Here is a 115,343-nt window from a genome sequence, read left to right as displayed (position 1 = left end):
CATGGTGTTTACCGAAAAGAGCGCACCTGTGCGGCGCTGAGACTGACGTATGGATGACTTATCGGTCATACGACTAAAGTCTTGAGGGGCTGCGCGTATTTGTCGCAGCCAGACCGTTTCCTGTAGGAGCGATGCTTGCTCGCGAAGGACGTTAACGGTAACGCGTGCAGTCTGGATGAACGCGTTGTCTGGACGTCCTTCGCGAGCAAGCATCGCTCCTACAGGAACTATGGCGACGAAGTGCAGGAACCAGATCCGCCAATCACAGTCTTTAAAGTTCGCGAGGAAGGTCGCCCGCCAGGAAAATCAAGGCCTTGCGCCCCATTAACCCTGGCATCCGTGGTGACTTTTCTTTATCGTACGCGCCCCTTGAAAATGCTTGGAAAATCAAAATGTTGGAAGCATCCCTAAGCCAATTGGAACAACTGGTCAGCGACCTTGTTCAACAGAACCAGACCCTGAGTGCAGAACTGGCCCAGGCCAAGGATGAAAACGAAAGCCTGCAACTGAGCCTGATGGAACAGGAAGAAAAACAAGGCGCTACCGCCGCTCGCATCCAGGCCCTGGTTGAACGCGTCAGCGCCGGCCCGGTCAGCGCATGAGTGTCGGCGCCGCAGGGGTAAAAGTCGTCTCGATCCTGGGGGAGGACTATTCGATCAAGGCGCCGGCCGGGGAAGAGCAAACCCTGCTGGACGCCGCATTGATGTTGAAGGCTGCTTTGGCTGATACCAAAAGAAAGTACCCGACCCTGATCGGTGACCGACTGCTGGTGCTGGCCGCGATGAATCTGTGTTCTCAGCAGATCGAAATGAAAAAGCAGCACAAGCTCGAACTCGACCGTTACCAAGAGCAAGTCAGCGCCACGGTTGAAGTGATCTCCAAGACGATCAATCAGGCCTGATCGGCTTTGCGCACAACCAAAGAATAAATTGTCGTTTGCGTTGTATACAATCGGCACGGCTGTTGCAGTGTTTCAGCCTCTTATTCTTTGGGGGTGCTCCATGCAGTTCTGGCGTCGCAGTATTCAATGGCAGTTGATCCTCAGTATGGGCACCGCCCTGCTGGTCAGTATTCTGATCGTGGTTGGCGTTTATACCCTCGTGGTCAACCGTCTCGCCCAGAGCTACCTGGTCGAACAAGCGCTGCCGTCGAGCATCGAAGCGATGCGCAACGACATCGAGCGCATCCTCGTTCAACCCCTCACCGCCGCCAAGGACATCGCCAGCAACAGCATGGTGCGCGACTGGCTGGCCGGGGGTGAAAACAGTGACCAGACCGCCGCGTTCGTGCAGTATCTGGAAGGCATCCGCGCCGAACACAAAGCCTTTACCGCGTTAATTGTCGGTACGGCTTCAAACCACTATTTCACTGAAAAAGGCCTGGACCGTAGCCTCAGCCGTTCCAATCCCAAAGACGCCTGGTTCTATTCGTTCCTCGACAGCAACCAGCCGCGCACCCTCAATATCGACAACGACACAGCCACCGGAGAATTGGCGCTGTTCATCGACCTCAAGGTCGAGCAGGCCGGCAAAGTCGTGGGCGTTGCCGGGCTTGGCCTGAGCATGAAAGAGCTGTCGGAGCTGATTCACAACTTCACCTTCGGTGAGCGCGGCAAGGTCTATCTCGTGCGTTCCGACGGTTTGATCCAGGTTCACCCCGAAGCGCAATTCAGTGGCAAACGCACCTTGGTCGAGCAAATCGGTGCGTCGGCCGCGCAGGCAGTCATGGGTCAAAAAGCTGCCAGCAGCAGCTTCGTGCGTGATGGCGAAGACTACCTCGCGTTGAGCCTGCCGCTGAGGGACTTGGGCTGGACCCTCGTGGCCGAAGTGCCACAGTCGCAGATCTACGCCGAAGCCCGCCGAGCCATGTGGATGAGCAGCGGCATTGGCCTGGCGGTGGCGCTGGTGTGCCTGTTGCTGGTGGTGTTGCTGGCCCGTGGGTTGGTGCGGCCGATTCGTCAGGTAACAGCGGCGCTGGTAGCCATCGGTAGCGGTGGTGGAGATTTGACCCACCGGTTAGATTCCAGCCGCGCCGATGAGTTGGGTGACCTGGCGCGCGGCTTCAATCGATTCCTCGACAGTCAGCGCGAGATGATCGGCGAAGTGCTGACCACCAGTGAGCGTTTGCGCACCGCCGTTAGCCAGGTGGCGAAGGTTGTGGACAACACCGCCGAACGCTCCGGGCGCCAGCAGGAAATGACCGACATGGTCGCCACCGCCGTCCACGAAATGGGCCTGACCGTGCAGGAAATCGCGCAGAACGCCGGTAACGCGGCGGTTGCCTCGCAGGATGCTCGCGATGAGGCGATGCAGGCGCGGGAAGTGGTGGGTGGGTCGATCCGACATATTGAAAGCATGTCCGATGAAATCGGTGTCGCCGCCAGTGCGGTGGGCGAACTGGCTGATCAGGTGGCGTCGATTGATCAGGTGTTGGCGGTGATTCGCGGGATTTCCGAGCAGACCAACCTGTTGGCGTTGAATGCGGCTATTGAAGCAGCGCGGGCTGGAGACATGGGCCGTGGATTTGCCGTTGTGGCAGATGAAGTGCGGACGCTGGCGCGGCGGACTCAATCGTCCACCGATGAAATTCAGCAAATAATCGGCAGCCTCAAGCAAGGTGCGGAGAACGCGGTGTCGTCGATGCACACCGGTCAAGCGGCGACCGGCACCGGTGTCGAATCGAGCCAGCGCACCGGAACGTCGCTGACCGCGATTACCGGGCAGATCGAGCGCATCAGCGACATGAACCATCAAGTAGCGACCGCGACGGAAGAGCAGTCGGCGGTGACCGAAGAGATCAACCGCAACGTGCAGGGGATTTCCGACCTGGCTCGGGCGACAGCGGGGGAGGTCAGGGCTTGCCGGGAGGATTGCCAGACGTTGCAGCGGTTGGCCGATGATTTGGCGCGGCAGATGGGTGGGTTTCGGTTGAGCTGAGTTTCGAATGCCAAGCGAATACAGGCTGGGTGAGAGCGCGACAATAGTTTGTGCGCTCTCTGGGCGCTGATGATCAGTCAGAAACGAATGACGAGACCAAAAGCTCTTTCCCGTATACCTCTGCACCATTGACGGTATCGATATAAAAAACTCGTTTCTCTCTCACGACCCAGGAACGTTGTTGTTCATCGATATAGGTGTCGCCACTGGTCATTGATCTGAACATGTCATCGCGGTTGAACAACCGATTGCCAATTTGGGTATCACCTTCGGTTTTGACGGTTACGCGATAGCCGTTATCGATTTGCCAGCGATACTCTTTGCCTGTGACGGTGCTGTTGCGATTACCTCTTACCTTGTCACCCACTCTGGTCGCCAGAATGAATTGGTCGTGGGTGAGCCGTATATAAGGGTCTATTTTTGGTGTGCGTTCTGCGGCAGGGAAGCCATAGACAACGCTTAGCCACTCGTTGGCAGACATGGCCTCGTAGTCCTTGTACCCGACGAGGTAGTCCCACTCATATCGCTCGTCGGGCGAAACGATTTCCATCATACCGACAGCCGTTGTTTCAGCACTCTCAGAAGCTTGCTTCTCACCGGTTGCGCCAACGGAAACCATCTCAATAGTGATAAGGGACTTTTCGTTCGAAGGCCTGTGATGATTTTTGTCGAGAACGACGTGTTCAATCCCTTTGGAATCGGTCCAAATCGTTCCCGCTCTTCCAGGTCCAGCTGAAATGGATGCCAGGACGCAATAGTCATGATCGACAAGTCCTGGAATTTTGATTGTTTTGTCTGCAAGTGTGTTTGGCGTATTCATCATGCTCTCTCATATAGGAGGACCGACGGACAGGGTGATGTCCGTCGTTGCCGACAAATAGTGTGACGTCGGTAATCCAGCCTATCGGAGCTGCCTTGATTACACAGCTGTCAGAAATAACAGGTGTGTCGAGTGCAGAGTTGGCGTGTTTCAAAATGAACGCTCAATGTATTACCAATACTCTGCACTGAATCAGTTGCTTAGAACCACTCATCCTGCATGTTCAAACACACATCATCCCGCGCCTCAAGAATCGCCAATTCATGGTGGCAACCCGGCACTTCCCAGGTCAGGAAATACCGCGCCGCCTGCAGCTTGCCCTTATAGAAGCTCACATCCGCCGCATTCCCCTTGGCCAACCCTTCCTCGGCGCGAATCGCCTGTTCCAGCCAGCGCCAGCCAATCACTGTGTGCCCAAACACTTTCAAGTACAGCGCCGAGTTCGCCAGGCTGCTGTTGACCTTGCCTTGAGCCAGGTCGGTCAACAAACCGAGGGTTACGGTTTGCAGGCGGGCCACCAGTTTCTCCAGCGGTTCACGCAGCGCATTCAGCGATTCGTAGGCTTGCGCGCGCTCGGCCGTGTCGGCGATCAGGCGGATCAATTGTTTCAGTCCCGCACCACCGTTCTGCGCCAGTTTGCGGCCCAGCAAGTCCAGTGACTGGATGCCGTGGGTGCCTTCGTGAATCGGGTTCAGACGGTTGTCGCGGTAATACTGCTCAACCGGGTATTCGCGGGTATAACCGTGGCCACCGAGAATCTGGATCGCCAGTTCGTTGGCTTTCAGGCAAAACTCCGACGGCCAGGATTTGACGATTGGCGTCAGCAAGTCCAGCAGCTCATGGGCCTGTTTGCGCTCGGCTTCGGTCGCAAGCGTCGTGGTGTCATCGAACAGTCGCGCCGCATACAACCCAAGATCGAACGAGCCTTCGACGTAGGCTTTTTGCGTGAGCAACATGCGTTTGACGTCGGCGTGCTGAATGATCGCCACCGGCGCGGTGTTCGGGTCTTTGCTGTCCGGCACGCGGCCTTGCGGGCGCTCGCGGGCGTACTCCAGTGAATACAGGTAGCCGGCGTAACCGAGCATCACCGCGCCCATGCCGACGCCGATTCGCGCTTCGTTCATCATCTGGAACATGTAGCTCAAACCGTGGTGCGGCTTGCCCACCAGATAACCGACGCACTCACCGTTATCACCGAAGTTCAGCGCGGTGGACGTGGTGCCGCGCCAGCCCATCTTGTGGAACAGCCCGGCCAGCAACACGTCGTTGCGCTTGCCCAGGCTGCCGTCATCGTTGACCAGGAACTTGGGCACGATAAACAGCGAAATCCCCTTCACCCCGGCCGGTGCATCCGGCAACTTGGCCAGCACCATGTGCACGATGTTTTCCGACAACGGGTGATCGCCGCCGGAGATGAAAATCTTGTTGCCCTTGAGTCGATAGGTGCCGTCAGAAGCGGGCTCGGCGCGGGTACGAATATCCGACAACGACGAACCTGCGTGCGGCTCGGTCAAGGCCATGGTGCCGAAGAAGCGGCCGTCGATCATCGGTTGCAGGAAGCGCTGCTTCTGTTCCTCGGTGCCGAAGCTTTCGATCAGGTTCGCCGCACCCATGGTCAGGAACGGGTACGAAGTCGAGGCCGCGTTGGCCGACTGGAAGTGCGCGAAACACGCCTGGGACAACAGCGTAGGAAGTTGCATGCCACCGGCGTCGAAACTGCGCGCGGCGTTGAGGAAACCGGCTTCAAGGAAGGCATCCACCGCCGGTTTCACTTCCGGAATCAGAATCGCCTGACCGTCCTCGTAGCGAGGCTCGTTCTCGTCGCCCTTGCGGTTGTGCGGGGCGAAAAACTTCTCGGCAATGCTGCGAGCGGTGCCGATGGCGGCGTCGAAGGTCTCGCGATTGTGCTCGGCGAAACGCTCTCGCTGGGTCAGGCCTTCGGCGTCGAGGACTTCATACAGCTCGAAAGCCAGATTGCGGGAACTGAGCAACGTCTCGGACATGGCGGCCTACCTTTTTTTGGAGTGGACCGAGTCTAGGCGTGGGGAGAGCGTGCGGAAAGGATGATTGACGAGCGTGATGGTGTGTTGCGGCTAGCACTAATCAAATGTGGGAGCGGGCTTGCTCGCGAAGGCGGTGTAGCAGTCAATGTTGATGTCGACTGACACTCCGCATTCGCGAGCAAGCCCGCTCCCACAGGGGATTTTGCAAACCGGGCGCCTATTGCGGGCGCCCGGTCTTATTGCTGTTTAACCGATGGTCATCAAGCTCGCATTACCACCCGCCGCAGCGGTGTTAACGCTCAACGCTCGCTCGATCACCAGACGCTCCAACGCAATGTTGGTCTCGCCCAGCGACAACCCATGAACCCCGACAATCGCCCCGGCACGCTTGGCCACTTGCTGGCACACCGCACGCAACTGATCGGAATGGCCGTGATGCAGAACCGCATCAAACACCACTTCGTCCTTGTTCCAGTCGGCAACCAGCTTGATACGCGCCTGAACTTCCTTCGGCAGGCGTGCGAACAAGGCTTTGGTCAGGTCAGCTTCCGGCCATACCGCTGAGCCGCCGACGGCCAATACCGCCGCCAGTTGCGTCAGTAGGTCGCCTTCAGCTTCGGCCAGGGACAGCACGTGCTCACGCGGCAGGATCGCGTAGCTGTTGCGCTCGCCGGTCGGGCCCGCCAGTACACGGGTGATGCCGCTTTGCGATTGCGCCGCGAACTGCACGCACAAGGCGCTCAGGTCGGCAAACTTGTTGCTGTCGGCCCAGGTTTGCAGGGCGGTCAGCGGTTTGCTCATGGCATCGCGCAGACGAACATCCGGTGCAGTGGCGGCGTCGCCACGAGCGAAGGATTGTTCGATTGCATCGGCAGGCCGCGTCGACAGCAGGCGGTACAGGTACAACGGACCACCGGCTTTCGGGCCGGTGCCCGACAGGCCTTCGCCACCGAACGGTTGCACGCCAACCACAGCACCGACGATGTTGCGGTTCACGTAGACGTTACCGGCATTGACGTTGTCGATCACCTTGGCGATGGTCTCGTCGATGCGCGTATGCACGCCCAGCGTCAGGCCGTAGCCGGAAGCGTTGATCTGACCGATCAACTGGTCGATGTCTTTGCGCTTGTAGCGCACCACGTGCAGCACCGGGCCGAAGATTTCGCGTTGCAGCTCATCGAAGCTTTCCAGCTCGATCAGCGTCGGCATCACGAAGGTGCCGCGTTTGACTTCTTCGCTGTTGGCGATGGCCACCTGGTACACGTTGCGACCTTTGTCGCGCATGGCCTGGATGTGCTTCTCGATGCCCGCCTTGGCTTCGGCGTCGATCACCGGGCCGATGTCCACGGACAGGCGCTCAGGGTTGCCGAGACGGCATTCAGCCATGGCGCCCTTGAGCATTTCGATGACACGGTCAGCAGAATCTTCCTGCAAGCAAAGTACACGCAGAGCTGAGCAACGTTGACCGGCGCTGTCGAAGGCCGACGACACCACGTCGATCACGACTTGTTCGGTCAGTGCCGAGGAGTCGACGATCATCGCGTTCTGGCCGCCAGTCTCGGCGATCAGCGGAATCGGGCGGCCCTGTGCATCCAGGCGGCCAGCGACGTTGCGTTGCAGCAAACGAGCGACTTCGGTGGAACCAGTGAACATCACGCCTTTGACCCGATCGTCACCGACCAGACGGGCACCCACGGTTTCGCCACGGCCCGGCAGCAGTTGCAGCACGCCTTCCGGAATCCCGGCTTCGAGCATCAGGCGCACGGCCTGGGCGGCGACCAGCGGGGTTTGTTCCGCAGGCTTGGCCAATACCGGGTTACCGGCGGCCAATGCAGCGGCAACCTGACCGCTGAAGATTGCCAGCGGGAAGTTCCACGGGCTGATGCACACCACCGGACCCAGCGGGCGGTGGGCGTCGTTGGTGAAATCGTTGCGAGCCTGCACCGCGTAATAACGCAGGAAGTCCACGGCCTCTCGCACTTCGGCGATGGCGTTGGCGAAGGTCTTGCCGGCTTCGCGAGCCAACAGGCCCATCAGCGGCTGGATCTCGCCTTCCATCAAATCGGCGGCACGTTCCAGAATCGCAGCACGTTCGGCCGGCGGGGTGGCCTGCCAGATCGGTGCAGCGTTCAGGGCGCACTGGATCGCGTTGTCGACGTCTTCGACATTCGCTTCCTGTACGTGACCGACCACGTCACGCAAATCGGACGGGTTCAGAACAGGCGCAGGGGTTTCGGTGCTGGAGACGCAGCCGAGCATCGGCGCGGCTTTCCAGTGGTTGTGAGCAGTGGCCAGCAGAGCGCACGACAGCGAAGCCAGGCGATGTTCGTTGGCCATGTCGATGCCGCTGGAGTTGGCGCGCTCGGCACCATAAAGATCGCGCGGCAGCGGGATACGCGGGTGCGGCAGGCCGAAGCCGCCTTCCAGCGTCGCCATCTGCTCGATGCTGGCCACTGGATCGGCCACCAGCTCCTGAATCGAAATGGACTGGTCGGCGATACGGTTCACGAACGAGGTGTTCGCGCCGTTTTCCAGCAGACGACGTACCAGGTACGCCAGCAGCGTTTCGTGAGTCCCGACCGGTGCGTACACGCGGCATGGGCGGTTCAGCTTGCCTTCGGAGACTTTACCTACAACCTGTTCGTACAGCGGTTCGCCCATGCCGTGCAGGCACTGGAACTCGTACTGGCCCGGGTAATAGTTCTGACCGGCGATGTGGTAAATGGCCGACAGAGTGTGGGCGTTGTGTGTGGCGAATTGCGGGTAGATGACTTCCGGCACCGACAACAATTTGCGGGCGCAAGCGATGTAGGAAACGTCGGTGTACACCTTGCGGGTGTAGACCGGATAGCCTTCCAGGCCTTCGACCTGGGCGCGCTTGATTTCGCTGTCCCAGTACGCGCCTTTCACCAGGCGGATCATCAGGCGATGACGGCTGCGGCGAGCCAGGTCGATCACGTAATCGATCACGTACGGGCAACGCTTCTGGTAAGCCTGGATCACGAAGCCGATGCCGTTCCAGCCGGTCAGTTGCGGCTCGAAGCACAGGCGCTCCAGCAGATCCAGCGACAGCTCAAGGCGGTCGGCTTCTTCGGCGTCGATGTTCAGGCCGATGTCGTATTGCTTGGCCAGCAGGGTCAGCGACAACAGGCGCGGGTACAACTCGTCCATCACACGCTCGTACTGCGCACGGCTGTAACGCGGGTGCAGTGCCGACAGCTTGATGGAAATGCCCGGGCCTTCATAAATCCCACGACCGTGGGACGCTTTGCCGATCGAGTGGATGGCTTGTTCGTACGACGCGAGGTACTTCTGCGCGTCGTGTTCGGTGAGGGCGGCTTCACCGAGCATGTCGTAGGAATAGCGGAAACCCTTGGCTTCGAACTTGCTCGCGTTGGCCAGGGCTTCGGCGATGGTTTCGCCGGTGACGAACTGCTCGCCCATCAGGCGCATGGCCATGTCGACGCCCTTGCGGATCATCGGCTCGCCGCTCTTGCCGATGATGCGGCTCAGGGACGAAGTCAAACCCGCTTCATTATGGGTGGCGACCAGTTTGCCGGTCAGCAGCAAGCCCCAGGTTGCGGCGTTGACGAACAGCGACGGGCTGTTGCCCAAGTGTGGCTGCCAGTTACCGGTGCTGATTTTGTCGCGGATCAGTGCGTCACGAGTGCCCTTGTCCGGGATGCGCAACAGCGCTTCGGCCAGGCACATCAGTGCCACGCCTTCCTGGGACGACAGGGAAAATTCCTGCAACAGCCCCTGAACAATTCCGGCACGGCCACCGGCGCTCTTCTGATTGCGCAGTTTCTCGGCAATCGAGGCAGCGAGCTTGTTGGTGGCGTCAGCCATGGCGACCGGCAGGCGCGCCTGTTCGATCAGCATCGGCACCACTTCCGGCTCAGGACGACGGTAAGCAGCGGTAATGGCGGCGCGCAGCACCGATTGCGGCAAGATGCTTTCGGCGAACTCAAGGAAGCACTGGTGCGCGTGGTCGACGTGGACGTCGCCACTGTCGTCGGCTTCTTTGGCCGTCAGGCCGTTGAGCTCGGTCAGGGTTGCACCACCCTCGAGTTTTTCCAGGTAATTGAAAATTGCCTGCTTGATCAGCCAGTGCGGCGTGCGATCAATCGAAGTCGCGGCGGCCTTGAGGCGCTCGCGGGTCGGGTCGTCAAGTTTGACCCCAAGGGTGGTGGTAGCCATATTTTTATCCTCATGTTTGCCACGACCGCGTGGCATCAGCTGGCGGCAAGATTAGCTGCGCGCTCTCTGAGGTGCAACCGGGTGCAACCCTTTTTTTGTCGGAATAATAGGCAGCTCGTCAGGAATTAAATTCCGGTACGAACGTACCGCTCCTGCTTGGTGCTTTTGCTTCTAGTAAACGCTCATGACTGCTCTAAAAGGGAGCAAAAACAGAGCTTTTCAAGCTAAATCCGACTAGGTGCAACTTATTCTAAAAAAATGGGTTGCACCTTATTTGTGTTGTTGAATAGGATTCGCGCCCAAGGTGCAACCGGTCAAAAAGACAGGTGCACCGGCTGATGGCTTTCCTGGGGAAACATCAGTCCTAAATGCGCGGACCCGCAAATCGTTTGATCAAACATTGTCGTTTGTCGGCGTTTTCACACTCTGCCGCTACATAAAAACAAAGCCAGGGCATCACTTAATGAGCGTTAGCAATCCAACCCTGATCACGTTCGTGATCTACATCGCAGCAATGGTGCTGATCGGCTTCATGGCCTATCGCTCCACCAACAACCTTTCTGACTACATTCTGGGCGGTCGCAGCCTGGGCAGCGTCGTGACTGCATTGTCCGCCGGTGCCTCCGACATGAGCGGCTGGTTGTTGATGGGGCTGCCGGGCGCCATCTACATGTCCGGTCTGTCCGAAAGCTGGATCGCCATCGGTCTGATCGTCGGTGCTTACCTGAACTGGCTGTTCGTCGCCGGCCGTCTGCGCGTGCAGACCGAGCACAACGGCGATGCGCTGACGCTGCCGGACTACTTCTCCAGCCGTTTCGAAGACAAAAGCGGCCTGCTGCGGATCATCTCGGCGGTTGTGATCCTGGTGTTCTTCACCATCTACTGCGCGTCCGGCATCGTCGCCGGCGCCCGTCTGTTCGAAAGCACCTTCGGCATGTCCTACGAGACCGCGCTGTGGGCCGGTGCTGCGGCGACGATTGCCTACACCTTCGTCGGTGGTTTCCTGGCAGTCAGCTGGACTGACACCGTACAAGCCACGCTGATGATCTTCGCCCTGATCCTCACGCCGATCATCGTGTTGCTGGCGACCGGCGGCGTCGATACCGCGTTCCTGGCCATCGAAGCGCAAGATCCAGCCAACTTCGACATGCTGAAAAACACCACCTTCATCGGCATCATCTCGCTGATGGGCTGGGGTCTGGGCTACTTCGGCCAACCGCACATCCTGGCGCGTTTCATGGCGGCGGATTCGGTCAAGTCGATCGCCAATGCCCGTCGCATTTCCATGACCTGGATGATCCTGTGCCTGGGCGGCACCGTGGCTGTAGGCTTTTTCGGTATTGCCTACTTCTCGGCCAACCCTGCCGTGGCGATGCCCGTCAGCGAAAACCACGAACGCGTGTTCATCGAACTGGCCAAAATCCTGTTCAACCCATGGATCGCCGGTATTTTGCTGTCGGCCATTCTGGCTGCGGTGATGAGTACCCTGAGCTGCCAGTTGCTGGTGTGCTCGAGCGCCCTGACCGAAGACTTCTACAAAACCTTCCTGCGTAAATCGGCTTCCCAGGTGGAACTGGTCTGGGTCGGCCGCGCCATGGTGCTGCTGGTTGCCCTGATCGCCATCGCGATGGCCGCCAACCCGGAAAACCGTGTGCTGGGTCTGGTCAGCTACGCCTGGGCCGGTTTCGGTGCTGCGTTCGGTCCAGTGGTCCTGATCTCCGTGATCTGGAAAGACATGACCCGCAACGGCGCACTGGCCGGCATCCTGGTCGGCGCGATCACCGTGATCGTGTGGAAACACTTCGAACTGCTGGGCCTGTACGAAATCATCCCTGGTTTCATCTTCGCCAGCCTGGCGATCTACATCGTCAGCAAACTGGGCGCGCCGACGCACGGCATGCTGCAGCGTTTCGCCGCTGCCGAGGCTGATTTCCGCCTGAACAAGTGATCGGGATGAGCTGAGGCTCAACCCTTTCGCCGAACATGAAAACGGCCCGCTTCCTTTGGAGGCGGGCCGTTTTTATTGGGCGGGGAAAAATTTGGTGTTGCCGATGCCGCCTTCGCGGGCAAGTCGGATCGCCGCACCGCTCGCTCCTACAGGATTGCGTTGATTCAAAACTAATGGGCGCAACCAAAAAACCGTAGGAGCGAGGCTTGCCCGCGAAGGCGTAATTTGATTCAACCCCGACCTTCCTGAGGGAATGTCTGTAGTTCGCTGTCCTGATTTATGAAGGAAGAATCTTTAAAAAAGCACGATAAATCTGAGTTTCCTGTCCCTTCGTCAACACCCCTTGCCGCTCATGCAGAATCGCCCGCCTTCACTCTGCAGAGACACATCGGATGTTCGCTCTTGCTAATCAACCGCGTTTCACGCTGACCGTCGACAGTGACCAGCATGACCTCAAGGTACTTGAGTTCACCGGCAAGGAAGCCATCAGCCAGACTTATCGCTTTGACCTGGAGCTGGTCAGTGAACGGCCGGACATCGAGCTCGAAAGCCTTCTGCATCGTCAGGCATTTCTGAGTTTCGATACACAAGGCAGCGGTATTCACGGTCAGATTTTTCGGGTTGGCCAGGGCGATTCCGGTAAGCGTCTGACGCGCTATCAAGTCAGCCTGGTCCCGCGTTTGACCTACCTCGACCAGCGCATCAATCAGCGGATTTTCCAGCACAAAAGCGTGCCGGTGATCATTGCGCAAATCCTTGAAGATCATGGCATCCAGCGCGATGCGTTCGCCTTTCAGCTCGGCAGCGATTACCCCGATCGCGAGTACTGCGTGCAATACGCGGAAAGCGATCTGGCGTTCATCCAGCGCTTGTGCGCCGAGATCGGCATTCACTACCACTTTCAGCACAGCCCTGACGGGCATTTGCTGGTGTTTGGTGACGACCAGACGGTTTTCCCGCTGATCGACAAACCGACACTTTTCTCGCCTGACACCGGAATGGCGGCCGACGCGCCCGCGATCAATCGCTTCAACGTGCGGCTGGAAACCCGCACCACTTCGGTAGCCCGTCGCGACTACGACTTCCACAAACCCGGGCTGCAACTTGAAAGCCGAAGCGACAACGGGCAACTGCCGACGCTTGAGGATTATCACTTTCCCGGCCAGTTCACGGATCGCGAATCCGGCAGGGCGCAGGCTCAACGAACACTGGAGCGCCACAACGCAGACTACCGTCAGGCTGAAGGTCGCAGCGATGAGCCCGCTTTGGTGACAGGTCACTTCCTGGCGTTGTCGGAACATCCGCGCCAGGCCTGGAATGACCTGTGGCTGATCACCCAAATCGAACACCATGGCCGTCAGCCGCAGGTGCTCGAAGAGTCAATCAGCAGCGACGGGGCGGATGATTTCCAGGGCTATCGCAATACCTTTCTGGCGACACCGTGGGATGTTTCGTTTCGCCCACCCCTGATCGGGAAACCCTCTTTCACCGGTTATCAGACCGCCGTAGTCACTGGTCCCACCGACAGTGAAATCCACTGTGACGAGTACGGCCGCGTCAAGGTTCAGCTCGCCTGGGATCGTGACGCAAAGCGCAATGAACATTCCAGTTGCTGGTTGCGTGTCGCCACCGGTTGGGCGCATGACGGCTACGGCATCGCACTGATTCCTCGGGTCGGCATGGAAGTGTTGGTGGGGTTCCTCGATGCCGACGTCGATAAGCCGATGGTCATGGGCTGCGTGCCCAATGGCGCCAACTCGATACCACTGAATCTGCCCGCCGACAAAACCCGCAGCATTTTCCGCAGCCAAAGCAGTCCCGGTGGCGGCGGTTACAGCGAATTACGCATCGAGGATCGCAAAGGCGCCGAGGAAATCTACCTGCGAGCCCAGCGAAACTGGACTCAACACGTGTTGAACGACCTGCATGTCCAGACCGGAAATCAGCGCAGTACGGTGATTGGTGCCAACGATAACCTGCACGTTCACGGTGACCGCTCCATCACCGTCAGCAACCAGACCCTCAAGGCGAGCGGGCAATTTCACGCCAGCGCCGGCCAGCAAATTGTCATCGACGGCGGCGCAAACGCAACCATCCAGGCGGGTGGCCACTGGATCAACATCGGCCCCGCCGGGATCTTCAGCAGCGTTCCGATTGAACTGGGCGGTGCACCGATGCCGGCCGTGGGCGCGGCGACCACTCAACGAACACTTCTGGCACTCAGCACAGCACAGATTCTGACCCTGAAAAGCGACGCCCCATTCTGCGAAGAATGTGAACGCTGCAAGGGTGGTGTCTGTGCAGCCTGAGTGCTTGTCACCCCTCACTTGGCTGGAGCGCCAACCACTCGAGCCTTCCGAGCAGTTGTTCGCAGTGTTCGGCAATGCCAGTTCCGCTGAGCCGTTCAAAGCCTGGCAGAGATCAAGTCCGTTGCATGCTCCGAGCCCGATCTGGGCCGACACCGCTTATGCCGAGTGGGAACCGGTCATGCCCTATGTCGGAATCGTCGCTGCTGACAGTGAGTTTCTGGACTGGGCCGCCACTACCGAGTCTCGCGATTGGGGTTGGCTGGCAATTTCTTCTTCGCCTCAAGACGTGTTGATCGAACATCTGCGCAGCCTCACGCAAGTGTTTTTGCCCAATGGCAACGCGGTGTTTTTTCGCTTTTGGGATGGGCGTTACTTGCTGCCGATTCTTCAGTCTGCGGATGTCGAAGTTGCTCAACTGCTACCGGTCGTGGGGCGGTGCCTGATCAATGGTCAGCCGCTCGACATCGGTGGAACTGCACTGAAAACCGCCAGGGTTTTTCCATGGTGGGAAATCTCCACAACGCTGTTGAAGCAACTCTGTGAACACTCAAACACCACTCGGCTGAACAACTTGCTCACGTGGTTGAGCGAGGACCGTCCTGATCTTTTCGAGGCATTTTCCGAAAGCGTTTTGCGGCACAAAGTCGCGATCTTTCTGGAAGAGCCGGGCCTGCCGCCAGCCCCGAAATCAGCCTTGGTGGATTACCTGTCGATGGAGCTGGACTGATGGATCAGATCGTACGGGTCGAGCAGGAGCTCGACGGTTTCAAGGACACGCTGAGTGTGTATCGCCAGCAACTCAAGGGCTTTTTAAGTCGCAATGCCGACAAGGTCAGCCGGGCAATGGACCTGCCCTCGCTGATGGACATGGACCGGCAGATCAAACTGGGCAATACCACCCAGTCGGTGAGCCGCAGTGATGACGACTTTTTCTCCAGTGTTGCGCAGTGTCCGTTAAACGGAGTTCTGCAGATCGAGAGCAAGTTCGAATCGGTTTATGACGTTGCGCTGGGGAACATTGATGTTGATGTGATTGCCGTTGATGGCGGCGAAAAAACCACTGTCACGCTCGATGAAAACGGCAAGGGACAATTCAGGGGCATTGCCGGCAAGTTCTACCGCGTGCATGTCCACAGCGTGGTGACTTCGGATCAGGTTGATGAGCTTTTCAAGTCTTATGACGGCCTGACCGGTCAGCTGGAAGACTGGCTGCGCACTGAGTGGCAAGGCTTCAAACCGCAGTGGTCGCAGCAATCCGCATCCGCTTCGCTGGCCGCAGCGGGTAACGGAATACTGGCGGGCGGTTGGGCGGCGATTCAGGCGGTTTGGGATGGCATCGGTGAACTCACCGACATTCTGAAAGACCCCAATGCCTTCGTAGGAAAGCTGGGTGAAAGTGCTGGCGAACTGGCCGAGCTCGCGAAAAGTGCGCCAGACATGATGGAAAAAGCCATGTTGCTGGCCAGTGACGAGGCCGCACTGTGTTTGTTGATGCGCACCGCGACGCTGTGGCTGGAAATGTTGCCACCGACGCAACTGGCCGAGTCGTCTGCAGAGGCGATATCCAAAGTGGTCGTCGGGCTGGTCATCGACCTACTGATCGGTCTGGTGCTGAGTGTGGGCGGGGTTGGCGTTGCCTGGTTGGCAGTACGCCTGACCAAGTACAGCGCGCAGATTTTTCAGGCGGCGATGGCATTCGTGAAGTCGATGGTCACGATCATCAACAACTTCATGGGCTATGTAAGCCGCTACAAAAAAGTCGCTGCGCGGGGCGTCGCGGCCGGACCGAAAAATGGCGCCATGCACTTGCGCTGGAATGCTCGCAAGAACACCACGCTTAAACAAAACGAACACCACGACGACGCTTCGAGGCAGGCCACAAATCCCAACGGCGACAGCGCTGATGCCGCCGATAAAACCGCCACCAACAAATGCCCGGTGTCGATGGTCACCGGTGAAGAACTGCTGACCCTCACCGACGGTTCCTTGAATGGAATCCTGCCGTTCGACTTCACGCGCCTCTACCGCACCAGCGCCGTCGAGATTGATTGCGGCCTGGGTTTTGGCTGGAGTCACAGCCTTGCGCACCGACTGGAAATCGATGGCGATGGCGTCGTCTGGATTGACCACGAAAACCGTCGCACCGCCTTTCCGCTGCCTGACAATGAGCGCCCGGCGATCCACAACAGCCTCTCGCGTGCAGCGATTTACCTGGGCGATGCCCCGGAAGAACTGATCCTCGCCCAGGCTGGCGACGACACGCGTTTCTATCATTTCATCAACGGTCGATTGACGGCGATCAGCGACGGTTACGACAACCGGCTGCGCATCACTCACGACCGCCGCGACCGTGTCCAGCGCCTCGACAACGGTGCCGGCCGCGCCTTGCTGTTGCGCTATGACCCGCACCATTTGATTGCCGTCGACTATCAGCGTTTTGTCCCGGCAGACACGTCGGACGAAGCCTGGATAACCGAACAGACACTGGTCAGTTACCGCTACGACGAGCGCGCCCGGCTGATCGAAGCAACCAACGCCGCCGGGGAAAGCGAGCGCTACGACTACGACGACCAGCACGTCATCCAGCAGCGGCAACTGGCCGGTGGGGCGAGTTTCTTCTGGGAGTGGGAAAGGTCCGGCAAGGCTGCGCGATGCGTTCGGCATTGGGCGTCGTTTGCGCAGATGGAAGCGCGTTATGTCTGGGATGACGAGGGCAGTGTCACCGTCCACAACATCGACGGCAGCGATGAGGTTTACCAGCATGACGACCGGGCGCGACTGGTGCGCAAGGTCGAGCTGGATGGCGGCGAACACCTCAAGGCCTACGACGACAAAGGGCGATTGATTGCCGAACAGGATCCGCTCGGCGCCGTCACCGAGTACCACTACGACGAAGTCGGACGTTTGGTGGCGCTGATTCCGCCGGAAGATGAGCCCTCGTCCTACGAGTATCGCAACGGTTTCCTGCATGCCCGGTATCGCGGCAAAGCGGTCTGGAAATATCAGCGCAATGCTCAGGGCGACATCACCGACGAGACTGATCCCGACGGCCAGGTCACCCACTATCACTACGATGAAAAAGGACAGTTGCTGTCGATCCGTTACCCGGATAGCAGTCGCCATCTCTTCGTCCGCAATGCTTTGGGGCAACTGGTTGAAGAAACTTTGCCGGACGGTGGGCTGCGGCGGTTTTCCTACGACGCGCTGGGTCGACGGATTACCGATCAGGATGAACACGGATCGCTCACTCACTACGGGTGGGACGCCGTTGGGCGATTGGTTCAGTCGACACTTCCTACGGGGACCACGCGCGCCTTCAGCTACAACGCCTACGGAAAAATCACCGCCGAACGCGACGAGCTTGGCCTCGTTACCCGCTACGAATACGTCGATGGTTTGCATTTGGTCAGCCGCCGGATCAATCCCGACGGCACGCAGCTCAACTATCGCTACGACAACGCGCAGCTGCTGCTCACAGAAATCGAAAAAGAATCCGGCGAACACTATCGCCTGGACTACACGCCTGGCGGATTGATCCGACAGGAAACCGGATTCGACGGCCAGCGCACGGCGTACACCTATGACCTCAATGGAAACCTGCTGGAAAAAACCGAGTTCGGCGAAGACGGCTCGCAGCGGGTTACCGCTTATGAGCGAGATTCGGCAGGGCGGTTGCTGGTCAAAACGCTGCCCGACGACATCAAGGTCGAATACCGCTACGACAACCTCGGACGGCTGATCAGCGTCGACGACGGTCACGATCATCCGCTGGAATTCGAGTACGACCGACAAGATCGTTTGATCACCGAGCGCCAAGGCTGGGGCACCTTGCGCTACGGCTACGACACCTGCGGCCAACTCAACCGCATGCGCCTGCCGGACGGCAGCAAGCTCGATTACCACCACGCCAAGGGCGGCGCGCTGACCGCCATCGACCTCAACGGAGCGCCGCTCACCGCCCACCAATTCACGTTTGGCCGCGAACAACAGCGCCAACAAGGCCAGCTCACCAGCCGCTACCACTACGACGAACAGGGCCGCCTGCAAGCACACGCGATCAATCAACAAACCCGGCCGCTGTACCTGCGCCACTACACCTACGCGGTCAACGGCAACCTGGCGACCGTCGCCGACAGCCGTCATGGTCAACGCAGTTATTACTACGACGCCCTCAACCGCCTGACCCGCGTGCGCCACACCCGCGACGACCCACCGGAAAGCTTCGCCCACGATCCGGCCGGCAACCTGTTGATGCAAAACCGCCCCGGTGTGGCTGCCGTAAAAGGCAATCGCCTGCTCATGCAAGGCGACCACCATTACGACTACGACGCCTTCGGCAACCTCATCCGCGAACGTCGCGGCACCGGGCAAAAACTCGTCACCGAATATGCCTACGACTGCCAACATCGCTTGGTCAGCGTCACGACCCCGGACGGACGTTGCGCGAGTTACCGCTACGACGCCTTCGGCCGCCGCATCGCTAAAACCGTCGACGGCAAAACCACCGAGTTCTTCTGGCAGGGCGACAACCTCGTCGCTGAAAGCAGTCGCGAACACTACCGCAGCTATGTTTACGAACCGGGCACCTTCCGCCCGCTGGCCATGCTCGACGGCAAAGGCCCGCGCAAGGCTTGCCCGTTTTACTACCAGCTCGATCACCTAGGTACGCCGCAGGAACTGACCGATTTTGGTGGCGAGATTGTCTGGTCGGCGAAGTACAACGCCTACGGAAAAGTTACGCGGTTAGCGTTCGGTGGAGGCGAGCAACTTGAGCAGCCGTTGCGGTTTCAGGGGCAGTACTTCGACGGCGAGAGCGGCCTGCATTACAACCGGCATCGGTACTATGATCCGGAGGTGGGGCGGTACCTGACGCCGGATCCGGTCAAGTTGGCGGGTGGGCTGAACGGGTATCGGTACGCGCTGAATCCGACGGGGTGGGTTGATCCGTTGGGGTTGGCTTGTACCGCTTGTCCTGGCGATTTGGATGTTGATGGGCCGTACAGCGAAATTGTTCCAGGTGGAGGTTTGGCTGCGCATGAAGCTCAAGGAGGGCACCTCATCAAGAAACATGTGGGGAGAACGGACAAGCAGTTAGCTAAAAGGTTAAAAGCTGAGCCAAATATTCCTGCTGCATCAACGTTTCCCGATCGAGCTACTGCTGAGTCGGCTTCTTCGAAAGCATTAGATGCAAATAAAGCAAAAATCGAAAAATTCCTTCAGGGGAAGAAGGCGAAGACGACAGTTACTCATACGTTCCCTTACCCAGTAGGGGTAAGTATGCCCAATGGACGTAACAACCATTTACCAGCTTCGAAGGTATTGTTGGTGCTGGTAAAGGATGCCCGACGGCCTGAGGGATATTTTTTGCTAACAGGATTTCCAGAGATATGAACAAAGAGCTTCCCGAGTTACACGATTTTTTTGGCGCGTACTTTCATCAGGATTGGACTGTCGAACACGGGACAGCTGAGCAAGTTATAGATGCTTTTTTAGCTGACGCTGACCCCGGGGATTTAATGTTGGTCCGGGAAGAGCTCAATTTTCTGCTTGATCAGCGGAAGGACGAAGTGGAGTTAAGGGAGTATCTATTGAAAGAGCTGAGCTGTTACTACTGCTACTGGAACGTGTGGGAATCCGGCGAATTATGGTTGCGTCATATTGCTAGCAAACTGGATAGCAAAACTGATGAAAATTAAAATTTGTCCCTTTTAGGTATCAGCCTTGAAGATCAATCAACCTGGTAAGGCTTGTTATCTCTGAGACAGATAGATTTTTTGACCGCTTCGCAGTCAATTCGCGGGCAAGCCTCGCTCCTACAGGATTGGGGTCGTTCCCATTTTTGGCGGTGTGCCTCAATTCTGTAGGAGCGAGGCTTGCCCGCGAAGGCGGTCTTACAGGCTGCGAAATTTCTGGGCAAGGTCGTCGGAAGTTTCCTTCAAGTTGTAGCGGTTTCCATGAACTGGTGCGCTTCGGGCCACATCGATAGTCTTCAGGCCGTCACTGCAAATTCAGTGACAGGGCGTGGAAGCCCTTCTATCGTTAGGCGCGTCAAGCGCCACCAGTTCGGCGTTTTTTATCGTCTGTGTTTTATGGTGGCTGTGCGCGGGGCGCTTTCGAGTGCGCCGAGTGCCTAACGTCTCGGTCTTCCACACCTGCGTACAGCCGCCACCCATTGCGTGGAAGTGATTGCTGGCGGTTCCAATCCATACGTTAGGAATCAGACTGATGACAACAATCAAACCCGACCCACCCTACGAAAAACCAACCCCTCCCCCCGAAAACCGCTTCATGGCGCTCACCAGCAACTGCGACGACATGCCCACGCTGTTCGTCGATACCCGCGCACCACTCGATGTCTTGTACGACGCCGCCAGCTATCGAATCCGCGCCGTCACCCAAGTAATGGAAAACCTGTCGATGCGCGGTTCTATCGAGTGCCAGTCCTTCATCCTCAGTGACTTTGCCTTGCTCTGCGCCATTCCGTTGCGGGACGGGTGTGATGTGCTGGATGTGTTGGGGCGGCGGTTGAAGGCTCGGCCTTCCGCGTAACGCCGCTGAATGATCGTTTCCATGCGTTGCGTGGGAACGATCACTGCCCGCTCAGCCGCGAAGCCCTGACGTTCGCCTCGGTACAAGGTAAACTTCCCGGCCTTCGCAGGAGCAATCATGAATTATCGTCACGCCTTCCATGCCGGCAATCACGCCGATGTGTTCAAACACCTGACCTTGACCCGCCTCATCGCCCTGATGTCGCGCAAGGAGCAGCCGTTTGCCTATCTCGACACTCACGCCGGCATTGGTCTGTATGACCTGCAAGGCGATCAGGCGAGCCGTACCGGTGAGTACCTGGAAGGCATCGCGCGGTTGTGGGATCAGCCGGATCTGCCGGAACTGACTGCCGATTACATGAAGGTGCTGCACGACATGAACCCGGATGGCCAGTTGCGCTATTACCCGGGGTCGCCAGAGCTGGCGCGCCGTCTGACGCGGCCGCAGGATCGGGTGATGCTCAACGAGAAGCACCCCGAAGACGGTGTGTTGCTCAAGGACAACATGGCCGGCGACCGTCGGGTGAAGGTTCACCTAGGCGAAGGCTGGCATGTGCCGCGTGCGATGTTACCGGTGCAGGAGAAGCGCGCGGTGATGTTGATTGATCCGCCGTTTGAACAGCTCGATGAGATGCAGCGTTGTGCGGCGTCGCTGAAAGAAGCGATTGGCCGGATGCGTCAAACCGTGGCGGCGATCTGGTACCCGGTGAAGGACCAGCGCATGTTGCGGCGTTTTTATCAGGATCTGGCCGGCACGGGCGCGCCGAAGTTGTTGCGGGTGGAGTTGCTGGTGCATCCGCTGGACACGCCGAACAGTCTGAACGGTTCCGGGTTGGCGATCGCGAACCCGCCGTGGGGTCTGGAAGAGGAATTGCGTGAGCTGCTGCCGTGGTTGTCCAAGAAGTTGGGACAAACCCAGGGTGGGTGGCAGATGGATTGGTTGATCGCCGAATAACCACGGCAAACGAAAAACCCTGTAGGAGCCGGCTTGCCGGCGATGATGGCCGAGAGATTCGCGCTGGATTTCCCGCCGTCATCGCCAGCAAGCCGGCTCCTACAATTGGATCTGCGTCAGATCGGATTGGGTGGGTAACGCCAATCAGTTGTGTGCCGAGCTCAATATTGTGTCTGACACGAAACCTGTAGGAGCCGGCTTGCTGGCGATGGCGTCCGGGAGATCAACGCTGGACTTCCCGTCGCCATCGCCAGCAAGCTGGCTCCTACATTTTGATCTGCGTTGGGTCAGATCGGGCAGGTGACGCCGGTGCCGCCAATCCCGCAGTAGCCTTCAGGGTTCTTGGCCAGGTACTGCTGGTGATAGGCCTCGGCGAAGTAGAACGTCGGAGCTTCTTCGATTTCGGTGGTGATGGTGCCTTTACCCGCCTTGGTCAGTTCGGCCTGGAACACTTTCTCGCTGTTCTTGGCCGATTCCAGTTGCGTCGGGTTGGTGGCGTAGACCACCGAGCGGTACTGAGTGCCGATGTCATTGCCCTGGCGCATGCCCTGGGTCGGGTTGTGCAGTTCCCAGAACATTTTCAGCAGTTCTTCATAGCTGACTTTCGCCGGCTCGTAGACCACCAGTACCACTTCGCTGTGGCCGGTCAGGCCCGAGCAGACTTCTTCATACGTCGGGTTCGGCGTGAAGCCGCCGGCGTAACCCACCGCCGTACTCACCACACCTTCGCGCTGCCAGAACTTGCGCTCCGCACCCCAGAAGCAACCCAGGCCGAAGATCGCAAAATCCACGTCCATGGCGAACGGGCCCAGCAGCGGCGCGTCGTGCACGAAGTGTTTTTCCGGCACGGTCATCGGGGATTCGCGGCCAGGCAGAGCTTGTTCTTTAGTCGGTAGCACGTTTTTGTTCACCAGAATTTCCGAGCGCAGAACCATGATCAGTCCTCTCAGTCAGGTTGAAATGTAGGTAGTCAGACCGCCAGTTTGCCCAATGCCGCCCGGTAACGCACTACCTCTGTGGGAGCGGGCTTGCTCGCGAAGAGGCCAGCACATCCAACATCTACGTTGGATGATGCACCGCTATCGCCGGCAAGCCGGTCTCGCTCCCACAGGGATTGCGGTGTGCTCAGGCGATTGGGCCGCGCGGGTAGCGCTTGAGCTTTTCGATCAGCTCGGAGCCCGGAATCGGTCGGTCGAACAGGTAGCCCTGGCCGACGTCGCAGCGGTGGCGGCGTAGGAAAGCCAGCTGTTCGGCCGTCTCGATGCCTTCAGCCACGACCTTGAGTTTCAGGTTGTGGGCCATGGCAATCACTGCGGAGGTGATTTCCATGTCGTCCTGGTTGTCCGGGATTTCGTGAATGAAGCTTCGATCAATCTTAATGATGTCGATGGGGAATTTTTTCAAGTAACTAAGCGACGAGTAACCGGTGCCGAAGTCGTCCATGGCCAGGGTCAGGCCCAGGCGCTTGAGCTGGTCGAGCTGCAAATGGGTGTCTTCGGTGGCTTCCAGCAGCAGGCCTTCGGTCAGTTCCAGCTCCAGCAGGCTCGGCGGCAGCGCTTCTTCCTTGAGGATGTTGGCAATCGAGGACACCAGGTCCGGGTCGGAGAACTGCTTGGGCGACAGGTTGATCGCCACTTGCAGATTGCCCAGGCCGGCGGCCGTCAGATCTTTGCTCATGCGGCAGGCCTGGCGGGCGATCCATTTGCCGATCGGGATGATCAACCCGGTTTCTTCGGCGACGCTGATGAACTGGTCCGGGCGGATCATGCCTTTTTCCGGATGGTTCCAGCGCAGCAACGCTTCCATGCCCAGCAGGCGACCGCTGCGCAGGCACAGCTTGGGTTGGTAGAACACGTCCAGCTCGTTCTGCGTCAGGGCACGGCGCAGGTTGTTCTCGACGAACAGTTTGTAACTGGCCTCGGCGTTCAGCGCTTCGGTGAACACCTGAACCTGATGCTTGCCGTTGGCCTTGGCCTTGTGCAGCGCGAGCCCGGCGTTACGCATCAGGGTTTGCGGGTCACGGCCATGCAGCGGCGCGCAGGCCAGGCCCACGGAGCCGGTGACGCTGATCAGTTGGTTGTCGACGAACATCGGTTTGTCGAGGGTCGCCAGCAGTTGGTTGGCGACTTGCTGGCCCATCGCGAGGTCGGTGTTGTCCAGCAGCACGGCGAATTCGTTACTGGCGAAGCGCGCCAGGCTGCCGCTCGGGATCAGGCTGTTGCGCAGGCGTCGGGCCAGGCTGATCAGCAGTTTGTCTCCGGTCTGGTGGCCGAGGCTGTCGTTGATTCGCTTGAAGTTGTCGATGTCCACCAGCAGCAGACTGATCGGGGTATCGCTGTCTCGGGCGAAGCGCTCATCGAGATTACGGATGAACGCCGGGCGGTTTCCGAGGTTGGTCAGGTTGTCGGTGTAGGCCAGGCGCTCGATGCGCTGTTGGGCGAGCTTGGTCTGGGTGATGTCTTCGTAGATGCCGATGTAATGCGTCAGCTCGCGGTTGTCGCCGTACACCTTGGAAATCGACAACTGGCCCCAGTAGGGTTCGAGGTTTTTGCGGCGGCTCTTGAATTCACCCTGCCAACTGTTGCTCTTGGCCAGCGCAGAGGGCGCGTCGAACAGCAGTTCGCTGAGGTTTTCCAGGGCCGGCAGTTCCGACAGCCGCTGGCCGTGGACTTCTTCGGTGGAGTACTGGGTGATCGCGGTGAAACTCGGGTTGACGTATTCCACCACGCCGTCGCAATTGACCAGCAAAAACGCGTTGGCACTTTGCTCGACCGCACGCTGGAACAGGTGCAGGGCGCTGGTGGCGGTGCGACGGTTGTGGTTGTTGATGACTTGGGCGAACTGGTCGGCCAGCTCGCCGGCGAAGGCGATTTCGTCGGACTGCCAGGCGCGGGTCGCACCGGTCTGCTCCAGACAGAGCACGCCGACCACTTGGCCATCGACACGAATGCTGGCGTCGAGCATCGCGTTCACATCACGCGGGCGCAGGCTTTCGGCCATTTCCCGGGTGCGCGGATCGCGAATCGCATTGTGGGCATCGATTGCACGGCTGCCGTGCAGCGCGTCCATGTAATCGGGGAAGCCACTGATGTCGATCGGTTCCGGCAGGGCGTATTCCTGGGTGACGCGGTGATACGCCGAGATCGGCACCAACATCGAACCGTCGAGGTTCCACAGGCTGGCGCAGTCGATTTCGTAGATGTCACAGGCGCTGCGGGTGATCAGTTCGGCGGCTTCTTGCAGGGAATTGCCGGTGCTGTAGCGCTGGCGGGTCAGCAGCAGGATCAAGTCTTGCTGGGCGCGCACGCGGTCCAGGTGCAGGAGCTGCTCCTGTTGGGCGCGCTGATTGAGTTCCAGGGCTATCTGCAAGCGCGAGTTCTGGGTTTCGAGGTCCAGCGCCGGCAGCAACGGATCGCCTTGGAACATGCCATCGACCACCAGCAGGTAGCCGCGCAGCAGGTGTCGATTGTGTTGTTTGTAGGCTTCGCCCAGTTCCAGCAGGCTCAGGGTGCCTGCGGCGGTGTGCAAGGTGTAGCGGATCAGGTAATGCGGGCTGTCGGTGAGTTGTTGCTGGACCGCGTCATGCAGCTGATAGCGCGCTTCGGGCTCCATCAGGCTCGCATAGGGCGAACCGACCAGCGCACAGAGCTCCACCGCGGGCAGGCCGAACTGTCGCTCGCAATTGGGATCGAGAAACAGCAGCGCCCAGCTGGGTTCATTCAGCCGTTCGAAACGCAGCATGCCAAGCCGCGAGGGCACCGGCAACTGCGTCACTACCTCGGCCACCATACGGCTGGCGGCATCGGGTTGGCTTTTCATGGAGGGTAACTCGCTTCGAATGTGCTGATCGCGCCGGGCTCTCGCCCTCTTTACTGTTGCCTGCGGCAAGGTTGCATCATTGCGACACCGACTGACAAGAGACATGAAGGCCAAGTGCTATAAGAATATGTCGGCCGGCGTGAACATTTCTTCAGTAATGGCTGAAAACTAACGTATTTCGCTGGAAAAAGCGTTGCGGCTGATCGCCAGCAAGCTGGCTCCTACAGGGGAGGTGGGGGAATTCTCGATCTGCGGGGCGACACCGGACCTGTAGGAGCCTGGCTTGCCAGCGAAGGCGGTCTGAAGGGCGACGCAAAATTTGAGACCGCTATCGCCAGCAAGCTGGCTCCTACAGGGGAGGTGGGGGAATTCTCGATCTGCGGGGGCGACACCGGACCTGTAGGGGCCTGGCTTGCCAGCGATGGCGGCCTGAAGGGCGGCGCAGAGTTTGAGGTCGCTATCGCCAGCAAGCTGGCTCCTACAGGGGGGCGCGTAAATTCTGTAGGAGCCGGCTTGCTGGCGATGTTTTTGGCATCACCGCAACGTAATGCTGGTTGAATGTAAAAGTTTGCCGTCGCGGTCGTGATAGCTGACGCGGATCTGTTCTGGCTCAACGATCAGGTGCGCGAAATTGTCCTGGCTGATGACCTGGCTGGTCAGTTCATGCCGATAATCTCCGGCGGCTGTTCGGGCTAGTGGCTGATCAAGGATGAAGGTGGAGGCTTTGGCGTAGGGCAGCAGTTTGCTGTTGCACAGCGGCGAGGAGACGATGGTGTGCACCTCGAAGTCCGGGTCTTCGCTGTGGGTCAATCGACTGGTCAGGGAGCCGTGCACATCACCGGACACGAAGAACACGTTCTTGATGCGGCGTGTACGAATGGTCTCCAGCAGCCGTAGTCGTTGCTCCGGAAAGGCTTTCCAGGCGTCATCGCCCAGGCGTTTTCGGTCGGGGTAGAACATTACGCTGGTGACCACGAATTTGACCCGGGCCGGGCTGTGAATCAGCCATTCGCACAGGGCCTGCTCCTGCTCTTCGTCGAGAATGCGCCGGTTGCCGGCCGACAGGTTGCGTCGGGTCCGGCTGTCGGTGACAAACCATTCGATATCCCCGTTGGTGAATTGATACCAATAGCGCTCCAAGTGCTGATGGATGTTCCCATCTTCAAGCAACTCATGGGCCGGGCTATGGCTGGCTTGATATAACTCATAAGCGGCGATGGCGTTGTTATAGAGAAGGTCATCGTTTTTGTTTTTATTGGCGGGCCAGTTGTCTTCGATTTCATGGTCGTCAAGGATCATGTAAGTCGGCGTGCCGGACATTAACTTTGAAATGTGCGGCTGGGAAAAAGCCATGCGGTACTTGCTGAGTATTTCCTTGTATTCCCGATCAGGGGCGATGATGTTCAAATCATCGATATAGACTTGGTCGCCGGTCATCAACAGGGCGCTGATGGGCGTTTCGGCGCGCTGCGCCAGGTTCGTGATGGAGGCAAAGATCCGGTCGCCCAGGTGCGGGAACGAAGGTGCGCCGACCGTCATCCGCAGGTAACGGCATGACCCGACGATGTAAGCCCGTGGCGCTGCAGGATTGCCGGACTGGGTGCTGAAACGGTAGACATGCCGGGGCCATTGCAGCGGCAGTTCCTGAACCGTCTCCACGGTGTGCACGGGGCTCATGGGGCTGAACCAGCCTGCCTGGTATTCGTACTCGGTATCGGTGGCGAGATCGTTGAGGGCAAAGACGTCACACATGTCTCGCGTACTTGTCAGTTGTTTGAATATTGCTTTGGACCACGGCGTATCACCGCTGCGTCGATAACGAATTCCACCAAACGCCAAAGTGTCTTTTTGTAACTCGCCACGTAAAAAGATACGGGCATGTTGAGTTGTAGTGTGGCCAATAATCGGGCCGACTGTAGGTTTAAACATATTCGAATCCATTCGAAGGGGTATTAACTAAATAAGTAAGCCGACTAAACCTTTAGTTAGTCATTTGTATAACCAAGCCTAGTGGGAGGCCGGCAAAAAATATCGTGCCGAAGTGGATTCGAGTTGTGGGCTAACTCAACCACGAACGTAGGAAAGTGACTTTCTTCAAGTCAAAAAAAGCCCCGCCAAATTGGCGGGGTTGAGGTACGAGCGTGGCGCTCGGAAAACGTGAAACGCGAACGGCCCTCCGGTGAAGGAGGGCCGGCCGGTGTTACAGCAAGATGGTGCGGATGTCCGCCAGCAGGCTGCTCAGACGCTGGGTGAAGCGTGCAGCAGCGGCGCCGTTGATCACACGGTGATCGTAGGACAGCGACAGCGGCAGCATCAGTTTCGGCTGGAAGGCTTTGCCGTCCCAGACTGGCTGGATGGTTGCCTTGGAAACACCGAGGATCGCCACTTCCGGCGCGTTGACGATCGGCGTGAAGCCGGTGCCGCCAATGTGGCCGAGGCTGGAAATGGTGAAGCAGGCGCCTTGCATGTCGTCAGCGGTGAGCTTCTTGTCGCGGGCTTTGGCAGCCAGCGCAGCGGCTTCGGCTGCCAGTTGCAACAGGCTCTTCTGGTCGACGTTCTTGATGACCGGAACCAGCAGGCCTTCAGGGGTGTCGACGGCGAAGCCGATGTTCACGTACTTCTTGCGGATGATCGCTTTGCCGCTTGGTGCCAGCGAACTGTTGAAGTCCGGCAGTTCCTTGAGCATGTGCGCGCAGGATTTGAGCAGCAGCGGCAGGATGGTCAGCTTGACGCCAGCCTTCTCTGCAACGGCTTTCTGAGCGATACGGAACGCTTCCAGCTCGGTGATATCAGCCGAATCGAACTGAGTCACGTGCGGGATGTTCAACCAGCTGCGGTGCAGGCTCGACGCGCCGATTTGCATCAGGCGAGTCATCGGCACTTCTTCGGTTTCACCGAAGCGGCTGAAGTCCACGACCGGAATCGGCGGGATGCCTGCGCCACCGGTTGCGCCAGCAGCAGCGGCCGGTGCTTCCTTGGCCTTCTGCATCATGGCTTTGACGTAAACCTGAACGTCTTCTTTCAGCACACGACCGTGCGGGCCGCTTGGGCTGACCGCGCTCAGCTCGACGCCGAATTCGCGGGCCAGTTGGCGTACTGCAGGGCCTGCGTGAACCTTGGCGCCCGACTTGGCCGGAGCCGCCGCAGGTGCTGGAGCAGCAGGAGCAGCGGCGGCTGGCGCAGGAGCGCTCGGTGCCGCAGCGGCTGGAGCCGACGCCGCAGCCGGGGCAGCAGCAGGCGCAGCGCCTTTGACTTTCAGCTTCAGGATCAGGTCGCCGGTACCGACTTCGTCATCCAGCTTGATGGAAATGCTTTCCACCACGCCAGCGGCAGGCGATGGGATTTCCATGCTCGCCTTGTCGGATTCCAGGGTGATCAGCGACTGGTCGGCGGCGACGGTGTCACCGGCCTTGACCAATACTTCGATGATCTTGGCCTTGCCCGCCGAACCGATGTCCGGGACGTGAATGTCCTGAACGCTGTCGGCAACCGGTGCGGCCGGGGCGGCAGCGGCTGGCGCAGGTGCAGCGGCAGGAGCCGCCGCCTGAGCTGGTGCGGCCGCAGCCGGTGCCGCAGCACCTGCCACTTCCAGGTCCAGAATCAGGTCGCCGGTGCCAACTTCGTCGTTGAGCTTGACGCTGATGGCTTTGATCACGCCAGCGGCAGGCGATGGAATTTCCATGCTCGCCTTGTCGGATTCCAGGGTGATCAGCGACTGATCAGCCTCGACGGTGTCGCCGACCTTGACCTGGATCTCGATGATCTGGGCCTTGCCTGCCGAACCGATGTCCGGCACGTGCACTTGCTGAACCGAAGCGGCAGCTGGCGCAGCAGCAGGAGCGGCCGGCGCTGGAGCAGCGGCCGGTTTCTCTGCGGCTTTGGCTGCAGGCGCGGCAGCCGCAGGAGCCGCAGCAGCGGCACCTTCGACTTCCAGCTCCAGCAGTTCGTCGCCTTCTTTCAGGCGGTCGCCCAGCTTCACTTTCAGGCTCTTGATGATACCGGCCTTCGGCGCAGGCACTTCCATGCTCGCCTTGTCCGACTCAAGTGTCAGGATGCTCTGGTCGGCTTCGATACGGTCGCCGACCTTCACAAACAGTTCAATTACTTCACCTTCACCGCTGCCGATGTCAGGTACGCGAATGAGTTCGCTCACAGAATCTCTCCTCAGCAGTCCAGTGGGTTGCGTTTTTCCGGGTTGATACCGAACTTGGCGATGGCTTCAGCCACCACTTTAGGTTCGATGTCACCACGGTCAGCCAGTGCTTCCAGGGCTGCCAACACCACGAAATGACGATCGACTTCGAAGAAGTGACGCAGCTTCTTGCGGCTGTCACTGCGGCCGAAACCGTCGGTGCCCAGGACTTTGAATTCCTTGGACGGGACCCACTGACGAATTTGCTCAGCGAACAGCTTCATGTAGTCGGTAGACGCGATGACCGGACCTTGACGGCCGTTCAGGCACTCTTCGACGTAGCTCAGTTTAGGCTTCTGGCCAGGGTGCAGACGGTTGGTGCGCTCGACGGCCAGGCCATCGCGACGCAGTTCGTTGAAGCTGGTAACGCTCCACACGTCGGCGCCAACGTTGAACTGCTCACGCAGGATCTTCGCCGCTTCACGGACTTCACGCAGGATGGTGCCGGAGCCCATCAGCTGAACGTGGTGCGCCGCTTCGCGGGTGTCTTCTTCGAGCAGGTACATGCCCTTGATGATGCCTTCCTCGACACCGGCCGGCATGGCTGGCTGCTGGTAGGACTCGTTCATCACGGTGATGTAGTAGAAAACGTCCTGCTGCTCTTCGGTCATCTTCTTCATGCCGTCCTGAATGATCACCGCCAGCTCGTAGCCGTAGGTTGGATCATAGGTGCGGCAGTTCGGGATGGTGGCAGCCAGGATGTGGCTGTGACCGTCTTCGTGTTGCAGGCCTTCGCCGTTCAGCGTGGTCCGGCCGGCGGTGCCGCCGATCAGGAAGCCACGGGTGCGGCTGTCGCCGGCAGCCCAGGCCAGGTCGCCGATACGCTGGAAGCCGAACATCGAGTAGAAGATGTAGAACGGCAGCATTGGCTGGTTGTGGCTGGAGTACGAAGTACCGGCAGCGATGAAGGAGCTCATGGCGCCCGCTTCGTTGATGCCTTCTTCGAGGATCTGGCCCTTTTTGTCTTCTTTGTAGAACATCACCTGGTCTTTATCGACTGGCTCGTAGAGCTGGCCGACGGACGAGTAGATGCCCAACTGACGGAACATGCCTTCCATACCGAAGGTACGGGCTTCGTCCGGGATGATCGGAACGATGCGCGGGCCGATTTCCTTGTCCTTGACCAGCTGCGCGAGGATCCGCACGAAGGCCATGGTGGTGGAAATTTCACGGTCGCCCGAGCCGTCGAGGATCGCCTTGAGCGTATCCAGCGAAGGAGTCGGTACGCTGAAGCTCTGCGCGCGGCGCTGTGGCACGAAGCCGCCCAGTGCAGTGCGGCGCTCGCTCAGGTAGCGGGCTTCGGCGCTGTTTGGCTCTGGCTTGAAGAACGGCAGGTTTTCCAGCTCGTCGTCTTTGACCGGGATGTCGAAACGATCACGGAACAACTTCAGGCTGTCGACGTCGACTTTCTTGGTGTTGTGCGCAGTGTTTTTCGCTTCGCCGGCACCGGTGCCATAACCTTTGATGGTCTTGGCCAGGATGACGGTCGGTTGTTCTTTGTGGTTGACCGCTTCGTGGTACGCCGCGTAGACCTTGTACGGGTCGTGGCCGCCACGGTTGAGTTTCCAGATCTCGTCGTCGGACAGGTCTGCAACCATCGCCTTGAGTTCTGGCGTGTTGAAGAAGTGTTCACGCACGAACGCGCCGTCTTTGGCTTTGTAGTTCTGGTACTCGCCGTCGATGACTTCGTCCATGCGACGTTGCAGGATGCCGTCGACGTCTTTGGCCAGCAGTGGGTCCCAGAAACGGCCCCAGATGACTTTGGTCACGTTCCACTGAGCACCGCGGAACACGCCTTCGAGTTCCTGGATGATCTTGCCGTTGCCGCGAACCGGGCCGTCGAGGCGCTGCAGGTTGCAGTTGATGACGAAGATCAGGTTGTCGAGCTTCTCGCGGCCAGCCAGCGAGATCGCGCCCAGGGATTCCGGCTCGTCGCACTCGCCGTCGCCCAGGAAGCACCAGACTTTCTGCTTGCCTTCCGGAATGAAACCACGGGCTTCCAGGTACTTCATGAAGCGCGCCTGGTAGATCGCCTGGATCGGGCCCAGACCCATGGATACAGTCGGGAACTGCCAGAAATCAGGCATCAGCCAAGGGTGCGGGTAGGACGACAGGCCCTGACCGTCCACTTCCTGGCGGAAGTTGTTCATCTGGTCTTCGGTGATGCGGCCTTCCATGAACGCACGGGCGTAAACGCCTGGCGAGGTGTGGCCCTGGAAGTAGATCAGGTCGCCGCCGTGTTCGTCGGTCGGGGCCTGGAAGAAATAGTTGAAGCCGATGTCGTACAGGGTTGCGCTGGAGGCGAAGCTGGAGATGTGACCGCCCAGGTCAGAATCTTTCAGGTTCGTGCGCATCACCATGGCCATCGCGTTCCAGCGTACCAGCGAGCGAATGCGGCGTTCCATGAACAGGTCGCCAGGCATGCGTGCTTCGTGGGTAACGGGAATGGTGTTGCGGTATGGCGTGGTGATGGCGTAAGGCAATTGCGAACCGCTGCGGGTTGCGAGTTCGCCCATACGGGTCATCAGATAGTGAGCACGGTCTTCGCCTTCTTTGTCGAGAACCGATTCCAGGGCGTCCAGCCATTCCTGGGTTTCGACGGGATCGAGGTCTTGCATGGCTTGCTCCAGGGCGGAAAGGCTTCCAGAATCGGTTGCCTGAGTTTGCGACTGGCCTTGTGGGCAGACGATATAAATTCTTGGATTGCCGAGAGGTAGGATTCGGCGGCGTGTAGTTTTACTACAAATCATCGGGCATTTCAGCTATTCGAATGTATATACGAGTAGTAAAACTACAGATGAGCGGCTTGTGGCCTCCGGCTACGTTGTGAGAATAATCGTTAAGGTTGGTCTTTTGCCAACCGAAAAAGGTGAAAGCTTGATGCTGCCTGCCAAAAATAAAGAAATTTCAGCTATTTCTAACCTTTGTTCGACAGTCGATCAGGTAGTGCAATTTGAAAATTCACTACATGCAGCCTCCTACACGCCGATCAAGGATAGACCATGAGCCTCCCTACGCTTGCTGAACTGCCCGGCATTCTCCTGCCGTTTGTCACCCGCGCCGAGCAGTCGTTCCGTACGGCCGTCGAGGCTCTTGATGATGATCATGGCCTGTCTGCCTGGACGCCTGAGCGCTGGGCGCAATTCGCCCGCGTCACCGCCGCCAGCGACTTCGTGATTGAACAGAGCGTACGTGACCCTTTGATGTTGCTGGCGCTGGTGCAGTCCGGTGAGCTGGACCGTGGCTATGCTCCTGGCGAACTGTGCGCGCAGATTGCGGCAGCGGTGAACGCGGCTGAAACCGAAGACGAGCTCGGTCGCGCCCTGCGCCGCCAGCGCACCCGACATCAAGTGCGGATCATCTGGCGCGACCTGACCCGTCAGGCCGATCTGGTCCAGACCTGCCGCGACCTCTCGGACATGGCCGATGCGAGCATCGATCAGGCCTATCAGTGGTTGTACTCGAGGCATTGCCAGCAGTTCGGCGTGCCTACCGGCCGACGTAGCGGCGAGCCGCAGCAGATGGTCATTCTCGGCATGGGCAAGCTTGGCGCGGTCGAGTTGAACCTGTCGTCGGACATCGACCTGATCTTCGCCTACCCCGAAGGCGGCGAAACCGTCGGCGTGAAACGCTCGCTGGATAATCAGGAATTCTTCATCCGCCTCGGTCAGCGCGTGATCAAGGCGCTGGACCCGATGACCGTCGACGGCTTTGTGTTCCGCGTCGACATGCGCCTGCGCCCTTACGGTTCGTCGGGTGCGCTGGTGTTGAGCTTCAACGCGCTGGAGCAGTATTACCAGGATCAGGGCCGTGACTGGGAACGCTACGCGATGATCAAGTCGCGGGTGGTGGCCGGCGACCAGGTGGCTGGTGCGCAGCTGCAAGACATGCTGCGCCCGTTCGTTTACCGGCGTTACCTGGACTTCTCCGCCATCGAAGCGCTGCGCACGATGAAGCAGCTGATTCAGCAGGAAGTCCGGCGCAAGGGCATGGCCGACAACATCAAGCTCGGCTCCGGCGGCATCCGCGAAGTCGAGTTTATCGCCCAGGCGTTCCAACTGATCCACGGTGGCCGCGACCTGAGCCTGCAGCAACGTCCTCTATTAAAAGTGCTGAGCACGCTGGAAGGTCAGGGTTACCTGCCGCCGGCGGTGGTCAGCGAGCTGCGCGAAGGCTACGAATTCCTGCGTTACACCGAGCACGCGATCCAGGCGATTGCCGACCGCCAGACGCAGATGTTGCCGGACGGGGCGCAGGATCAGGCGCGCATTGCCTTTATGTTGGGCTTCGCCGATTGGGACGCCTTCCATGAGCAGCTGATGTATTGGCGCGGTCGCGTGGCCTGGCACTTTGGCCAGGTGATCGCCGACCCTGATGAAGAGGAAGGCACCGAAAGCGAAGTGGTGGTCGGCGGTGAATGGCTGCCATTGTGGGAGGAGGCGCAGGACGAAGAGGCCGCTTGTCGCCAATTGGAGGAGGGCGGTTTCGCCGATGCCACCAAAGCGCTGAAAGCCTTGGCCAGCCTGCGCAGCAGTCCGCAATTGCGCGCGATGCAGCGTTTGGGCCGCGAACGCCTTGATGCGTTCATTCCACGGTTGCTGGCCCAGGCGGTCGAACACGCCAACCCGGACCTGGTGCTGGAGCGCGTGCTGCCACTGGTCGAAGCGGTGGCCCGACGCTCCGCGTACCTGGTGCTGCTGACTGAAAACCCCGGCGCGCTGCGACGTTTGCTGACCTTGTGCGCCGCGAGCCCGTGGATCGCTGAACAGATCACGCGCTTCCCGCTGCTGCTCGACGAATTGCTCAACGAAGGCCGGTTGTTCAAGCCGCCCTTGGCGCCGGAACTGGCCGCCGAGTTGCGCGAGCGCCTGACACGAATCCCCGAGGACGACCTCGAACAACAAATGGAAGCCCTGCGCCATTTCAAACTGGCGCACCGTTTGCGCGTCGCCGCGTCGGAAATCGCCGGCAGCCTGCCGCTGATGAAAGTCAGCGATTACCTGACCTGGCTTGCCGAGGCGATCCTCGAACAAGTGCTGGCCCTGGCCTGGCGCCAGACCGTGGCCAAGTACGGCACGCCGCAGCGCACCGATGGCACCTTGTGCGATCCAGGCTTCATCATTGTCGGTTACGGGAAAGTCGGCGGTCTGGAACTCGGGCATGGTTCGGACCTGGACCTGGTGTTCATTCACGATGGCGATCCGCAGGCAGAAACCGACGGGCCGAAACCGATCGACGGCGCGCAATTTTTCACCCGGCTGGGGCAGCGGATCATTCACTTGCTCACCGCCCAGACCAACTCCGGTCAGCTGTATGAGGTGGACATGCGTCTGCGACCATCCGGTGCTTCGGGCCTGCTGGTGAGTTCGCTCGGGGCGTTTGCCCGTTATCAGGAAAACGAAGCCTGGACCTGGGAGCATCAGGCGCTGGTACGGGCGCGGGTGCTGGTGGGCAGTCAGGATGTTGGCCAGGCGTTCGAGAAGGTTCGTGCGGCGATATTGGGCAAAGTTCGGGATTTGCCGACCTTGCGTCAGGAGGTCAGCGAGATGCGCGCGAAGATGCGCGATAACCTTGGCAGCAAGAGCACCGCGGCCGGCACCGGGGCGAATGCCTTCGAAGCCACGGCGCCGTTCGATCTCAAGCAGGACGCGGGAGGTATCGTCGATATTGAATTTATGGTGCAATACGCGGCTCTGGCGTGGTCCGAAACACACCCGCCATTGCTGCGCTGGACCGACAATATCCGCATTCTGGAAGAGCTGGAACACGAAGGGCTGATGCCCGCCGAAGACGCCAGCCTGTTGCGAGAGGCCTATAAAGCCTACCGCTCCGCCGCACACCGGCAGGCCTTGCAGAAGGACGCCGGGGTGATACCGGGCGACCAGTTCGTGGACGAGCGGCGGCAGGTATTGCGGATCTGGAAAGAGTTGGGGTTAAGCTGAAACCGGCTATTTGAAACACCAATAACCCCTGTGGGAGCGAGCCTGCTCGCGATGGCGGAGTGTCAGTCACCATCAATTCAGGATGTGATGGCCTCATCGCGAGCAGGCTCACTCCCACAGTAGATCTGCAGTGTTTTGTAGATTTAGGTAGCTAAGCTGCACCGCACTGGATGTGCACCAATACCCATGTAGGAGCGGGCTTGCCCGCGATAGCGGAGTGACAGTCGACAGTCATGTTGGATGTGATGATCCCATCGCGAGCAAACAGGCTCCCACAGTGATTCTCGAGGCGGGGAGGCGTATGCCTCCCCGGTTCGTTTTTGGAAACCACATGAAAATTCTGATCGTTGGGCCCAGTTGGGTCGGTGACATGGTGATGGCGCAGACACTGTTTCAGTGTCTCAAGCAACGCCACCCGCAATGCGAAATCGACGTGCTGGCCCCCGAGTGGAGCCGGCCGATTCTTGAGCGCATGCCCGAAGTTCGCCAGGCCTTGAGCTTTCCGCTCGGCCACGGCGCGCTGGAGCTGGCGACGCGTCGGCGCATCGGCAAATCCCTGGCCGGTCAGTACGACCAGGCGATCCTGCTGCCCAACTCCCTGAAGTCGGCGCTGGTGCCGTTCTTCGCCGGTATCCCGAAACGCACCGGCTGGCGTGGCGAGTTCCGCTACGGCCTGCTCAATGACGTGCGCACGCTGGACAAAGAACGTTACCCGCTGATGATCGAGCGCTTCATGGCGCTGGCGTACGAGCCCGGCCTTGAACTGCCGAAACCGTATCCGCGCCCGAGCCTGCAGATCGATCCGGTCACCCGTGAAGCGGCGCTGGCCAAATTCGGCCTGAGCCTCGACCGTCCGGTGTTGGCGCTGTGCCCTGGTGCCGAGTTTGGCGAGTCCAAGCGCTGGCCGTCCGAGCATTACGCCCAGGTCGCCGAAGCGAAGATTCGCGAAGGCTGGCAAGTCTGGCTGTTCGGTTCGAAAAACGATCACGCCGTGGGCGAAGACATTCGCGCGCGGTTGATTCCCGGCCTGCGTGAAGAGTCGGTGAACCTCAGCGGCGGCACGTCCCTGGCCGAGGCCATCGACCTGATGTCCTGCGCGGACTCGGTGGTGTCCAACGATTCCGGCCTGATGCACGTCGCGGCGGCACTGAACCGCCCATTGGTGGCGGTGTACGGCTCGACGTCGCCGGGCTTCACGCCACCGCTGGCCGAACATGTCGAGATCGTGCGCCTGGGTATCGAATGCAGCCCGTGCTTTGATCGCACGTGCCGCTTTGGTCATTACAACTGCCTGCGCCAGCTGATGCCGCAAGCGGTGAACGAAGCCTTGCAGCGGTTGCAGGGCACTGTGGTCGAGGTCAAATAGTTTGCGGGTTCTGCTGATCAAGACTTCTTCGCTGGGCGACGTGATTCATGCGTTGCCGGCGTTGACCGACGCATCCCGGGCGATTCCCGGCATCACGTTCGACTGGGTGGTGGAAGAAGGTTTCGCCGAAATCCCGACCTGGCACCCGGCCGTGGGCAAGGTGATTCCGGTGGCGATCCGTCGCTGGCGCAAGAACATCTGGCAAACCATCAAGAGTGGCGAGTGGAAGCGCTTCAAGCAAAGCGTTCGCGCCACCAAATATGATCTGGTCATTGATGCGCAAGGCCTGTTGAAAAGCGCTTTGCTGACCCGCTACGTCAAGGCGCCGGTGGCGGGCCTGGATAAAGGATCTGCGCGAGAGCCGATCGCTGCGCGTTTTTATGACCGACGCCTGGCGGTCGCCCGTGGTCAACACGCGGTGGAGCGAGTGCGTCAGCTATTCGCCATCGCCTTGGGCTACGACTTGCCAAAAGGTCTGGGCGATTACGGCCTGAACGTTGAGCGCCTGGTGGAATTGCCGCGCAAGAATCCGTATGTGCTGTTCCTGCACGGCACCACCTGGGACACCAAGCACTGGCCTGAAGCCTATTGGCGCGAGCTGGCCGAGCGCGTTGGCTATCTGGGCGTCGGCGTGAAGCTGGCGTGGGGCAATCCGGCCGAGAAGGCCCGGGCTGAACGCATCGCCAAAGACATGCGCCACGTCGAAGTGCTGCCCAAGTTGAACCTGGCGGGCATCGGCAAAGTGCTGGCCGGTGCGCAAGCGTGCGTGGCGGTGGACACCGGTCTCGGTCACCTCGCGGCCGCACTCGATGTGCCAACGCTGTCGCTGTTCGGTCCGACCAACCCCGGCCTGACCGGCGCGTATGGCAAGGCACAGATTCACATGGCCAGCGATTTCCCCTGCGCACCCTGCCTGCAAAAGAAATGCACCTATCAACCGACGGCCGAAGATGCCCGCCGGTTTGACCTGAAACGCGAGTCGCCGCTGTGCTTCACGCGTTTGAATCCCGAGCGTGTCGCGACCCGACTGAGCACGTTGTTACTGGCTGAGGAGCTGCGCTGATGCAATTGGCATTCGTCTTGTACAAGTACTTTCCGTTCGGGGGCTTGCAGCGCGATTTCATGCGCATTGCCCTGGAATGTCAGCAGCGCGGTCATCAGATTCGTGTCTACACGCTGATCTGGGAAGGCGATATCCCGCCGGGTTTCGAAGTGCTGGTGGCGCCGGTCAAGGCGTTCTTCAATCATCGTCGCAACGAGAAACTCAGCGAGTGGATGGAGGCCGATCTGGCCAAGCGCCCGGTGGACCGTCTGATCGGTTTCAACAAAATGCCAGGCCTGGACGTCTACTACGCCGCCGACGGTTGCTTCGAAGACAAGGCGCAGAACCTGCGCAACTCGCTGTACCGTCGTTGGGGCCGCTACCGGCACTTCGCCGAGTACGAGCGCGCGGTGTTCGCCAAGGACGCCAAGACTGAAGTGCTGATGATCTCCGAAGTCCAGCAACCGCTGTTCATCAAGCATTACGACACGCCGCTGGAACGTTTCCATTTGTTGCCGCCGGGCATTTCTCAGGACCGTCGTGCGCCACCGAATGCGGCTGAGATCCGTGCCGGGTTCCGTCGTGAATTCAACCTGCAGGACGACGAGTTGTTGCTGGTGCAGATCGGCTCCGGGTTCAAGACCAAGGGCGTGGATCGCAGCCTCAAGGCGCTGGCCGCATTGCCCGCTGACCTGAAGAAACGCACCCGGCTGTTTGTAATTGGCCAGGATGACCCCAAGTTATTCCAGGTGCAGAGCGCCACCTTGGGGCTCGGTGATAACGTGACGTTCCTCAAGGGCCGCAGCGATATCCCGCGTTTTCTGCTGGGTGCCGACCTGTTGATCCACCCGGCGTACAACGAAAACACCGGGACCGTGTTGCTCGAAGCCCTGGTGGCCGGGTTGCCGGTACTGGTCAGCGCCGTGTGCGGTTACGCCCATTACATCGCTGAGGCCGACGCCGGCCTGGTGCTGGACGAACCCTTCGATCAGGCGCAACTGACGCAATACCTGACCAGCATGTTGAACGACGCTCAAGCACGGGCGGCCTGGAGCCGCAACGGTCTGGCCTTCGCCGAGACGGCCGACCTCTACAGCATGCCGCAACACGCGGCCGATGTGATTCTGGCGGAGCACGCTAAATGAAGTTGATGCTGGCTGAACCGTTCAAGAGCCTTTGGGCCGGGCGCGACCCGTTCGCCGAAGTCGAAGGCTTGCAGGGCGAGGTTTATCGCGAGCTGGAAGCGCGCCGCACCTTGCGCACCGAAGTGAACGGCAATGGTTTTTTCGTGAAGATCCACCGTGGCATTGGCTGGGGCGAGATCTTCAAGAACCTGCTGACCGCCAAACTGCCGGTGCTCGGTGCGGGCCAGGAGTGGAAAGCCATTCAGCGCCTGCAGGAAGTCGGTGTGCCGACCATGACCGCCGTCGCCTACGGTGAAAAGGGCAGCAACCCGGCGGACCAGCATTCGTTCATCGTTACCGAAGAGCTGGCGCCGACCGTCAGCCTCGAAGATTTCAGTATCGACTGGGTCAAGCAACCGCCGGAGCCCAAACTCAAGCGCGCGTTGATCGCCGAAGTCGCGCGCATGACCGGCATGATGCACCGCGCCGGGGTCAACCATCGCGACTGCTACATCTGCCACTTCCTGTTGCACACCGATAAACCGGTGACCGCCGACGATTTCAAGCTCTCGGTGATCGACCTGCACCGTGCCCAGACCCGCCCGACGATTACCCAGCGCTGGCGTAACAAGGATCTGGCGGCGCTGTACTTCTCGGCCCTGGACATCGGCTTGACCCAGCGCGACAAAATGCGTTTCCTCAAGGGCTACTTCCAGCAACCGCTGCGCCAGGTTCTGTCGGAAGAAGCGGGGCTGCTCGCCTGGCTGGAAGGCAAGGCCAACAAACTCTACGACCGTAAACAGCGATACGGGGATGCGCTCTGATGTCGGGCTGGAAACTGGAACCTGCTTATAGCGAGCTGGCAGAAGATTTCGGCAGCCTTGAAGCGGTGTTTGCGCTTAAGGGCGAGCGACTGACTCACGACCCGTTGTCCGAAGTCATCCGCGTCAATCGCAATGGCGTCAACTATTACGTCAAGCGTTACGTCGGCGCGGGCAAGGGCTTGCGCCGTTATCTGGGCAAGCCGCGGGTGAAAATGGAGTGGCAGAACCTCAAGCGCTTCGCCAAATGGGGCATTCCCACTGCTGAAGTGGTGGCCTGGGGGCTGGAGCGGCGTGGTGCGGCGTATGCTCGTGGGGCGATGATTACCCTTGAACTGCCGCATACCGTAGACCTGTCCATCCTGGCGGAACGGCATGATCCAAAACTGGCGGACCGCGCCTGGGTCGATCATGTCAGTCGGCAATTGGCCGGTTATACCCGGACCATGCACGACCACCGCTTCACCCATAACGATCTGAAGTGGCGCAACCTGTTGATCGACGACCAGGCCCGGCTGTTCCTGATCGATTGCCCCAACGGTAATTTCTGGCGCGGCTTCTGGCTCAAGTACCGTATCACCAAGGATCTGGCGTGCCTGGACAAGGTCGCCAAGTATCAGCTGTCGGCGACTCAACGCCTGCGCTTTTACCTGCAATACAGCCAACGGACACGACTCAATGCCGCCGACAAAAAACGGATCCGGCACGTGGTTAGATTTTTCGAGGGACGCGAATGACTGATTTTCTGGCTGCTGAAGACCGTGCGCTACTGGAGCGCCACGGCCTCGGCAACTTCGATGCGCTTTGGGCCAGGCAGCTTGATGCTGTGGATGAGCCCAACACCGTGCGCGGTGGCTGGAGCAGCGTGTTTCGGCTGGATCTTGAAGGTCACGGCTTCTACCTCAAGCGGCAAAGCAACTACCAGATGCGCACGTTGCATGCGCCGTTTGGCGAGCCCAGTTTTGCCCGGGAATTTCGCAACATCAGTCGTTATGAAAAGCTTGGCATTCCGGCGCTGAAAGCGGCGTTCTTCGGTGAGCGCAAAGTCGAGGGCGAAGTCAGGGCGATTCTGCTGACCCGTGCGCTGGACGGTTGGGATGACCTGGATTCGCTGTTGCAGCGCTGGTCGGAGTTAAGTGGCGCGCAGCACTCGGCGATTTTGCAGGCGTGTGGCGAGCTGGCTCGGCGCCTGCACGCGGCGCGTCAGGTTCATGGCTGCTTCTATCCCAAACACATTTTTCTGCGGGCCACGGGCGACGGTTACCAGGCTCAATTGATCGACCTGGAGAAAACCCGGCCGCTGCTGTGGGGCCGGCGTGACCGGGTCAAGGATCTGGAGCCGTTGACGCGGCGGGCGCCCGAGTGGAGCGATGCGCAGGTGCGTGAATTGCTGGCCGCTTACCTGGATCAATCGCAGGACAGTTCGCTGATCGATAGCTGGCTGGCGCGACTGACCGCGCGGCGCAGCCACAAGGAGGCGCGCTGATGCGTTTGTCCGAACTGAAAAACACCGGCCGTAGCCCGGCTCTGCCGCTGAGCGTTTCACTGGCCGATGCCGCCGGCCCTGCCGAGTTGCAATTGTTGAGTCTGTTGCGGGTGTTACCGGGCCAGCGTTATGTCGGCGCCGGTGTCTGGCGTGGCCGTCCGGTGCTGGCCAAGTTGTTGGTCGGCACCAAGGCGGCCCGGCATTTTCAGCGAGAACTGGACGGTGTGCGCTTGCTCGCCGCTCAAGGTCTGACCACGCCGCAGCTGCTGGCCGACGGCTTGAAGGACGGCGAGGGCGGCTGGCTGCTGTTCGATTTCCTTGAAGGCGCCGAGAGCCTGGGGGATACCTGGAAACAGGTCGAGCACTTGCCGGTGCTCGCGGATGGGCAAGGGGCCGTGTTGGCCGAGGCGTTGGGCGCGATCGGCCAGATGCACCGCAAAGGGCTGTGGCAGGAAGACCTGCACTTGGACAATCTGCTGCGCCAGGGCGGTCGACTGTATCTGATCGATGGCGCCGGGATCTGCAGCGAAACCCCCGGCCAGCCGTTGTCGCGGCAGAAAGTCCTGGAAAACCTCGGGGTGTTTTTCGCCCAGTTGCCCAAGGCGCTGGAGCCTTTCACCGAAGAATTGTTGGTGTATTACCTGTTGAGCAATGGCGAGCATGCCTTGCCCATGGAAGCGTTGCAGAAGCAGATCGACAAGGTCCGCAGCTGGCGCCTCAAGGACTTCCTGATCAAGGTCGGACGCGAATGCACGCTGTTCAGCGTGCAGCGTGGGGCCTTCGGGTTGCGGGCGATTCGTCGCGAGGAAGAAGCGGCGATGTTGCCGGTGCTGGAGCAGGCCGATGCATTGCTCGATCAGGGCCATCTGTACAAGACCGGCGGCGCGGCGAGTGTCGGAAAAGTCGCGGTGGACGGTCGGACGCTGGTAATCAAGCGCTACAACATCAAAGGCTTTGCGCACTGGCTCAAGCGCTTCTGGCGCCCGAGCCGTGCCTGGCACTCATGGCGCGAAGGCAATCGGCTGGCATTCCTCGGCATCGCCACGCCGAAACCGCTGGCCGTGCTGGAAAAACGTTTTCTCTGGTTGCGCAGCCGGGCGTATCTGGTGACCGAGCATTTGCCGGGGCCGGACATCATCGAGCGGTTTGCTCCATACGTTGAAAGCGGTGAAGCGCCCGAGGCAGAGCTGGTGGCGCTGGATCAGTTGTTTGCAGAGCTGATTCGCGAGCGGATCAGTCACGGCGACTTCAAGGGCCACAACCTGTTCTGGCAGGAAGATCGCTGGGCACTGATCGATCTGGACGCGATGCGTCAGCACGGCTCGCTCGCCAGCTTCGCCCCGGCGTATGCGCGGGATCGAGCGCGGTTCATGCGCAATTGGCCTGAGAGCAGCGCGCTGTATCAGGTCATCGATCAGCGGCTGCCCAAAGAAATCTCCAGCGCTGCCTGAATCGGACCTGCGGTCCTATCGTCGGAACGCCGCCCGGAGCCGGCTCGCTCCCACAATTGAAGTACTGTGAACACAGATCCATTGTGGGAGCGAGCCTGCTGGCGATGGGGCCGGCACAGCCACCGGAGATCAGGCGGACAAGTTCTTATGAAATGTCCTACATGATCCCCAGACCCCATGAACTGTGCCCCGAATAGCCGCAATGCTAGTTTGCCTGACGTTCATGGAGGGCAAATCTTGACGATCAAAACGGCTGTTCTGCTTGGCACATTCTCACTGGCGCTATCCGGCTGCGGCACCGCCGTCACCGTCCTGCAAAATGACGAAGACGCGGCGCGTGACCTGCGCAAACAAAAAACCTACTGCCAGTCCATCCCGCGAATCTACAGCGGGATGGCCTACGATTTTTGTGTGCTGAATGCACCGCCGGACCCCACGGGTTTTCTTGTACCACTGGTTTTGCTGGACCTGGCGTTGTCCGGTGCACTGGACACCGTTGCCTTGCCGTACACGATTTACCGGCAGGGGGCCGATGGCAATCTCAGGATTTACTGGCGGCCGGGTCGCGGATGATCCTGGCCATGCGTCCTGGCCTTGGGTCATGTTTACGCCGCTGATAACCGTAGGGTCATTCCCGGCATGTTTACGCTATAATCCCGCCCTTTAGCTGTCTCTCGCCCCTTGCGAGGGCACATTAATTTTTGAGGCGCGTTGCGCCTGCATGCAGACTAAAGAGGCTAGACCCCTGTGGCATTGACGATTCTTGGCCTGTCCGGCGCCCTTAGCCATGATCCTTCCGCAGCCTTGTACATCGACGGCAAGCTGGTCGCGGCGGCTGAAGAAGAGCGCTTTGTGCGCGATAAACATGCAAAGAACCGCATGCCATACGAATCGGCGAAGTTCTGCCTCGAGCAGGCGGGCATCAAGCCGTCCGACGTTGACGTGGTTGCGATTCCGTTCGCGCCGATCAGCCTGTTCGGCAAGGCACGCTGGCATTACGCCAAGCGTTACTGGTACGCCCCGGACCGCGCCCTCGACGCGATCCTGATGGGCAACCGTCGCTACAAGCGCTATCGCAACAAGATCGTCTGGTGCCTGGAGCAACTGGGCTTCGACCCGAAGAAAATCAAGATCGAGCCCGTCGAGCATCACCTGGCTCACGCTTCCAGCGCTTACCACTGCTCCGGTTTCAAAGAGAAAACCGCGATCCTCGGCATCGACGGCAAGGGTGAGTACGCCACGACCTTCTTCGGTTACGGCGAAAACGGCAAGATCCACAAGATCAAGGAATTCTTCGATCCGGATTCCCTCGGCGGCCTGTACGGTGCGATCACCGAGTTCCTCGGTTTCGAGATGCTCGACGGCGAGTTCAAGGTCATGGGCATGGCGCCGTACGGCGACGCCAGCAAGTACGACTTCTCCCGCCTGGCCTCGTTCGAGAACGGCGAGCTGGTGATCAACACCGACTACGCCAACGTCATCGGCCTGCGCCGTTATAAAGAGAAGGGCAAGGGTTTCTACTTCTCGCCGAAGCTGATCGAGTGGCTGGGTCCCAAGCGCGAAGGCGACATCGCCGACGAGCCGTACATCCACTACGCCGCGAGCATGCAAGCGCTGTTCGAGAAACTGGCGTTGCAGATGATCGACCATTACCTGGGCGACGTACTCAAGGAAACCGGCAAGCTGGCCTTCGCCGGCGGCTGTGCGTTGAACGTCAAGCTCAACCAGAAAATCATCGCCCGTGACGACGTCAAAGAGCTGTTCGTCCAGCCTGCGTCCGGCGATGCCGGCACTGCGGTCGGCGCGGCGGCTTACGTGTCTCACGCCCGTGGCGTGCCGGTCGAGAAGATGGAACACGTCTACCTCGGCCCGTCGTACAGCAACGAAGACGTGCTGGCAGCATGCGCCCGTCACCCGAGCAAGCCGGTATGGCGCAAGCTCGATAACATGCCGGAAAACATTGCCAAAATCATGGTCGATGGCAACCCGGTTGCGTGGTTCCAGGGTCGCATGGAGTTCGGTCCGCGTGCCTTGGGCGGTCGTTCGATCATCGGTTGCCCGAGCGCGACCGGCGTGGCTGACCGCATCAACCACCAGATCAAGTTCCGCGAGCGCTGGAGGCCTTTCTGCCCGTCGATGCTCGACACCGTCGCACCGCAGATGATCAAGATCGATCACCCGGCGCCGTTCATGACCTTCACCTTCGAAGTGGCTGAAGAGTGGAAAACCCGCGTGCCGGAAGTCGTCCACGAAGACGGCACGTCCCGGGCCCAGGTGCTCAAGCGCGAATACAACCCGCGCTACTACGACATGATGAAGGCGCTGGAAGTGCTGACCGGCAACGGCGTGTCGCTGAACACTTCGCTCAACCGTCGTGGCGAGCCGATGATCTGCTCGCCGACGGATGCCCTGAACATGTTCTTCGGCTCCGACCTGCAGTATCTGATCATGGAAGACATCCTGGTGGTCAAAGAGGGCGCGGACGCATATGACACGCTCGGCTGAACGCCATGTGCTGCAGTTCTGTCACGGCTATGACGGGCCGTTTCTGGACTGCGCCCGGCAGTACGCCAGCCTGTTCGCGGGGACCGGATATCGAGTGACCACGGTGTTTCTGACCGGGGTTGCAGACAGCGAGGTTGCCGCGGGCTGTGCTTCCGATGAAGTGTTGTTCATGGAATACAGCTCCAAGGCCATTCGTGGCCTGAAGCTGGGTGCCATCGGCGATCTGCGCAAGATCGCCGCTTCGCGCAACTTCAGCTTCTGCATCGCTCATCGTTTCAAGCCGATCTACATCGCCTTGTTGGGCACTTCGTTGCCGGTCATCGGTGTGCATCATGCGTTTGATGACTACAAGCGCGGCACTCGCAAACTCTTCGCCCATATTTTCCGCAAGCGCCTGAGTCTGCTCGGGGTTTCCGACGCGGTGCGCGATGACATGCGCGGTTGCTTGCCGAAATGGCCGGCCGGGCGGATTCAGACACTCTATAACCGCATCGATGTGCAAACCTTGCAAGACAGCCAGGTGTCCGTTCGTGAAGCCCGGGAAACCCTGGGGTTGTCGATGGATGCCTGGGTTGTCGGCAACGTCGGGCGGCTGCATCCGGACAAGGATCAGGCCACGTTGCTGGAAGGTTTTGCGACGGCTCTGCCGGGTTTGCCGGCTAACAGCCAACTGGTCATTTTGGGTACCGGTCGGCTGGAGCAGGACCTCAAGGCCCAGGCCCGCGAGTTGGGCATTGGCGATCGCGTACTGTTCCTTGGGCAGGTACCCGAGGCTCGGCGTTATTTCCGTGCCTTCGATGTTTTTGCCCTGAGTTCCGATCACGAGCCGTTCGGCATGGTGTTGCTGGAGGCCATGGCTGCCGGCGTGCCGTTGCTCGCCACGGCGTGTGGCGGCGCGAAGGAAGTGGTGGAAGGCGTTGGCATTCTGTTCCCGTTGGGCGATGCCGGGCACCTGGCTCAAGGGCTGCACCATCTGGCCTCAATGGATGAGCAACAACGTCGCCAGTGCGCCGAGCTGATGCTCGACCGCCTGCGTGAGCGCTTCTCCGACCGTGCCGTACGCGATGCTTTCTGGCGTTTGCCACACGTTACCGAACTGGCGCCGAGGGGCTGATGCTCAACCGACTACAAGGCTGGCGCGAGCGTGGCTGGGCGGTGGTCGATGCCTCGACATACGCCGAGGCCTGGCACCGTTATGGCGGCAGCGTCGCGACGCATCCGATGGTCGTCGAACGACTGGCTCATTTGGCCGGCATTCCCGTGCGCTATCTGGCCTGGGCGCAAAACGGTGACGTCCAGGCGGCCATCCCGACCTGGGGCCGCGACCTTGCCTTGTCCAAGGACGTGCTCAAGCGCAACGGTAAAAAAGGCCTGTTCGACCTCGGCAATGCCGAGCTCATCCTGCCGGCCGCTGCTGATACGCAAGCGCCCCTGCGCCATCGCGCCCGTTATCTGTCAGCACTGAATGAAGGCCGCTTCGCAGGCATCAGGTTGCAGGCTGAACAATTGGCCATGGCCCGCACTCCGGAAGAGCTGTCGAAGAAGTTTCGCTACAACCAGCGCCGCGAATTGCGCTTGCTGGAGGAGGCGGGCGGCGTGGTGCGGCCGGTCAGCGAGTTTTCCAGCCGAGAACTGGCCGCGATTTATTGCGACCTGTTTCAGCGTCGCTGGGGCTTTGCGGCCACCGGCGCCGAGCGCATGGGCGAAGTGATCGAGTTGCTGCGTGATTTGTTGATCGGTTCGGTGATTTTCCTCAACGACGCGCCGATCGCGATTCAGCTGGTTTACCGTGTCGAAGCGCCGCAATGGATCAGTGTCGAGTACATCAATGGTGGCGTGGACCCGCAAACCCGTGAATTCAGCCCTGGCAGCGTGCTGAGCTTTCTCAATACGCAAAGTGCCTGGGAGCATGCGCGAGCGCTGGACAAGCCCCTGCGCTTCTCCTTCGGTCGCGCCGATCGTGAATACAAGGATCGCTGGTGCAATCCTGTGCCAGTCTTCACCGTATGAGCCAATCCATGAGCCGTAAACAGCAATTGCTCAAGCGCCATCGGCGCCAGAAACGCATCGGCCTGCTGGTCGCGCTGGTGCTGTTGATTGCCATCGGCGTGCTGGTGGCCTGGTGGTTGCCGCTGATTCTGGCGGTCCTGGGCTGGATCGCTCACGAAGCATGGTTTGCCGACCATTTGTTTTATTCGCCCAAAGACGATTACGAGTACAGCTTCCCGCCCTATACCCAACAACCCAAGGTTCACCTGGACGGTGAGCATTTGCGGCTGGATGACGGCGTCATGCTGGTGGACGACGCGACCCTGGTGCTGGCGTTACGGATCAAAAGCACCTGGCTGGGGCGCTTTCTCGATCCAATAGTGGAGCTGTCGGGTGGCGACAGTCCGGACCGGCAAGTCTTTGAGCGTGGTGTGAGCGGTCTGCGTTACCTCAATCTCAGCGGCCAGGCGCAGGTTCTGTCCAAAGGCGAGTTGCGTTTGCGCGGGCGTTTCTGCCGATTGCTCGGCGAACCGGTACTTTGGGCGTTCGAACATCCGGATTACAGCAATCGGCGGGTGATGGTGATCGCGCCCCATGCCGACGATGCCGAATTGGCCGCGTTCGGCTTGTACAGCAGTGCCAGCGAAAGCTGGATCGTGACCTTGACCGCCGGTGAAATCGAGGCCGAACACTATCAGCAGATGGGGCTCAAAGGCGTCGAAGCATCCCGCTTGAAAGGTTCGCTTCGCGCCTGGGACAGTATCAGCGTGCCATTGTGGGGCGGCGTACCTCAGGAGCGCTGTGTCCAGCTGGGCTACTTCTGTCTGCAGTTGCCTGCCATGCAAAACGCGCCGGCCGAGGCCGTGTTGTCCCGCGAGGCGCAACTGGGTGATACCCGTTATTTTCGACGGTTCAATCCGTTCGCCCTGGGCAGTGATGTGGATGGCGTGCCGTCCTGGAACAACCTGCTGGCCGACCTGAAAGAGCTGATCGAGCGCATTCAGCCCCAGGTCATTGTCTTGCCGCATCCGCGCTTTGACCCGCACCCGGACCACCTGTGTTCGCAACAAGCAGTGATGCAGGCGCTGGGCGCTACAGCCTGGCAGCCCGAGACTTTGTTGCATTACGCCAATCACCTGCACGATAACGATCGCTGGCCAATGGGCGATGCCGGTGCGGGTGTGGCGATGCCTCCGCAGATCAGTGCCGAAGAGCCATTGCGCCCCTGGTCGCTTTGCCTGTCGACCGAAAAACAGTGGCACAAGGCCATGTCGTTGGGCATGATGCACGACCTTCAGCCGCGACTTCCCCTCAAGCGTTTACTCCGCCGGGCGATACAACGTTGCCTGGCTGCCAGGCAATGGCCGGCTTTCGGCGAAAACGAGTTCTTCCGTAAAGCGGTGCGACGCCATGAATTATTCTGGGTCCATGAGCTGTCGGGAAAGAGAGAGACCAATTGAAAGTTCTGTTTCTGGTGCAGAAAGAGCAGCGAGCGATCCTCGACCGGCTGTATGACGGTATCGCTGAGCAGTGCGAGTGTGACAAGCGCGAATTGACCAGTGAGGAACAGGACGACTTGCGTGGCTACTTTCGCAAGCACGTAGATGTCTCTCGCTATGACCGGATCGTGTTCTTCCTGCGCTTCAAAAAAGAAATCAGACAGGTGAGGTTCATACAGACCCTGCCCAATCTGGTTATTCTGGAACACGATGCGTACCAGAATTACATTCCGTGCAAGTACACCGGAAAGTTCAGCGCCCATTACCGCAAGTTGCCCTGGGCGCGGGTGATCAGCTCGGGTTACATGGTCAGCCAGCGCCTGTGCGATGAAGGCTTTGACGCGCATTTCGTGCCCAAGGGCTACGATCAGGCGCTGTTGCAGAACCGTCAGCGTGAACGTGACATCGAGCTGGGTTTCGTCGGCAGCCTGAACAGTGTTGCCTATGCCGGACGCAGGGCGATGCTCGAGTCCGTGGCCGAAGTCGAAAACCTGCTGATCACGCGCACCAAGTCGGGTGAGGAATACTGCGAGACGTTGAGCCGGATCCGTTATTTCGTGAGTGCCGATGTCGGCATGGGCGAATACATGATCAAGAATTTCGAGGCTATGGCCTGTGGTTGTGTGTTGTTTGCTTACGATCAGGGCGAAGAAGAGAATCGCGCATTGGGTTTTGTCGATATGCACAACATTGTGCTTTATCGAACGCGCGATGAATTGAGGGAAAAACTCGCGGTGTTGCGAGAGTCCCCGCAACTGACCGAGTCCATTTCATTGGCCGGGCAGGCTCTGGTAGAGCAGCGTTACACCTTCCGCGCCGTTGGGCATGCGATTGTCGACGCCCTGCGCGCGCCGCTACGCGAGCACGTTCCGCTGGGCTGGAAAGAAAAAATACGCTTAACGCTCGGGCTGTGAAGCCGGCGGTCAAACCACTAATGGAGCGGTGTAAATAAATGCTGTTCAGCGAGACTAGCGACATTTCGGTCGTCATCACCAGTTGCGGTCGCTTCGATCTGTTGAAGCGAACCCTGGAGACGTTTGACCGGTTCAATACGGCTCCCATCCGCAAGGTATTCATTACCGAGGACTCCGGCGACAGCGCCGTCGAGGCCTGCATTCCGGAGCACTGGCGTGCGCATACCCGGTTCTTCATCAACAATCCGCGACTGGGCCAGCTACGATCCATCGATGCGGCCTATGCCGAGGTGCAGACCTCGTGGATTTTCCACTGCGAAGATGACTGGGACTTCTACCGCGAAGGCTTTATCGAAGAGTCCCAATGCTTGCTGGAAGAAGATCCGCAAGCCTTGCAGGTGTGGCTGCGCAGCTTCAATCATGACCTCAAGGTTCACAGTCCTTATGTGTTTTTGAACGAGCGCAAAGTCAGCCACGGCATTCCTTTCTATGTGCTGGGCTCGCACAAGGCCGACTGGCAGGGCTTCTCCCTGAACCCGGGCTTGCGACGCCGTGCCGATTACCTGATTCATGCACCGTACTCCGCTTTTTCCGGAGAGAAAGACCTGTCGCGCCTGTATGCCGGCGAAAACCGCTATGCGCTGATTCTGGAGAACGACGCGGTACTGCACACCGGTTTCGGTGAGCACGTGGTGGTTCCACAGGAGCGGCAAAACAAGTTAAGGCGTAAACGTCTCGATCGAATCAAGCTGGTCGTGGCCCTGATTCTTGGTGTGGCAATAGGTTGGGTAGTCAATGGAATTTAGCGGCATGAAGCCAGGAAAAATCACCATCACGTCGTACTTCGGGGCAGCACTTTGCTTGTTCCTGTTGAGTTTTGTGGTGGGCTGGTCTTCGAAGTGGACCAACAACCTGTATTACGGCCTGATGGTTTTGCCTGGGCTGGTCTTTCTGGTCAAGGAGCGCGGGGCAGGCCTGTTCAAGCTCCCGTTGGCGCTGGGGTGGCTGGCTTTCCTGTTGTGGTTTCTGGTTCCGGCGACGATTGCCGGACATGCGCAGTTCTTCAAGCACATTTTCTATGTGCTGATGTTCGTGATGGTCGTGGGCGCCCTCACCAATCCACAGTTTTTCCGCAGCTCGGCCTTCGTTCGTGCGCAGTTCTGGGTCCTGACGTTGTACGTGTTCAGTTCGGCGATCTACGCCTGGGTGACCGGTGAGTATGCCGTCGGCATCCGTGTCGGACTGCTTCCAGGGCGTCTGGAAAATGTCATCTATGCCAGTATCTGGCTGTTCTGCGCATTGGGGCTGGCGCTGCCGATGTGGGTCAAGGAGCGGAGGCTGATCGAAGGTGGCCTGGCTGTCTTCCTAGCGGTGTTCGCCGTGGTCTTTGTCATGCAGACACGCACCGCGTTGGTGGGCGGAGCCTTCCTGCTGGGCGCCTGGCTGCTTTACGCGCTTTACAAGAAGCCGCGTCTGGTGGGCAGTGCGATGGCGGTTGGCCTGGTGATTCTCGGTCTGTTGTTCTGGATGGTGCACAACGAGCTTTGGTTCCTGTCCCTGTGGAACCGGGGTGATTCGTACCGCATCGAAATCTTCCACATCATGATCGGCGAGTGGCGCAACTGCGGTTGGGCGCTGGGCTGCGGCATCGGTTTCCATACTGAACAGTTGCTCGATGGCACGATGCCGATCCAGCATCCGCACAATATCTTCGTGGCCATGGGGCTTTACGGCGGTGCGGTGGCGTTGCTGCTGTTTGTCGGGTTGATGGTGGCTTCGCTGTGGCAAGCCTGGCGTCTGCGCGATGCGTGGGGTGTTTACCTGGCGTGTGCGTTGGTGATGCTGAACTTCGATGGAAGTTTGCTGATCGGCAACCCGGACGAGTTGTGGCCACTGGTGTTGCTGCCTTCGGCGATGATTCTCTCGCGTGTATTGAAAGCGCGACGCCAGGCACTGGCGTAATGCCTGACCTTCGCCTCCTCCCCGGAGGCGAAGGTGTCCAGATCATTTTTGCAGGGCGATGCTCAGTTCTTCCGCAGAGCAAACGCTCTGGGTCTGGCCATAATTCTGCATGAACACCTCACCGCGATCGTCGAGCAACCACTGGCGATCCTGCGGGTAACGCACCATATGCTTGAAGTTGCGCAGCCGCAGGGTCTTGCGCAGCGGACGGCGATAGACCCGCATATCGGCAATGTCGATCAAACCCAATTGATGCTCGGGCGTCAGCACGATGTTGCCCAGGTGCGCCGAGCGGAAATAGATCCCTCGCTCATGCAGGGTCGCCATGAACGCCCCCAACTGGCCGCGCAGCGGATCAGCGTCGCCTTCGTCGTCCAGCAACTGGCGCAGGGTCTGACCCGGTAACGGATCGTAGTGCACGGCATCGCGCTCGATACTCGCGATGCGGTAGACCTGACGAATCGACGGGCAGGGAATGTGCCGTTCACGCAATGCATCACAATTGTCGGCAAAACGTTTGGCGTACGGATACCAGGCGGCCGACGTCAACAGACGCTTGCGGCGGAACAGCTTGAGGATCGAGCCGTCCGTCAACCGCAGCACCTTGTCTCCCGAACCATCCGCTTCAAGGACTTGTGCACCCTCGCGCAGGGCGAGGTATCGGGTGTGGTCAAGCGCTTGCATCAATACTCCGGGGTCGACGCCGTGAGGCATGGATAGCCGGCCATATTACCGCAGCTCAGCGACTAAAATGGCCTGTGTTACACTCGCGGGCTCTTTTCTCATACAACGGGTTCTCATGACTAGCCCTGATTCGCCTGCGCCGTCGAGCTTGAAGATTTACCTGCGCCTGCTGTCGTATGTGCGCCCGTACTGGGGCCTGTTTGCCATCAGTATCATTGGCTTCGTGATTTTTGCCTCGACACAGCCGATGCTGGCCGGGATTCTCAAATACTTCGTCGACGGCTTGAGCAACCCCGAAGCGGTGCTGTTCCCGAATGTTCCCTACCTAAAAGACTTGCAGTTGCTGATGGCCGTGCCGCTGCTGATCATCCTGATCGCGGCATGGCAAGGCCTGGGGTCGTTCCTGGGCAACTATTACCTGGCCAAGGTCTCCCTCGGTCTGGTCCATGACCTGCGCGTCGAGCTGTTCAACAAATTGCTGGTTTTGCCCAACCGCTATTTCGACACCCATAACTCCGGGCACCTGATTTCGCGTATCACCTTTAACGTGACCATGGTCACCGGTGCTGCCACGGATGCCATCAAAGTGGTCATTCGCGAAGGCCTGACCGTGGTGTTCCTGTTTGCCTACCTGTTGTGGATGAACTGGCAACTGACCCTGGTGATGCTGGCGATCCTGCCGATCATCGCGATCATGGTCAGCAGCGCCAGCAAGAAATTCCGCAAGCAAAGCAAGAAGATCCAGGTGGCGATGGGCGACGTGACACACGTGGCGTCCGAAACCATTCAGGGCTATCGCGTGGTGCGCAGCTTCGGCGGTGAAAGCTATGAAGAGCGGCGCTTTGCCGAAGCCAGTCAGGGCAACACCGACAAGCAATTGCGCATGACCAAGACCGGCGCGGTCTACACGCCGATGCTGCAGTTGGTGATCTACACCGCCATGGCAGTGCTGATGTTCCTCGTGTTGTTCCTGCGCGGCGATGCCACCGCAGGTGACCTGGTGGCTTACATCACCGCCGCCGGCCTATTGCCGAAACCGATTCGCCAGTTGTCGGAAGTCAGTTCGACCATCCAGAAAGGCGTCGCCGGTGCCGAAAGCATTTTCGAGCAACTGGACGTCGAGCCTGAGATCGACACCGGCACCGTCGAGCGCGATCGCGTCAGCGGTCACCTGGAAGTGCGTAACCTGAGCTTCACCTACCCAGGTACCGACCGTGAAGTGCTGAAGAACATCAGCTTCACCGCGGCGCCGGGGCAAATGATCGCGTTGGTGGGGCGTTCCGGCAGCGGCAAGTCGACCCTGGCCAGTCTGATTCCGCGTTTCTATCACCATGAAACCGGCGAAATCCTGCTCGATGACGTTGAAATCGAAGATTACCGTCTGCGTAATCTGCGTCGGCATGTGGCGCAAGTGACGCAGCATGTGACCCTGTTCAACGACTCCATCGCCAACAACATTGCCTACGGCGACCTCGCCGGTGCGCCGCGTGAAGACATCGAAAAGGCCGCCGCGGACGCTTATGCGATGGACTTCATCTCGCAAATGCCGCAAGGCCTGGACACTCAGGTCGGCGAAAACGGCGTGTTGCTGTCCGGTGGTCAGCGTCAGCGTCTGGCGATTGCCCGGGCCTTGTTGAAGAACGCACCGTTGCTGATTCTCGACGAGGCGACCTCGGCGCTCGATACCGAATCCGAGCGGCACATTCAGGCGGCACTGGATCAGGTCATGAAAGGTCGCACCACGCTGGTGATCGCTCACCGCTTGTCGACCATCGAGAAGGCCGATCTGATCCTGGTCATGGATCATGGGGAAATTGTCGAGCGCGGCACCCACGCCCAGCTTCTGGCGCAAAACGGCTACTACTCGCGCCTGCATGCGATGGGGCTCGATGCACCGGCAGAAAACATCGCCTGACCCGACGCGAGGGTGAGCCTGGCTCACCCTCGCGCTCATCGACGTGCAATGCGTCCGGTGAATTGTATCCAGACCTTTACCTTTCTTGACCAAACCTGAATAAATCTCGGCAACGCGCTTGTTAAGGTTCCTGAACGAACTTTGACTTCAATCGAGGGGGCCATCCCCTTCGCGCGGGTGCTGCAATGTTGCAACGTTATCTCTGGAAGCTGTTGCCCAAGGCGCAACGGCAATTCTTGCTGGGGCGTCTGTCGGTCGTGGACCGTCAGGTGGTCAATCGGTCGATGTCGGCCAACCTGTGTTATCCCCAGCCTTTCACACAGCGTTCCTGTCTGTTCATTCACGTCCCCAAATGCGCCGGGAGCAGTGTCTGTGCGGCGCTGTTCGATGGCTGGAGCCCGGGGCACTTGCCCTTGTACTGGTACGAACAGCAATTTCCCGAGCAGTTTGCCGACAGTTTCAAGTTTGCTTTTGTTCGCGATCCGCTGGAAAGGGCGTACTCGGCCTACGCTTTTCTGCGGGGCAACGAGCTGAGTCTGCGCGACCGACCCGCACAAAAACTGGTCAGCCACTACCGCGATTTCGACGATTTCGTCGCTCGCTGGCTGCACCCGGAAACGATCCACCGGCAGCTGCATTTCGCTGCGCAAACGGATTTTCTCACCGATTCCTTCGGGCACCTGGCGCTGGATTTCATCGGTTATCAGGAACATCTGGAGCGCGACTTTCAGCGCGTGTGCGAGCAGGTGGGCGGCGCGGTACCGCTGCCGCACATCAACAGCTCGCAGCAGCGGCGCACGGCGCCTGCCCGTGACTTCTGCTCAGTGCTCACCCGCCGGTTGGTACGGCGGGTGTACCAGCGAGATTACGAGATGCTCGGTTATGAATGAGGCGCTGTCGATGTCAGTCCCCGGGATCAGGCCTTATGCGTTGTCGCTGTCGATCAACGACCGTGCCGCGATCAAATCGCAGCGGCCGCGCTGCCTCTGGCTGACGGGGTTGTCCGGCGCGGGCAAGTCAACGCTGGCCAATGCCCTTGAGCTGCAACTCAACGAGCTCGGGCGGCATACCTTTGTGCTCGATGGTGACAATCTGCGCGCCGGTCTGTGCCGTGACCTGGGGATGGGGGCTGAATGTCGTCGGGAAAATATCCGGCGCATGGCCGAGGTGGCGAGGCTGATGGTCGATGCCGGCCTGATCGTGATTGTTGCGGCGATTTCGCCGTTTCGGGCCGAGCGTGATGCGGCGCGACGGCTGTTCGCCGAGGGCGATTTTATCGAGGTGTATGTGAGCACCTCGTTCGCGGTATGCGCGCAGCGCGACCCAAAAGGCTTGTATCGGGCGGCCCGGCAAGGACGGATCAAGGATTTCACGGGGATCGACAGTCCCTACGAGGCACCGTTGTGCGCCGAGTGTGAAATCGACACGCAAACGCTGGAGATGGCAGACGCTTGCCGGCGGTTATCGGGTTTATTGCTCAATAAATGAGCAATAAACCCTGCAAAATCATCCCGTTGCAGCCGCCACACAAGCCCACGCCAACCCTGTGTTAATATCCCGCCCCTGTTCATTCTGTATGTGGGTTGCTCCATGAAGTTGTCCATGCCGCGATTCGATCAAGCCCCTGTCTTGGTGGTCGGCGATGTCATGCTCGACCGTTACTGGCATGGTGGTACCTCACGGATTTCCCCTGAGGCGCCGGTACCCGTCGTCAAAGTCGAGCAAATCGAGGACCGCCCGGGCGGTGCCGCGAACGTTGCCCTGAACATTGCCGCCCTCGGCGCACCGGCCTCGCTGGTCGGCGTGACCGGCGACGATGAAGCCGCCGACAGCCTGGCCAACAGCCTCAAGGGCGCTGGCGTACGGGCGTTGTTCCAGCGCATCGCGCACCAGCCGACCATCGTCAAGCTGCGGGTCATGAGCCGTCACCAGCAACTGCTGCGTATCGACTTTGAAGAACCCTTCGCCACCGACGCGTTGGCGCTCAGCGAGCAAGTCGATGAACTGCTCGAAGGCATCAAGGTGCTGGTGCTGTCCGACTACGGCAAAGGCGCGTTGAGAAATCATCAAGTGCTGATCCAGGCCGCCCGCGCCCGTGGCATTCCGGTGCTGGCCGATCCCAAGGGCAAGGATTTCTCGATCTACCGGGGTGCGAGCCTGATCACTCCGAACCTCAGCGAATTCGAGACCATCGTCGGCGGTTGCGCCGATGAGCATGAACTCGTGAGCAAGGGCGCGCAGCTGATGCACGACCTCGACCTCGGCGCGTTGCTGGTGACTCGCGGCGAACACGGTATGACCCTGTTGCGCCCGGATCATCCGGCGTTGCACCTGCCGGCTCGTGCACGTGAAGTGTTCGACGTGACCGGTGCCGGCGATACCGTGATTTCCACCCTGGCGGCGGCGATTGCCGCGGGCGAGGAATTGCCTCACGCCGTGGCCCTGGCCAACCTGGCGGCAGGCATCGTTGTCGGCAAGCTCGGTACGGCGGCCATCAGCGCCCCGGAACTGCGTCGCGCCATCCAGCGTGAAGAAGGTTCCGAGCGCGGTGTGCTGGGTCTTGAGCAGTTGTTGCTGGCGGTCGACGATGCGCGTGCGCACAAAGAGAAGATCGTCTTCACCAATGGCTGCTTCGACATCCTGCACGCCGGCCACGTGACGTACCTCGAACAGGCGCGCGCTCAAGGCGATCGTCTGATCGTTGCGGTCAACGACGATGCTTCGGTCAGCCGCCTGAAAGGGCCGGGTCGTCCGATCAACAGCGTCGACCGTCGCATGGCGGTACTGGCAGGTCTGGGTGCGGTGGATTGGGTGATCAGCTTCCCTGAAGGCACCCCGGAAAACCTGCTGCGCGAGGTCAAGCCGGACGTGCTGGTCAAGGGTGGGGACTACGGGATCGACCAGGTCGTCGGTGCGGACATCGTGACGGCGTATGGCGGAACGGTAAAAGTGCTGGGGCTGGTGGAAAACAGTTCCACGACCGCGATAGTCGAAAAAATCCGCAAGTCCGAGTGATACCAAACTTTTGTAGGAGCTGGCTTGCCAGCGATGGGCTCAAGGGCGCCGCGTTTACTCAGTAGACACGCGTCATCGTTAACGACCATCGCTGGCAAGCCAGCTCCTACAGGGTTAGGTGTACGCATGCTGGGTTTTTAGGAACTGACCTTCTTGCGCGGCACGATCTTTTTCAGCAATTGCTTCGCCTTCCCGCGCAACCGCGCCAAACCGGAATCTTTCCCCGGCGGGTTCAAGCCTTGCTGGCGCACCCAATCCTTCCAGCGAATCCGCTCATCGCGCACCAGCCAGCCTTGCTGCTGGGCAAAACTCTCTGCCAGATACAAGCCGCGCGTGCTCGCCGGGTAAAGGTGATCCTTTTTCAGGGTATACAACTCGGCCATCGGCTGGCCGTCCTGCAACGGCATCAGGTACAAGTCGGGACGCTTGCGGTCTAGTCGGGCCACCAGTTGATCGCCCTCCAGTCGTTCGTCGACATGAAACAGGCTCAGGGATTTGGCTTCCTTGGGCACGTCCAGGCGCAAGTCATAGATCAGTTGCAGCGACGCGGTCGGCAGGTGCACATAGGCGCGCGGTCGTTCGATCAACTGCAGGTTGGCGCAGCGCACCGGCCGCGCCGAGCCGGATAGCGGCGTCAATCGAAACGGCAACGCCTCGCGATAGTGCAGCGCGGCGGAGTAGGGCGCCGGCAGCCAGGTGTCGTTGAAGCGCCCGCCGAGCCAGCCTTCCGGCGTTTCCAGCAGGCACTCTTCGGCAATCTCCTGGATGGCGGTGTGCAGCGGCAGGTTCAGTTCGTGGGCCGGCACGTAACCGGAGATCAGCTTGAGCACCACATCGCCACGGTCTTGCCGACGCTGACGTACCAACACCCAGTAATCGCGATTCTGCCAATGCAGGGTCAGGCGTACCGAAACCCCGAGATTGGCCAGCTCCACGGCGAACCGTTCGCTGTCAGCCACCGTCACCGGGCGGCGACGTTGCAAGGTCTGGGAAAAATTCAGCGGCATCCCGACGCTTTGATAACTCAGGCCTTCGGGAGTCGCTTCGACGAATAACGGCAGGGTCTTGAAGTTGCTCGGGTTCTTTCTAATGAGCGTACGCGGCATGTCGGCTCCTGCTTAAGGCCGCGTGGGGCGGCATCAGTTGCTACGTAGGACCTGGGCAACGGTCGCGACGTTGTGGGCGAGGTGCAGCGGATTGATGGTCCCGACAATAGCACTGGCCACACCCGGATGTTCAAACAACAACTCGAAACTGGCGCGCACCGGATCCACACCTGGACTCAGGCAGACGTGACCGCTGGCGAGGGCTTTTTTGACCAGGATGGCTTTGCCGTGATCAGCAGCATAGTCAATGACCGGCTTCTCGTTCCGTTCGTTCAGATTGTAGGTGACCATCGCGCAATCACCTTGTTCCAGAGCCTTCAAACCGCCTTCCACGGTTTTGCCGGAGAAACCATAGCCACGAATCTTGCCTTCGGCCTTGAGCGCGGCGAGGGTCGCGTAGACTTCGCTGTCGTTGAGGATCGCCAGGTCGTTGCCGTCGGAGTGCACCAGCACCAGATCGATAAAATCGGTTTCCAGACGTTGCAGGCTGCGTTCCACCGAGAGCCGGGTGTGCGCGGCGCTGAAATCGTGGCGGGACTGGCCGTCGGCAAACTCTTCGCCGACCTTGCTGACGATCACCCAGTCCTGGCGTTGACCGCGCAACAACGGGCCGAGTCGTTCTTCACTGCGACCATAGGCCGGGGCGGTGTCGATCAGGTTGATGCCCAGGTCGCGCGTGAGTTTGAGCAGCATGCGCGCTTCGTCATCGTCGGGGATCTGGAAGCCGTTGGGGTATTTCACGCCTTGATCACGGCCGAGTTTGACGGTGCCCAAGCCCAGGGGCGAAACCATCAGGCCGGTGCTGCCCAGCGGGCGATGCAAGTCGTGCAGGGTCGGTTGGCTCATGGCAGCAGTTGCTCCCAGGCCGGGACGCCCATCGGCGGCTTTGGCAACTCGGGCAGCGGCGCGGGATGGCTTGGCTGGATGCCGTCACGTTGCAATGAGCTGATGACGCGGTCGGCAAAGTCCGGCGCCAGCGCCAGTTTGGTCGGCCAGCCGACCAGCAAGCGGCCTTCTTCGGCAAGGAAGGCGTTGTCCGGTCGCGTCAGGCCCGATTGCAGCGGCTCGGCGCGGTCCACGCGCAAGGTCGCCCATTGCGCGGTGCTCAAGTCGATCCATGGCAGCAATTGGCCGAGTTCTTTTTGCGCGGTGGCGATTTGCTCGGCCGGTTCGCGGGCAACCCCTTCGGCCTCGGCGATATCGCCACCCAGGTACCAGACCCATTGGCCATCGGCGGCCGGATGGGTGGTCACGGTGATGCGCGGCTTGGTGCCGCCCCCCAGGCAATGGGCGTACAGCGGTTTGAGGCCGGGCCCTTTGGCGATGATCATGTGCAGCGGTCGACGTTGCATGGCGGGCTTGGTCAGCCCCAGTGCTTCGAGTAGCGCTGCCGTCCCGGCACCGGCGCTCAAGATGATGCGTTGGGCGCGGATTTCACGCTCGTCGACCTTCAGGCCGACCAGAACGCCAGCGTCCAGCAACGGCTCGATCGTCTTACCGGCGAGCAAGCCGTCACCGGCCAGGTCGGCGAGGCGCTGAATCAGGCTTGGCACGTCGATCACCAGTTCTGCCAGGCGATAGACCTTGCCCTTGAAGCGCTTGTCTTGCAGGGCCGGCGGCAATTGGTCGCCCTTGACCTGATCGACGCGACCGCGCACGGCTTTGCTGGCAAAGAAACTGGTGAGGTTGCCGGCGATCGTGCCGGGGGACCAGAGGTAATGGGCTTCGGACAACAGGCGCACACCGGACAAATCCAGTTCACCGTCACCGGCCAGGGCTTCACGCCAGCGGCGCGGCATGTCGGCGATGGCTTCCGAGGCGCCGGTCAGGGCGCCATGCAGCGCGTACTTGGCGCCGCCGTGGATGATGCCTTGGGACTTCAGGCTCTGCCCGCCACCGAGGGTGGCGCTTTCCACCAACACGGTCGAAAAACCCTGGCGGCGCAGGCGCGCATTCAGCCAGAGGCCGGCGACACCAGCGCCGACAATCAAAACGTCGGTGGAAATAACGGATGGCATGCAGCGACCTCAGTGTTCAAGACGAGGGCGCAGTATACAGACTCGAAGAAGTGGGGATTTGTTGGTGATCAAACTGTGGGAGCGGGCTTGCTCGCGAAGGCGGTGCGTCAGGCAACTTTTATATTGCCTGACACGCCGCCTTCGCGAGCAAGCCCGCTCCCACAATGGGATTGTGTTTCAGGGCTTAGTGCCCGGCGGTTTTGGAGAAGAGCTGGATGACCACAACGCCAAGCACGATGAGCGCCATCCCGAGCATCGCCGGCACATCCAGCTTCTGCCCGTAGATAAACAGCGCCGCGACGCTGACCATCACGATCCCCATGCCGGCCCACACCGCGTACGCCACACCCACCGGCACGCTGCGCACCACCAATGTCAGCATCCAGAAGGCAATGCCATAACCGACGATCACCAGAATCAGCGGCAGCGGTGTGCTGAAGCCTTTGACCGCTTTCATCGAAACAGTGGCGATCACTTCGGCGCAGATGGCGATGGCCAGGTAGTAGTAAGCGGTCATGGGTGCATCCTCGTGTGAAGTGTTGCTTTATGAGGTCGGCATTTTAGAGGTTGCTCAGATGGGGTAAAGTCATTACCTATCTGTATGGGAGATGGGTTGTCCATGAACATTCAATGGAATCTGGAGCAGTTGCGTTTGTTCGTCAGCGTTGCCGAGCAGCGATCGTTTTCCGCTGTGGCGCGGGACCAGCGCAAGGCGCAGTCGGCGGTCAGCAGTTCGATAGCGCTGTTGGAAGAAGACCTGGGTGTGAGCCTGTTCGACCGCAGCAGCGGCCGGCAGCCCAAACTCACTGAGGCCGGCAATGCGTTGCTGGATGAGGCGCGGGAAGTGCTGCGTCAATGCGAGCGCCTGAATGGTCGGGCGCTGGCAATGACGCGTGGCCAGGAAGCTCGCCTGCGCGTGGCTCAGGATGAGGCGATGCCGTATCAGCCGATCATTGAAAGTTTCGAAGCCCTGGCGGAACAGTTTCCCAGCCTTGAAGTGCAATTGACCAGCGCTGCCCAGGGCGATGTGGCGCGCAAGCTGGTGGAGCGTCGGGCCGATCTCGGTTTGTTGTTTTATCACGATCAGATTCCCGAGGCGCTCGAACGGCGAGTGCTGGGCAGCGTCGAAATGGTCACGGTGTGCGGCGTCGGGCATCCATTGGCGACACAGGCTCCGGTCGATTGTCAGCAACTGGCGCAGCATCGGCAGTTGCTGATGTCGACCCAGTCCAGTGTGTATCCCGGCAGCGAGCCGGCCAGCCCGCAGGTCTGGCGGGCCGACAGTTTCTACGTGATGGCCGAATGGCTGGTGCGTGGCCTCGGCTGGGCCTGGCTTCCACGGCACGTGGTGCAGTATCCGGCGTATCAGGGGTTGATGGTCGAACTGGCCAGCGAATGGACGCCGCCGGCACTGGTGGTGGAGCTGGTCTGGCGCCGCGATGAACCGCTCGGCCCGGCGGCCCGTTGGCTGGCGGAACGTTTTGCCGTGCACTTGCAGGCGATCGGCGAAAAAACCGATAAACTCCGCCGCCATGAATAGAACTCTCTACACCGCGCTGTTTTACCTGGGGCTGCCACTGGTAGCGATTCGGCTGTGGCTGCGCTCGCGCAAGGCACCGGCGTATGCCAAACGCATCGGCGAGCGGTTCTCGCTCGGGCTGCCGGCGATGAAGCCAGGCGGCATTTGGGTGCACGCGGTGTCCGTGGGCGAGAGCATTGCCGCAGCGCCGATGATTCGCGCGTTGCTGCAACGTTATCCAGCGCTGCCGATCACCGTGACCTGCATGACGCCGACGGGCTCCGAACGCATCCACGCCTTGTTCGCCAACGAGCCGCGCATCCAGCACTGCTATTTGCCTTACGACTTGCCATGCGCGGCGGCGCGGTTTCTTGACCGGGTCCGGCCAACACTGGCGGTGATCATGGAAACCGAGCTCTGGCCCAACCACATTCATCAATGCGCCAAACGCGGGATTCCTGTGGCGCTGGCCAACGCACGACTGTCCGAGCGTTCCGCCAAAGGCTATGGCCGCTTCGGTAAATTGACTCAGCCGATGCTCGCCGAAATGAGCCTGTTCGCCGTGCAGACCGAAGCCGAGGCCCAGCGCTTCCGCGATTTGGGCGCCCGTGCGGAAACGGTTGAAGTGACCGGTTCGATCAAGTTCGACCTGACCATCGACCCGCAACTGCTCCAGCGTGCGACCGAGTTGCGTGGGCAATGGCGGGCGCAGGAGCGTCCGGTGTGGATCGCCGCCAGCACTCACGACGGTGAAGACGAAGTGGTGCTGGCGGCGCATCGTCAGTTGCTTGCCGGTCATCCCGATGCGTTGCTGATTCTGGTGCCGCGTCATCCAGAGCGTTTCAACGCGGTGTTCGAGCTTTGCAGGCAGCAGGGTTTCGCCACGGTGCGTCGTTCCTCCGGCGAGCCGGTTACCGCCGATACGTCGGTGTTGCTCGGTGACACCATGGGCGAGTTGCTGTTTTTGTACGCCCTGGCCGACAGCGCTTTTGTCGGCGGCAGTCTGGTGCCGAACGGTGGCCATAACTTGCTGGAACCCGCCGCGCTGGCGAAACCGGTGCTCAGTGGGCCGCACCTGTTCAACTTCCTCGAAATCGCCGCGCAGTTGCGCAGCGCCGGGGCGTTGCAGGAAGTGGAAGATGCCGAGGGTTTGGCGCTGGCAGTGCAGCGGTTGTTCGAATTGCCGCGCGATGCGCAGCGAATGGCAGACGCGGGGCTGAAAGTGATGCGCACCAATCAGGGCGCGTTGCAGCGGTTGCTGGATGGGTTGGATCGATTGATCAATCGCTGACCTGTAGGAGCCAGGCTTGCCGGCGAAGGCTTCCTTGAAATCGCCTTCGCCGGCAAGCCTGGCTCCTACGGGTTTTGCGTGAACCTCAAAATCACCGTCATCCCCGATTCTGTAGGAGCCGGCTTGCTGGCGATGGCGTCTTCGGAATCGCCATCGCCGGCAAGCCGGCTCCTACAAAGAGTCGCGTCGAATACTATTGCCCCGGTTTTGCCTTTAACTGCTCAGCCGCAGCCTTGGCCAGGTCCGGTGGCAGGAAGTCCTTGTCCGGGTTGTAGTCAGCCTTGAGATAGCGTTTCAGGTCCTGCAAATCCCCCGGGTTCAGCGTGCCGGCGGCCTGCTTCAGGCGCAGGTTGTCGAGGATGTAGTCGTAGCGGGTGTTGTTGTAATTGCGCACCGAGGTGTACAGCTGACGCTGCGCGTCGAGCACATCGACGATGTTGCGCGTACCCACCTGATAACCGATTTCGGTCGCTTCCACCGCGCTCTGGTTGGAGATGATCGACTGCTTGCGCGCCTGCACCTGCTCGACATCAGTGTTCACCGCGCGGTGCAGGTTGCGGGTGTTCTCCACCACTTGCCGACGCAGACTCTCACGCTGTTGTTCGGTCTGGTCCAGTTGCGAGTACGACTGGCGAACCTGCGAACTGGTCAGCCCGCCGCTGTAGATCGGGATGTTCAATTGCAGCGCCAGCGTGCGTTGCTCGACGGGGCCACCATACGGCTGGCCGAAGCCGTTCGGGTTGCTGAAGCCCAAGGCATCGTTGTCGCCTTTCTCATACTTGGCCACCGCATCCACCGTTGGTGCGTGGCCGGCCTTGCGCTGCTTCAGGGTTTCTTCGGCGGCGCTGACCGCGTAGTTGCTGGCCAGCAGATTCAGGTTCTGTTTGGCGGCGGTGTCGACCCAGGCCTTGGCGTCGTTCGGCGCCGGCGGCAGGATCGGCAAGGTGTGGACGATGCCCTGAATCGAGTTGTACTGACGGTTGGTCAGGGTGATCAACGCTTCAAACGCATCATCCACCTGACGCTGCGCAACGATCCGGTTGGCCCGTGCGGTGTCGTAACTGGCTTGCGATTGCAGCACGTCGGTCTTGTCCGACAGGCCGACATCGAAGCGTTCGTTGGACTGGTCGAGCTGACGCTTGAATGCCGCTTCTTCAGCCTTGGTCGAGGCCAGGTTGTCCTGGCTGCGCAGCACGTTGAAGTAGTCCTCGGCGGTTTGCAGGATCAGGTTCTGCTCGGTCGCCGAGAGTTGCAGGGCGGCTTGCTCATTGACGTCCTTGGCGGCCTGGTACTGGAACCAGCGATCGGCACGAAACAAAGGCTGAGCCAACGTTGCCTGATAGGAGTTGGCGCTACGGTTGGCAACGGACGACGGTTGATCGATATCGGTGCGCACGTTGGCCAACTGGGCGCCACCGGAAATATTCGGCAGCAAGCCGGCGCGCGCCTGGGGCACGACTTCTTTCTGCGCGCCATATTGGGCGCGGGCGGCGGCCAGGTCGGCGTTGTTGTCCACCGCTTCCTGGTAGACGCTGACCAGATCGGTCTTGGTCGATAAGGGCGCTTCTGCTGCCCAGGCCATTCCATTGGAAGCACAAGACACGGCAAGGGCCAGTGAGAGTTTGCGCAGCATGAGGCCATCCCTAAAAATTACACTGATAATTTGAGCGCCAAAGGTACGGCGCAGCCCATTCAGCGTCAATGCGCGACATGGCCGTTGCGAGTGTAGTTGCGCATACGTGCGGCAACAATCGTCTGATTGCGCCATTCATCATGGTGTTTACTGCGGTGTTGGCGTTCTTTGTCAGTTGTGTCTAGACTGGCCGGGTTCTTGTCGGGGTGCCTTGCTATGAGGCTGAGATCGAATAATTTCGGATCCCGTTGAACCTGATCAGGTTAGCGCCTGCGTAGGGAACAAGATTTCTCGTCACCCGGCGAGTCCTCTTGTGCTTCGTCCGGGATGTTGTTCGACAATCGAACACCCCTCGAGCACTGAGCACAGCACTGCTGGTTTTCCCAGCGCCCGTGCGTCCATTCGATTACAGGTTCGCTCCGACAAAAAATCCACTGCCTGGATGTGTTCGGAGAGCCCGTGATGACGATAAAACCAAAAAACATAACGAACCTGAGTGACTCGGCCCAAGTCGATCAACAATCGGTTCAACCGTTTACCCGCTCGCAAAAAATCTACGTTCAGGGCTCCCGCCCGGACATCCTCGTGCCGATGCGCGAAATCAGCCTTGATGTGACCCCGACCGACTTCGGCGGTGAGATCAACGCGCCGGTTGTCGTGTACGACACCTCGGGTCCGTACACCGACCCCAACGTGATCATCGACGTGCGCAAAGGCCTGGCCGATGTGCGTTCGCCATGGATCGAAGCCCGTGGCGACACCGAGCGTCTGCCCGGCCTCAGCTCGAACTTCGGCAAGGAACGCCTCGCCGATCCGGAGCTGACCAAGCTGCGATTCGCTCACGTGAACAACCCGCGCCGCGCCAAGGCCGGTGGCAACGTCACGCAAATGCACTACGCGCGTCAGGGCATCATCACGCCCGAGATGGAATTCGTCGCCATCCGCGAAAACATGAAGCTTGAAGTCGCCCGTGCCGCTGGCCTGCTGGATCAGCAACACGCCGGCCACAGCTTCGGCGCCAGCGTGCCGAAAATCATCACCCCCGAATTCGTTCGTGAAGAGATCGCTCGCGGTCGCGCGATCATCCCGGCCAACATCAACCACACCGAACTGGAACCGATGATCATCGGCCGTAACTTCCTGGTGAAGATCAACGGCAACATCGGCAACAGCGCACTGGGTTCGTCCATCGAAGAAGAAGTGGCGAAACTGACCTGGGGCATTCGCTGGGGCGCGGACAACATCATGGACTTGTCCACCGGCAAGCACATTCATGAAACCCGCGAGTGGATCATCCGCAACTCGCCAGTGCCGATCGGCACCGTGCCGATTTATCAGGCGCTGGAAAAAGTCGGCGGCGCTGCCGAAGACCTGACCTGGGAGCTGTTCCGCGACACGCTGATCGAACAGGCCGAGCAGGGCGTCGATTACTTCACCATCCACGCCGGCGTGCTGCTGCGCTACGTGCCGCTGACCGCCAAACGTGTGACCGGCATCGTTTCCCGTGGCGGTTCGATCATGGCCAAGTGGTGCCTGGCGCACCACAAAGAAAACTTCGCTTACACGCATTTCGAAGAGATCTGCGAAATCATGAAGGCCTACGACGTCAGCTTCTCGCTGGGCGACGGCCTGCGTCCGGGCTCGATTGCCGACGCCAACGACGCCGCGCAATTCGGTGAACTGGAAACCCTCGGCGAGCTGACCAAGATCGCGTGGAAGCACGACGTGCAAACCATGATCGAAGGCCCGGGCCACGTGCCGATGCAGTTGATCAAAGAGAACATGGACAAGCAACTCGAGTGCTGCGACGAGGCGCCGTTCTACACCCTCGGCCCGCTGACCACCGACATCGCGCCAGGCTACGACCACATCACCTCGGGTATCGGTGCGGCAATGATCGGCTGGTTCGGTTGCGCGATGCTCTGCTACGTGACGCCGAAGGAACACTTGGGCCTGCCAAACAAGGATGACGTGAAGACCGGGATCATCACTTACAAGATCGCCGCACATGCCGCCGATCTGGCGAAGGGACACCCGGGCGCGCAGATTCGCGACAATGCCTTGAGCAAGGCGCGATTCGAATTCCGTTGGGAAGACCAGTTCAACCTGGGCCTCGATCCGGACACCGCACGTTCGTATCACGATGAGACGTTGCCGAAGGATTCGGCCAAGGTCGCGCATTTCTGTTCGATGTGCGGGCCGAAATTCTGCTCGATGAAAATCACCCAGGAAGTCCGCGAATACGCGGCCAACCAGCGCATCGAGACCGTCGACGCCGAAGTCGCCCGGGGATTGGCGGAACAGGCAGAGCGGTTCAAGCAGGAAGGCAGTCAGCTGTACAAGAAGGTTTGATTTGACCCGCAGCGTCAGTGCTTCTTGACTGGCGCATACCCTGTAGGAGCGAGGCTTGCCCGCGAAGGCGTTTTACCTGACACACCGCCTTCGCGGGCAAGCCTCGCTCCTACAGGTGCAGTTCAACACAACAACAAATGTTCCTCTGAGATAACACCCTTGAGCATTCAACCCAGCACTTATTCACCCGACATCGCGGTGCCGACCGACAAACGTGTCTTCGGCGGTCGTGATCTGTTTTCCCTGTGGTTCTCCCTCGGCATCGGCCTGATGGTCTTGCAGACCGGCGCATTGCTCGCACCAGGTCTTGGCCTGTCCGGTTCGCTGCTGGCGATCTTCCTCGGTACGCTGGTCGGCGTTCTGCTGCTGGCCGCTGTCGGCGTGATCGGCAGTGACACCGGCCTGTCGTCGATGGCCGCGCTCAAACTCAGCCTCGGTGCGAAAGGCGCGAGCCTGCCAGCGGTGCTGAACCTGCTGCAACTGATCGGTTGGGGCTCGTTCGAAATCATCGTCATGCGCGACGCTGCCAGCCTGCTCGGCGCGCGTGCGTTCAGCGAAGGCAGTCTGTTCTCCAGTCCGCTGCTCTGGACGTTGTTCTTCGGTGCCTTGGCGACCTTGCTGGCCGTCAGCGGTCCGTTGACCTTTGTGCGCCAGATCCTGCGCAAATGGGGCATCTGGCTGCTGCTGGCCGCGTGCATCTGGCTGACCTGGAACCTGTTCGCCAAAGCCGATCTGGCGGCGTTGTGGGCGCAGGCCGGTGACGGTTCGATGCCGTTCGCCGTGGGCTTCGACATTGCCATCGCGATGCCGCTGTCGTGGCTGCCGCTGATCGCCGACTACTCGCGTTTCGGCAAGCGTGCGAAAAACGTGTTCGGCGGGACGGCGATTGGCTTCTTTATCGGTAATTTCTGGCTGATGAGCCTGGGCGTGGCTTACACCCTGGCGTTCGCGCCGAGCGGTGAAGTGAATGCCTTGCTGTTGGCGCTGGCCGGTGCCGGCCTGGGGATTCCGCTGCTGCTGATTCTGCTGGATGAATCGGAAAACGCCTTTGCCGACATTCACTCGGCGGCCGTTTCCAGCGGGTTTTTGCTGCGCTTGAAAGTCGAACACCTGGCGTTGGCCATCGGTGTGGTCTGCACCCTGATCGCCTTGCTGGCGCCATTGGCCCAATACCAGAACTTCCTGCTGTTGATCGGTTCGGTGTTTGCGCCGCTGTTCGGCGTGGTGCTGGTGGATCACTTCATCCTGCGCAAGCGCTCGGCTCAAGTGGCGTCAGCCGCATTGCGCTGGCCGGCGCTGCTCGCCTGGCTGGGCGGGGTCAGCACCTATCACTTGCTGGCCAATCTGTATCCGGACATCGGCGCAACCCTGCCGTCGTTGATTCTGGCAGGGTTGCTGCAACTCGTGCTGGGTCGGGCCTTCAGTTACGGCCGGGAAACAGCTCGGGCTTGATGATTCCGTTCAGGCGAGGGTAGGGGATCTTCAGTTCGACGTGGCCCAGCGCGTAAGGCGCGATGGTGCTCACGTCGTACTTGAGGATCACCCCGCCGTAGGTCAGCGCGATGTTCTGGGTTTTCTGGAACGGCCAGCTCTTCACGAACTCCGGTTCCTGATCGAGCTTGGTGCTGATCAACCAGCTGTTGTGCGCGACCTGCGCCGCTTTCCAGAATGCCTCTTCCTGACCTGGCACCAACATGTCGGACAAGGTCAGCACTTTATGCTGCTGGCGCGAATAGTTGATGAAGCTGCGGCCCGGCGTGCCATGTGCACCGCCGGTGTCCAGGTAGCTGGAAAATTCGACAATCACCAAGCCGTCATGCTGCTCACGTACTTTGGCTTGCAAGTAGCTGCTGTAGCGCGGGCCGGCGGTGCGCAAAAACTCATCGCGATAGGCCGCCAGCGTCGGTGCCACCGGGGCATCGGGCGAGGTGCGGGTCATTTGCAGCAGACGTTTTTCGACAATGCCGTCCAACTGCGGCTCGGCGGGAAAGCGCAGCGTATCGATGTTCACCAGTGGGCATTCAGGTGTCGTGCAACCCGGTTTCAGCTGTTCGGAAGCATCGCGGGTAGTCTCCAGCGGCGCCCGGTAGTTGGGCTGGAACAGGCTTTGGCAAGCGCCCAGGGTCAGGGCGATTGCGGCCACGGAGGCGATTTTAAAAAGCGACATGGGCGTCCTTCGTAAAACAGGGAAAGGCAAAAAGTTATCCGCTTCGACTCTCAACGAAGCAGTCAGTTCGCCACTAAGCTAATTAGAGTTGGTTTCGCCCTCACCGTCTATCCCGCTGACTGGAAAGGGGCTGCATCAAACGGCGCGGGCGCGTTAGGATGGCGCGAAGTCGAGGTTGCAAGTAACCAAAAGGAGCCTCGGATCGGACTAGCAGTAAACGAGGATTGTCATGACTGATTTTGCCAACGCCATTCCGACCGCCGTTGATATCGTTCGGCGCGAAAAGTGCTACGAGGGCTTTTACAAGCTCGATCGCGTGCACTTGCGCCACGAGTTGTTCGCCGGTGGCATGAGCCGCGAAATCAATCGTGAAGTGTTTGTTCGCCACGATGCGGTCTGCGTGTTGCCCTACGATCCGCAGCGCGATGAAGTGGTGTTGATCGAGCAGTTTCGCGTCGGCGCCATGGGCAAGACCGACAATCCCTGGCTGATTGAACTGGTCGCTGGTCTGATCGACAAGGATGAAGTGCCGGAAGAAGTTGCTCACCGCGAAGCGCAGGAGGAAGCTGGGCTTGTATTCGGGGCGCTCTGGCCGATGACCAAGTATTTTCCATCGCCGGGTGGCAGCAATGAATTCGTGCATTTGTTCCTGGGGCGTTGCGAGACAACCGGGGTCGGCGGCCTGCATGGGCTGGAGGAAGAAGCTGAAGATATCCGCGTCACGGTCTGGGCGTTCGAGGATGCCCTGCAAGCCGTACGCGACGGACGAATTGCCAACGCGGCCAGCATCATTGCCTTGCAATGGTTAGCTTTGAACCGCGTTGAAGTGAGGGGGTTATGGTCGTAAACAAGTTGCGCGATCGCTACCGGGTGGACCTCGTGGGGCTGCAAGCCTCTTGCGAGGCCAACTACGCGCGCCTGATGCGACTGCTGCCGGACATGCGCAACGAGCCGGCGGCGCGGCGCATTGCCGTGACCCACGGCGAGCAGATGCTCGGCGTGCTGGCCCTTGAAGTGCTGCAGGTCTGTCCATACACCACGACCCTGCAAGTGCGTCAGGAACACAGCCTGCCGTGGCTGCCGGTGCCACAACTGGAAGTGCAGGTCTATCACGACGCCTGCATGGCCGAAGTGGTCAGCGCCGAACATGCGCGACGCTTTCGTGGGATCTATCCTTACCCGAATGCCTCGATGCACCAGCCGGACGAAAAGGCCCAGCTGAACATGTTCCTGGGTGAATGGCTGAGCCATTGCCTGGCGTGTGGGCACGAATACGCCGTTGTGCGTTGAGCTCGCTAGATGTGAACTGCGTCAGCTTCTCGGATTTCCTCTTTCGTTCGTCCCCCAGCATAATCGCGGCATTCCACTTATCCCGTGTTTAGCCCAGGGAGAACGCCTTGCCGAGCGTATCCACTTTGACCCCCGCCGATTCGGCGTTGCTGGTGCAACTGTCCGACAGCCATCTGTTTGCCGAAGCGGACGGCACGTTGCTGGGCATGAATACGCGCGACAGCCTGCAAAAGGTCATCGAGCTGGTCAGGCAGCAACAGCCGCAGATCGATCTGATCATTGCCAGCGGCGATCTTTCCCAGGACGGGACGCTGGAGTCGTATCAGCAGTTTCGCGACCTGACCCGGCAACTCGATGCGCCGGCGCGCTGGATTCCCGGCAATCACGACGAACCGCAGATCATGGCCGCAGCCGCCGTGCACAGCGCGCTGCTGGAACCAGTGGTGGATGTCGGCAACTGGCGCGTCACGTTGCTCGACTCGGCGGTGCCGGGGTCGGTGCCCGGGTATTTGCAGGATGAACAATTGCAGTTGCTGGCGCGCTCGCTGAGCGAGGCACCGGAGCGCCATCATCTGGTGTGCTTCCACCATCATCCGGTGTCGATCGGGTGTGCGTGGATGGAGCCGATCGGGTTGCGCAATCCCGAAGCACTGTTCGCCGTGCTGGACCGGTTCCCGCAAGTACGTGCCGTGCTTTGGGGGCACGTGCATCAGGAAATCGATCAAGTGCGTAACGGCGTACGCCTGATTGCATCGCCATCAACCTGTATTCAGTTCGAGCCGGGCAGTGAGGATTTCAAGGTTGGCGAGCAGGCGCCAGGGTATCGGTGGTTGCGGCTGTTGCCCGATGGTCGGCTCGAAACCGGCGTAGAGCGCGTGACCGGGTTCGACTTTCAGGTCGACTACGGTTCCAACGGCTACTAGCGTCATTCCGGGAGACCGAGTCGCGCCCTTCGCGAGCAAGCCCGCTCCCACAGGAGTTCTGCAGCGTACACAGAATTTGCGAACACCCTGAATCCAGTGTGGGAGCGGGCTTGCTCGCGAAGGCGGCGGCACAGGCGCGAACATTTTCACGGCTATCCCCGATTCCCCCGACACCCTGTAAACTCCGCCTTCTTTACCCGACGCACAGGGAGTTCAAATGTCCGGTTCGATCCTTTATATCCACGGTTTCAACAGTGCGCCTTCGTCAAAAAAGGCCACTCAGTTGATCGAAGTGATGGAGCGTCTGGGCTTGAGCGATCAACTGCGCGTTCCGGCCCTGCATCACCATCCGCGCGAGGCCATCGGTCAGCTCGAACAGGCAATTTCGGAGCTTGGCCGGCCACTGCTGGTCGGCAGCTCACTCGGCGGCTACTATGCGACTCACCTGGCCGAGCGCCATGGCTTGAAAGCCCTGTTGATCAACCCCGCCGTCAGTCCGCACCGGATGTTCGACGGGTATCTGGGGACGCAGAAAAACCTGTATACCGATGAGGCCTGGGAATTGACCCACGACCATGTGACGGCCCTGGCCGAGCTGGAAGTGCCGGCGCCCCAGGACCCGCAGCGGTATCAGGTGTGGTTGCAGACGGGCGACGAAACGCTGGATTATCGCCTCGCCCAGCAGTATTACCGGGCCTGTGCCTTGCGCATTCAGGCCGGCGGCGACCATAGTTTCCAGGGTTTTGCCGGGCAATTGCCGGCAATGCTGAGTTTTGCCGGCATCGGCGCAGATTTGTATCAGGCGATTGATTTCACTGCACTGTGAGTCATCGCCTCTATTTAATAGAACATTTGACGACGAGACCCCATGGCCACTCCCAGCGCTAGCTCTTATAACGCAGACGCCATCGAAGTCCTCTCGGGCCTCGACCCGGTGCGCAAACGCCCCGGCATGTACACCGACACCAGTCGGCCGAACCACCTCGCCCAGGAAGTCATCGACAACAGCGTCGACGAAGCCTTGGCCGGGCATGCGACGTCGGTGCAGGTCATCCTGCACGCCGATCACTCCCTGGAAGTCAGCGATGACGGCCGTGGCATGCCGGTGGACATTCACCCGGAAGAGGGTGTGTCGGGCGTCGAACTGATCCTCACCAAGCTTCATGCGGGCGGCAAGTTTTCCAACAAGAACTACCAGTTCTCCGGCGGTTTGCACGGGGTGGGTATTTCGGTGGTCAACGCCTTGTCGACCGAAGTCCGGGTGCGCGTGAAGCGCGACGGCAACGAATACCAGATGACCTTCGCCGACGGTTACAAGAAGACCGAGCTGGAAGTGGTCGGCACCGTTGGCAAGCGCAACACCGGCACCAGCGTGTTCTTCGCGCCAGACCCGAAGTACTTCGACTCACCGAAATTCTCCATCAGCCGCCTCAAGCACGTGCTCAAGGCCAAGGCCGTTCTGTGCCCGGGGCTGCTGGTCAGTTTTGAAGACAAGGCCACCGGCGAGAAAGTCGAATGGCATTACGAAGACGGCCTGCGCTCCTACCTGGTGGACGCGGTCAGCGAATTCGAGCGCCTGCCGGACGAGCCGTTCTGCGGCAGCCTGGCCGGTAACAAAGAAGCGGTCGACTGGGCGCTGCTGTGGTTGCCGGAAGGTGGCGACAGCGTGCAGGAAAGCTACGTCAACCTGATCCCGACGGCCCAGGGCGGTACGCACGTCAACGGTTTGCGTCAGGGCCTGCTCGATGCCATGCGCGAGTTCTGCGAATTCCGCAGCCTGCTGCCACGCGGCGTGAAGCTGGCGCCGGAAGACGTCTGGGAACGCATCGCCTTCGTCCTGTCGATGAAAATGCAGGAGCCGCAATTCTCCGGCCAGACCAAAGAGCGTCTGTCGTCCCGCGAAGCGGCGGCGTTCGTGTCCGGCGTGGTCAAGGACGCGTTCAGCCTGTGGCTCAACGCTCACCCGGAAACCGGCATGCTCCTGGCGGAGCTGGCGATCAACAACGCCGGCCGTCGTCTGAAGGCCAGCAAGAAGGTCGAGCGCAAGCGCATCACCCAAGGCCCGGCACTGCCAGGCAAGCTCGCCGACTGCGCCGGGCAGGACCCGATGCGTTCCGAGCTGTTCCTGGTGGAAGGTGACTCCGCCGGTGGTTCCGCCAAGCAAGCGCGGGACAAAGAGTTTCAAGCGATCCTGCCGTTGCGCGGCAAGATCCTGAACACCTGGGAAGTCGACGGCAGTGAAGTACTGGCCAGCCAGGAAGTGCACAACATCGCCGTGGCCATCGGTGTCGATCCGGGCGCGGCGGACATGAGCCAACTGCGTTACGGCAAGATCTGCATCCTCGCCGACGCCGACTCCGACGGTCTGCACATCGCCACGCTGCTGTGCGCGCTGTTCGTCCAGCACTTCCGCCCGTTGGTGGATGCCGGTCACGTCTACGTCGCGATGCCGCCGCTGTACCGAATCGATTTGGGCAAAGAAATTTACTACGCCCTCGACGAAGCTGAGCGTGACGGCATTCTCGATCGTCTGGTGGCCGAGAAGAAACGCGGCAAACCACAGGTCACCCGATTCAAAGGTCTGGGTGAAATGAACCCGCCGCAACTGCGCGAAACCACCATGGACCCGAACACCCGGCGTCTGGTGCAGCTGACCCTGGAAGATTTCGAAGCGACTTCGGAAATGATGGACATGTTGCTGGCGAAGAAACGCGCCGGTGATCGTAAATCCTGGCTGGAATCCAAAGGCAACCTGGCCGAGGTTCTTGGCTGATGCGGGTTGGCTTTGCCCTGGCGTGTGCGTTACTTCTGACCTCGGCTTCGGCGTTTGCCGAGCCGGCACCAGAGTTGCGCCTGTTGTCCGAGCATCCCGTGGAGGGCATGCGCGGCGGCAACCTGTCGGGGCTGGCCCAGTGTGGCAAGAATCTGTGGGCGGTTTCCGATCGCGACGACGATCAGATCTACCGGCTCGAAACCGGCGACACGGTCTGGCAGGCTGAAACCGTGCGCATCGGTGTACCGCCGGTGCCGGACAGCGATTTGCCGTGGGGTTTGCGTTCGCGAACCTGGGTGGCGTCGTTCGCGCGCGGCGGGGACCTGGATTTCGAAGGCATCACCTGCGACAGCGCCGGCAATCGCTACATCGTCAGCGAGTCCCATGCGGCGATTCTGCAAGTGCCGCCCGTTGGGCCGACGTCCTGGCTGAAGATTTCGCCGATGCTGGTTCGCGAGGCGCGGGCCAGCGGCATGTTGTTGCACTTCAATGCATTGTTCGAGGGCCTGGCGATCAATCCGGAGGGCGACCAGTTATGGTTGGCCGCCGAGCGTGAGCGCCGAGGTCTGCTGTTGATCAAGCGCCAGCAAACGGTCTGGGATTGCGACGGCGGCTGCGTGCTGCTGAGCGAAGCCGGGATGGAAATGCAGCCGGCGAAATTTCCCAAGGCCAGAGCCGTGTCGCGGGATTTCGCCGATCTGTCGTTGTTCAACGGCAAGCTGTTCACCCTTGAGCGCAACGCGTTCGAGATTTGTCGCCGGGACGCGGTGACGGCCAAAGTCGAGCGTTGCTGGTCGTTTGCCGACGAGGCATTGCAGGAGAACCGTCGTTATCCACAGGGCTATGGCCTGACGGAAGCGCTGATCGTCGACGCCGATGGCGCCTGGGTCGGCATTGATAACAACGACGGTGCCCGTGCTGATGGCGAGTATCGCCCGGTCGTCTGGCGCTTTGCCGCGCCGGAAGGTGGCTGGAGTGCCAAGCCATGACGCCGCAAACACCAGGCAAACGCGCCGGTCGGGTGTTCATGGTGCTGGCCTGGTGCGCAGCGCTATTTCTGGCGACACGGTTTTTCGGCCAATGGGAGGAGCGCCAGCAAAACCCCAACGTCGTCGTCAGCTCGGAACAGGGCGAAGGTTTTATCGAAGTGAAACTGGCCAGCAACACCCAGGGGCACTTTGTCGCCAGCGGCCAGATCAACGGTCAGTCGGTGGATTTCATGCTGGATACCGGGGCGACCGATGTGGCGATCCCGGCAGAAATGGCCGAACGGCTGAAACTTGAACAAGGCTTCGGGGTGACCCTGAGCACCGCCAACGGTCGTACCGAGGGTTATCGAACCCGTGTCGACCGGCTGCAACTGGGCGACATTGTGCTGCGTGATGTGCGCGCCATCGTCGTGCCAGGCCTGGATGGCAAGCAAGTGCTGCTCGGTATGAGCGCGCTGAACAAACTTGAATTTACCCAGCGCGGTGGCACCATGCTGCTGCGCCAGACAACGAACCGATGAGGCCCGCATGAGCGACTCCCTTGATCTCAGCCTGGACGGTGTAGAACGCCGGTCACTGGCTGACTTCACCGAAAATGCCTACCTCAACTACTCCATGTACGTGATCATGGACCGTGCCTTGCCGCATATCGGCGACGGCCTGAAACCGGTACAGCGCCGCATCGTCTACGCGATGAGCGAGTTGGGGCTGGACGCCGATTCCAAGCACAAGAAGTCGGCGCGTACCGTCGGTGACGTGCTCGGTAAATTCCACCCGCACGGCGATTCGGCCTGTTACGAAGCCATGGTCCTGATGGCCCAGCCGTTCAGCTACCGCTACACGCTGGTCGACGGTCAGGGTAACTGGGGTGCGCCGGATGATCCCAAGTCCTTCGCCGCCATGCGATACACCGAAGCGCGGTTGTCGCGTTATTCCGAAGTGCTGCTCAGCGAACTGGGCCAGGGCACTGCGGACTGGGGGCCGAACTTCGACGGTACACTCGACGAGCCGTTGGTGTTGCCGGCACGTTTGCCGAACATCCTGCTCAACGGCACCACCGGCATTGCCGTGGGCATGGCCACCGACGTTCCGCCGCACAACCTGCGCGAAGTCGCGACCGCCTGCGTGCGTTTGCTCGATGAGCCAAAAGCCACGGTCGAACAGCTCTGCGAACACATTCAGGGCCCGGATTACCCGACCGAAGCGGAAATCATCACCCCGCGCGCCGACCTGCTGAAAATGTACGAAACCGGCAAGGGCTCGGTGCGCATGCGCGCCGTGTACCACATCGAAGACGGCGACATCATCGTCACCGCGCTGCCGCATCAGGTGTCTGGCGCCAAGGTGCTGGAGCAGATCGCGGCGATGATGCAGGCCAAACCGTCCAAGGCCCCGCAGATCGCTGACCTGCGCGACGAATCCGACCACGAAAACCCGTGCCGGATCGTGATCATTCCCGGCGCACGGAAAAACTTCGACCACGACGCGCTGATGCAGCACCTGTTCGCCAGCACCGAGCTGGAGTCGAGCTACCGGGTCAACATCAACATCATCGGCCTGGATGGCAAGCCGCAGCTGAAGAACCTGCGTGCGTTGCTGGTGGAATGGCTGGAGTTCCGCGTTCAAACCGTGCGTCGTCGCTTGCAGTTCCGCCTCGACAAGGTTGAGCGTCGCCTGCACCTGTTGGACGGTTTGTTGATTGCCTACCTCAACCTGGATGAAGTGATTCACATCATCCGCACCGAGGAGCATCCGAAAGCCGCCCTGATCGCGCGTTTCGCCCTGAGCGAAATCCAGGCCGAGTACATTCTGGACACCCGTTTGCGTCAGTTGGCGCGACTGGAAGAAATGAAGCTGCGCTCCGAGCAGGATGAACTGCTCAAGGAGCAAGCCAAGCTGCAAGCCCTGCTGGGCAGCGAAGCCAAGCTGAAAAAGCTGGTGCGTACCGAGCTGATCAAGGACGCCGAAACCTACGGCGATGACCGTCGTTCGCCAATCGTCGAGCGCGCCGAGGCCAAGGCCTTGACCGAACACGATCTGCTGCCGAACGAGAAAGTGTCCGTAGTGCTGTCGGAAAAAGGCTGGGTCCGCTCCGCCAAAGGGCACGAAATTGACGCCACCGGGCTTTCCTACAAGGCCGGGGACGGTTTCAAGGCCTTGGCGGCCGGGCGTTCCAACCAGTTTGCTGTGTTTATCGACTCCACCGGTCGCAGCTATTCGGTAGCCTCGCACACCTTGCCTTCGGCCCGTGGCCAGGGCGAACCGTTGACCGGTCGTCTGACACCGCCGCCAGGCGCGACGTTCGAATGCGTGCTGATGCCGGAAGACGATTCGCTGTACGTGATCGCCTCCGATGCCGGTTACGGTTTCGTGGTCAAGGGCGAGGACTTCCAGGCCAAGAACAAGGCGGGCAAGGCGCTGTTGAGCTTGCCGAACAACTCGAAAGTGATTTTGCCGCGTCCAGTGGCGGATCGTGAGAACAACTGGCTGGCGTCGGTGACCACCGAAGGTCGCTTGCTGATCTTCAAAATCAGCGATCTGCCACAATTAGGTAAGGGCAAAGGCAACAAGATCATCGGGATTTCCGGTGAGCGTGTGGCCAGTCGCGAAGAATATGTCACGGACATTGCTGTGCTGCCGGATGGAGCCACCTTGGTGCTGCAGGCCGGAAAGCGTACTTTGTCACTGAAAGCGGACGACCTCGAACACTACAAAGGTGAGCGTGGACGTCGTGGTAACAAACTTCCACGGGGCTTCCAGAGGGTAGATGCGCTGCTCGTCGAAAACCTCAATTAACCGCGCTAGAGCGCTCGATCTACGATTTAACGCGTAGATCGACGCTTTGCCGCTGGAGTCGGAACGCATATTCACGGATGATATGGCCTTTCCAAGCGCCGGCGTGGCCGAGCGTTCTTCATATTTATTGAGTATTTTCACTGTGGTGTGCCTTGTGGCAACCACCTGGATGGGACGATGACTGCTCTGCGCCTTCCTTTTATTTTGATGCTCGCTGGCGTTCTTGGCCTGGCGGGTTGCAGCGTTCACCAACCGGTGTCGCTGTATCAGCTGGACAGCGGAAGTCCGGCTCAGCCTGCGCAAAGCGCGGGCATGGCGGTATTGCTCGGCCCGGTAACGGTTGCCGATTACCTGCAGCGTGAAACGCTGTTGCAGCGTCAGCCGGATGGCAGCCTTCAGGCCTCGACCGATGGTCGTTGGGCCGGCAGCCTTTCTTCCGACATCGATCAACTGTTGCTGCGTCAGGTAGCGGGTCATCTGGACAGTCAGCGTGTGGTGCTGGCGCCGGCGAGCGTGGGCTTCACGCCGGATGTTCAGGTACTGCTGACCATCACGCGCCTGGACTCGGGCGAGTCGCAACCGGCGATCCTCGATGCTCAATGGCGTTTGATCGACCGTCGCGGGCAAGTTCGCGATAACCGCATCGTTCATCTGCAAGAACAGCACGCGGGCGGTACAGCGGCGCAGGTTCAGGCTCAGGGTGTGTTGTTGCAGAAGCTCGCCGAACAGCTGTCGATCGCGCTCAAGCCATTGGCCAATCAGCCACCGATTGCAGAAGCGCCAAAAAAACCGGCGGCCAAGCCTGTGGCTCCGGCGACAGAGCAAGAGAAACAGCCGAAGATCCCGATGGCTGCGCCGATCCGTACGGATATGGAAGTGTTCAGGTTCTAAGGCCTGGATAGATTTCAAACAGAGCCCGCAGAGATGCGGGCTTTGTTGTTTCTGCAGATTGGAATCTCCATCGCCTGTTCCGGCCTCTTCGCGGGCAAGCCTCGCTCCTACAGGTTGCGAGTGGAATATCTGTAGGAGCGAGGCTTGCCCGCGAAGGCGGCGGGGCAGGCAACAAAAAAGCCCGCAGACAATCACTTGTCTGCGGGCTTCTTCACATCCGGGCTTAAGGCTGCTTACGCCCGACGCTCATGCATCCGCGCCAACTGCCGCTCCAGCATCGACGGATAAGGCTCCATCAGTCGCTCCACGCAGCACGCACCCTCAGGGCTGGCAATCGGGCGGATCCGCGCACGCTGGCGAATCAGCGCGTCGTCACTGATCTTGCGCTCCACCAGCAGCAGATTGCGGCTGTGTTGCGACAGGGCCAGGGCGTCCTGGGCGGTTTCGGTCAGCAACAGGTCGATCTGGCTCAGACCGAACAGCTCATCACCCAAGGTCACGCCCAACTGCAATTGCAGGGTGATGCCGCTGTCGGCGACTTCGATCTGTAACTGATGGCCCAGGGCTCGCAGCAACTCGCCGCAGCAGATGGCGTTGGTCAGGTAGTCGTCGCCGCTGTCCTCGGTGTGGAACACCATCAGCGTGCTGCCATCGTTCAGACTGTGCAGTTCGCCCTCATAGAGCGAGGCCGCCTGATCGAGGCAGTCGCGATAACGTTTGAGCAGTTCTTCCAGGCGCGCCCGTGGCAGGCGGCGCAATTGATCCTGGGCGCCCAGTTGCACGGCCAGCACTGCGCTGTGTTGCGGAACGTTCGATACCGGCGCTCTGACTACTGATTTCGCGGCTGTCGATTCGTCACGCAAATCGGCAAACGCATCGTCGTCATCTTCGTCTTCGACGGTGCTGACGATGTGCCGTGGTGCAGGTTTGAGGCCGGTGACAGGCTTGGTCTCGTCGAAACTCGGGTCGCGCAGGTTGCGCACTTCGAAGGACGGCTCGGCATCATCGTCGTAATCGACGTCGTCGAACTCAGGTTCCGGTGCGGGCTCAGGCTCGGCCGGTTCCGGCGCGAAGTTGGCGTGCAGCTGGCGAGCCAGGTCGCCGATTTCATCCTGACGGTCGGTGGCCGGGGTGTATTCGTCGATGTTGCGCAGCCACACGCGCAATTGCAGCAGCGGCGTGGAGATGTGCCGACCCAGGCGCAGGCTCAAGGCCAGGGACAAGGCCAACAGAATCGCACTCAAGATGCCCATGCTTTGCAGGCTGATGGTCATCGGCTGCTGGAATTGATCCATGTCCAGGCTGATGCGCAGTTGCCCGGCGGTCACGTCCTGGAAGGTGATCTTGCTCTGGTACATGCCCTCGGCTTCGCCCAGCAGGCCGTGCTTGGGGCGCTGACCGGCTTCGGCGAGGATGCGGTTATCCACGCTATAAATGGCGGCGTGGGCCACCAGCTTGTTCTTGGTCAGGTTGTTGAGCAGCACGTTGAGGCTGAGGATGTCGTTGGACACCAACAGCTCCGTGGCGGACGTGGCGGTCTGCGTGGTCAGGCTTTCGCCCAGCGCATCTGCCTGCTCGTGCATGGCCTGCTTGAACTGCAAACCCATCACGCAGGCGTAGATCACCAGGGCCAGAGCGACCAGGATCACGTTATGGCTGGCGATGCGCAATGCAATCGGTACACGGCGGTGGCGCAGTGCACGGAAGATCAGCAGAAAGAAGTTATCGGTTTTAACTGGCGTGGGCCGGTTCACTTGAGCTCGGCTCTTTTGTCCGTGAAGTTGACGCGCAGTATAGCGACAGGCCCTAGACCGGCAAAGCGCTCACGGTGCCCGATGGTCACTGAAAGTGGGTAGAATGCGGTTTTTTTCCACCTGCGGGGGTGCGCCTTGCGCGAAATCGTCCTGATAAACATCACTGGTGAGGACCGTCCGGGTCTGACCGCGGCCATTACCGGCGTTCTGGCCCAGGGTGGTGTGAACATTCTCGACATTGGTCAGGCGGTGATCCACGACACCTTGTCGTTCGGCATCCTGGTTGAAATTCCTGACACCGAGCAAGGCAAGTCGGTGCTCAAGGACATCCTGTTCAAGGGTTATGAGCTGGACCAACAGGTGCGTTTCACGCCGGTGTCCGAAGAGGATTACCAGCAATGGGTCGGCAATCAGGGCAAAAAACGCCACATCGTGACGCTATTGACCCGCAAAGTGACTGCCGGGCAATTGCAGGCCGTGAGTTCGATCACCGCCAAATATGGCCTGAACATCGACCACATCGATCGCCTGTCCGGGCGCATGCCGCTGGATACCCCGGCCGATAAGGGCAAGGGCTGCATCGAGTTTTCCGTGCGTGGCGAAGCGGCGGATCCGCAAGCGCTGCGAGCGGAATTCCTCAGCGTCGCCCAGGAATTGAACGTCGACATCGCCTTCCAGGAAGATTCGCTGTTCCGCCGCAACCGTCGTCTGGCGGTGTTTGACATGGACTCGACGCTGATCGAAGCCGAAGTTATCGACGAACTGGCCAAGGCGGCCGGTGTGGGCGATCAGGTTTCGGAGATTACCGAGCGGGCGATGGCCGGCGAGCTAGATTTCCGTGCCAGCTTCAAGGAGCGCCTGGCGTTGCTCAAAGGGCTGGATGTCAGCGTGCTGGATTCGATCGGTGCCTCGCTGCGCCTGACCGAAGGCGCCGAAACCCTGTTCGCCGAACTCAAGCGTCTGGGCTACAAGACCGCGATTCTGTCGGGCGGCTTCACCTACTTCGCCAAGCAATTGCAGGCCAAGCTGGGCATTGACTACGTGTTCGCCAACGAGCTGGAAGTGGTCGATGGCAAGGTCACCGGCGTGGCGGTCGAGCCGATTGTCGATGCGCAGCGCAAGGCGGATCTGCTGAAGGAGCTGGCGCACAAGGAAGGCTTGCGTCTGGAGCAGACCATTGCGGTCGGCGACGGCGCCAACGATTTGCCGATGTTGGCGATTGCCGGGCTGGGCGTGGCATTCCGCGCCAAGCCGCTGGTCAAGCAATCGGCGAAGCAGGCGATCTCCACATTGGGGCTGGATGGCGTGTTGTATCTGCTGGGCTTTCGGGATCGTGATGGGCAGCTCTGAGTTTTGTATTGACTGATAGGGCCTCTTCGCGGGCAAGCCTCGCTCCTACAGGTAATTGCGTACCCCTGTAGGAGCGAGGCTTGCCCGCGAAGGCGTCACCGCCGATTTAACGTCGGGCCCTCAAAGCGTCTGCCACAACGAATCAAACTCTTCCTCGACACCAACCACGCCGCTCCCCGCGGCGTTGTCGTTTCTGGCGGCCTCCAGCGACCGATACGCAAACTGATTGAAGCTGTTGGTGCTCGACACCCGCCGATCCAGTCCGGCCCGGCGCTCCTCGCCGTTGGTGTTGATCAGCACCTTGTGCCCTTCCTGGAACGGCAGGCGCGGAGCGAGCAGGGTGGCCGGTAAATCTATCGCGCTGATGGCCGGCAGCAACAAGCCGCGCAGGTAGTGGCTGTGGTCGTCCCGGGTGCGTACCAGTTGCAGGCCGCAAGGTTCGGCGTATGGCGCGACTTGCTCGATGCCCATCTGCGTTCCGCCGCCGCGGACCTGGCGGATCCAGCGCACCACCGCAATGCTCCAGCCTGCGCCCGCCGTGTCCTCGATGCCGACCATCTCGCCAGCCTGTAGCTCGGCAGGCACAGCCTCAGGCCAGGCCAGGCAATAACCCCCCGGGCTGTGATTGATCACGGGCAGGACGTACGTCGGAAAGTGGCGGTCGCTGGCTTCGTGGCTGTCGTCATTCTGCAGCTGCCGATATTCAATTTCTTCGTAGGGCAGCAACGTGTCAGCGGTGCCGTGGGGCGCTGCGTCGAAGGCATGGCTCCATTGGTCCTTTTCCCGGAGCGCGGGCGATATCGCCGTGAACTGCGCACGGCGGGCGCCGGGGTTTTTCAGGATTTCGCTGAACGGGCGCTGCCCGCCCAGATAGAAGTGCAGCGCGCTCATGCCCACGCACAAGGTCAAGGTGCCTTGACTGGCGGTGCGCTGGAAACTGCGCTCGACCGCCTGCCCCCACGCGGCACTCAGGTGTTGCAGCGTATCCAGGCTCAGGCCTGCCGGTACCGGGAGTGGCGACTCGCCGTCGTTTTTTTCCAAATGGGCGTCGATGGCTGCGACCAGCGGTTGCGGATCGAACCCCAGCAAACGCTCTTGTTGCCCGGGCCGGAATTTCGAGCGGTATCGCGGCCCGATGTCGAGTTCCGGGGCGATGGCAAACAATCCATCGGCCGGTGTTTCCGGTTGCAGCTTGATCAGTTTGCTCCACGGTTCCAGCACTTCGGCGAGCCGCGCGATCTGGTTCTGGCGCAGTTGATTGCAACGTGCGGCGCCCACCAGCAGGGCGACCACGTACGTCTGTTCGATGCTCAGGTTTTGCGTCTGGCTTGCCAATTCATCGCGCAGGCCCAGATGCTGCAGCCGAAGGCTACAGGCGATTCGATACAGCTGGTGCAGCTCCAGCCACACGCCTTCCGGCACCGGGCAATAGAGTTGGGTGGCGCGGATCAGTGACCCGTTGAGGCAATGCATCGCCCGTTGCAACGCCTGGGCCAGCAGTGGCGTACGGTCCTTGCTGAAGCGCGGCGTGATGCGCACGACGATCTGTTTGTAGCCGATCGCCAAGTGGCTTTGCAGCGCCTGGCAGAGGTTGGCGATCTTGCTTGAACGCTCGTCGAGGGCAATCGACTGGTGCAGGAAATGCCGCTCCAGGTGCTTGCAGACGTAATACACCTCGGGCCTTAGCAGTTCGAGCAATTGCAGGCGATTGTCGCTGGGTGTCAGTAACTGGTTCAGTTCGCTCAAGCCCTGATAGAGCTGGCGAGCGGTTTCGCCGATGTTGGCTTTGGGCAGGTTGGCGATCCAGCGCTTGAGGTCGCGCGGGGTGGCTTCGCAGAACGACAGGCGCAACTGTGCGGGGACAGGGGCGCGCAGCAGAAGGTGGGGACTGGTCTCATTCATGCGGTGGACAAACTCCAACCGGGAAATGGGCAGTGAATGACCAGACTTTAGCAGCTATGACTAGGGCGCGCGCATTGCAATGCCTGTTCACTGTAGGAGCGAAGCTTGCTCGCGAAGAGCCGGAGGACGCCGCGGATCATCAGACAGATCCCGGTTGTCATTGACGACCTTCGCGAGCAATCGAGCGTCGACCGGCTGCTCCTACAGTAAAGCGGCGTTGGATCAGGCTTTCGGCAGGCCCATGCCCTGGCCCATCTGCACCGGCGAACCGGCCGCCAGTTCTTCAGCCCACTGCACCTGATCCGGGCCGAACAGCACAACAGCCGTCGAACCCAGTTTGAAACGACCCAGTTCCGCACCTTTCTCCAAGTGGATCGGTGCACGGGCAGCTTCGTCGTAGCGGAAGGTTTTCAGCTCGCGTTTCGGTGGAGTTACCAGACCCGCCCACACGGTTTCGATCGACGCCACGATCATCGCGCCCACCAGTACCACGGCCATCGGCCCGCGCTCGGTGTCGAAAATGCACGCCACACGCTCGTTGCGGGCGAACAGCTCCGGAACGTTTTCCGCAGTGGTCTGGTTGACCGAGAAAATCCGCCCCGGAATGTAGACCATCTCGCGCAGGGTGCCGGCCAGCGGCATGTGCACGCGGTGGTAGTCCTTCGGCGACAGGTAAATCGTCGCGAAATCACCGCCCATGAACGGCGCTGCGTTGGCCGCGTCACCGCCCAGCAGTTCCAGCACGCTGAAGCTGTGGCCCTTGGCCTGGAACACGCGACCGTGCTCGATCGGTCCGAGCTGGCTGACGGCGCCGTCGGCCGGGCTGAGGATGGCGCCCGGTGTTTCGTCCAGCGGACGAGCGCCGTCTTTCAAGGCGCGAGTGAAGAACGCGTTGAAATGCTCGTAGGCGGTCAGGTCTTCGACCAGGGCCTGGGACATGTCCACCTGATAACGCTTGGCGAACCACGCGGTGAACGCATTCTTGAACCAGCGCACACGGCATTCGGCGATGCAGCCAGCCAGTCGCGAGAGCAAGTGGTGGGGCAGCAGGTATTGGCTGAGGATAAACAAACGCTTATTCATTAACTGTCCTTAAAAACCTTAAATCTCTACAGGCGTATCGGGATGGTTACCCCATTCGCCCCAGGAGCCGGCGTAGCCTTTGACCCGCGGATAACCGAGGGACTTGGCCACCAGATAGGTGAAGCCAGAACGGTGGTGAGTCTGGCAGTGGGTAATCACTTCTTTGTCTTTGCTGATCCCGAGTTGTTCGAGGATCTGCGGCATGTCCGTGCGGATGCGCAGGTTGCGCGTCCGGTCCATGCCCGCGGTCCATTCGAAATTGACCGCGCCGGGAATGTGTCCGCCCTTGGCCGCCAGGACTTTCTCGCCGGAGTATTCCAGCGGCCCGCGCGCATCCCAGATCGCCAGGTCGGCGGCGCCGAGACGGCTTTGCAGGTATTCGCGGGTGGCGGTGGGTTCGTCGTGCAGGGTCAACGCAACCGGGCCGCCGACCGCGGGCGGGATCTGGATCGACATCGGCGAGCCTTCCGCCAGCCATGCCGTCAGACCGCCGTCGACATAGTGATACTTGTGGTGGCCGATGACATCCAGCAACCAGATAAAACGCCCGGCCCAACCGCCGCCTTCGTCGTCATACACGACGTAGACCGCATCGGGGTTGTGGCCCAGCTCGCCGAACAACGCTTCGAGAGCCGCTTGCGGCGGCATCAGGCCCGGCGCCGGTGGCTGGCCGAGTTGCGTGCGTTTCGGATCGACGAAGCGCGCGCCGGGAATATGCCCTTCGGCATAGCGGGCGCTGCTGGTCAGGTCCACCAGAATCAGATCGCGGGCGTCGAGGCGAGAGAGCAAGTCGCTCGGTTCGATCACCAGCGGCAAGCCAGAGAAGTCAGACATGTGAGGTCTCCAGAGCACAAAGGGGAGGATTGTAGCGGGTCATTGGCCGCGATGGCTAAAGGTGTGCAGGGCTTTCTCGATGCACTGCGCGGTTTTGCCAAAGGCTTGCACGGTAATTTCGGAGAACGGCCCGCCGCCCTGGTCCGCCACCACGATCATGATCACGCGGCCGTTGTTGACCAGCGAGCGCAACAGCAGGTGTTCGCCACCGAACTGCGAGCGCAGGCTGGCCGGCAGCAGTGCCGAAAATTGTGCGTTGTTGGCCGGGGTCAGGCGTACCTGGGCTTGCTGCGAGAGCAGGCGTTGCAGCACGGTGCTTTGGCTGACAACGAAATTCAGGCCGGCCGTTTCTTTCGGCAACCCGGCAATCTGGTGCACGCGCAGATTGGCGTGCGTGCGGTCGGCCATCAGGATCATCACCCGGCGCATGCCACATGCAACCAGTGCGTCGCGGGCCGAGTTGGTCAAGTGCATGGCATTGGTGAAACGACTCGGCTCCACCAGCAGCTCGGCGCATTGTTTGCGCCACTTGGCCAGGTCCTCGGCGGTCGGCGCCGGGGCTGGCAGCAAACCGGCGTGCACACGGTTCATGCCCTGCGGCCAGAGCAGCGCGACGGCGGGGTGCCAGAGGTCTGGCATGGTGTGCTGGCGCGCACTGTTGGCGGCCTGCTGGTGAAGTTGCTGCTGCACCTCGTCCATCGGCATTTGCAGGTAAAGGCTGGTCAGGTACTGCCAGCGTTCACTGTGCGGACAGTCCCAGGCGTGCTGTGCCGACAGCGCCAGACCGTTGGCCAGCAACACCGTGTTGGCCGGCTGATTGAGCCAGCGGCGTAACGTCGGATCGTCATCGAGACGGTTCTGCTGGCGCAATGGATGATCGCTGTCGCGCGCGATACGCAGGACTTTCACCAGTTCCCGTTGCTCATTGAGTAACAGCTTGTAGCCCTGCTGCACCCAGTTCGGCAGGTGCCAGATTTCCACCAGTGCCTGACCGATTTCCAGCAGGCGTACGCCGAATAATTGTTTCTCGACTTTACGTGCGGACTCGCCCTTATGGATGACCCGCAGCTCCCATTCTTCGAGCAATTGCGGATGGGTCAACGCCAATGGCCACAACGGCGATAAAAACAGCAGGCTGCCCCAGTGGATGTCCTGCCAAAGCCGCGCCAGGCGAGCGGCGAAAAAGCCGTTGGCCTGTTGCGTCGCGTGCTGGCTGATCATCTGCAACTGGCGCAGGGCCACGGGAATGTCCGATTCCGGCATCGCGGGTAGCCGTGCGAGCAGTTCTTCGGTGCGCTTCAAACCGAGGCGATTGATCGCCACCTCAAGGTTTTCCGCAGGCTCGGTCATGCTGCCGTGGGTGTGCCGGTTGGCTTCGCGAATCACGCTCAAGGCCAGGGCGGGGCTGTCCTGCATCAGCTCGGCGATATCGCGCAACGAGCTGCGGTTGTCGCCGATGGCCTTGCAGACCCGGTCATGACTACCTTGCGGAACGGGCAGGTGCACGCCGTCCAGAAGCTTTACCCAGCCTTGGAGCGTGTTTGGTTTTGGAGTTGGAACGTTCGTTTCGTTAGCCATGGTTGGACGCGATCATCGTCTGCATTACCTATGCCCGAAGTGGGCCAAATTGGCTTTTCGCCTGAACTGGCTATAGTCTGGCGCAGTTTTGCCGATAAGTAGAAGAAGAGATTTTTTAACTTCCGAATATGACCTTGAACCCGACTCAGTAAGTGCTCTCCTACCTATGGCTAAAATAATCGGCATCATCGTCGTATTCGCGAGCGTGCTCGGCGGATACGTGCTTTCCCACGGCAAGATTGCCGCCCTGATTCAACCCTTCGAGGTGATGATCATCGGTGGCGCGGCCCTTGGTGCATTCCTCCAGGCCAACCCCGGTTACATGACCCTGCACGTGCTCAAGAAGTCCTTGAGCATGTTCGGATCGCGTTTCAATCACGGCTACTATCTTGAAGTGTTGGGGCTGATCTACGAGATCCTCAACAAGAGTCGCCGCGAAGGCATGATGGCCATCGAAGGCGACATCGAAGATGCCGCCGCGAGCCCGATCTTCGCCAAGTACCCGTCAGTGCTCAAAGACGAGCGCATGACCGCGTTCATCTGCGATTACCTGCGCATCATGTCGTCCGGCAACATGGCTCCCCATGAGCTGGAAGGCCTGTTCGACATGGAACTCTACAACCTCAAGGAAGACCTCGAACACCCGTCCCACGCGGTGAACGGCATTGCCGACGCCATGCCCGGCTTCGGTATCGTCGCGGCGGTATTGGGTATCGTGGTGACCATGGCGTCCCTGGGCGAAGGCGACCAGAAATCCATCGGTCTGCACGTGGGTGCGGCACTGGTCGGTACCTTCTTCGGTATTCTCGCGGCGTACGGTTTCTTCGGTCCGCTGGCCCACTCCCTGGCCCACGATGCCAAGGAAGAGCTGAACGTCTACGAAGCCATCAAGGCCTCGCTGGTGGCTTCGGCTTCCGGCATGCCGCCATCGCTGGCGGTAGAGTTCGGACGCAAGGTTCTGTACCCGGCGCACCGTCCTAGCTTCGCTGAGCTGGAACAAGCGGTTCGCGGTCGCTAAGTCATGGAAAATAATCAGCCGATTATTATCAAGCGCGTCAAGCGCATCGCCGGCGGGCATCACGGGGGCGCCTGGAAAATCGCCTTCGCCGACTTCGCGACGGCAATGATGGCGTTCTTCCTGGTGTTGTGGCTGTTGTCCACCGCGACACCGGAACAGAAGCTCGCCATCGCCGGTTACTTCAAAGACCCGATCGGCTTTTCCGAAAGCGGTACGCCGTACATCATCGATCTGGGCGGCACGCCGACCCTGGCGCCGGAAAACACCCTCAACCCCGAGGTGAAATCCCAGCCGCAGCCGGACAAGGTGACTGTCGACGCCGAGCAGGTCGAAGGCATGGCCGAGATGGTCGAGAAGGAACGCCTCGAACTGTTGCTGCAAGAACTGCAGAACAAGGTCGAAGAGAATCCGCAACTGAAGAAATTCAAGGACCAGATTCTGTTCGAGATCACGCCGGATGGTTTGCGCATCCAGATCGTGGACGCCGAAAACCGCCCGATGTTCGACTCCGGCAGTGCGCGCCTGAAACCGTACTTCGAAGACATCCTGCTGGCCATGGCCGACACCATCAAAGCGGTGCCGAACAAGATCAGCATCAGCGGCCACACCGACGCCAAGCCGTACAGTGGCCAGGGTGATTTCGGCAACTGGGAGCTTTCAGCCAACCGTGCCAACGCTGCACGTCGTGCGCTGGTGGCGGGCAGTTATCCGGAGCAGCAGATCGCACGCGTGGTCGGTTATGCCTCGTCGGCATTGTTCGATCGCGAGAACCCGCTCAACCCGGTCAACCGCCGCATCGACATCATCGTGCTGACCAAAAAAGCCCAGCGTGCCATCGAAGGTTCGCAAGGAGCGGAGCCGACTCCGGAGCCGACGCAAGGGCAGGGTGGTCCGGGTGAAGTGCCGGCCGATCCGAATGCATTGCCGGCGGATAAAGAACCGTTGCCGGCGCATGAGCTTCGCGAGCGTTTGAATCTGTTCGATGACCCGGCACCGAAACCGGCCGAACCGCCGAAGCAGTGACCCACAAAAAAGCCGACAGCGATGTCGGCTTTTTTATTTCACGGGTTTGAAGGCCGTGTGAGGTCCCTTGTAGGAGCCAGCTTGCTGGCGATGGCGGCCTGGCTGGCGTGGGTTTTTTGGTGTGTACATATCCATTCCTGCGGTAACGGCCGCCTATGGTTTCGCTTTTACAGCGAGTCACTTGGAAAAGCGCCAAGTAACCAAGCGCTCTTGCCCCTTTCGTTCGGTGCCTCGCTGTGGCTCGGCATGCCCTCGCTCCGGTCCTGCTCCGTGGGCCCGCCGCCATCGGCCATCCATGGCCGGGGGCGGCTAACCCGGCATCCATGCCGGGTTGCCCACTGCGCAGAACCTGCGCTCGGCCTCTCGAGGGGGCGCTCAGATCAAAAGCGGAAGGCGAGCTAACGCTCGGCCTGATGAGTGGTGAGAAGCGAAAGCAAACGCGATTCCCTGTAGGAGCCGGCTTGCCGGCGATAGCGGTGGGTCAGGCAATAAGTACGTGACTGAACGGACGCAATCGCCGGCAAGCCAGCTCCTACAGGTATTGCGCTCGTCCCGGTGTCGCCAAACTACGTCGAATTTGCAGGCACCAGGACAGCCATGACACTTTGGATGTGCAGGGCTGTGCACCGAAAACGAGAAAGCCGCGAGATGATCGCGGCTTTTTTGTGTCTGCGGGAAGCGGCTTAGTAACTGCTCTCCGGCAAACTCGCAATAATCGAGCGATAGCTGTTCATCCGTTGCTGCTGCACGCGGCCCTCTTCCAGTGCCTTGAGCAAGGCGCAACCCGGTTCGCGGTCGTGCTTGCAGTCGCGGAAGCGGCAGGTGCCGATCAGGTCGTTGAACTCGATGAAACCGGCTTCGACGTCGGAGCGGCTGACGTGGCCCAGGCCGAATTCGCGGATACCCGGGGAGTCGATCAACTCACCGCCACCGGGGAAGTGGAACAGCCGCGCGGTCGTGGTGGTGTGAGTGCCCTGGCCGGACAGCTCGGACAACGGGCCGACGCGGGTTTCGACTTCCGGCAGCAGGCTGTTGACCAGCGACGACTTGCCGACGCCGGACTGGCCGACGAATACGCTGATGCGTCCGTCCAGTTGTTCCTGAAGTTGCTCCATGCCATTGCCGTGGTGCGCCGACACTTCCAGTACCGGATAACCCAGCGTGCGGTAAACCGCGAGCAAGGCATTCAGCGCCGGGGCGTTCTGCTCGTCGATCAGGTCGAATTTGTTCAGCAGCAGCAACGGCCGGATGCCGGCGTGCTCCGCAGCGACCAGATAGCGGTCGATCAAATTGGCGTGAGGCTCGGGCAGCGGCGCGAAGACGATGACGATCATGTCGACGTTGGCCGCCACCGGCTTGAGCTGGCCACGACTGTCCGGGCGGCAGAGTTCGGTTTTGCGCGGCAGTTGCGCCACGATCACCCCGATGCCCTGGTTGCCGGCACGCCAGACCACCTGATCGCCGGTCACCAGCGCCGGCAGGTTGGCGCGCAAGTGGCAGCGGAACACCTGGCCGGCCAAATCGCCATCGAGGGCTTCGACTTCGACCTGAACACCGAAGTGCGCGATCACCAGGCCGGTCTGTTCCGGACCCAGGTCGCCACCCTCAAGTGCCTCGACAGCCGAGGACTCGCGTTTGGCGGCGCGGGCAGCGCGTTCGCCCTGAATCTTTTCGATGCGCCAGTTTTGACGACGATTGAGTTGGCGTTTGGCCATGGGTGTTCCGTATCAAGAATGCAGCGATTAGGTAAAACGGCCGCGAGTTTAGCACGCCCGGCCACCTCCCTAGGCTAAACTGCGCAGCATTGCCTAGGAGCCGACACATGCAAAACCCGCAGAATCTGATCTGGATCGACCTGGAAATGACCGGTCTGAACCCTGATACCGACGTCATCATCGAGATGGCCACCATCGTCACCGACAGTGATCTGAACACCTTGGCCGAAGGCCCGGTGATCGCGATTCACCACAGCGATGAAATCCTCGCCGGCATGGACGAGTGGAACACCCGTCAACACGGCGGCTCGGGACTGACCCAGCGCGTGCGCGACAGCCGCATCAGCATGGCCGAAGCGGAAGCCGAGACCATCGCTTTCCTGGAGAAGTGGGTGCCGAAGGGCAAGTCGCCGATCTGTGGCAACAGCATTTGCCAGGATCGCCGCTTCCTTTATACGCACATGAAATCCCTGGAAAGCTTCTTCCACTACCGCAACCTCGACGTCTCGACTCTGAAAGAGTTGGCCGCACGCTGGGCGCCGGACGTGCGCGACAGCTTCAAAAAGGGTAGCACCCACCTGGCGCTGGACGACATCCGCGAATCCATCGCCGAGCTGCAGCACTACCGCAAGCATTTCATCAAATTCTGATCAGGCGGTGCCTGTTCCGGTGCCTTCGCGGGCAAGCCTCGCTCCTACAGGGGCGCGTTGTGCCCGTAGGAGCGAGGCTTGCCCGCGAAGGGAGCGACGCGGCCTATCTCCGTGATCGCCCCCTTTTGGTGCTGCACCTAAATGGCTAGACTGCGCGCCTTCCTGCAAGGACCGCCACCATGTTGCTGATGCTTTACCTGATCGCCATCACCGCCGAAGCCATGACCGGCGCACTGTCTGCCGGCCGTCGCGGCATGGACTGGTTTGGCGTGGTGCTGATCGCCTGCATCACGGCGTTGGGCGGCGGTTCGGTGCGCGATGTGCTGCTCGGTCACTACCCGCTGACCTGGGTCAAACACCCGGAATACCTGGTGCTGACCTCGGTTGCGGCCATGGTCACTGTTTTCACGGCTCGCTGGATGCGCCACCTGCGCTCACTGTTTCTGGTGCTCGACGCCGTGGGGCTGGTGGCGTTCACCCTGATCGGCTGCATGACCGCGCTGGAAATGGGCCACGGCATGCTGGTGGCCTCGGTCAGCGGCGTGATCACCGGGGTGTTCGGCGGCATCCTGCGCGACATCTTCTGCAACGACATCCCGCTGATCTTCCGTCGCGAACTCTACGCCAGCGTCTCCTTCGCGGCGGCGTGGTGCTACATGCTGTGCATCTATCTGCAACTGCCCGGTGAACAGGCCATTCTCATCACGCTGTTTGGTGGCTTCTTGCTGCGGTTGTTGGCGATTCGTTTTCACTGGGAAATGCCGAAGTTCGTTTATAACGACGAGCAATGAGCGGCAATGCTTACGTTCGTCAAGAACGGCACGAGTGATCTATAAAGCTGCGGTATATATGTAGCGTTTGTCAGGCGAGTAATTAAATAAGCTGTGGTTTTCCACTGTTTAAAAAGGTTACTTGCATGTCTGATTCAGACTCGACAAACGCGCAGCCCGACGCGCATCAAACATTGATAATAAAGTCGATTCCCGAGTGGTTGATTCGCGCGCCTGCCGAAAGACGCCTGGCATTGAAAAACGCCGGGGTTGTTTTTCCTGACTGGTACCGCTCGGCATCCGCCGCCAGTCATGAGGCCTTGAAGCAGGCGACTCAACGTAGCTGGGTTTCGCAAACCCGGGTGGACCGCCTGTTTGAAGGCCTTGCCGACGTTCGCGCATTTGCCGAGCCGTTGCTGGTTCAGGCCCTGAAAAGTCAGTTCAAGATAGAACTGAATGTCAGGAAAACGTACCTGCGACTCTATGTCCCCAAAGATTTACCGGTCCGCTATGAAGTGACGACGATTTCACTTCTGGATGCTGCCTTGCATAACTTCGAAATGAAGGAGACGGCAGCACATTACTTTGACAGTGCTTCGTGTTTTATCACTGAGCCCGGTGCGACTGGGCAGTTCGATATTCTTCAGATTAATAGTCGCTTGTCTGTCGCGGCATTTGCCTCGCTGTGCCGACAACTTGATATCGGAGGGCGCTATAACCAGCAACTTGAGGCGCTGTTATTACCTGCGGATGCTGCGGCCAGAGCGATGCTGGCAAACAAAGTCATTGCCAGTCAGCAGGATCGATTCATGGTAGCGACACTCCTGGCGCGAATGAAAGGGGACATCGGGCACGCTGAGCAGACGCTATTGCCGGGCCTGCTCACAGAGCAAAAAACACCGTTGCCTGGCGCAAAAGCGCTGCGCTTGTATCAACTGAGCCTCCTGGGAACGGCGTTGACCGGCATCGTGCTGTTCTCGGCGGATCCAGAACATTCTCGCGAAGTTGAACCGGTGATTGCCTACATCCCCGATGACCCTGAGCACCCGCTGAAAACCTATGCCTCCACCCGCGAATTCGTGGACGAACTGACACGGCAATTGCGCTCTACCGATTACCAGCGTTTTTTTGCCCGGTTTGTCGCTCACGACCAACGAGGCACCTTTTTCGCCACGTTGCTTAATTTGCTCAACGCCGCAGGCCCCGATACGCGGCCCAATCTCAGGATGCAAACACAGCGCGTGGGTCCGCAATTGTGGACCTGGCTGTATCAATCCCGGCTGAACCAGATCCTCAATGACGCGCGCGTCATGGCCGTGTCTACCGCGGATGAAGACCGCAAGTCGCGTTGGGAGCAATGGGACAGTCTGGGAAAAGTCGCCACCGTTGTGCTGGAGGTTGCGACGCTGGCGGCGATCCCGTTCGTGCCGTTTCTGGGCGAGTTGATGTTGGCCTATACCCTGTACCAACTGCTGGACGACACGTTTACCGGCATCCTTGATTGGGCCGAAGGGCAGTTGATCGAAGCGTCGGCGCATTTGCTGTCCATTGCTGAAACGGTCGCCCAGTTAGGCGCGTTTGCCTTGGGCGGCCTGGCTGTCGGCAAACTGCTGTCCGTCGCCCCCGGCGCTTTCGTCAACCGTTTGAAAGTCGTTGATATGGGGGCGGGCCAGCAACGATTGTGGAATCCCGATCTGAGTGCATATGAGCGTGCGGTGCGCTTGCCAGTCGACTCCCGGGCCGATGCGCTCGGTTTGCATCGGCATCAGGGCGCGAGGGTGCTGCCTCTTGATGGGAAAACCTATGAAGTGGTGCCCGAGGCTGACGGGGATGCCTATCGCATTCGCCACCCGGACAGGCCGGATGCCTACAAACCACAACTTGCTCACAACGGCGCAGGAGCGTGGGCGCATGAGGTTGAGCGCCCCATGGAGTGGCGGCGCGCACAGCTGTTTCGGCGCCTGGGGCATTCGGTGGCCGAGTTTTCGGATGACACGGCTGGACGCATTCTGGCGGTAAGCGGCATCGACGAGGCAGTGCTGCGCGACATGCACGTTCATACCCGGCGCCCCCCGGCCTTGCTCGAAGACACCATCCGGCGTTTCAAACTCGATCAGCAGATTCAGGCGTTCATCGCGCAGATGCAAAGCACCGATTCGCGGGTGTATTTGAAAGCCGATCCGCAGATGCAGGTGCAACTGCTGCGAGCTCAGGGCGTCAGCCTGCAGGACAGCCAGCTGCGAAGCGGCGATGTGGTTCGACGCGTGGTTGAAACACTTGAGGAAGCGCAGCTGAAAAAACTGCTGGGTGAAAGCCCGGCGTTTGGCGATTCTTTGCCAGGAGTCGACGTGCGAGCCGCCCGGCTGCGCCTCAGAATCGCGGGTTGGGCACAGGAACATCTCGGCAGTTTGTTCGAGGCAAGTGAACGCCACTTTGAGCTGAGCAGTGATGAAAACACCCGGCAGATACGCCGGATTTTTCCTGATCTGCCCAAAACCATCGCTGAAGAATTATGGCGTCATGCAGCGGCTGCCGATCGCCTTCACATGCAGCACAACCCCGGAATCACCCGGCGAATGGCGCATGAAGCGCTGTTCTATCTACGGGAGGTGCGCTTGAGCAGGGCGTACGAAGGGCTTTATCTGGAGACGAGTGCAAATCCGGACTCCGACAGGTTGGCGCTGCATAGGCTCGAAAGCCTGAACGGCTGGTCGCCAGAGGTGCGCATCGAAGTGCGTGACGGCGATTTTGACGGTGCATTGGTGGACAGTATCGGTGGTCCCGAGGCCTCGATTCGCAAAATCCTGGTCAGACAGAATGGCCAGTACCAGGCCTTCGACGGCTTCGGCAAGGAGCTGCACGCACTCGACGATCTCTACGGCGCCGTCCAGCATGCCCTTCCCGATGCTCAACGCCGGGCGTTGGGTTTGCCTCATGTCGGTCAGGGCGCGGGGCTCCGGCAGGCGGTCAGGCAACAAACACTGATGCCTCGCTCGCAAGCCCGGGCCTTGCTGGGACAGCCGCCTTTGGAGGCGGGTGCTCGTTCGCCCATGGGGCTGGCTGTGGGGCGTTCTGGCTATCTGTTGGGCGGTGGCGATTTCGTACCGGAGCAGGTGCGTTCCGTAGGGCAGCGGCTTCAAGCGCTGTACCCGACGCTCTCCGAGGAAGAAATGACGACGTTGCGCAGCGAGCGATTGATCGGGGAGCCGGTGTTGGCCGTTGCGCGCCTGGAGAGTGAGTACGTGACGTTGGTCAATGAATTGGAGATGTGGAGCCATGACGTGCCGTCCCATCATCCGACCACGGGATCGATGCTTGCAGACAATGAACTCTCTATTCAACGCCAGGGCAGAAAACTGTTCGCACAGGAGTTGCAGTCGAATTGGAGTCGCAGGCTGACGACGGCCAACCGCTACACGCCGACCACGCTTGATTACGATCTGGAGTTACTCGGTGAGTTACCGGTGTTGTCGGCAGACTTCAGCCATGTTCGTGAATTGTCTTTGAGCAGCAGCGCCGGGTTGGGCGGGCATTCCTTTCTCGCCAGCTTCCCGGGTGTGCGGTACCTGACATTGTCAGGCTTCGCGCTGGAGACTTTGCCCTTGGAAATCTATCAGATGAGGGCACTGGAGACGCTGACCCTTGATGACTGTGCTATCGAACTGAATGAGGCAGCAGTCGAAGGCCTTGCACATATGGAGGGTTTGACGCTGTTGCACCTCGATAACAACCGGCTTGGGTTGACTCCCGATGTTCGTTACATGAGCAGGCTGGACAGTCTTTACTTGAAAAGCACAGGTTTGATGGAGGTGCCTGTCGGATTGTTCGATCTTGAACAGCTGGCATTTGCCGATCTGAGATTCAATCAGATCACCACATTGCCGGATGAGCTGTTTGAAGTTGCAGATGCTCGAGAGGTTAATTACAACTTGTTGGGTAATCCGTTGAGTGAGGCCTGCAGGTCGCGTATTGAGAATTATATTGAGAGCTCAAGTCTTGATAAAAAGATAATGATTCAATTTGACGGTGCGCTGGATGAAGAAATTGATTGGCAGGAAGCGCCTGATTCGGACGACAGCGGAGTTGATGAGGGTGATCCGGACTGAGTCTGCTGTAATGCTTTGTAAGTGGTTGGATGGGTGGAAAGTTACATGTTTAAGTTTGTGGCAATTACTGCATTGAGGCGCTGATTTTTTCTTGTTATTAATCGGTGATACGACCCGTTGAATCGATTAATAACCAGCAAGGAATGCGTCATGAGTAATGTTCAAGGCTTGACTGCTTCGGTAGAAAGTAACAAACCATCCATATCCGGATTATCAAGACTGGAGGTCCGCTTCGAAGCCCCCGGTGTCGAATCAAGAAAAGTGTATGCCAATGGGCGGATGCAAGTTCGCGTCTGGGTATTCGTCGAAGCGGTAGATGAAAATGGTGATGCGGTTGAAATCGACTTTTCCCCGCTTCAATTCTCCGCAAAGCTGATTCATTTTCACAATGGTCAGCCATTGGAAGGGGAGTCGTATCAAAATCTGCCGCTGACGGGCTGGAATGCCAGTCGTTACGAAAACGGGTACACCCATGACATGCCCGGAGGCGTTCAGTCCGGTAGCACAGGGAGCAGCAGCGGAACACCCATCGAGTTCTGGGTTTCATCGTCTATTGAAGGGCAAGCACAAGTCGCGGCTGAAGTGACGGTGCAGGGCAAGGTTTACCGAAGCAATAACACCTTTAATCCGGATGGCCGGAAGATTTCCAGAAGCGTTGTGATTCATGCGGAAAAAAGCCCTGTTTATGGTGTAGAGAAATTTACGTGGCAGTCGCATGAACTCCGCGGATCGTTTGGGGGCGATCTGTTGTTTCGATACCACTTGGGGCTTTATTCAGACGGCAAGCAAGTAAAATTGTTGCGTTGGGAAAGTCGTCAGTATGAAGTCGGCGGCACCTACCCTGTTTTATTCTGTGACACGGGATTGATTCTGGGGCGGGATGCGCCAAGGTCTTTCATGGGGGTAATGGCTCCTTCTCGGGCAACGGAACTGGATGTCTATGTTTCCGGGGCGCGAAAAGTTGAAGTCAATCAGCGTGCGGGGGAGTTGACCGTCATCAAAGGAATTCCTCCCGCTTATGTTCGTAGTGAGGATGTAAGGGTTTCACCTTTTTACTTTACTGCTTTCGATGAGTTTGGTAGCGCGCACAGTCTGTCGATAGAAATAGATATTCCCAATGACGAATTTATTTTGAGAAGAGGCTGAGAGTCAATTGATTCGAAGCTTTGATTAAAGCGTGTGGCGCGGCTTTTGTTGTCGCGTGACTCTTCAATATTCATGAGTTCAAAGGGTATCTGATAATGACAGTCACTGAAGTGGCGAACGTCTATTCCAGCGCGTTTAATTTTGATGAGTTTCTTGCCGGCGGGGTCGATCCGCGTACCGGTATTTACACCTGTTCGATGAAGTTGGGTGATATCAAGTCCGCAGACTTGAACGGTCCTTCTTTGCCAATCAACTTGTCCTACAGCCCACTCAACAGTATCGACAGCGGTTTCGGCACCGGTTGGTCGATGGCAATGACCCGTTACGACGCGGGCAATGAAATACTCGGTTTGTCCGGTGGCGGAAGTTTCAAGACGAAGCAGACAGCCACCCATCTGGTCTTCGATGAGTTGAAACTTGAAACGCTCAAGGTCGAACGGTTTGGACCAGGGCGTTTTGACGTCATCCATAAAAATGGTACGCGTGAAGAGCTGAAGATCTTTGAGGGCAGCGATGTAGCGGTGCCGAGGAGGATCGTTGGCGCCAATGGCGCCGCTATCACGCTCGACTATACCTCCATCAACGGGCAACCGGCGCTGGTCGCCGTGAAGGATTCACAACGTACGTTGCTGAGCATTTCCCGTACCAGGGGCAAGGTTACGCTGACGCAATACCCCGGCACCGAATGTGAAGCCAGCTTTGTGTTGTCGCTCGCTAACAACGCGGTGACCTCCATTGATTTGCCCGTAGGCGGGTCCTGGTTTCTGACCTATGAGCCTTTCGGCAATCTCCAGTGCCTGACCCAGGTCGATTCGCCGCTAGGAGCGCGAGAGATCATCGGGTATCAGGAAGCGGGGCATCAATTCCCGCCCGGTTCGCCGATTCGCTCCATGCCTTATGTGATCTCCCACACCGTGTACCCACGGCAGAATCAGCCCGGGATCACAAAAAATTATGAGTTCTCGCAGAAGAATTTCCAGGGCTTCGATGACGACGGCAGGCGTTGGTCCCCGGACGGTGACACGCTCTACAAAAGCTCGTCGGGCTATGAGTATTCTTCGACCGAAAAACTGATGGCGGGCACAAAAGTCCACAGCTCCACGGTGCGCACCTACAACAAATATCATCTGCTGGTTTCGCAGGTGACGACCTGTCAGCAGATGATCACCACCCGATCCACGGTGTACCACATCGATTCGGGCAAGAGCTTTCTCGAGCAGCCTGCGCAGTTTCGATTGCCCAAAGTCCAGACGTTACGCTACGAAAACCGCACCGCCGGGACATCGCGCGAAGAGCTTACCCACACCGAATTCGATGGGGCAGGCAACCTGCTCAAACAGGTCGGACCAGATGGTGTCACGACCCTGTCCGAATTCTATCCCTCTGCCGGGGCGGAGGGATGCCCTGCCGACCCATTGAAATTTGTCCGGTTCGAGAAGCAGAGAACCATCATCCCTGCACCGCAAACATCGGGTAAACCGAGCGCGGCCTCGACGGTGACGCGTTATCGCTACGCTTTGCACGCCTCGTTGCAAGGTTCGCCGGTGACCGCCGTGCTGCCTGTCGAGGAGAGCTTTTATGAGCTGAACGCAGACGCTGAAATTCTGCGTTCGAAAACACAACGGGTTTACGTCAACCAGCCTGATGACCCGCTGCGCCATGGCTTGCTGCAAAAACAAACCGTCACGCAAAACGCCTTGGCAACGGTTACCGAGTTTTCCTATGTGCTCGACAATAACCGGCTTGAAATTCAGAGCACCCTCAAGGGGTTCGATGGCACCGTCAAAACCGCGGCTCAGACACTGTCATCGCTCAACGGCACGAAGCTGGGCGAGCGCGGCGAAGACCAAGGTGAGGTCGCCTACACGTTCGACGCCATTGGCCGGCCCCTGAGCGAAACGTTTTCGCCGGGCACGGCCAACGCCGCCACCCGCCGCATGGTTTATCAGGCGGCCAGCAATAAAGCTCCGGCGACGATGCTCACGACAGATCTGCTCGGCGTTCAGCAAAAAGTTGTGTACGACGGCCTCGGGCGCGTCGTCGCCGTCGAAGAGCAGGATTGCGATAACCCGGACGAAGCGGCCAGGACCCAGTTGTTCGTTATCTATACAGCGCGCCACGATGCGCTGGGCCAGTTAGTGGAGCAAACGCACTCTGACTGGTGGGACGGGGTTGCCCGGCCGGTCAAGACCGGGTTTGTCTACGATGGCTGGGGACAGGTCAAGACCACGCTTCACGCTGATGGGCGCAAGGAGCATTGCACAATCGATCCTGTGGCCCGCACTGAAACCCGCTGGCTTGAGGGCATGGGCAAGTCTGTCACCGGCCTCAATGCTTTCGGCAAGCCTGATCGTATCGAGTCGTTCAATATTGCGGGTGAAACCCAAGGCGCAATCGTTCATGGCTATGACGGCATCGGCCGAGCCATCAGCCAGACCGATCCTGTCGGCAACACCACCACCTATGAGTACGACGTGTTCAATCGGTTGCGGCGCAGCGTCTTGCCCGACGGGAACACCGTGCAGACCGACTACGCGATGCACAGCCAGGCGTCGCTTGCCACTGAAGTGAAAGTGGCGGGCCAAAGCCTTGGCCGGCAGACCTTCGATGGCTTGGGCCGCTTGAGCGAAAGTACCGTGGGTGGACGTGCGGTCACTGCGGGCTACGCGGCAGGATTCACGCAACCGATCTGGCAGAAAAGCGCCAGCGGTGAAAAAGTCGAGTTCGTTTATGCGCGTGATTTCGGCGGGCGCGTGACGCAACGCAAGGCGACCGGACTGGACGCCGAATTTACCTACAATCCGCTGCACGGTCAGTTAGCCAGTTGTGTCGAGCAAGAGTGGGAAACGCGTTTCGAGTATCACCCCTCCGGACGCCTGAAAAGTGAAACCACTGCGTACGCGGGCGTGGACCGGACGGCGTCGTACACGTACACGTTCGGTGGCCGGCCACTGACTTGCGTCGATGTGCTCGGTCAGTCACACAAGACGGAGTACGACAAATGGGGGCGGGCAAAGTCGTTTGAGCAGAATTCGCTCAAGGCCGATTTCATCTACAACGCTGTGGGCCTGCTGGAGCGGGTCGATTCGCAGGATACGCAGGCCAGGCGTTCCATGACGACCCGCCTGGTCTACGACGATCAGGGGCGAGAAATTTCGCGCAGCTTTGAGGTCAAGGGCGCTGCTACTCAGACCCTGAAATCGAGTTACGACCTCGCTGGCAAGCTGACGCAGAAGGTACTGGGCATCGGTGAAGACGTGCTGCGCGACGAACGCTTCGACTACGACGCCCGAGGTCGACTGGGCCACTACACCTGTAGCGGAACGTTGCGGCCACGCGATCCTTTCGGCAAGGACATTATCAAGCAGACCTACGTTTACGATGCGCTGGATAACATCGTCAGCCTGCAAAACGATTTTCCCGGTGGCAGCAACACCACGACCTTCACCTACAGCGCTGTCGATCCCACACAACTGATCGAGGTTCAGCACTCTCACGCGGATTATCCGCCGCCGGTTACGCTGCAATATGACGCCAACGGCCAGATGATCCAGGACGATCAGGCTCGTACGCTGAGCTACGACGCACTGGGGCGATTGACGCAAATCGCTGCGGCATCCGGGGCGGTGATGCGCGGCTATCGCTACGATGCGCGCGATCGTCTGGTCGAGTTGTCACAACCCGTCGGGCCGGGTGCCCAGCGCTTCTATCATGACGGGCGGGTGATCAACGAGATCAGCGGTGCTGGCCGTCGTACCTGTGGGCGCCAGTCCGGTTTATTGCTGGGGGAGCAGCAACAGGGCGCGGGCGCTGGATTGACGCTGTTTGGCACAGACCTGCAGCAAAGCGTTTTGATCGCCGAGTCCGGCACACAGCGCGACGAAGTTGCCTACAGCCCCTACGGATATCGTCCTGCCGAAGGCGGGCTATTCAGCCAGGCAGGATTCAGCGGTGAGCAGCTTGATCCGTTGACCGGGCTCTATTTGCCGGGCAATGGTTACCGGGCCTACAGCCCGACGTTGATGCGTTTCCTCAGCCCGGACAGCTTGAGCCCGTTTGGCGCGGGTGGATTGAACCCATACGCTTACTGCCTGGGCGATCCGATCAATCGGGTTGATCCGACCGGGCATGTTTCCTGGCAGTCTGCCCTGGGCGTTGGCCTTTCGCTGTTCAGCATCGCGACCAGCATCCTGACCTTTGGCACAACCACGCCGCTGGCGGTCGCGAGCCTGACGTTGGCGCTGGCTTCCGGGATCGCCGGCATTGCGAGCGAGATTGCCCACGAAGTGATGCCGCAATCGGAGCTGGGTGATGTCCTCGGCTACGTGAGCCTGGGGTTGGGGCTGGCGTCTTTCGCGGCGGGGGCAGGGGCGGCCGCTCAGGGCGCCGGCAAGGTCGCGGGAGCGTTTCGGTCGGGTTTGAGCGGTGATGCGCGAGGGGCGGCCAAGGCAATGACCAGCGGGATGAGCGGAAGAAGCGCAAGGGCTGGATCATCTACTCAGTCCGCAGAGGCATCCTCCGCAAAGTGGGTTTACAAGACTTACAACGCGCAGCGCAACATTCCGGGTTTTGAGTCACTGGATGATGCGAGCAGGGCAAAGTTTTTCCGGTTCAAGGACGCGATCAAGGATGAGGGGATGACACCGGGCCAGGCAGCCGAACTGCTAGGCGGAAAAACCTACTACAACGAAATGGTGCCGTTCAAATCCCCCAACCCCAAGCAACTCCTTGAGCCCGGATACTTCAATGACAGCGGTTACACCGAGATCAGGCTCAACCAGGGAATGCGTCTGTTTTTCTATGTGAACAAAGACACTCGGACAGCGACCATGTTCAAGTTTGGTCATACGCAAAAAGGAGGTTGACGCCGGGTGGGGTGCAAAATCAGGCGTTGCGCAGTTCATGCTGACGCAATGCCCACTCCACATGCTCTCTCACCAACTCCGAGGGGTATTCCCTTCGCGCCTTCAATGCTTCCAGCACCGGAATCGTTGAAGGCGCATTCCCCAGGCCCACCGCCAGATTACGCAACCAGCGCTCATAACCCGCCCGACGCAGCGGCGAGCCTTCGGTGCTGCTCAGAAACCGGTCTTCATCCCACATGAACAGCTCAGCCAGTTCAGCGTTGTCCAGGTTGTGCCGTGGCTTGAAGTCGCTTTCGCCGGACGGACGGGCAAAACGGTTCCACGGGCAGACGATCTGGCAGTCATCGCAGCCGAACACCCGATTGCCGATCAATGGCCGCAGATCCTCCGGGATCGCGCTTTTCAGTTCGATGGTCAGGTAGGAAATGCAGCGTCGGGCATCCAGCACATAGGGGCCGACGAACGCGTTGGTCGGGCAGATGTCGAGGCACGCGGTGCAGCGGCCGCAATGTTCGGTGGCGTGCGGAGGGTCTTCCGGCAGCGGCAGATCGACAAAGAGCTCACTGAGAAAGAAGTAACTGCCGGCCTTGCGATTCAAGACCAGCGTGTTTTTGCCGATCCATCCAAGGCCGGCCTTTTCGGCGATGGCTTTTTCCAGCACCGGTGCGCTGTCGACAAATGCGCGGTAGCCGAACGGGCCGATGACCGCCTGAATCTTTTCTGCCAGTTGTTGCACGCGTTTACGGATCAACTTGTGGTAATCGCGGCCCAAGGCATAACGCGACACGTAGGCTTTTTCCGGCTGAGCCAGCAATTGCGCCATTTGGGTGTCGCCCGGCAGGTAATCCATGCGCAGGGACACCACCCGAAGCGTGCCGGGCACCAGCTCTTCCGGGTGTGAGCGTTTGCTGCCATGGGCGCCCATGTAGTCCATTTCGCCGTGGTAACCGGCTTCGAGCCAGCGCGCCAGGTGCTGCTCATGCTCGGCCAGATCCAGGCCGCTGATGCCGACTTGCTGAAAGCCCAGCTCGCGGCCCCAGTCCTTGATGGATTGGGCGAGGGCGGGCAGGTCTGTGGTAATAGCGGGCATGAGGCGAGAGAAACCGGAGCTGAGGTGCGTATAATTCTGCCAGACATCGGAGCCCGAAGACGCATGCCGCACACTAAAGATGATTTACCCGACGTGCTGTACAGCGCCGCGCAAGTGCGAGCGCTCGATGCGAGCCTGATTGCGGCCGGTACGCCGGGCTTCGAATTGATGCAGCGGGCGGCGCGGGCGACCTGGCGTGCGCTGGTCCGGCACTGGCCGACGGCCAACGAACTGACGGTGGCCGCCGGCCACGGCAACAACGCCGGTGACGGTTATCTGGTCGCGGTGTTGGCCAAGCGTGCCGGCTGGCATGTGCGCGTGCTGGCGGTCGGTGATCCCCAGTGTTTGCAAGGCGATGCTGCCTTGGCCCACGCCGAGGCCCTGTCCGAAGGCGTCGCCGTTCAAGCCTGGAGTGCACAGTCGGAGTTGCGTGGCGTTGTATTGGACGCCTTGCTCGGCACCGGCCTGACAGGCAAGGTGCGCGAGCCTTACGCCAGCGTCATCGCGGAAATCAATGCCAGCGGCCTGGCGGTTGCGGCGGTGGATATTCCCTCGGGCCTTTGTGCGGATACAGGAAGCGTGCTCGGTGCGGCTGTCCGGGCTGACCTGACCGTGACCTTCATTGGTTTGAAACTGGGCCTGTTCACGGGGGAGGCGGCGGACGTGGTGGGCGAGTGGGTCTTTAATGATCTGCAAGCTTCGCCTGAGTCTTTGAGCGGGATCGCCATCAGTGCTCATCGTCTGACGGCCGGTAACTTGCCGCGTCTGGCGGGGCGTGCGCCGACTGCGCATAAAGGCAAATTCGGCCATGTCTTGCTGATCGGCGGTGATCGCGGTTTCGGCGGTGCCATTTTGCTGAGTGCACAAAGTGCGCTGCGCAGTGGCGCGGGCATGGTGTCGGTGGCCACTCGCAGCGAGCACGTGCCAGCCGCACTGGCCAGAATTCCCGAGGCGATGGTGCTGGGCGCTTCGTCGGCGAATCAGCTGATGGGTTTGCTGCAAAAGGTTTCCGTGCTGGTGGTCGGTCCGGGCTTGGGGCAGGCTTCGTGGGGACGCAGTCTGCTGTCGGCAGCGGCCAATGCGCCGCTTCCACAAGTCTGGGACGCCGATGCGTTGAATATGCTGGCTGACGAACTCGTGAGCCTGCCCAAGGACTGCGTGATCACGCCGCATCCGGGGGAAGCGGCACGGTTGCTCGGGATCAGTACCGCAGAGGTTCAGGCCGACCGTCCGTCCGCTGCTCACGCATTGAGCAAAAAATATACAGCTGTAGTGATTCTGAAAGGCGCCGGCAGCCTTATCGCCAGTCCTGACGGGCGCCTGGCGGTGTGTCATCAGGGCCATCCGGCCATGGCCGCTGCCGGTCTGGGCGATGTGCTGGCCGGTCTGGTCGGCGCGTTGCTGGCCCAGGGCATGGACGCATTCGATGCGGCCTGCCTTGGCGTCTGGCTGCACGCCAATGCCGGCGCGCAACAAGGTAAATCGGGCCGTGGGCTGGCGGCCAGTGATCTGATTCCAGCCATTCGTCAGTTGTTGGAGGAGCAAGCACCGTGTCTGAAGTAACCCTGTACCTGGCTGATGAAGAAGCGATGACCGCGTTTGGCGCCCGCATCGCGAAAACCACCGAAGGGCACGGTCTGATTTTTCTGGAAGGGGATCTGGGGGCGGGGAAAACCACGTTGTCCCGCGGCATCATCCGGGGGCTGGGGCATGAGGGCGCGGTAAAAAGTCCGACGTTCACCCTGGTCGAGCCCTACGAGATTGGCGACATCCGCGCCTTCCATTTCGATCTCTATCGTTTGGTCGACCCTGAAGAACTGGAGTACCTCGGCATCCGCGACTATTTCGAAGACGATGCCTTGTGCCTGATCGAGTGGCCCGATAAAGGTGCAGGCTTTTTGCCAAAGCCCGACCTGACCATTACCATTAGCCCGCAAGACAGCGGGCGTTCGCTGAAAATTTTGTCCCAGGGCTCGCGTGGCGAGTCGTGGTGTGCCGCTTTGGCATTGGAAATCAATTAAATGATGGGGTCAGGTATGCGCTTTCGCGCGATGGTAGCTGCCGTAGGGATGTTGTTTTTGGCGGTGACCGTCGACGCTGTGGCCGAAACGAAGGTCAACAGCGTCCGTCTGTGGCGGGCGCCGGACAACACACGGTTGGTGTTCGACCTGACCGGGCCGGTGCAACACAGCGTTTTTACCCTGACAGCCCCGGACCGACTGGTGATCGACATCAATGGCGCCACCCTCGGTGCGCCGCTGAACGTGTCCACCGCCAACACCCCGATCACCGCCATGCGCTCGGCCCAACGCACGCCGACCGACCTGCGGGTGGTCATCGACCTGAAAAAAGCCGTCACGCCGAAGAGCTTCACCCTGGCGCCGAACGCCCAGTACGGCAACCGCCTGGTGGTCGATCTGTTCGATAACGCCGCCGACGCCGCGCCGATTCCTGCGCCGACCAACGTTGCGACCGTCGCACCGGTACCGGTCACCCCGGTCGATCCCCCGGTCAAGCTGCCGCCCGCACCGGCCGGCAAGCGCGACATCATTGTCGTGATCGACGCAGGTCACGGCGGCGAAGACCCGGGTGCCTCTGGCTCTCGCGGTCAGCGTGAAAAAGACGTGGTGCTGGCCATCGCTCGCGAACTGCAGCGTCAGGTCAACGGCATGAAAGGCTTCCGCGCCGAACTGACCCGTACCGGCGACTACTTCATTCCGTTGCGCGGCCGTACCGAAATCGCCCGTAAGAAGGGCGCTGACCTGTTCGTTTCGATCCACGCCGATGCCGCGCCTTCGGCTGCTGCGTTCGGTGCCTCGGTGTTCGCCCTGTCGGATCGCGGCGCCACGTCGGAAACAGCCCGTTGGCTGGCCGACAGTGAAAACCGCTCCGACTTGATCGGTGGTGCCGGCAACGTCAGCCTCGACGACAAGGACCGCATGCTCGCAGGCGTGCTGCTCGACTTGTCGATGACCGCCTCGCTGACGTCCAGCCTGAACGTCGGGCAGAAGGTTCTGAGCAATATCGGTCGTGTTACACCTCTGCACAAACAGCGCGTGGAACAAGCCGGGTTCATGGTGTTGAAGTCGCCGGACATCCCGTCGATCCTGGTGGAAACCGGGTTCATCTCCAACGCCAACGAAGCCTCGAAACTCGCGGCGTCCAGCCACCAGCAAGCGCTGGCTCGCTCGATCAGCAGCGGCGTACGCCAGTTCTTCCAGCAGAATCCGCCACCGGGTACTTACATCGCCTGGCTGCGCGATTCCGGGAAAATTGCCCAGGGGCCGCGTGATCACCGGGTGAACCCGGGTGAAACCCTGGCGATGATCGCTGTGCGTTATCAGGTGTCCCCGGCCACCTTGCGCAGCGCCAACAACCTGAAAACCGACGAGCTGAAAATCGGTCAGACCCTGACCATTCCCGGCACCGAACTGGCATCCAAAGAATGAATCAGGCCGTGATCAACAGCGCTCGTATCGAGCTGCTCAGCCCGCGACTGGCGAACCAGATTGCCGCCGGCGAGGTGGTCGAGCGCCCGGCTTCGGTGATCAAGGAATTGCTGGAAAACAGCCTCGATTCCGGCGCCAAGCGCATAGACGTCGATGTCGAGCAGGGCGGCGTCAAGCTGCTGCGGGTGCGCGACGATGGCAGCGGCATTTCTGCCGATGACCTGCCGTTGGCTCTGGCCCGTCACGCCACCAGCAAGATCCGCAACCTGGAAGACCTTGAGCAGGTGATGAGCCTCGGGTTCCGTGGTGAGGCACTCGCCTCGATCAGCTCCGTGGCACGCTTGACCCTGACCTCCCGCACCCGTGATGCCGATCAGGCCTGGCAGGTCGAAACCGAAGGCCGGGACATGGCGCCCCGCGTGCAGCCAGCCGCTCATCCGGTGGGCACCTCCGTGGAAGTGCGGGATCTGTTCTTCAACACCCCGGCGCGGCGCAAGTTTCTCAAAACCGAAAAAACCGAATTCGATCACCTGCAAGAAGTGATCAAACGCCTGGCCCTGGCGCGCTTCGACGTGGCGTTCCATTTGCGCCACAACGGCAAAACCATCCTCAGCCTGCATGAAGCCCATGACGACGCGGCCCGCGCCCGGCGTGTGGCGGCGATCTGCGGCCCGGGGTTCCTGGAACAGGCGCTGCCGATCGAAATCGAGCGCAACGGCCTGCATTTGTGGGGTTGGGTGGGCTTGCCGACCTTCAACCGCAGCCAGGCGGACTTGCAGTATTTCTTCGTCAACGGCCGCGCCGTTCGCGACAAACTCGTGGCCCACGCGGTGCGCCAGGCCTATCGCGACGTGCTGTTCAATGGTCGGCACCCGACTTTCGTGCTGTTTTTCGAAGTCGATCCGGCCGGTGTCGACGTCAACGTGCACCCGACCAAACACGAAGTGCGCTTCCGTGACGGGCGCATGGTCCACGATTTCCTCTATGGCACCTTGCACCGTGCCTTGGGCGATGTGCGACCGGATGATCATCTGGCGGCACCGGTGGCGACCGCCATCGTTCGTCCGAGCGGCCTCGAGGCCGGTGAATTCGGTCCGCAAGGCGAAATGCGCCTGGCGGCCAATGCGCTGCTGGAGCAGCCCCAAGCGCAACCGTCGTTCAACACGCCGGCAGGCTCGGGCGCTGGTGCCGGTTATCAGTATCAATACACGCCGCGCCCTCAGTCCGGCGTGCCTGCGGCTGAAGCCCAGGCGGCTTACCGTGAGTTTTTTGCGCCGCTGCCGGAAGCCAATGCTGTCGCGCTTCCGGCCGGTCAGGACGATATTCCACCGTTGGGTTACGCATTGGCGCAACTCAAGGGCATCTACATCCTTTCGGAAAACGCCCAAGGCCTGGTATTGGTGGACATGCACGCCGCCCACGAGCGGATCATGTACGAACGCCTGAAAGTCGCCATGGCCAGCGAAGGCCTGAGCGGTCAGCCGCTGTTGGTTCCGGAATCTTTGGCCGTGAGTGAGCGCGAAGGCGATTGCGCCGAAGAAAACGTCGCGTGGTTCCAGCGTCTGGGCTTTGAGTTGCAGCGTCTCGGCCCGGAAACACTGGCCATTCGACAGATTCCGGCCTTGCTCAAGCAGGCGGAAGCCAATCGATTGGTCAGCGACGTGCTGGCGGATCTGATGGAATATGGCACCAGTGACCGGATTCAGGCGCACTTGAACGAATTGCTTGGCACCATGGCTTGCCACGGCGCGATTCGGGCGAATCGGCGACTGGCCCTGCCGGAAATGAACGGTCTGCTGCGTGACATGGAAAACACCGAGCGCAGCGGTCAATGCAACCATGGCCGACCGACCTGGACCCAATTGGGCCTGGACGATCTGGACAAACTGTTCCTGCGCGGTCGTTGATGAGCCAGCTCCCTCCTGCGATTTTCCTGATGGGCCCGACCGCAGCGGGCAAGACCGACCTGGCCATCGAGCTGACCAAAGTCCTGCCTTGCGAGCTGATCAGCGTCGATTCGGCGCTGGTCTATCGCGGCATGGACATCGGCACCGCCAAGCCGTCGAAAGAGATTCTGGCCGAATTTCCCCATCGTCTGATCGATATTCTCGACCCGGCAGAGAGCTATTCCGCCGCAGATTTCCGCCGTGACGCCCTCGAAGCGATGGCCGACATCACCGCGAGGGGCAAAATTCCGCTGCTGGTGGGCGGCACAATGCTCTATTACAAGGCTTTGGTCGAAGGCCTGGCGGACATGCCGGCGGCCGATCCTGAAGTGCGCGCACAGATCGAAGAAGAAGCTGCACGCCTTGGCTGGCAAGCCCTGCACGACCAATTGGCGATCATCGACCCGGAATCGGCAGCGCGTATTCACCCGAACGATCCGCAGCGACTCAGTCGAGCGCTGGAAGTTTATCGTGTCAGCGGTCAGAGCATGACCGAGCTTAGACTGAGACAATCTGCGCAAAGTACTGAAGCAGCCGCTTCGGGACTGCAACAATTGCCCTATACTGTCGCGAACTTGGCCATTGCTCCGGCAAATCGTCAGGTACTGCACGAGCGAATTAAACAAAGATTCACTTTAATGTTGGAACAGGGATTCATCGACGAGGTCGTAGCCCTGCGTAAGCGAAGTGACCTGCATTCCGGGTTGCCGTCTATACGTGCAGTAGGCTACCGACAAGTCTGGGACTACCTGGATGGCAAGCTGACGCAAGCCGAGATGCAGGAGCGTGGAATCATTGCCACGCGCCAATTGGCAAAACGTCAGTTCACCTGGCTGCGCAGTTGGGCTGATTTACACTGGTTGGACAGCCTGGATTGCGACAATCTGCCGCGCGCCTTGAAATACCTGGGGACCATCTCCATATTGAGCTGAGTCCTTGCAATTGCCGTCTATCCTTGGGGGTGTGACGGCCACAAGCCATCTGTTTACCTATTTTTTATATTGAATCCTTAAAGGAGTGCGGCACATGTCAAAAGGGCATTCGCTACAAGACCCTTACTTGAATACTTTACGTAAAGAGAAAGTTGGGGTGTCCATCTACCTGGTCAACGGGATCAAACTGCAAGGCACGATCGAGTCTTTCGACCAGTTCGTTATCCTGCTGAAGAACACCGTCAGCCAGATGGTTTACAAACACGCTATCTCTACAGTGGTGCCGGTTCGTCCAATTCGTCTGCCTAGCGCAACCGAATCCGAAGCAGGCGACGCTGAGCCAGGTAACGCCTGATAGGAGTCTCCTTTGTTCTTTGAGCGCCACGGTGGTGGTGAGCGAGTAATCCTCGTTCACTTGGATGGACAGGACCCTGAGGCGCGCGAAGATCCGCAGGAGTTTCAGGAATTGGCTAATTCGGCCGGCGCCGAGACCGTTGCGTTTTTTAACGTGCCGCGTCATCGGCCAACCGCCAAATTCCTGATCGGTAGCGGCAAGGTCGAGGAACTGCGCGACCTGGTCCATGCCGAAGAAGCCGATCTGGTGATCTTCAATCACACGCTTACGCCCAGTCAGGAACGTAACCTCGAACGTGTTTTCGAGTGTCGCGTGATCGACCGCACCGGTCTGATTCTCGATATTTTCGCCCAGCGCGCCCGTACCCATGAAGGCAAGCTCCAGGTAGAACTGGCCCAGCTTGACCACATGAGCACCCGGCTGGTTCGTGGCTGGACTCACCTTGAGCGTCAAGGTGGCGGTATCGGCATGCGTGGCCCGGGTGAAACCCAGCTGGAGACCGACCGTCGCTTGCTGCGGGTTCGCCTGCGACAGATCAAGGGCCGCCTGGAAAAAGTGCGCAGCCAGCGCGAACAGTCGCGACGTGGCCGTACGCGTGCGGATATCCCTACCGTGTCTTTGGTGGGGTATACCAACGCCGGCAAATCCACGCTCTTCAATAACGTGACGAAATCCGATGTGTACGCGGCTGACCAGTTGTTTGCCACGCTGGACCCGACCTTGCGCCGTCTGGAGCTGGCCGACCTGGGGCCGATTGTCCTGGCCGACACCGTGGGTTTCATTCGTCACTTGCCCCACAAGCTGGTCGAGGCATTTCGGTCTACGCTCGAAGAGTCGAGCAACTCCGACCTGCTGTTGCACGTGATCGATGCGGCCGAACCGGATCGCATGTTGCAGATCGAGCAGGTGATGGTGGTGCTGGGCGAGATTGGTGCCCAGGACTTGCCGATCCTCGAGGTCTATAACAAACTCGATTTGCTTGAAGGCGTTGAGCCACAGATCCAGCGCGACGAAAGCGGCAAGCCTCAACGGGTCTGGTTGTCGGCGCGTGATGGCAGTGGTCTGGAATTGCTCGAACAAGCCATTGCCGAGTTGCTGGGCAGTGAGATGTTTATCGGTACCTTGCGCTTGCCGCAACGATTCGCTCGACTGCGTGCGCAGTTCTTCGAACTCGGGGCGGTACAGAAAGAAGAACACGACGAAGAAGGTGTCAGCTTGCTGGCCGTTCGATTGCCGCGCTCGGAGCTCAATCGGCTGGTCAGCCGTGAAGGCGTTGTGCCGACAGAGTTCATCGAACAACACACTTTGCAATAAAAGCCTGAGAAAGCGGTTGTGCCGCGGTGACAGGCATTCTGTAGCATTGGTCGGCGCGCCGTGGGTGCGTCTTTGCTTTATCAGATGGAGAGCGCTATGGCTTGGAATGAGCCGGGTGGCAACTCGAATAATCAGGATCCTTGGGGTGGCAAGCGTCGCAATAACGGCGACCGCAAGGGACCACCGGATCTCGACGAGGCCTTCCGAAAGCTGCAGGAAAGCCTGAATGGGTTGTTCGGTGGTGGTAAGAAACGCGGTGATGACGGCGGTGGTCCGGGCAAGAGTGGCGGCTTTGGCGGCCTGCTCGGCATCGGCCTGGTCGTGTTGGCGGCCGTGTGGCTGTACAGCGCGGTCTATGTAGTCGACGAGCAGGAGCAAGCCGTGGTGCTGCGCTTCGGCAAGTACTACGAAACCGTCGGCCCGGGTCTGAACATCTATTTCCCGCCGATCGATCGCAAGTACCTGGAAAACGTCACGCGTGAGCGTGCGTACACCAAGCAGGGTCAAATGCTGACTGAAGACGAAAACATCGTCGAAGTACCGCTGACCGTGCAGTACAAGATCAGCAACCTGCAGGACTTCGTGCTGAGCGTCGATCAGCCGGAAATCAGCCTGCAGCACGCGACCGAAAGTGCCTTGCGCCATGTGGTGGGTTCCACCGCGATGGACCAGGTGCTGACCGAAGGTCGTGAATTGATGGCCAGCGAGATCAAGGAGCGTCTGCAACGCTTCATGGATACCTATCGCACCGGCATCACCGTCACCCAGGTCAACGTACAGAGCGCAGCGGCACCGCGTGAAGTGCAGGAAGCCTTCGATGACGTGATCCGCGCTCGTGAAGATGAGCAGCGTTCGCGCAACCAGGCTGAAACCTATGCCAACGGCGTCGTGCCGGAAGCCCGTGGTCAGGCCCAGCGCATCATCGAAGATGCCAACGGCTACCGTGACGAAACTGTCTCGCGCGCCAAGGGTGAGGCCGATCGCTTCACCAAACTGGTCGCCGAGTACCGCAAGGCACCTGAAGTCACCCGCCAGCGTCTGTACCTGGACACCATGCAGGAAGTCTTCAGCAGCACCAGCAAGGTTCTCGTGACCGGCAACAAGAATGGCCAGAGCAATCTGCTGTACTTGCCGCTGGACAAGATGGTCGAAAGTGGTCGCAACACCAGCACTTCGGTGACCGGTGCGGCAGCCACCAGCAATGAAGCGAATGCACGTGCGGCAGCTGATCTGCAGCAACAGCCTGCACGTACCAGGGAGAGTCGCTGATGAGCAATAAATCGCTGATCGCCCTTATTGTCGGCGTCGTCGTGGCGATCGCAGCCTGGAACTGCTTCTACATCGTGGCTCAGACCGAGCGTGCGGTGTTGCTGCAGTTCGGTCGCGTGGTTCAGACCGATGTTCAGCCGGGCCTGCATGTGAAAGTGCCTTACGTTAACCAGGTGCGCAAGTTCGACTCGCGCCTGATGACGCTGGATGCGCCGACACAACGCTTCCTGACGCTGGAAAAGAAAGCAGTCATGGTCGATGCCTACGCCAAGTGGCGCGTGAAGGACGCTGAGCGTTACTACACCGCGACTTCCGGCCTCAAGCAGATTGCTGACGAGCGTCTTTCCCGTCGTCTGGAATCGGGCCTGCGTGACCAGTTTGGTAAACGCACGCTGCACGAAGTGGTGTCGGGTGAGCGCGATGCGCTGATGACCGATATCACCGCTTCGCTGAACAAGATGGCGGAAAAAGAGCTGGGCATCGAAGTGGTCGATGTTCGGGTCAAGGCCATCGATCTGCCGAAAGAAGTAAACCGCAGTGTGTTCGAGCGTATGAGCTCCGAGCGTGAGCGTGAAGCTCGCGAGCACCGTGCCAAGGGTAACGAGCTGGCAGAAGGCATTCGTGCCGACGCCGATCGTCAACGCCGCGTGCTGCTGGCTGAAGCCTATCGTGAGTCCGAAGAGGTTCGCGGTGATGGTGATGCCCAGGCCGCTGCAATCTACTCCAAGGCCTACGGCCAGGATCAGGAGTTCTACGGTTTCTACCGTAGCCTGCGTGCCTACCGTGAAAGCTTCGCGAACAAATCCGACGTCATGGTCCTGGACCCAAGCAGCGACTTCTTCCGTTACCTGGAAAAAGCCAAGCCTTGATACGACGTTGACCTGAATCATCCCCCGCCTGGCGGCTAAAGCCTCGGGCGGGGTGATCCTTTGGGAAAACGTGTGTATGATGCGGCAGCCGGGAAATTCCCGGCTTTTTTGCGTCTGCACGTTTGATTGCTGTTGTTTATGCAGGCGCCCGAGTTGAATGACTCGACAGGTTTTTCGAGGAAAGTGATTGGCGAAGCTTATTTTCAGGCTTTTCGCCGCGTTGTTTATGGGTGGCTTGTAAACAAAGCCGATCATTTTCTGCTTCACTCAAGGCTCGCCCATAGGCTTGCCGCCCGGACCATAGGGGAATGGCGTAATGGCAACGGTAGACCGCTGGCTGCTGCCAGATGGCATCGAAGAAGTACTGCCACCGGAAGCGGCGCGCATTGAAGTCGCGCGTCGTCAGGTGTTGGATCTGTTCCAGAGCTGGGGTTACGAGTTTGTCGTGACTCCCCATATCGAGTACCTGGAATCCTTGCTGACCGGCGCGGGCCAGGACCTCGATCTGCGTACCTTCAAGGTCATCGACCCGCAATCGGGCCGGCAGATGGGTTTCCGTGCCGACATCACGCCGCAAGTGGCGCGCATCGATGCGCATACCCTGCGTCGCGAAGGTCCGAGCCGTCTGTGCTATGCCGGCAGCGTGCTGCACGCTCAGCCACGCGCCTTGTCGTCCTCGCGCAGCCCGATTCAACTGGGCGCCGAGTTGTACGGCGATGCCAGCCCGAGCAGCGACGTGGAAGTCATCAGCTTGATGCTGGCCATGCTGCAACTGGCCGACGTGCCGGAAGTGCACATGGACCTCGGTCATGTCGGCATCTACCGTGGCCTGGCTCGCGCGGCCGGCTTGTCCGGTGAGGTTGAACAACAGTTGTTCGATGCGTTGCAACGCAAGGCCATCGACGAGGTCATTACCTTGACCGAAGGTTTGCCTGCCGATCTGTCGGGCATGCTGCGTGCGTTGGTCGATCTGTGTGGCGGCCGTGAAGTGTTGAGCGCTGCTCGCGAGCGTCTGGCGAATGCGCCGGCGCCGGTTTTGGCGGCTCTGGACGATTTGCTGGCGATTGCCGAGCGTTTGTCCGTGCGTTTCCCGGAACTGCCGCTGTACTTCGACCTGGGCGAGTTGCGCGGC

At 60.0% G+C, this 115,343-nt stretch carries 84 protein-coding genes and 1 riboswitch (1 of these 85 cut by a window edge); of the genes, 62 read left to right on the top strand and 22 right to left on the bottom strand.

The window, feature by feature from the left end; translation table 11 throughout:
* The first annotated feature begins 392 nt into the window (after nucleotides 1-392).
* From ACM6IO_RS26265 to ACM6IO_RS26255, 3 genes are all read left to right on the top strand, one after another.
* Nucleotides 393-602, top strand: coding sequence for a hypothetical protein (locus ACM6IO_RS26265; RefSeq protein ID WP_008025106.1), 210 nt, complete (start codon nucleotides 393-395; stop codon nucleotides 600-602).
* The gene (locus ACM6IO_RS26260) at nucleotides 599-901 is read left to right on the top strand and encodes a cell division protein ZapA (protein WP_008025105.1); all 303 of its coding nucleotides are present in this window, start codon (nucleotides 599-601) and stop codon (nucleotides 899-901) included. Before ACM6IO_RS26265 ends, ACM6IO_RS26260 begins: the two co-directional genes overlap by 4 nt.
* A 100-nt stretch (nucleotides 902-1,001) precedes the next feature.
* Nucleotides 1,002-2,936, top strand: a complete 1,935-nt coding sequence (locus tag ACM6IO_RS26255) for a methyl-accepting chemotaxis protein (RefSeq protein ID WP_414912505.1) — start codon at nucleotides 1,002-1,004, stop codon at nucleotides 2,934-2,936.
* Between the two features lie 73 nt (nucleotides 2,937-3,009).
* Here ACM6IO_RS26255 and ACM6IO_RS26250 read toward each other — a convergent pair whose 3' ends face one another.
* The 3 genes from ACM6IO_RS26250 to putA form a co-directional block, all read right to left on the bottom strand.
* Complete coding sequence (locus ACM6IO_RS26250; protein WP_192226889.1) at nucleotides 3,010-3,756, bottom strand: hypothetical protein; 747 nt, start codon at nucleotides 3,754-3,756, stop codon at nucleotides 3,010-3,012.
* A gap of 200 nt (nucleotides 3,757-3,956) precedes the next feature.
* The gene (locus tag ACM6IO_RS26245) at nucleotides 3,957-5,759 is read right to left on the bottom strand and encodes an acyl-CoA dehydrogenase (protein WP_192226890.1); all 1,803 of its coding nucleotides are present in this window, start codon (nucleotides 5,757-5,759) and stop codon (nucleotides 3,957-3,959) included.
* Between the two features lie 246 nt (nucleotides 5,760-6,005).
* Entirely contained in the window at nucleotides 6,006-9,959 is a 3,954-nt protein-coding gene (gene putA / locus ACM6IO_RS26240; RefSeq protein ID WP_008025099.1) for a trifunctional transcriptional regulator/proline dehydrogenase/L-glutamate gamma-semialdehyde dehydrogenase, read from the bottom strand.
* A gap of 463 nt (nucleotides 9,960-10,422) precedes the next feature.
* Here putA and putP point away from each other — a divergent pair, with 463 nt between their 5' ends.
* The 7 genes from putP (at nucleotide 10,423) to ACM6IO_RS26205 (ending at nucleotide 21,719) form a co-directional block, all read left to right on the top strand.
* Nucleotides 10,423-11,907, top strand: a complete 1,485-nt coding sequence (gene putP / locus ACM6IO_RS26235; protein WP_192226891.1) for a sodium/proline symporter PutP — start codon at nucleotides 10,423-10,425, stop codon at nucleotides 11,905-11,907.
* Between the two features lie 392 nt (nucleotides 11,908-12,299).
* Nucleotides 12,300-14,216, top strand: coding sequence for a type VI secretion system tip protein VgrG (locus ACM6IO_RS26230; RefSeq protein WP_414912504.1), 1,917 nt, complete (start codon nucleotides 12,300-12,302; stop codon nucleotides 14,214-14,216).
* Nucleotides 14,206-14,943, top strand: a complete 738-nt coding sequence (locus ACM6IO_RS26225; protein ID WP_414912503.1) for a DUF4123 domain-containing protein — start codon at nucleotides 14,206-14,208, stop codon at nucleotides 14,941-14,943. Before ACM6IO_RS26230 ends, ACM6IO_RS26225 begins: the two co-directional genes overlap by 11 nt.
* Nucleotides 14,943-19,607 carry an RNase A-like domain-containing protein gene (locus ACM6IO_RS26220; protein WP_414912502.1) on the top strand — a complete coding sequence of 1,555 codons (4,665 nt, stop codon included), beginning with the start codon at nucleotides 14,943-14,945 and terminating at the stop codon, nucleotides 19,605-19,607. Before ACM6IO_RS26225 ends, ACM6IO_RS26220 begins: the two co-directional genes overlap by 1 nt.
* Entirely contained in the window at nucleotides 19,604-19,912 is a 309-nt protein-coding gene (locus ACM6IO_RS26215; protein WP_192226892.1) for a contact-dependent growth inhibition system immunity protein, read from the top strand. Before ACM6IO_RS26220 ends, ACM6IO_RS26215 begins: the two co-directional genes overlap by 4 nt.
* A gap of 529 nt (nucleotides 19,913-20,441) precedes the next feature.
* Entirely contained in the window at nucleotides 20,442-20,765 is a 324-nt protein-coding gene (locus tag ACM6IO_RS26210; RefSeq protein ID WP_192226893.1) for a hypothetical protein, read from the top strand.
* 117 nt (nucleotides 20,766-20,882) lie between these two features.
* On the top strand, nucleotides 20,883-21,719 hold the full coding sequence (locus ACM6IO_RS26205; protein ID WP_008025084.1) for a 23S rRNA (adenine(2030)-N(6))-methyltransferase RlmJ: 837 nt from the start codon (nucleotides 20,883-20,885) through the stop codon (nucleotides 21,717-21,719).
* Between the two features lie 287 nt (nucleotides 21,720-22,006).
* On the opposite strand, the gene msrA is transcribed toward ACM6IO_RS26205, so the two are convergent.
* From msrA to aceE, 5 genes are all read right to left on the bottom strand, one after another.
* Nucleotides 22,007-22,654 carry a peptide-methionine (S)-S-oxide reductase MsrA gene (gene msrA, locus ACM6IO_RS26200; RefSeq protein WP_192226894.1) on the bottom strand — a complete coding sequence of 216 codons (648 nt, stop codon included), beginning with the start codon at nucleotides 22,652-22,654 and terminating at the stop codon, nucleotides 22,007-22,009.
* A 190-nt stretch (nucleotides 22,655-22,844) separates the two neighbouring features.
* Complete coding sequence (locus ACM6IO_RS26195) at nucleotides 22,845-25,538, bottom strand: putative bifunctional diguanylate cyclase/phosphodiesterase (RefSeq protein WP_414912501.1); 2,694 nt, start codon at nucleotides 25,536-25,538, stop codon at nucleotides 22,845-22,847.
* Nucleotides 25,539-26,072: 534 nt separating this feature from the next.
* Nucleotides 26,073-27,467, bottom strand: a complete 1,395-nt coding sequence (locus tag ACM6IO_RS26190) for an alkaline phosphatase D family protein (RefSeq protein WP_414912500.1) — start codon at nucleotides 27,465-27,467, stop codon at nucleotides 26,073-26,075.
* 271 nt (nucleotides 27,468-27,738) lie between these two features.
* On the bottom strand, nucleotides 27,739-29,691 hold the full coding sequence (gene aceF / locus ACM6IO_RS26185; protein ID WP_207284710.1) for a dihydrolipoyllysine-residue acetyltransferase: 1,953 nt from the start codon (nucleotides 29,689-29,691) through the stop codon (nucleotides 27,739-27,741).
* 11 nt (nucleotides 29,692-29,702) lie between these two features.
* Complete coding sequence (gene aceE / locus ACM6IO_RS26180; protein ID WP_008027850.1) at nucleotides 29,703-32,348, bottom strand: pyruvate dehydrogenase (acetyl-transferring), homodimeric type; 2,646 nt, start codon at nucleotides 32,346-32,348, stop codon at nucleotides 29,703-29,705.
* Nucleotides 32,349-32,538: 190 nt separating this feature from the next.
* Between aceE and ACM6IO_RS26175 the strand changes: the two genes are divergently transcribed.
* The 17 genes from ACM6IO_RS26175 (at nucleotide 32,539) to ACM6IO_RS26095 (ending at nucleotide 51,831) form a co-directional block, all read left to right on the top strand.
* Nucleotides 32,539-32,736 carry a hypothetical protein gene (locus ACM6IO_RS26175; protein ID WP_157214357.1) on the top strand — a complete coding sequence of 66 codons (198 nt, stop codon included), beginning with the start codon at nucleotides 32,539-32,541 and terminating at the stop codon, nucleotides 32,734-32,736.
* Nucleotides 32,733-35,672, top strand: a complete 2,940-nt coding sequence (glnE, locus tag ACM6IO_RS26170) for a bifunctional [glutamate--ammonia ligase]-adenylyl-L-tyrosine phosphorylase/[glutamate--ammonia-ligase] adenylyltransferase (protein ID WP_414912499.1) — start codon at nucleotides 32,733-32,735, stop codon at nucleotides 35,670-35,672. Before ACM6IO_RS26175 ends, glnE begins: the two co-directional genes overlap by 4 nt.
* A 331-nt stretch (nucleotides 35,673-36,003) precedes the next feature.
* On the top strand, nucleotides 36,004-37,038 hold the full coding sequence (gene waaF / locus ACM6IO_RS26165) for a lipopolysaccharide heptosyltransferase II (RefSeq protein WP_192226899.1): 1,035 nt from the start codon (nucleotides 36,004-36,006) through the stop codon (nucleotides 37,036-37,038).
* Between the two features lies 1 nt (nucleotide 37,039).
* Entirely contained in the window at nucleotides 37,040-38,101 is a 1,062-nt protein-coding gene (waaC, locus tag ACM6IO_RS26160; protein WP_008027853.1) for a lipopolysaccharide heptosyltransferase I, read from the top strand.
* Nucleotides 38,101-39,225 (top strand): glycosyltransferase family 4 protein, encoded by a 1,125-nt coding sequence (locus ACM6IO_RS26155; protein WP_008027854.1) that lies wholly within the window; start codon nucleotides 38,101-38,103, stop codon nucleotides 39,223-39,225. Before waaC ends, ACM6IO_RS26155 begins: the two co-directional genes overlap by 1 nt.
* Nucleotides 39,222-40,028, top strand: a complete 807-nt coding sequence (rfaP, locus tag ACM6IO_RS26150; RefSeq protein WP_280162780.1) for a lipopolysaccharide core heptose(I) kinase RfaP — start codon at nucleotides 39,222-39,224, stop codon at nucleotides 40,026-40,028. The genes ACM6IO_RS26155 and rfaP overlap by 4 nt, the downstream gene beginning before the upstream one ends.
* Entirely contained in the window at nucleotides 40,028-40,762 is a 735-nt protein-coding gene (locus tag ACM6IO_RS26145) for a lipopolysaccharide kinase InaA family protein (protein ID WP_008027856.1), read from the top strand. The genes rfaP and ACM6IO_RS26145 overlap by 1 nt, the downstream gene beginning before the upstream one ends.
* On the top strand, nucleotides 40,759-41,511 hold the full coding sequence (locus ACM6IO_RS26140) for a lipopolysaccharide kinase InaA family protein (RefSeq protein WP_008040359.1): 753 nt from the start codon (nucleotides 40,759-40,761) through the stop codon (nucleotides 41,509-41,511). Before ACM6IO_RS26145 ends, ACM6IO_RS26140 begins: the two co-directional genes overlap by 4 nt.
* Entirely contained in the window at nucleotides 41,511-42,962 is a 1,452-nt protein-coding gene (locus ACM6IO_RS26135) for a lipopolysaccharide kinase InaA family protein (RefSeq protein WP_414912498.1), read from the top strand. The genes ACM6IO_RS26140 and ACM6IO_RS26135 overlap by 1 nt, the downstream gene beginning before the upstream one ends.
* Nucleotides 42,963-43,199: 237 nt before the next feature.
* On the top strand, nucleotides 43,200-43,535 hold the full coding sequence (locus ACM6IO_RS26130) for a YceK/YidQ family lipoprotein (RefSeq protein ID WP_192226902.1): 336 nt from the start codon (nucleotides 43,200-43,202) through the stop codon (nucleotides 43,533-43,535).
* Nucleotides 43,536-43,709: 174 nt separating this feature from the next.
* Nucleotides 43,710-45,467, top strand: coding sequence for a carbamoyltransferase (locus ACM6IO_RS26125; RefSeq protein WP_008040362.1), 1,758 nt, complete (start codon nucleotides 43,710-43,712; stop codon nucleotides 45,465-45,467).
* Entirely contained in the window at nucleotides 45,451-46,581 is a 1,131-nt protein-coding gene (locus ACM6IO_RS26120) for a glycosyltransferase (RefSeq protein ID WP_414912497.1), read from the top strand. Before ACM6IO_RS26125 ends, ACM6IO_RS26120 begins: the two co-directional genes overlap by 17 nt.
* Entirely contained in the window at nucleotides 46,581-47,477 is an 897-nt protein-coding gene (locus tag ACM6IO_RS26115) for an antimicrobial resistance protein Mig-14 (protein ID WP_192226904.1), read from the top strand. The genes ACM6IO_RS26120 and ACM6IO_RS26115 overlap by 1 nt, the downstream gene beginning before the upstream one ends.
* Nucleotides 47,478-47,485: 8 nt before the next feature.
* Complete coding sequence (locus tag ACM6IO_RS26110) at nucleotides 47,486-48,916, top strand: PIG-L deacetylase family protein (protein WP_223555220.1); 1,431 nt, start codon at nucleotides 47,486-47,488, stop codon at nucleotides 48,914-48,916.
* Nucleotides 48,913-49,869, top strand: a complete 957-nt coding sequence (locus ACM6IO_RS26105) for a glycosyltransferase family protein (protein WP_008027864.1) — start codon at nucleotides 48,913-48,915, stop codon at nucleotides 49,867-49,869. Before ACM6IO_RS26110 ends, ACM6IO_RS26105 begins: the two co-directional genes overlap by 4 nt.
* Nucleotides 49,870-49,907: 38 nt before the next feature.
* A complete protein-coding gene (locus ACM6IO_RS26100; protein WP_008040375.1) occupies nucleotides 49,908-50,675 on the top strand; it encodes a hypothetical protein in 768 nt (255 codons plus the stop codon).
* A 4-nt stretch (nucleotides 50,676-50,679) separates the two neighbouring features.
* Nucleotides 50,680-51,831, top strand: coding sequence for an O-antigen ligase family protein (locus tag ACM6IO_RS26095; protein ID WP_008040383.1), 1,152 nt, complete (start codon nucleotides 50,680-50,682; stop codon nucleotides 51,829-51,831).
* A gap of 42 nt (nucleotides 51,832-51,873) precedes the next feature.
* On the opposite strand, the gene ACM6IO_RS26090 is transcribed toward ACM6IO_RS26095, so the two are convergent.
* On the bottom strand, nucleotides 51,874-52,515 hold the full coding sequence (locus ACM6IO_RS26090) for a hypothetical protein (RefSeq protein ID WP_008040384.1): 642 nt from the start codon (nucleotides 52,513-52,515) through the stop codon (nucleotides 51,874-51,876).
* A gap of 115 nt (nucleotides 52,516-52,630) precedes the next feature.
* Here ACM6IO_RS26090 and msbA point away from each other — a divergent pair, with 115 nt between their 5' ends.
* The 4 genes from msbA (at nucleotide 52,631) to hldE (ending at nucleotide 57,445) form a co-directional block, all read left to right on the top strand.
* On the top strand, nucleotides 52,631-54,430 hold the full coding sequence (gene msbA / locus ACM6IO_RS26085; RefSeq protein ID WP_008040387.1) for a lipid A export permease/ATP-binding protein MsbA: 1,800 nt from the start codon (nucleotides 52,631-52,633) through the stop codon (nucleotides 54,428-54,430).
* Nucleotides 54,431-54,615: 185 nt separating this feature from the next.
* A complete protein-coding gene (locus tag ACM6IO_RS26080; RefSeq protein WP_414912496.1) occupies nucleotides 54,616-55,320 on the top strand; it encodes a sulfotransferase family 2 domain-containing protein in 705 nt (234 codons plus the stop codon).
* Nucleotides 55,313-55,918 carry an adenylyl-sulfate kinase gene (gene cysC, locus ACM6IO_RS26075; RefSeq protein ID WP_008040391.1) on the top strand — a complete coding sequence of 202 codons (606 nt, stop codon included), beginning with the start codon at nucleotides 55,313-55,315 and terminating at the stop codon, nucleotides 55,916-55,918. Before ACM6IO_RS26080 ends, cysC begins: the two co-directional genes overlap by 8 nt.
* A gap of 102 nt (nucleotides 55,919-56,020) precedes the next feature.
* Nucleotides 56,021-57,445: a bifunctional D-glycero-beta-D-manno-heptose-7-phosphate kinase/D-glycero-beta-D-manno-heptose 1-phosphate adenylyltransferase HldE gene (hldE, locus tag ACM6IO_RS26070; RefSeq protein WP_008040393.1), complete on the top strand. Its 1,425-nt coding sequence runs from the start codon at nucleotides 56,021-56,023 to the stop codon at nucleotides 57,443-57,445.
* 137 nt (nucleotides 57,446-57,582) lie between these two features.
* Here the strand turns inward: hldE and ACM6IO_RS26065 are convergent, their stop codons facing one another.
* The 4 genes from ACM6IO_RS26065 to ACM6IO_RS26050 form a co-directional block, all read right to left on the bottom strand.
* Nucleotides 57,583-58,551, bottom strand: a complete 969-nt coding sequence (locus ACM6IO_RS26065; RefSeq protein WP_008040396.1) for a hypothetical protein — start codon at nucleotides 58,549-58,551, stop codon at nucleotides 57,583-57,585.
* Nucleotides 58,552-58,584: 33 nt separating this feature from the next.
* Complete coding sequence (locus tag ACM6IO_RS26060; protein WP_008027882.1) at nucleotides 58,585-59,397, bottom strand: aldo/keto reductase; 813 nt, start codon at nucleotides 59,395-59,397, stop codon at nucleotides 58,585-58,587.
* Entirely contained in the window at nucleotides 59,394-60,569 is a 1,176-nt protein-coding gene (locus ACM6IO_RS26055; RefSeq protein ID WP_192226910.1) for an NAD(P)/FAD-dependent oxidoreductase, read from the bottom strand. The genes ACM6IO_RS26060 and ACM6IO_RS26055 overlap by 4 nt, the downstream gene beginning before the upstream one ends.
* A gap of 184 nt (nucleotides 60,570-60,753) precedes the next feature.
* On the bottom strand, nucleotides 60,754-61,086 hold the full coding sequence (locus ACM6IO_RS26050; protein ID WP_008027887.1) for a DMT family transporter: 333 nt from the start codon (nucleotides 61,084-61,086) through the stop codon (nucleotides 60,754-60,756).
* Between the two features lie 102 nt (nucleotides 61,087-61,188).
* Between ACM6IO_RS26050 and ACM6IO_RS26045 the strand changes: the two genes are divergently transcribed.
* Together ACM6IO_RS26045 and waaA are read left to right on the top strand one after the other, a co-directional pair.
* A complete protein-coding gene (locus tag ACM6IO_RS26045) occupies nucleotides 61,189-62,109 on the top strand; it encodes a LysR family transcriptional regulator (RefSeq protein ID WP_008040402.1) in 921 nt (306 codons plus the stop codon).
* Nucleotides 62,102-63,379 (top strand): lipid IV(A) 3-deoxy-D-manno-octulosonic acid transferase, encoded by a 1,278-nt coding sequence (waaA, locus tag ACM6IO_RS26040; protein WP_414912495.1) that lies wholly within the window; start codon nucleotides 62,102-62,104, stop codon nucleotides 63,377-63,379. The genes ACM6IO_RS26045 and waaA overlap by 8 nt, the downstream gene beginning before the upstream one ends.
* A 193-nt stretch (nucleotides 63,380-63,572) precedes the next feature.
* Here the strand turns inward: waaA and ACM6IO_RS26035 are convergent, their stop codons facing one another.
* A complete protein-coding gene (locus ACM6IO_RS26035; RefSeq protein ID WP_207284716.1) occupies nucleotides 63,573-65,012 on the bottom strand; it encodes a TolC family outer membrane protein in 1,440 nt (479 codons plus the stop codon).
* Nucleotides 65,013-65,204: 192 nt separating this feature from the next.
* Nucleotides 65,205-65,310: riboswitch (TPP riboswitch) on the top strand.
* Between the two features lie 164 nt (nucleotides 65,311-65,474).
* On the opposite strand from ACM6IO_RS26035, the gene thiC reads away from it, so the two are divergent.
* A complete protein-coding gene (gene thiC, locus ACM6IO_RS26030; protein WP_192418108.1) occupies nucleotides 65,475-67,364 on the top strand; it encodes a phosphomethylpyrimidine synthase ThiC in 1,890 nt (629 codons plus the stop codon).
* 159 nt (nucleotides 67,365-67,523) lie between these two features.
* Nucleotides 67,524-68,816, top strand: coding sequence for a putative hydroxymethylpyrimidine transporter CytX (gene cytX, locus ACM6IO_RS26025; RefSeq protein ID WP_223435518.1), 1,293 nt, complete (start codon nucleotides 67,524-67,526; stop codon nucleotides 68,814-68,816).
* Here cytX and ACM6IO_RS26020 read toward each other — a convergent pair.
* A complete protein-coding gene (locus tag ACM6IO_RS26020) occupies nucleotides 68,785-69,531 on the bottom strand; it encodes an RsiV family protein (protein ID WP_008027898.1) in 747 nt (248 codons plus the stop codon). The two genes, cytX and ACM6IO_RS26020, sit on opposite strands and share 32 nt — an antisense overlap.
* A 229-nt stretch (nucleotides 69,532-69,760) precedes the next feature.
* On the opposite strand from ACM6IO_RS26020, the gene ACM6IO_RS26015 reads away from it, so the two are divergent.
* The 9 genes from ACM6IO_RS26015 (at nucleotide 69,761) to ACM6IO_RS25975 (ending at nucleotide 79,193) form a co-directional block, all read left to right on the top strand.
* Nucleotides 69,761-70,378, top strand: a complete 618-nt coding sequence (locus ACM6IO_RS26015) for an NUDIX domain-containing protein (RefSeq protein ID WP_414912494.1) — start codon at nucleotides 69,761-69,763, stop codon at nucleotides 70,376-70,378.
* Nucleotides 70,369-70,821 (top strand): DUF1249 domain-containing protein, encoded by a 453-nt coding sequence (locus ACM6IO_RS26010; RefSeq protein ID WP_008027902.1) that lies wholly within the window; start codon nucleotides 70,369-70,371, stop codon nucleotides 70,819-70,821. Before ACM6IO_RS26015 ends, ACM6IO_RS26010 begins: the two co-directional genes overlap by 10 nt.
* A 107-nt stretch (nucleotides 70,822-70,928) precedes the next feature.
* The gene (cpdA, locus tag ACM6IO_RS26005; RefSeq protein WP_192226913.1) at nucleotides 70,929-71,744 is read left to right on the top strand and encodes a 3',5'-cyclic-AMP phosphodiesterase; all 816 of its coding nucleotides are present in this window, start codon (nucleotides 70,929-70,931) and stop codon (nucleotides 71,742-71,744) included.
* A 217-nt stretch (nucleotides 71,745-71,961) separates the two neighbouring features.
* Entirely contained in the window at nucleotides 71,962-72,570 is a 609-nt protein-coding gene (locus ACM6IO_RS26000; RefSeq protein ID WP_226298476.1) for a YqiA/YcfP family alpha/beta fold hydrolase, read from the top strand.
* 42 nt (nucleotides 72,571-72,612) lie between these two features.
* On the top strand, nucleotides 72,613-74,517 hold the full coding sequence (gene parE, locus ACM6IO_RS25995) for a DNA topoisomerase IV subunit B (protein ID WP_008027908.1): 1,905 nt from the start codon (nucleotides 72,613-72,615) through the stop codon (nucleotides 74,515-74,517).
* Nucleotides 74,517-75,506, top strand: a complete 990-nt coding sequence (locus ACM6IO_RS25990; RefSeq protein ID WP_008027910.1) for an esterase-like activity of phytase family protein — start codon at nucleotides 74,517-74,519, stop codon at nucleotides 75,504-75,506. Before parE ends, ACM6IO_RS25990 begins: the two co-directional genes overlap by 1 nt.
* Complete coding sequence (locus ACM6IO_RS25985) at nucleotides 75,503-76,027, top strand: TIGR02281 family clan AA aspartic protease (protein ID WP_008027912.1); 525 nt, start codon at nucleotides 75,503-75,505, stop codon at nucleotides 76,025-76,027. The genes ACM6IO_RS25990 and ACM6IO_RS25985 overlap by 4 nt, the downstream gene beginning before the upstream one ends.
* A 7-nt stretch (nucleotides 76,028-76,034) precedes the next feature.
* Nucleotides 76,035-78,302 carry a DNA topoisomerase IV subunit A gene (gene parC / locus ACM6IO_RS25980; protein ID WP_008027914.1) on the top strand — a complete coding sequence of 756 codons (2,268 nt, stop codon included), beginning with the start codon at nucleotides 76,035-76,037 and terminating at the stop codon, nucleotides 78,300-78,302.
* A gap of 177 nt (nucleotides 78,303-78,479) precedes the next feature.
* Nucleotides 78,480-79,193, top strand: coding sequence for a membrane integrity-associated transporter subunit PqiC (locus ACM6IO_RS25975; protein ID WP_008027916.1), 714 nt, complete (start codon nucleotides 78,480-78,482; stop codon nucleotides 79,191-79,193).
* Nucleotides 79,194-79,426: 233 nt separating this feature from the next.
* Here ACM6IO_RS25975 and ACM6IO_RS25970 read toward each other — a convergent pair whose 3' ends face one another.
* On the bottom strand, nucleotides 79,427-80,947 hold the full coding sequence (locus ACM6IO_RS25970) for an AhpA/YtjB family protein (protein ID WP_414912493.1): 1,521 nt from the start codon (nucleotides 80,945-80,947) through the stop codon (nucleotides 79,427-79,429).
* Nucleotides 80,948-81,082: 135 nt separating this feature from the next.
* Here ACM6IO_RS25970 and serB point away from each other — a divergent pair, with 135 nt between their 5' ends.
* Nucleotides 81,083-82,297 (top strand): phosphoserine phosphatase SerB, encoded by a 1,215-nt coding sequence (serB, locus tag ACM6IO_RS25965; protein ID WP_008027919.1) that lies wholly within the window; start codon nucleotides 81,083-81,085, stop codon nucleotides 82,295-82,297.
* 120 nt (nucleotides 82,298-82,417) lie between these two features.
* Here the strand turns inward: serB and ACM6IO_RS25960 are convergent, their stop codons facing one another.
* From ACM6IO_RS25960 to ACM6IO_RS25945, 4 genes are all read right to left on the bottom strand, one after another.
* Nucleotides 82,418-84,199: a molecular chaperone gene (locus ACM6IO_RS25960; RefSeq protein WP_414912492.1), complete on the bottom strand. Its 1,782-nt coding sequence runs from the start codon at nucleotides 84,197-84,199 to the stop codon at nucleotides 82,418-82,420.
* A gap of 222 nt (nucleotides 84,200-84,421) precedes the next feature.
* Nucleotides 84,422-85,282, bottom strand: a complete 861-nt coding sequence (gene asd, locus ACM6IO_RS25955) for an archaetidylserine decarboxylase (protein WP_008040415.1) — start codon at nucleotides 85,280-85,282, stop codon at nucleotides 84,422-84,424.
* A gap of 18 nt (nucleotides 85,283-85,300) precedes the next feature.
* Nucleotides 85,301-86,116 carry a rhodanese-like domain-containing protein gene (locus ACM6IO_RS25950; protein ID WP_008040417.1) on the bottom strand — a complete coding sequence of 272 codons (816 nt, stop codon included), beginning with the start codon at nucleotides 86,114-86,116 and terminating at the stop codon, nucleotides 85,301-85,303.
* A 39-nt stretch (nucleotides 86,117-86,155) separates the two neighbouring features.
* Nucleotides 86,156-87,694 carry an HDOD domain-containing protein gene (locus ACM6IO_RS25945; protein ID WP_192226917.1) on the bottom strand — a complete coding sequence of 513 codons (1,539 nt, stop codon included), beginning with the start codon at nucleotides 87,692-87,694 and terminating at the stop codon, nucleotides 86,156-86,158.
* Nucleotides 87,695-87,860: 166 nt separating this feature from the next.
* Here ACM6IO_RS25945 and motA point away from each other — a divergent pair, with 166 nt between their 5' ends.
* Nucleotides 87,861-88,712, top strand: a complete 852-nt coding sequence (gene motA / locus ACM6IO_RS25940) for a flagellar motor stator protein MotA (protein ID WP_008027935.1) — start codon at nucleotides 87,861-87,863, stop codon at nucleotides 88,710-88,712.
* Nucleotides 88,713-88,715: 3 nt separating this feature from the next.
* On the top strand, nucleotides 88,716-89,735 hold the full coding sequence (gene motB / locus ACM6IO_RS25935) for a flagellar motor protein MotB (RefSeq protein ID WP_192226918.1): 1,020 nt from the start codon (nucleotides 88,716-88,718) through the stop codon (nucleotides 89,733-89,735).
* Between the two features lie 683 nt (nucleotides 89,736-90,418).
* On the opposite strand, the gene rsgA is transcribed toward motB, so the two are convergent.
* Nucleotides 90,419-91,450, bottom strand: coding sequence for a small ribosomal subunit biogenesis GTPase RsgA (rsgA, locus tag ACM6IO_RS25930; protein WP_008035286.1), 1,032 nt, complete (start codon nucleotides 91,448-91,450; stop codon nucleotides 90,419-90,421).
* 107 nt (nucleotides 91,451-91,557) lie between these two features.
* Here rsgA and orn point away from each other — a divergent pair, with 107 nt between their 5' ends.
* The 5 genes from orn to ACM6IO_RS25905 all read left to right on the top strand — a co-directional run bounded on the left by orn (nucleotide 91,558) and on the right by ACM6IO_RS25905 (nucleotide 102,987).
* A complete protein-coding gene (gene orn, locus ACM6IO_RS25925; RefSeq protein ID WP_008035288.1) occupies nucleotides 91,558-92,100 on the top strand; it encodes an oligoribonuclease in 543 nt (180 codons plus the stop codon).
* Between the two features lie 179 nt (nucleotides 92,101-92,279).
* Nucleotides 92,280-92,891, top strand: coding sequence for a trimeric intracellular cation channel family protein (locus ACM6IO_RS25920; protein ID WP_008035291.1), 612 nt, complete (start codon nucleotides 92,280-92,282; stop codon nucleotides 92,889-92,891).
* Nucleotides 92,892-93,016: 125 nt separating this feature from the next.
* A complete protein-coding gene (locus ACM6IO_RS25915; RefSeq protein ID WP_414912491.1) occupies nucleotides 93,017-96,976 on the top strand; it encodes a dermonecrotic toxin domain-containing protein in 3,960 nt (1,319 codons plus the stop codon).
* Between the two features lie 150 nt (nucleotides 96,977-97,126).
* Entirely contained in the window at nucleotides 97,127-98,122 is a 996-nt protein-coding gene (locus ACM6IO_RS25910; protein WP_414912490.1) for a hypothetical protein, read from the top strand.
* 350 nt (nucleotides 98,123-98,472) lie between these two features.
* Nucleotides 98,473-102,987, top strand: a complete 4,515-nt coding sequence (locus tag ACM6IO_RS25905; RefSeq protein ID WP_414912489.1) for an RHS repeat domain-containing protein — start codon at nucleotides 98,473-98,475, stop codon at nucleotides 102,985-102,987.
* Nucleotides 102,988-103,006: 19 nt separating this feature from the next.
* Here the strand turns inward: ACM6IO_RS25905 and queG are convergent, their stop codons facing one another.
* Nucleotides 103,007-104,077, bottom strand: coding sequence for a tRNA epoxyqueuosine(34) reductase QueG (gene queG / locus ACM6IO_RS25900; RefSeq protein WP_008043118.1), 1,071 nt, complete (start codon nucleotides 104,075-104,077; stop codon nucleotides 103,007-103,009).
* Between the two features lie 63 nt (nucleotides 104,078-104,140).
* Here queG and ACM6IO_RS25895 point away from each other — a divergent pair, with 63 nt between their 5' ends.
* The 10 genes from ACM6IO_RS25895 to ACM6IO_RS25850 form a co-directional block, all read left to right on the top strand.
* Nucleotides 104,141-105,640: an NAD(P)H-hydrate dehydratase gene (locus tag ACM6IO_RS25895; RefSeq protein ID WP_414912488.1), complete on the top strand. Its 1,500-nt coding sequence runs from the start codon at nucleotides 104,141-104,143 to the stop codon at nucleotides 105,638-105,640.
* Nucleotides 105,628-106,098 carry a tRNA (adenosine(37)-N6)-threonylcarbamoyltransferase complex ATPase subunit type 1 TsaE gene (tsaE, locus tag ACM6IO_RS25890; protein WP_008035315.1) on the top strand — a complete coding sequence of 157 codons (471 nt, stop codon included), beginning with the start codon at nucleotides 105,628-105,630 and terminating at the stop codon, nucleotides 106,096-106,098. The genes ACM6IO_RS25895 and tsaE overlap by 13 nt, the downstream gene beginning before the upstream one ends.
* Nucleotides 106,099-106,146: 48 nt before the next feature.
* Nucleotides 106,147-107,526 carry an N-acetylmuramoyl-L-alanine amidase gene (locus ACM6IO_RS25885; protein WP_404943243.1) on the top strand — a complete coding sequence of 460 codons (1,380 nt, stop codon included), beginning with the start codon at nucleotides 106,147-106,149 and terminating at the stop codon, nucleotides 107,524-107,526.
* Nucleotides 107,523-109,433, top strand: a complete 1,911-nt coding sequence (gene mutL / locus ACM6IO_RS25880) for a DNA mismatch repair endonuclease MutL (RefSeq protein WP_414912487.1) — start codon at nucleotides 107,523-107,525, stop codon at nucleotides 109,431-109,433. Before ACM6IO_RS25885 ends, mutL begins: the two co-directional genes overlap by 4 nt.
* On the top strand, nucleotides 109,433-110,404 hold the full coding sequence (gene miaA / locus ACM6IO_RS25875) for a tRNA (adenosine(37)-N6)-dimethylallyltransferase MiaA (RefSeq protein WP_008035319.1): 972 nt from the start codon (nucleotides 109,433-109,435) through the stop codon (nucleotides 110,402-110,404). Before mutL ends, miaA begins: the two co-directional genes overlap by 1 nt.
* 94 nt (nucleotides 110,405-110,498) lie before the next feature.
* A complete protein-coding gene (gene hfq, locus ACM6IO_RS25870) occupies nucleotides 110,499-110,759 on the top strand; it encodes an RNA chaperone Hfq (RefSeq protein ID WP_007902656.1) in 261 nt (86 codons plus the stop codon).
* 12 nt (nucleotides 110,760-110,771) lie between these two features.
* Complete coding sequence (gene hflX, locus ACM6IO_RS25865; protein WP_008035321.1) at nucleotides 110,772-112,073, top strand: ribosome rescue GTPase HflX; 1,302 nt, start codon at nucleotides 110,772-110,774, stop codon at nucleotides 112,071-112,073.
* A gap of 96 nt (nucleotides 112,074-112,169) precedes the next feature.
* Nucleotides 112,170-113,342 carry an FtsH protease activity modulator HflK gene (gene hflK / locus ACM6IO_RS25860; protein WP_008035322.1) on the top strand — a complete coding sequence of 391 codons (1,173 nt, stop codon included), beginning with the start codon at nucleotides 112,170-112,172 and terminating at the stop codon, nucleotides 113,340-113,342.
* Nucleotides 113,342-114,211 (top strand): protease modulator HflC, encoded by an 870-nt coding sequence (gene hflC, locus ACM6IO_RS25855; RefSeq protein ID WP_008035323.1) that lies wholly within the window; start codon nucleotides 113,342-113,344, stop codon nucleotides 114,209-114,211. Before hflK ends, hflC begins: the two co-directional genes overlap by 1 nt.
* A 316-nt stretch (nucleotides 114,212-114,527) precedes the next feature.
* Nucleotides 114,528-115,343, top strand: the 5' portion of a protein-coding gene (locus tag ACM6IO_RS25850; protein WP_008035324.1) for an ATP phosphoribosyltransferase regulatory subunit. 372 nt of this gene lie beyond the right edge of the window; 816 of the gene's 1,188 nt are visible here — the first part of the coding sequence; its start codon is at nucleotides 114,528-114,530; its stop codon lies beyond the right edge, outside the window.

This window comes from Pseudomonas sp. IT-P44 (assembly GCF_949768225.1).
In the GTDB taxonomy this organism is placed as follows: domain Bacteria; phylum Pseudomonadota; class Gammaproteobacteria; order Pseudomonadales; family Pseudomonadaceae; genus Aquipseudomonas; species Aquipseudomonas migulae.
The sequence above is the reverse complement of the archived record's forward strand: the minus strand, read 5'-3'. Positions and strand labels throughout refer to the sequence as shown.

What these genes read in the sequence shown, in the direction of transcription:
- rfaP (WP_280162780.1), top strand. Translation starts at nt 39,222, where the DNA reads ATGAAGTTGATGCTGGCTGAACCGTTCAAGAGCCTTTGGGCCGGGCGC.
- ACM6IO_RS26260 (WP_008025105.1), top strand. Translation starts at nt 599, where the DNA reads ATGAGTGTCGGCGCCGCAGGGGTAAAAGTCGTCTCGATCCTGGGGGAG.
- ACM6IO_RS25915 (WP_414912491.1), top strand. Translation starts at nt 93,017, where the DNA reads ATGTCTGATTCAGACTCGACAAACGCGCAGCCCGACGCGCATCAAACA.
- hflC (WP_008035323.1), top strand. Translation starts at nt 113,342, where the DNA reads ATGAGCAATAAATCGCTGATCGCCCTTATTGTCGGCGTCGTCGTGGCG.
- ACM6IO_RS25920 (WP_008035291.1), top strand. Translation starts at nt 92,280, where the DNA reads ATGTTGCTGATGCTTTACCTGATCGCCATCACCGCCGAAGCCATGACC.
- motB (WP_192226918.1), top strand. Translation starts at nt 88,716, where the DNA reads ATGGAAAATAATCAGCCGATTATTATCAAGCGCGTCAAGCGCATCGCC.
- cysC (WP_008040391.1), top strand. Translation starts at nt 55,313, where the DNA reads ATGAATGAGGCGCTGTCGATGTCAGTCCCCGGGATCAGGCCTTATGCG.
- ACM6IO_RS26120 (WP_414912497.1), top strand. Translation starts at nt 45,451, where the DNA reads ATGACACGCTCGGCTGAACGCCATGTGCTGCAGTTCTGTCACGGCTAT.
- hfq (WP_007902656.1), top strand. Translation starts at nt 110,499, where the DNA reads ATGTCAAAAGGGCATTCGCTACAAGACCCTTACTTGAATACTTTACGT.
- msrA (WP_192226894.1), bottom strand. Translation starts at nt 22,654, where the DNA reads ATGGTTCTGCGCTCGGAAATTCTGGTGAACAAAAACGTGCTACCGACT.
- ACM6IO_RS26060 (WP_008027882.1), bottom strand. Translation starts at nt 59,397, where the DNA reads ATGAGCCAACCGACCCTGCACGACTTGCATCGCCCGCTGGGCAGCACC.
- ACM6IO_RS26230 (WP_414912504.1), top strand. Translation starts at nt 12,300, where the DNA reads ATGTTCGCTCTTGCTAATCAACCGCGTTTCACGCTGACCGTCGACAGT.
- ACM6IO_RS25975 (WP_008027916.1), top strand. Translation starts at nt 78,480, where the DNA reads ATGACTGCTCTGCGCCTTCCTTTTATTTTGATGCTCGCTGGCGTTCTT.
- ACM6IO_RS26080 (WP_414912496.1), top strand. Translation starts at nt 54,616, where the DNA reads ATGTTGCAACGTTATCTCTGGAAGCTGTTGCCCAAGGCGCAACGGCAA.
- ACM6IO_RS26215 (WP_192226892.1), top strand. Translation starts at nt 19,604, where the DNA reads ATGAACAAAGAGCTTCCCGAGTTACACGATTTTTTTGGCGCGTACTTT.
- ACM6IO_RS25945 (WP_192226917.1), bottom strand. Translation starts at nt 87,694, where the DNA reads ATGGCTAACGAAACGAACGTTCCAACTCCAAAACCAAACACGCTCCAA.
- ACM6IO_RS26245 (WP_192226890.1), bottom strand. Translation starts at nt 5,759, where the DNA reads ATGTCCGAGACGTTGCTCAGTTCCCGCAATCTGGCTTTCGAGCTGTAT.
- waaF (WP_192226899.1), top strand. Translation starts at nt 36,004, where the DNA reads ATGAAAATTCTGATCGTTGGGCCCAGTTGGGTCGGTGACATGGTGATG.
- orn (WP_008035288.1), top strand. Translation starts at nt 91,558, where the DNA reads ATGCAAAACCCGCAGAATCTGATCTGGATCGACCTGGAAATGACCGGT.
- parC (WP_008027914.1), top strand. Translation starts at nt 76,035, where the DNA reads ATGAGCGACTCCCTTGATCTCAGCCTGGACGGTGTAGAACGCCGGTCA.
- ACM6IO_RS26190 (WP_414912500.1), bottom strand. Translation starts at nt 27,467, where the DNA reads ATGTTTAAACCTACAGTCGGCCCGATTATTGGCCACACTACAACTCAA.
- thiC (WP_192418108.1), top strand. Translation starts at nt 65,475, where the DNA reads ATGACGATAAAACCAAAAAACATAACGAACCTGAGTGACTCGGCCCAA.
- ACM6IO_RS26255 (WP_414912505.1), top strand. Translation starts at nt 1,002, where the DNA reads ATGCAGTTCTGGCGTCGCAGTATTCAATGGCAGTTGATCCTCAGTATG.
- ACM6IO_RS26220 (WP_414912502.1), top strand. Translation starts at nt 14,943, where the DNA reads ATGGATCAGATCGTACGGGTCGAGCAGGAGCTCGACGGTTTCAAGGAC.
- ACM6IO_RS26145 (WP_008027856.1), top strand. Translation starts at nt 40,028, where the DNA reads ATGTCGGGCTGGAAACTGGAACCTGCTTATAGCGAGCTGGCAGAAGAT.
- ACM6IO_RS26065 (WP_008040396.1), bottom strand. Translation starts at nt 58,551, where the DNA reads ATGCCGCGTACGCTCATTAGAAAGAACCCGAGCAACTTCAAGACCCTG.
- ACM6IO_RS26210 (WP_192226893.1), top strand. Translation starts at nt 20,442, where the DNA reads ATGACAACAATCAAACCCGACCCACCCTACGAAAAACCAACCCCTCCC.
- ACM6IO_RS26015 (WP_414912494.1), top strand. Translation starts at nt 69,761, where the DNA reads ATGACTGATTTTGCCAACGCCATTCCGACCGCCGTTGATATCGTTCGG.
- ACM6IO_RS26035 (WP_207284716.1), bottom strand. Translation starts at nt 65,012, where the DNA reads ATGCTGCGCAAACTCTCACTGGCCCTTGCCGTGTCTTGTGCTTCCAAT.
- motA (WP_008027935.1), top strand. Translation starts at nt 87,861, where the DNA reads ATGGCTAAAATAATCGGCATCATCGTCGTATTCGCGAGCGTGCTCGGC.
- putP (WP_192226891.1), top strand. Translation starts at nt 10,423, where the DNA reads ATGAGCGTTAGCAATCCAACCCTGATCACGTTCGTGATCTACATCGCA.
- queG (WP_008043118.1), bottom strand. Translation starts at nt 104,077, where the DNA reads ATGCCCGCTATTACCACAGACCTGCCCGCCCTCGCCCAATCCATCAAG.
- ACM6IO_RS26090 (WP_008040384.1), bottom strand. Translation starts at nt 52,515, where the DNA reads ATGCAAGCGCTTGACCACACCCGATACCTCGCCCTGCGCGAGGGTGCA.
- ACM6IO_RS26000 (WP_226298476.1), top strand. Translation starts at nt 71,962, where the DNA reads ATGTCCGGTTCGATCCTTTATATCCACGGTTTCAACAGTGCGCCTTCG.
- ACM6IO_RS25990 (WP_008027910.1), top strand. Translation starts at nt 74,517, where the DNA reads ATGCGGGTTGGCTTTGCCCTGGCGTGTGCGTTACTTCTGACCTCGGCT.
- ACM6IO_RS26050 (WP_008027887.1), bottom strand. Translation starts at nt 61,086, where the DNA reads ATGACCGCTTACTACTACCTGGCCATCGCCATCTGCGCCGAAGTGATC.
- hflK (WP_008035322.1), top strand. Translation starts at nt 112,170, where the DNA reads ATGGCTTGGAATGAGCCGGGTGGCAACTCGAATAATCAGGATCCTTGG.
- ACM6IO_RS26140 (WP_008040359.1), top strand. Translation starts at nt 40,759, where the DNA reads ATGACTGATTTTCTGGCTGCTGAAGACCGTGCGCTACTGGAGCGCCAC.
- ACM6IO_RS25960 (WP_414912492.1), bottom strand. Translation starts at nt 84,199, where the DNA reads ATGAATGAGACCAGTCCCCACCTTCTGCTGCGCGCCCCTGTCCCCGCA.
- mutL (WP_414912487.1), top strand. Translation starts at nt 107,523, where the DNA reads ATGAATCAGGCCGTGATCAACAGCGCTCGTATCGAGCTGCTCAGCCCG.
- parE (WP_008027908.1), top strand. Translation starts at nt 72,613, where the DNA reads ATGGCCACTCCCAGCGCTAGCTCTTATAACGCAGACGCCATCGAAGTC.
- ACM6IO_RS26250 (WP_192226889.1), bottom strand. Translation starts at nt 3,756, where the DNA reads ATGAATACGCCAAACACACTTGCAGACAAAACAATCAAAATTCCAGGA.
- ACM6IO_RS25885 (WP_404943243.1), top strand. Translation starts at nt 106,147, where the DNA reads ATGTTGTTTTTGGCGGTGACCGTCGACGCTGTGGCCGAAACGAAGGTC.
- ACM6IO_RS26265 (WP_008025106.1), top strand. Translation starts at nt 393, where the DNA reads ATGTTGGAAGCATCCCTAAGCCAATTGGAACAACTGGTCAGCGACCTT.
- msbA (WP_008040387.1), top strand. Translation starts at nt 52,631, where the DNA reads ATGACTAGCCCTGATTCGCCTGCGCCGTCGAGCTTGAAGATTTACCTG.
- ACM6IO_RS26020 (WP_008027898.1), bottom strand. Translation starts at nt 69,531, where the DNA reads ATGTCGCTTTTTAAAATCGCCTCCGTGGCCGCAATCGCCCTGACCCTG.
- miaA (WP_008035319.1), top strand. Translation starts at nt 109,433, where the DNA reads ATGAGCCAGCTCCCTCCTGCGATTTTCCTGATGGGCCCGACCGCAGCG.
- ACM6IO_RS26135 (WP_414912498.1), top strand. Translation starts at nt 41,511, where the DNA reads ATGCGTTTGTCCGAACTGAAAAACACCGGCCGTAGCCCGGCTCTGCCG.
- rsgA (WP_008035286.1), bottom strand. Translation starts at nt 91,450, where the DNA reads ATGGCCAAACGCCAACTCAATCGTCGTCAAAACTGGCGCATCGAAAAG.
- ACM6IO_RS26205 (WP_008025084.1), top strand. Translation starts at nt 20,883, where the DNA reads ATGAATTATCGTCACGCCTTCCATGCCGGCAATCACGCCGATGTGTTC.
- ACM6IO_RS26045 (WP_008040402.1), top strand. Translation starts at nt 61,189, where the DNA reads ATGAACATTCAATGGAATCTGGAGCAGTTGCGTTTGTTCGTCAGCGTT.
- asd (WP_008040415.1), bottom strand. Translation starts at nt 85,282, where the DNA reads ATGAATAAGCGTTTGTTTATCCTCAGCCAATACCTGCTGCCCCACCAC.
- ACM6IO_RS25910 (WP_414912490.1), top strand. Translation starts at nt 97,127, where the DNA reads ATGAGTAATGTTCAAGGCTTGACTGCTTCGGTAGAAAGTAACAAACCA.
- ACM6IO_RS25985 (WP_008027912.1), top strand. Translation starts at nt 75,503, where the DNA reads ATGACGCCGCAAACACCAGGCAAACGCGCCGGTCGGGTGTTCATGGTG.
- ACM6IO_RS26010 (WP_008027902.1), top strand. Translation starts at nt 70,369, where the DNA reads ATGGTCGTAAACAAGTTGCGCGATCGCTACCGGGTGGACCTCGTGGGG.
- aceE (WP_008027850.1), bottom strand. Translation starts at nt 32,348, where the DNA reads ATGCAAGACCTCGATCCCGTCGAAACCCAGGAATGGCTGGACGCCCTG.
- ACM6IO_RS25950 (WP_008040417.1), bottom strand. Translation starts at nt 86,116, where the DNA reads ATGTCTGACTTCTCTGGCTTGCCGCTGGTGATCGAACCGAGCGACTTG.
- ACM6IO_RS26155 (WP_008027854.1), top strand. Translation starts at nt 38,101, where the DNA reads ATGCAATTGGCATTCGTCTTGTACAAGTACTTTCCGTTCGGGGGCTTG.
- ACM6IO_RS26100 (WP_008040375.1), top strand. Translation starts at nt 49,908, where the DNA reads ATGCTGTTCAGCGAGACTAGCGACATTTCGGTCGTCATCACCAGTTGC.
- waaA (WP_414912495.1), top strand. Translation starts at nt 62,102, where the DNA reads ATGAATAGAACTCTCTACACCGCGCTGTTTTACCTGGGGCTGCCACTG.
- hldE (WP_008040393.1), top strand. Translation starts at nt 56,021, where the DNA reads ATGAAGTTGTCCATGCCGCGATTCGATCAAGCCCCTGTCTTGGTGGTC.
- ACM6IO_RS26055 (WP_192226910.1), bottom strand. Translation starts at nt 60,569, where the DNA reads ATGCCATCCGTTATTTCCACCGACGTTTTGATTGTCGGCGCTGGTGTC.
- ACM6IO_RS26115 (WP_192226904.1), top strand. Translation starts at nt 46,581, where the DNA reads ATGCTCAACCGACTACAAGGCTGGCGCGAGCGTGGCTGGGCGGTGGTC.
- glnE (WP_414912499.1), top strand. Translation starts at nt 32,733, where the DNA reads ATGAGCCTCCCTACGCTTGCTGAACTGCCCGGCATTCTCCTGCCGTTT.
- putA (WP_008025099.1), bottom strand. Translation starts at nt 9,959, where the DNA reads ATGGCTACCACCACCCTTGGGGTCAAACTTGACGACCCGACCCGCGAG.
- ACM6IO_RS26110 (WP_223555220.1), top strand. Translation starts at nt 47,486, where the DNA reads ATGAGCCGTAAACAGCAATTGCTCAAGCGCCATCGGCGCCAGAAACGC.
- ACM6IO_RS25895 (WP_414912488.1), top strand. Translation starts at nt 104,141, where the DNA reads ATGCCGCACACTAAAGATGATTTACCCGACGTGCTGTACAGCGCCGCG.
- ACM6IO_RS26195 (WP_414912501.1), bottom strand. Translation starts at nt 25,538, where the DNA reads ATGAAAAGCCAACCCGATGCCGCCAGCCGTATGGTGGCCGAGGTAGTG.
- ACM6IO_RS26095 (WP_008040383.1), top strand. Translation starts at nt 50,680, where the DNA reads ATGAAGCCAGGAAAAATCACCATCACGTCGTACTTCGGGGCAGCACTT.